Annotated in this window: 98 protein-coding genes, 2 pseudogenes and 2 riboswitches (2 of these 102 cut by a window edge); of the genes and pseudogenes, 83 read left to right on the top strand and 17 right to left on the bottom strand. The window is 46.5% G+C overall.

Annotated features, from left to right (window positions below):
* From pyrH to DWX43_RS14245, 7 genes are all read left to right on the top strand, one after another.
* On the top strand, positions 1-89 hold the end of the coding sequence (pyrH, locus tag DWX43_RS14275; protein WP_109731602.1) for a UMP kinase. Its footprint begins 607 nt before the window's first position; the window shows 89 of its 696 coding nt (coding positions 608-696); its start codon lies off the left edge, out of view; the stop codon is at positions 87-89.
* Positions 90-103: 14 nt separating this feature from the next.
* Complete coding sequence (gene frr, locus DWX43_RS14270) at positions 104-655, top strand: ribosome recycling factor (protein WP_118620751.1); 552 nt, start codon at positions 104-106, stop codon at positions 653-655.
* 87 nt (positions 656-742) lie between these two features.
* Positions 743-1,459: an isoprenyl transferase gene (locus DWX43_RS14265; RefSeq protein WP_118620750.1), complete on the top strand. Its 717-nt coding sequence runs from the start codon at positions 743-745 to the stop codon at positions 1,457-1,459.
* On the top strand, positions 1,452-2,261 hold the full coding sequence (locus DWX43_RS14260) for a phosphatidate cytidylyltransferase (RefSeq protein WP_118620749.1): 810 nt from the start codon (positions 1,452-1,454) through the stop codon (positions 2,259-2,261). Before DWX43_RS14265 ends, DWX43_RS14260 begins: the two co-directional genes overlap by 8 nt.
* Positions 2,262-2,282: 21 nt before the next feature.
* Positions 2,283-3,425: a 1-deoxy-D-xylulose-5-phosphate reductoisomerase gene (gene dxr / locus DWX43_RS14255; protein ID WP_118620748.1), complete on the top strand. Its 1,143-nt coding sequence runs from the start codon at positions 2,283-2,285 to the stop codon at positions 3,423-3,425.
* A 3-nt stretch (positions 3,426-3,428) separates the two neighbouring features.
* Complete coding sequence (rseP, locus tag DWX43_RS14250) at positions 3,429-4,463, top strand: RIP metalloprotease RseP (RefSeq protein WP_109731607.1); 1,035 nt, start codon at positions 3,429-3,431, stop codon at positions 4,461-4,463.
* Between the two features lie 86 nt (positions 4,464-4,549).
* Complete coding sequence (locus DWX43_RS14245) at positions 4,550-5,812, top strand: peptidoglycan-binding protein (RefSeq protein ID WP_118620747.1); 1,263 nt, start codon at positions 4,550-4,552, stop codon at positions 5,810-5,812.
* A gap of 113 nt (positions 5,813-5,925) precedes the next feature.
* Here the strand turns inward: DWX43_RS14245 and DWX43_RS26985 are convergent, their stop codons facing one another.
* Positions 5,926-6,075: a hypothetical protein gene (locus DWX43_RS26985; protein ID WP_181368702.1), complete on the bottom strand. Its 150-nt coding sequence runs from the start codon at positions 6,073-6,075 to the stop codon at positions 5,926-5,928.
* A 533-nt stretch (positions 6,076-6,608) separates the two neighbouring features.
* On the opposite strand from DWX43_RS26985, the gene DWX43_RS14240 reads away from it, so the two are divergent.
* From DWX43_RS14240 to carB, 3 genes are all read left to right on the top strand, one after another.
* Positions 6,609-7,832, top strand: coding sequence for a transglutaminase domain-containing protein (locus DWX43_RS14240; protein WP_118620746.1), 1,224 nt, complete (start codon positions 6,609-6,611; stop codon positions 7,830-7,832).
* A gap of 203 nt (positions 7,833-8,035) precedes the next feature.
* On the top strand, positions 8,036-9,106 hold the full coding sequence (locus tag DWX43_RS14235; protein WP_118620767.1) for a carbamoyl phosphate synthase small subunit: 1,071 nt from the start codon (positions 8,036-8,038) through the stop codon (positions 9,104-9,106).
* Entirely contained in the window at positions 9,106-12,309 is a 3,204-nt protein-coding gene (gene carB, locus DWX43_RS14230) for a carbamoyl-phosphate synthase large subunit (protein WP_118620745.1), read from the top strand. The genes DWX43_RS14235 and carB overlap by 1 nt, the downstream gene beginning before the upstream one ends.
* 90 nt (positions 12,310-12,399) lie before the next feature.
* On the opposite strand, the gene DWX43_RS14225 is transcribed toward carB, so the two are convergent.
* A complete protein-coding gene (locus DWX43_RS14225; protein WP_118620744.1) occupies positions 12,400-13,407 on the bottom strand; it encodes a YeiH family protein in 1,008 nt (335 codons plus the stop codon).
* Positions 13,408-13,644: 237 nt separating this feature from the next.
* Here DWX43_RS14225 and DWX43_RS14220 point away from each other — a divergent pair, with 237 nt between their 5' ends.
* The 5 genes from DWX43_RS14220 to DWX43_RS14200 are packed head-to-tail and all read left to right on the top strand — an operon-like array spanning position 13,645 to position 21,578.
* Positions 13,645-14,523 (top strand): LysR family transcriptional regulator, encoded by an 879-nt coding sequence (locus DWX43_RS14220; protein ID WP_330582256.1) that lies wholly within the window; start codon positions 13,645-13,647, stop codon positions 14,521-14,523.
* A 27-nt stretch (positions 14,524-14,550) separates the two neighbouring features.
* Complete coding sequence (locus DWX43_RS14215) at positions 14,551-15,300, top strand: ATP-binding cassette domain-containing protein (RefSeq protein ID WP_109731626.1); 750 nt, start codon at positions 14,551-14,553, stop codon at positions 15,298-15,300.
* Positions 15,293-16,210: a SufD family Fe-S cluster assembly protein gene (locus DWX43_RS14210; RefSeq protein ID WP_347559304.1), complete on the top strand. Its 918-nt coding sequence runs from the start codon at positions 15,293-15,295 to the stop codon at positions 16,208-16,210. The genes DWX43_RS14215 and DWX43_RS14210 overlap by 8 nt, the downstream gene beginning before the upstream one ends.
* A gap of 46 nt (positions 16,211-16,256) precedes the next feature.
* Positions 16,257-17,693: a DEAD/DEAH box helicase gene (locus DWX43_RS14205; protein ID WP_118620742.1), complete on the top strand. Its 1,437-nt coding sequence runs from the start codon at positions 16,257-16,259 to the stop codon at positions 17,691-17,693.
* 24 nt (positions 17,694-17,717) lie between these two features.
* Positions 17,718-21,578 (top strand): PAS domain-containing protein, encoded by a 3,861-nt coding sequence (locus DWX43_RS14200; protein ID WP_118620741.1) that lies wholly within the window; start codon positions 17,718-17,720, stop codon positions 21,576-21,578.
* Between the two features lie 40 nt (positions 21,579-21,618).
* Here the strand turns inward: DWX43_RS14200 and DWX43_RS14195 are convergent, their stop codons facing one another.
* Complete coding sequence (locus tag DWX43_RS14195) at positions 21,619-23,322, bottom strand: GGDEF domain-containing protein (RefSeq protein WP_118620740.1); 1,704 nt, start codon at positions 23,320-23,322, stop codon at positions 21,619-21,621.
* A gap of 160 nt (positions 23,323-23,482) precedes the next feature.
* Positions 23,483-23,591: riboswitch (TPP riboswitch) on the top strand.
* Positions 23,592-23,642: 51 nt separating this feature from the next.
* On the opposite strand from DWX43_RS14195, the gene thiE reads away from it, so the two are divergent.
* From thiE to DWX43_RS14160, 7 genes and pseudogenes are all read left to right on the top strand, one after another.
* Complete coding sequence (gene thiE, locus DWX43_RS14190) at positions 23,643-24,320, top strand: thiamine phosphate synthase (RefSeq protein ID WP_118620739.1); 678 nt, start codon at positions 23,643-23,645, stop codon at positions 24,318-24,320.
* A gap of 32 nt (positions 24,321-24,352) precedes the next feature.
* A complete protein-coding gene (thiD, locus tag DWX43_RS14185; RefSeq protein ID WP_118620766.1) occupies positions 24,353-25,159 on the top strand; it encodes a bifunctional hydroxymethylpyrimidine kinase/phosphomethylpyrimidine kinase in 807 nt (268 codons plus the stop codon).
* A gap of 52 nt (positions 25,160-25,211) precedes the next feature.
* Positions 25,212-26,090 carry a DMT family transporter gene (locus tag DWX43_RS14180; protein WP_109731632.1) on the top strand — a complete coding sequence of 293 codons (879 nt, stop codon included), beginning with the start codon at positions 25,212-25,214 and terminating at the stop codon, positions 26,088-26,090.
* Positions 26,087-26,809 carry a FadR/GntR family transcriptional regulator gene (locus tag DWX43_RS14175; RefSeq protein ID WP_118620738.1) on the top strand — a complete coding sequence of 241 codons (723 nt, stop codon included), beginning with the start codon at positions 26,087-26,089 and terminating at the stop codon, positions 26,807-26,809. The genes DWX43_RS14180 and DWX43_RS14175 overlap by 4 nt, the downstream gene beginning before the upstream one ends.
* Positions 26,810-26,965: 156 nt before the next feature.
* Positions 26,966-28,219: pseudogene (locus DWX43_RS14170) on the top strand (alpha-L-fucosidase); the annotation flags it as partial.
* A 177-nt stretch (positions 28,220-28,396) separates the two neighbouring features.
* Entirely contained in the window at positions 28,397-29,440 is a 1,044-nt protein-coding gene (gene tdh, locus DWX43_RS14165) for an L-threonine 3-dehydrogenase (protein WP_182440707.1), read from the top strand.
* Positions 29,441-29,461: 21 nt separating this feature from the next.
* Complete coding sequence (locus DWX43_RS14160; protein WP_109731636.1) at positions 29,462-30,661, top strand: glycine C-acetyltransferase; 1,200 nt, start codon at positions 29,462-29,464, stop codon at positions 30,659-30,661.
* A gap of 155 nt (positions 30,662-30,816) precedes the next feature.
* On the opposite strand, the gene pepI is transcribed toward DWX43_RS14160, so the two are convergent.
* Together pepI and DWX43_RS14150 are read right to left on the bottom strand one after the other, a co-directional pair.
* Positions 30,817-31,698, bottom strand: a complete 882-nt coding sequence (gene pepI / locus DWX43_RS14155; RefSeq protein ID WP_118620735.1) for a proline iminopeptidase — start codon at positions 31,696-31,698, stop codon at positions 30,817-30,819.
* 124 nt (positions 31,699-31,822) lie between these two features.
* Positions 31,823-32,728 carry a LysR family transcriptional regulator gene (locus DWX43_RS14150; protein WP_118620734.1) on the bottom strand — a complete coding sequence of 302 codons (906 nt, stop codon included), beginning with the start codon at positions 32,726-32,728 and terminating at the stop codon, positions 31,823-31,825.
* A 101-nt stretch (positions 32,729-32,829) separates the two neighbouring features.
* Between DWX43_RS14150 and DWX43_RS14145 the strand changes: the two genes are divergently transcribed.
* The 23 genes from DWX43_RS14145 (at position 32,830) to DWX43_RS14035 (ending at position 58,857) form a co-directional block, all read left to right on the top strand.
* Positions 32,830-33,609 (top strand): class I SAM-dependent methyltransferase, encoded by a 780-nt coding sequence (locus tag DWX43_RS14145; RefSeq protein WP_118620733.1) that lies wholly within the window; start codon positions 32,830-32,832, stop codon positions 33,607-33,609.
* Between the two features lie 424 nt (positions 33,610-34,033).
* A complete protein-coding gene (locus DWX43_RS14140) occupies positions 34,034-35,011 on the top strand; it encodes a hypothetical protein (protein WP_118620732.1) in 978 nt (325 codons plus the stop codon).
* A 250-nt stretch (positions 35,012-35,261) separates the two neighbouring features.
* A complete protein-coding gene (locus DWX43_RS14135; RefSeq protein WP_109731641.1) occupies positions 35,262-36,278 on the top strand; it encodes a LacI family DNA-binding transcriptional regulator in 1,017 nt (338 codons plus the stop codon).
* 149 nt (positions 36,279-36,427) lie between these two features.
* Complete coding sequence (locus DWX43_RS14130; RefSeq protein ID WP_243099315.1) at positions 36,428-37,948, top strand: sugar ABC transporter ATP-binding protein; 1,521 nt, start codon at positions 36,428-36,430, stop codon at positions 37,946-37,948.
* Positions 37,938-38,924: an ABC transporter permease gene (locus DWX43_RS14125; RefSeq protein ID WP_207666094.1), complete on the top strand. Its 987-nt coding sequence runs from the start codon at positions 37,938-37,940 to the stop codon at positions 38,922-38,924. Before DWX43_RS14130 ends, DWX43_RS14125 begins: the two co-directional genes overlap by 11 nt.
* Positions 38,925-38,941: 17 nt before the next feature.
* The gene (locus DWX43_RS14120) at positions 38,942-39,958 is read left to right on the top strand and encodes a substrate-binding domain-containing protein (RefSeq protein WP_109731642.1); all 1,017 of its coding nucleotides are present in this window, start codon (positions 38,942-38,944) and stop codon (positions 39,956-39,958) included.
* Positions 39,959-40,004: 46 nt separating this feature from the next.
* Positions 40,005-41,450, top strand: a complete 1,446-nt coding sequence (locus DWX43_RS14115; protein WP_118620731.1) for a M81 family metallopeptidase — start codon at positions 40,005-40,007, stop codon at positions 41,448-41,450.
* Positions 41,447-43,570, top strand: coding sequence for a hypothetical protein (locus tag DWX43_RS14110; protein WP_182440706.1), 2,124 nt, complete (start codon positions 41,447-41,449; stop codon positions 43,568-43,570). The genes DWX43_RS14115 and DWX43_RS14110 overlap by 4 nt, the downstream gene beginning before the upstream one ends.
* Before the next feature lie 40 nt (positions 43,571-43,610).
* Entirely contained in the window at positions 43,611-43,943 is a 333-nt protein-coding gene (locus tag DWX43_RS14105; RefSeq protein ID WP_118620729.1) for an L-rhamnose mutarotase, read from the top strand.
* Entirely contained in the window at positions 43,943-45,118 is a 1,176-nt protein-coding gene (locus DWX43_RS14100; RefSeq protein ID WP_118620728.1) for a Xaa-Pro peptidase family protein, read from the top strand. The genes DWX43_RS14105 and DWX43_RS14100 overlap by 1 nt, the downstream gene beginning before the upstream one ends.
* Positions 45,119-45,130: 12 nt before the next feature.
* Entirely contained in the window at positions 45,131-45,490 is a 360-nt protein-coding gene (locus DWX43_RS14095; protein ID WP_181368705.1) for a sensory rhodopsin transducer, read from the top strand.
* Complete coding sequence (locus tag DWX43_RS14090) at positions 45,491-46,675, top strand: MFS transporter (protein ID WP_118620727.1); 1,185 nt, start codon at positions 45,491-45,493, stop codon at positions 46,673-46,675. It abuts the gene before it with no gap.
* A gap of 338 nt (positions 46,676-47,013) precedes the next feature.
* Positions 47,014-48,582, top strand: a complete 1,569-nt coding sequence (locus DWX43_RS26980) for a thioester domain-containing protein (protein ID WP_182440705.1) — start codon at positions 47,014-47,016, stop codon at positions 48,580-48,582.
* Between the two features lie 300 nt (positions 48,583-48,882).
* Positions 48,883-49,860 carry a hypothetical protein gene (locus DWX43_RS14080; RefSeq protein WP_118620726.1) on the top strand — a complete coding sequence of 326 codons (978 nt, stop codon included), beginning with the start codon at positions 48,883-48,885 and terminating at the stop codon, positions 49,858-49,860.
* Positions 49,861-49,926: 66 nt separating this feature from the next.
* Positions 49,927-50,574, top strand: a complete 648-nt coding sequence (locus tag DWX43_RS14075; RefSeq protein ID WP_118620725.1) for a response regulator transcription factor — start codon at positions 49,927-49,929, stop codon at positions 50,572-50,574.
* A 1-nt stretch (position 50,575) separates the two neighbouring features.
* On the top strand, positions 50,576-51,688 hold the full coding sequence (locus DWX43_RS14070; RefSeq protein WP_182440704.1) for a HAMP domain-containing sensor histidine kinase: 1,113 nt from the start codon (positions 50,576-50,578) through the stop codon (positions 51,686-51,688).
* A gap of 73 nt (positions 51,689-51,761) precedes the next feature.
* Positions 51,762-51,873, top strand: a riboswitch (TPP riboswitch).
* Between the two features lie 152 nt (positions 51,874-52,025).
* Positions 52,026-52,322 (top strand): thiamine-binding protein, encoded by a 297-nt coding sequence (locus DWX43_RS14065; protein ID WP_118620723.1) that lies wholly within the window; start codon positions 52,026-52,028, stop codon positions 52,320-52,322.
* A 43-nt stretch (positions 52,323-52,365) separates the two neighbouring features.
* Positions 52,366-53,079 (top strand): ABC transporter permease, encoded by a 714-nt coding sequence (locus tag DWX43_RS14060; RefSeq protein WP_243099316.1) that lies wholly within the window; start codon positions 52,366-52,368, stop codon positions 53,077-53,079.
* Positions 53,080-53,093: 14 nt separating this feature from the next.
* Entirely contained in the window at positions 53,094-54,110 is a 1,017-nt protein-coding gene (locus tag DWX43_RS14055) for an ABC transporter substrate-binding protein (protein ID WP_118620721.1), read from the top strand.
* A 3-nt stretch (positions 54,111-54,113) separates the two neighbouring features.
* A complete protein-coding gene (locus tag DWX43_RS14050; RefSeq protein WP_109731656.1) occupies positions 54,114-54,848 on the top strand; it encodes an ABC transporter ATP-binding protein in 735 nt (244 codons plus the stop codon).
* 269 nt (positions 54,849-55,117) lie between these two features.
* The gene (locus tag DWX43_RS14045; RefSeq protein ID WP_118620720.1) at positions 55,118-56,215 is read left to right on the top strand and encodes a hypothetical protein; all 1,098 of its coding nucleotides are present in this window, start codon (positions 55,118-55,120) and stop codon (positions 56,213-56,215) included.
* 63 nt (positions 56,216-56,278) lie between these two features.
* Positions 56,279-57,406 carry a TPM domain-containing protein gene (locus tag DWX43_RS14040; protein WP_182440703.1) on the top strand — a complete coding sequence of 376 codons (1,128 nt, stop codon included), beginning with the start codon at positions 56,279-56,281 and terminating at the stop codon, positions 57,404-57,406.
* Between the two features lie 98 nt (positions 57,407-57,504).
* Positions 57,505-58,857, top strand: a complete 1,353-nt coding sequence (locus DWX43_RS14035) for an SPFH domain-containing protein (RefSeq protein ID WP_118620718.1) — start codon at positions 57,505-57,507, stop codon at positions 58,855-58,857.
* Between the two features lie 88 nt (positions 58,858-58,945).
* On the opposite strand, the gene rpiA is transcribed toward DWX43_RS14035, so the two are convergent.
* Genes rpiA through DWX43_RS14015 form a run of 4 tightly spaced genes read right to left on the bottom strand, consistent with a single transcriptional unit; the run spans position 58,946 to position 63,544 of the window.
* Entirely contained in the window at positions 58,946-59,629 is a 684-nt protein-coding gene (gene rpiA / locus DWX43_RS14030; protein WP_118620717.1) for a ribose-5-phosphate isomerase RpiA, read from the bottom strand.
* A gap of 24 nt (positions 59,630-59,653) precedes the next feature.
* A complete protein-coding gene (zwf, locus tag DWX43_RS14025) occupies positions 59,654-61,051 on the bottom strand; it encodes a glucose-6-phosphate dehydrogenase (protein WP_118620716.1) in 1,398 nt (465 codons plus the stop codon).
* Positions 61,048-62,484 (bottom strand): NADP-dependent phosphogluconate dehydrogenase, encoded by a 1,437-nt coding sequence (gene gndA, locus DWX43_RS14020; RefSeq protein WP_118620715.1) that lies wholly within the window; start codon positions 62,482-62,484, stop codon positions 61,048-61,050. Before gndA ends, zwf begins: the two co-directional genes overlap by 4 nt.
* A gap of 52 nt (positions 62,485-62,536) precedes the next feature.
* The gene (locus DWX43_RS14015; RefSeq protein ID WP_118620714.1) at positions 62,537-63,544 is read right to left on the bottom strand and encodes a beta-propeller fold lactonase family protein; all 1,008 of its coding nucleotides are present in this window, start codon (positions 63,542-63,544) and stop codon (positions 62,537-62,539) included.
* A 340-nt stretch (positions 63,545-63,884) separates the two neighbouring features.
* Here DWX43_RS14015 and DWX43_RS14010 point away from each other — a divergent pair, with 340 nt between their 5' ends.
* The 3 genes from DWX43_RS14010 to DWX43_RS14000 all read left to right on the top strand — a co-directional run bounded on the left by DWX43_RS14010 (position 63,885) and on the right by DWX43_RS14000 (position 67,484).
* Positions 63,885-65,132 carry a DUF6070 family protein gene (locus DWX43_RS14010; protein ID WP_118620713.1) on the top strand — a complete coding sequence of 416 codons (1,248 nt, stop codon included), beginning with the start codon at positions 63,885-63,887 and terminating at the stop codon, positions 65,130-65,132.
* A 224-nt stretch (positions 65,133-65,356) separates the two neighbouring features.
* Entirely contained in the window at positions 65,357-66,889 is a 1,533-nt protein-coding gene (locus tag DWX43_RS14005; RefSeq protein ID WP_118620712.1) for a Na+/H+ antiporter NhaC family protein, read from the top strand.
* Positions 66,882-67,484 carry a C39 family peptidase gene (locus DWX43_RS14000; RefSeq protein WP_109731951.1) on the top strand — a complete coding sequence of 201 codons (603 nt, stop codon included), beginning with the start codon at positions 66,882-66,884 and terminating at the stop codon, positions 67,482-67,484. The genes DWX43_RS14005 and DWX43_RS14000 overlap by 8 nt, the downstream gene beginning before the upstream one ends.
* 74 nt (positions 67,485-67,558) lie before the next feature.
* Here DWX43_RS14000 and DWX43_RS13995 read toward each other — a convergent pair.
* The 4 genes and pseudogenes from DWX43_RS13995 to DWX43_RS13980 form a co-directional block, all read right to left on the bottom strand.
* Positions 67,559-68,153: pseudogene (locus DWX43_RS13995) on the bottom strand (class I SAM-dependent methyltransferase).
* 31 nt (positions 68,154-68,184) lie between these two features.
* Complete coding sequence (locus tag DWX43_RS13990; RefSeq protein WP_118620711.1) at positions 68,185-68,622, bottom strand: WHG domain-containing protein; 438 nt, start codon at positions 68,620-68,622, stop codon at positions 68,185-68,187.
* Between the two features lie 181 nt (positions 68,623-68,803).
* Positions 68,804-69,814 (bottom strand): aspartate--ammonia ligase, encoded by a 1,011-nt coding sequence (gene asnA / locus DWX43_RS13985; RefSeq protein WP_109731954.1) that lies wholly within the window; start codon positions 69,812-69,814, stop codon positions 68,804-68,806.
* Between the two features lie 180 nt (positions 69,815-69,994).
* Positions 69,995-71,575 carry a glycoside hydrolase family 43 protein gene (locus DWX43_RS13980; protein ID WP_118620710.1) on the bottom strand — a complete coding sequence of 527 codons (1,581 nt, stop codon included), beginning with the start codon at positions 71,573-71,575 and terminating at the stop codon, positions 69,995-69,997.
* Positions 71,576-71,796: 221 nt separating this feature from the next.
* Here DWX43_RS13980 and DWX43_RS13975 point away from each other — a divergent pair, with 221 nt between their 5' ends.
* From DWX43_RS13975 to dmpG, 12 genes are all read left to right on the top strand, one after another.
* Complete coding sequence (locus DWX43_RS13975) at positions 71,797-72,687, top strand: AraC family transcriptional regulator (RefSeq protein ID WP_182440702.1); 891 nt, start codon at positions 71,797-71,799, stop codon at positions 72,685-72,687.
* Positions 72,688-72,910: 223 nt separating this feature from the next.
* The gene (locus DWX43_RS13970) at positions 72,911-73,834 is read left to right on the top strand and encodes a sugar ABC transporter permease (RefSeq protein ID WP_118620708.1); all 924 of its coding nucleotides are present in this window, start codon (positions 72,911-72,913) and stop codon (positions 73,832-73,834) included.
* Between the two features lie 11 nt (positions 73,835-73,845).
* The gene (locus DWX43_RS13965) at positions 73,846-74,682 is read left to right on the top strand and encodes a carbohydrate ABC transporter permease (RefSeq protein WP_118620707.1); all 837 of its coding nucleotides are present in this window, start codon (positions 73,846-73,848) and stop codon (positions 74,680-74,682) included.
* 62 nt (positions 74,683-74,744) lie between these two features.
* Complete coding sequence (locus DWX43_RS13960) at positions 74,745-76,088, top strand: extracellular solute-binding protein (RefSeq protein WP_118620706.1); 1,344 nt, start codon at positions 74,745-74,747, stop codon at positions 76,086-76,088.
* A 107-nt stretch (positions 76,089-76,195) separates the two neighbouring features.
* Positions 76,196-77,596: a glycoside hydrolase gene (locus DWX43_RS13955; RefSeq protein ID WP_182440701.1), complete on the top strand. Its 1,401-nt coding sequence runs from the start codon at positions 76,196-76,198 to the stop codon at positions 77,594-77,596.
* Positions 77,597-77,646: 50 nt separating this feature from the next.
* Positions 77,647-78,573 (top strand): carbohydrate kinase family protein, encoded by a 927-nt coding sequence (locus DWX43_RS13950; RefSeq protein ID WP_182440700.1) that lies wholly within the window; start codon positions 77,647-77,649, stop codon positions 78,571-78,573.
* Between the two features lie 23 nt (positions 78,574-78,596).
* Complete coding sequence (locus DWX43_RS13945; protein ID WP_182440699.1) at positions 78,597-79,598, top strand: polysaccharide deacetylase family protein; 1,002 nt, start codon at positions 78,597-78,599, stop codon at positions 79,596-79,598.
* Between the two features lie 433 nt (positions 79,599-80,031).
* Positions 80,032-80,922 carry a fumarylacetoacetate hydrolase family protein gene (locus DWX43_RS13940; RefSeq protein ID WP_118620702.1) on the top strand — a complete coding sequence of 297 codons (891 nt, stop codon included), beginning with the start codon at positions 80,032-80,034 and terminating at the stop codon, positions 80,920-80,922.
* A gap of 69 nt (positions 80,923-80,991) precedes the next feature.
* The gene (locus DWX43_RS13935) at positions 80,992-81,759 is read left to right on the top strand and encodes an IclR family transcriptional regulator (RefSeq protein ID WP_118620701.1); all 768 of its coding nucleotides are present in this window, start codon (positions 80,992-80,994) and stop codon (positions 81,757-81,759) included.
* Positions 81,760-81,865: 106 nt separating this feature from the next.
* A complete protein-coding gene (gene pfkB, locus DWX43_RS13930) occupies positions 81,866-82,810 on the top strand; it encodes a 1-phosphofructokinase (RefSeq protein WP_118620700.1) in 945 nt (314 codons plus the stop codon).
* A gap of 14 nt (positions 82,811-82,824) precedes the next feature.
* A complete protein-coding gene (locus tag DWX43_RS13925) occupies positions 82,825-83,709 on the top strand; it encodes an acetaldehyde dehydrogenase (acetylating) (protein WP_118620699.1) in 885 nt (294 codons plus the stop codon).
* Positions 83,699-84,715: a 4-hydroxy-2-oxovalerate aldolase gene (gene dmpG / locus DWX43_RS13920; protein WP_118620698.1), complete on the top strand. Its 1,017-nt coding sequence runs from the start codon at positions 83,699-83,701 to the stop codon at positions 84,713-84,715. The genes DWX43_RS13925 and dmpG overlap by 11 nt, the downstream gene beginning before the upstream one ends.
* Here dmpG and DWX43_RS13915 read toward each other — a convergent pair.
* Positions 84,712-85,566 carry an AraC family transcriptional regulator gene (locus DWX43_RS13915; RefSeq protein WP_118620697.1) on the bottom strand — a complete coding sequence of 285 codons (855 nt, stop codon included), beginning with the start codon at positions 85,564-85,566 and terminating at the stop codon, positions 84,712-84,714. The genes dmpG and DWX43_RS13915 overlap by 4 nt on opposite strands.
* Positions 85,567-85,810: 244 nt before the next feature.
* Here DWX43_RS13915 and DWX43_RS13910 point away from each other — a divergent pair, with 244 nt between their 5' ends.
* From DWX43_RS13910 to gatY, 15 genes are read left to right on the top strand one after another with little or no spacing between them, the layout of a single operon-like run.
* Positions 85,811-87,136 (top strand): extracellular solute-binding protein, encoded by a 1,326-nt coding sequence (locus DWX43_RS13910; protein WP_118620696.1) that lies wholly within the window; start codon positions 85,811-85,813, stop codon positions 87,134-87,136.
* A gap of 25 nt (positions 87,137-87,161) precedes the next feature.
* On the top strand, positions 87,162-88,949 hold the full coding sequence (locus DWX43_RS13905; RefSeq protein WP_118620695.1) for an MATE family efflux transporter: 1,788 nt from the start codon (positions 87,162-87,164) through the stop codon (positions 88,947-88,949).
* Positions 88,933-89,658: a polysaccharide deacetylase family protein gene (locus tag DWX43_RS13900; RefSeq protein ID WP_118620694.1), complete on the top strand. Its 726-nt coding sequence runs from the start codon at positions 88,933-88,935 to the stop codon at positions 89,656-89,658. The genes DWX43_RS13905 and DWX43_RS13900 overlap by 17 nt, the downstream gene beginning before the upstream one ends.
* A 42-nt stretch (positions 89,659-89,700) precedes the next feature.
* A complete protein-coding gene (locus DWX43_RS13895; RefSeq protein WP_118620693.1) occupies positions 89,701-90,114 on the top strand; it encodes a hypothetical protein in 414 nt (137 codons plus the stop codon).
* The gene (locus tag DWX43_RS13890) at positions 90,101-90,823 is read left to right on the top strand and encodes a polysaccharide deacetylase family protein (RefSeq protein WP_182440698.1); all 723 of its coding nucleotides are present in this window, start codon (positions 90,101-90,103) and stop codon (positions 90,821-90,823) included. Before DWX43_RS13895 ends, DWX43_RS13890 begins: the two co-directional genes overlap by 14 nt.
* Positions 90,824-90,834: 11 nt before the next feature.
* Entirely contained in the window at positions 90,835-92,514 is a 1,680-nt protein-coding gene (ilvD, locus tag DWX43_RS13885) for a dihydroxy-acid dehydratase (protein WP_118620691.1), read from the top strand.
* Positions 92,515-92,543: 29 nt separating this feature from the next.
* Positions 92,544-93,335: an SDR family NAD(P)-dependent oxidoreductase gene (locus DWX43_RS13880; RefSeq protein WP_109731967.1), complete on the top strand. Its 792-nt coding sequence runs from the start codon at positions 92,544-92,546 to the stop codon at positions 93,333-93,335.
* A gap of 29 nt (positions 93,336-93,364) precedes the next feature.
* Complete coding sequence (locus tag DWX43_RS13875) at positions 93,365-94,324, top strand: hypothetical protein (protein WP_118620690.1); 960 nt, start codon at positions 93,365-93,367, stop codon at positions 94,322-94,324.
* Positions 94,324-95,697 carry a hypothetical protein gene (locus tag DWX43_RS13870; RefSeq protein WP_118620689.1) on the top strand — a complete coding sequence of 458 codons (1,374 nt, stop codon included), beginning with the start codon at positions 94,324-94,326 and terminating at the stop codon, positions 95,695-95,697. The genes DWX43_RS13875 and DWX43_RS13870 overlap by 1 nt, the downstream gene beginning before the upstream one ends.
* Before the next feature lie 46 nt (positions 95,698-95,743).
* Positions 95,744-96,694, top strand: a complete 951-nt coding sequence (locus DWX43_RS13865; protein ID WP_118620688.1) for a phosphoglycerate dehydrogenase — start codon at positions 95,744-95,746, stop codon at positions 96,692-96,694.
* A gap of 52 nt (positions 96,695-96,746) precedes the next feature.
* The gene (locus DWX43_RS13860; protein ID WP_118620687.1) at positions 96,747-97,925 is read left to right on the top strand and encodes an SIS domain-containing protein; all 1,179 of its coding nucleotides are present in this window, start codon (positions 96,747-96,749) and stop codon (positions 97,923-97,925) included.
* Between the two features lie 60 nt (positions 97,926-97,985).
* Positions 97,986-98,717 (top strand): GntR family transcriptional regulator, encoded by a 732-nt coding sequence (locus DWX43_RS13855; RefSeq protein ID WP_109731972.1) that lies wholly within the window; start codon positions 97,986-97,988, stop codon positions 98,715-98,717.
* A gap of 34 nt (positions 98,718-98,751) precedes the next feature.
* Entirely contained in the window at positions 98,752-99,678 is a 927-nt protein-coding gene (locus DWX43_RS13850; RefSeq protein WP_109731973.1) for a sugar ABC transporter permease, read from the top strand.
* A 3-nt stretch (positions 99,679-99,681) separates the two neighbouring features.
* Positions 99,682-100,515, top strand: coding sequence for a carbohydrate ABC transporter permease (locus DWX43_RS13845; protein WP_109731974.1), 834 nt, complete (start codon positions 99,682-99,684; stop codon positions 100,513-100,515).
* 11 nt (positions 100,516-100,526) lie between these two features.
* Positions 100,527-101,372, top strand: coding sequence for a tagatose-bisphosphate aldolase subunit GatY (gene gatY / locus DWX43_RS13840; RefSeq protein WP_118620686.1), 846 nt, complete (start codon positions 100,527-100,529; stop codon positions 101,370-101,372).
* Positions 101,373-101,431: 59 nt separating this feature from the next.
* On the opposite strand, the gene DWX43_RS13835 is transcribed toward gatY, so the two are convergent.
* The gene (locus DWX43_RS13835; protein ID WP_109731976.1) at positions 101,432-101,764 is read right to left on the bottom strand and encodes a hypothetical protein; all 333 of its coding nucleotides are present in this window, start codon (positions 101,762-101,764) and stop codon (positions 101,432-101,434) included.
* Positions 101,765-101,775: 11 nt separating this feature from the next.
* Positions 101,776-102,564 carry an SDR family oxidoreductase gene (locus DWX43_RS13830; RefSeq protein WP_109731977.1) on the bottom strand — a complete coding sequence of 263 codons (789 nt, stop codon included), beginning with the start codon at positions 102,562-102,564 and terminating at the stop codon, positions 101,776-101,778.
* Positions 102,565-102,670: 106 nt separating this feature from the next.
* On the opposite strand from DWX43_RS13830, the gene DWX43_RS13825 reads away from it, so the two are divergent.
* Both DWX43_RS13825 and DWX43_RS13820 read left to right on the top strand, forming a co-directional pair.
* Positions 102,671-104,074, top strand: a complete 1,404-nt coding sequence (locus DWX43_RS13825) for a PLP-dependent aminotransferase family protein (protein ID WP_118620685.1) — start codon at positions 102,671-102,673, stop codon at positions 104,072-104,074.
* Positions 104,075-104,143: 69 nt separating this feature from the next.
* Positions 104,144-105,841: an AAA family ATPase gene (locus tag DWX43_RS13820; protein ID WP_109731979.1), complete on the top strand. Its 1,698-nt coding sequence runs from the start codon at positions 104,144-104,146 to the stop codon at positions 105,839-105,841.
* Positions 105,842-105,943: 102 nt separating this feature from the next.
* On the opposite strand, the gene DWX43_RS13815 is transcribed toward DWX43_RS13820, so the two are convergent.
* The gene (locus DWX43_RS13815) at positions 105,944-108,211 is read right to left on the bottom strand and encodes an extracellular solute-binding protein (RefSeq protein WP_118620684.1); all 2,268 of its coding nucleotides are present in this window, start codon (positions 108,209-108,211) and stop codon (positions 105,944-105,946) included.
* A gap of 311 nt (positions 108,212-108,522) precedes the next feature.
* Here DWX43_RS13815 and DWX43_RS13810 point away from each other — a divergent pair, with 311 nt between their 5' ends.
* The 6 genes from DWX43_RS13810 to DWX43_RS13785 all read left to right on the top strand — a co-directional run.
* Positions 108,523-109,278, top strand: coding sequence for an AraC family transcriptional regulator (locus DWX43_RS13810; protein ID WP_182440697.1), 756 nt, complete (start codon positions 108,523-108,525; stop codon positions 109,276-109,278).
* An 88-nt stretch (positions 109,279-109,366) separates the two neighbouring features.
* A complete protein-coding gene (locus DWX43_RS13805) occupies positions 109,367-110,719 on the top strand; it encodes a hypothetical protein (RefSeq protein ID WP_243099314.1) in 1,353 nt (450 codons plus the stop codon).
* A gap of 211 nt (positions 110,720-110,930) precedes the next feature.
* Positions 110,931-111,995 (top strand): uroporphyrinogen decarboxylase family protein, encoded by a 1,065-nt coding sequence (locus tag DWX43_RS13800; protein WP_243099313.1) that lies wholly within the window; start codon positions 110,931-110,933, stop codon positions 111,993-111,995.
* Positions 111,996-112,013: 18 nt separating this feature from the next.
* Positions 112,014-112,652, top strand: a complete 639-nt coding sequence (locus DWX43_RS13795) for an SGNH/GDSL hydrolase family protein (protein WP_109731983.1) — start codon at positions 112,014-112,016, stop codon at positions 112,650-112,652.
* 119 nt (positions 112,653-112,771) lie between these two features.
* Positions 112,772-114,310: a sugar ABC transporter ATP-binding protein gene (locus tag DWX43_RS13790; RefSeq protein ID WP_242996111.1), complete on the top strand. Its 1,539-nt coding sequence runs from the start codon at positions 112,772-112,774 to the stop codon at positions 114,308-114,310.
* Positions 114,295-115,343 carry the 5' portion of an ABC transporter permease gene (locus DWX43_RS13785; protein ID WP_109731984.1) on the top strand. The gene runs 1 nt beyond the window's last position, so the window shows 1,049 of its 1,050 coding nt (coding positions 1-1,049); its start codon is at positions 114,295-114,297; only part of the stop codon is in view: it crosses the right edge, with 2 bases visible at positions 115,342-115,343. The genes DWX43_RS13790 and DWX43_RS13785 overlap by 16 nt, the downstream gene beginning before the upstream one ends.

Raw genomic sequence — 115,343 nt, 5'->3', positions numbered from 1 at the left:
TGCCGATGCTGGTATTTGGGCTGAATGAAGAGAACAGTATCGCAGAGACAATGAGTGGGACATTCACAGGGACAAAAGTGACAGTATAAGGAGGATATAAGACATGGATGAAAGATTAAACGTATATGAAGAGAAGATGACTAAGACACTGGCAAGTCTGGAGAGCGAACTGGTTACGATCCGGGCCGGACGCGCCAATCCGCACGTACTTGACAAGCTGGTAGTTGACTATTACGGATCACCGACACCGATCCAGCAGGTAGCCAATATTTCTGTACCCGAGGCGCGCCTGATCCAGATTCAGCCGTGGGAAAAGAGCCTGTTAAAGGCAATCGAGAAAGCAATCAATATGTCTGATATCGGGATCAACCCGACGAACGACGGTTCCACGATCAGACTGGTATTCCCGGAACTGACTGAGGAACGCAGAAAAGAACTTGTAAAAGACGTTAAGAAAAAAGGGGAGGCAGCCAAGGTTGCAGTCCGCAACATCCGCCGCGACGGTAATGAAGCCTTTAAGAAGCTCAAAGGCAGCGAGGTTTCCGAAGACGCGATCAAGGATATGGAAGATTCCCTTCAGAAGATGACTGATAAGTTTATCGAAAAGGTTGACAAGGCAATCGAAGCAAAATCCAAAGAAGTACTTACTGTTTAGAGAGTAGTCAGAGAATAAGAGGGGCTTGTAATATGCAGCCCCTCTTTTGCTCTTTGAAAAAACATACAGTTTTAGGAGGATATATCAATGAATGTACCGCAGCATGTGGCAATCATACTGGACGGCAACGGCCGGTGGGCAAAGTCCAAGGGGATGCCGAGAAATTACGGTCATGCACAGGGCAGCAAGAATGTAGAGCGCATCTGTGAGGAGGCATGGCGGATGGGGATTAAATATCTGACTGTCTATGCTTTTTCGACAGAGAACTGGAACCGTCCGAAAAGTGAAGTGGATGCTCTTATGAAACTGCTCCGCAATTATATGAAGACCTGTCTGAAGACTGCAGAGAAGAATGACATGAAAATCCGTGTAATCGGGGATGTTACTGCATTGGATGATGACATTAAGGGAAGAATAAAGGAACTGGAAGAAGCGAGTAAAGATAACGGCGGACTGAATTTTACAATTGCGATTAATTATGGAAGCCGTGATGAGATGATACGCGCAGTCAGGAATCTGGCACAGGACTGTGCTGATGGAAAGGTGGATCCGGCGGGCATCGATGAGGCGCTTTATGAGACGTATCTGGATACCCACGGGATTCCGGACCCGGACCTGCTGATCAGGACGAGCGGGGAACTCAGGCTTTCCAACTTCCTTCTCTGGCAGCTGGCCTACTCGGAATTTTATTTTACAGATGTTCTGTGGCCGGATTTCACAAAAGAGGAATTGGTCAAAGCTATCGGGCAGTATAATAGCAGAGACAGACGTTACGGAGGGATAAAGGAGGAACGGGATGTTTAAGACACGGTTATTGAGTGGGATACTTCTGGTGATCATTGCTCTTTTTACAGTTATTTCCGGCGGCAGCATCCTTTTTGCGACATTGTTCATCATCAGTCTGATCGGAATGTCAGAACTGTACAAGGTTTTTGATATCCATACAAAAGCACCGGGAATCTGTGGTTATCTGTTTGCGGCGGCATACTATGCGCTCATTTTTCTGAAGCCCGTCCTGCCGGAGACGACAGACTGGTTTTTGCTGCTGTTCATGGCGTTTTTAATCTGCATGATGGGAGTCCTTGTATTTTCTTATCCGAAGTACCGGACAGAACAGATACTGGCCGCATTTTTCGGGTTGTTCTACGTGGCAGTGATGCTGTCCTATATTTACCAGACAAGGATACTTCCGGGAGGCGTCTTTACCGTATGGCTGGTATTCATCTGCTCCTGGGGCTGTGATACCTGTGCATACTGCGTGGGGATGCTCATTGGGAAACATAAGATGGCTCCGAAGTTAAGCCCGAAGAAATCCATTGAGGGCGGTATCGGCGGTATCGCGGGGGCGGCTCTTCTGGGAGTGCTCTATGCGCTGGCTATCAATAAGTGGGGGAATGCCGGAGCCGGTATTGTAAGATATGCCATCATCGGGGCGGCCGGCGGCGCGATCTCACAGGTTGGGGATCTGGCGGCATCCTCGATCAAGAGGTTCCACGATATTAAAGATTACGGAAAACTGATACCGGGACACGGCGGTATTCTGGACAGATTTGACAGCGTAATATTTACGGCGCCGATCATTTACTATCTGGCAGTGCTGCTGTAGAAGACAAGAGAGGTTTTTGAGATGAAAAAGATAGCAATACTTGGCTCCACAGGTTCCATCGGAACCCAGACACTGGAGGTTGTAAGGGAGAACGGGGATATCGAGGTGACTGCGCTGGCTGCGGGAAGCAACATTGCACTTCTGGAACAGCAGATCCGGGAATTTTCCCCGAAGCTTGCGGCGGTATGGTCCGAGGAGAAGGCTCTGGAGCTGAAAGAGAAAGTCCGCGATCTGGACGTGAAGGTCTTATCCGGTATGGACGGACTTCTTGAAACTGCAGTGCAGCCGGATGCGGAGATTCTTGTGACGGCGATCGTGGGGATGATCGGGATACTGCCGACCATTGAAGCAATCAAGGCAAAAAAGGATATCGCGCTGGCGAATAAGGAAACACTGGTTACGGCCGGTCATATCATTATGCCGCTTGCAAGGGAGTATGGTTCGGCCATACTGCCCGTGGACAGCGAACACAGTGCCATCTTCCAGTCCCTGCAGGGCGGACAGAGGAAAGCGCTGCACAAGATTCTGCTCACGGCATCGGGCGGTCCATTCCGGGGGAAGACAAGGGAAGAACTTGAAAACATTCAGGTTGAGGATGCACTGAAGCATCCGAACTGGGAGATGGGACGGAAGATTACGATTGACTCATCTACAATGGTCAACAAAGGGCTGGAAGTGATTGAGGCAAAGTGGCTCTTTGATGTGTCTGTCGACCAGGTGGAAGTGGTAGTTCAGCCGCAGAGTATCATCCATTCGATGGTGGAATACGAGGACGGGGCAATCATAGCCGAGCTGGGAACGCCGGATATGAAGCTTCCGATACAATATGCACTTTATTATCCCGAGAGGAGATACCTGCCGGGTGACAGGCTGGATTTTTCAAGTCTCTCACAGATTACGTTTGAAAAGCCGGATATGGATACATTTTACGGCCTGAAGCTGGCATTTGAAGCGGGCAGACGGGGAGGTTCACTTCCAACTGTGCTCAATGCCGCTAATGAAAAAGCCGTGGCTATGTTTCTGGACAGGAAGATCCGCTACCTGCAGATTCCTGAAATTATCGGGACTTGTATGGAACATCATAAAATAATTGAGAATCCGTCCGTGGAAGAGATACTAAATACAGAACAGGAAACATATGAATTTATTAAAAACAGGTGGTAGTTTATGGGTATAATCTTAGCAATACTTTTGTTCAGTGCGATTATTATATTCCATGAGCTGGGGCATTTTACCCTGGCAAAGTTAAATGGAATACGCGTGGACGAATTTTCACTGGGACTTGGTCCTACAATCATAGGAAGGGAAATCGGGGGGACAAAGTTTTCATTGAAGCTTCTGCCGTTTGGCGGGGCGTGCATGATGGGTGAAGATGATGTGGATGACCAGTCGGAAGGCAGCTTTAATACGAAGTCTGTCTGGGCCAGAATCTCTGTTATCGCGGCAGGCCCTGTATTCAACTTCATCATGGCCCTGGTATTTTCCATTATCATGGTCGCATGGATCGGATATGATGCACCTGTACTGTCAGGGGTGGATGAAGGGTATTCGGCGATGGAACAGGGAATGAAGGAAGGGGACGTCATTACTGAGATGAACGGTAAGAGCATCCACCTCTGGAAGGAAGTGACCCTGTTTAATCTGATGAATGGAGACAGCGATTCAGTTACTGTAACTTACGAAAGAGACGGTCAGGAACATACTGTCACAGTGGAACCAAGGCAGCTGGAGGGTGATGCTAATAAGAGGCTCGGAATCCGGGGGACCGGAGAGTATACCAAAGCTGGTTTCCTGAAATCCGTGCAGTACGGGGCGTATACGCTGCGCTACTGGGTGGACTATACGTTTGATTGTCTGAAGTTGCTTGTGACGGGTCAGGTGGGCATTAAGCAGATGTCGGGCCCTGTGGGGATCGTCAACGTGGTGGATGGAATCTATAAAGAATCCGCCCCGGCAGGCTGGCAGGCCGTGGTGCTGAACCTTCTGAACATCGCGATTCTGCTGTCAGCCAACTTAGGGGTTATGAACCTGCTCCCACTCCCGGCGCTGGACGGCGGAAGGCTTGTGTTCCTTTTTGTGGAAGCTGTGCGTCGCAAAAGAGTGCCCCCCGAGAAAGAGGGTATGGTACATTTTGCGGGATTTGCACTGCTGATGATACTCATGGTTGTAGTTATGTTTAATGATATCCGGAACCTTTTCTGATGAAAGGGCTCCGGATTGTTTGAATTTGTAATCATGGGAAGGGATTCTGCATATATATAATAGAAATGATTTTTGCGAGGAAATCTATGACTTCTATAAAAGCAATGCAGAATAACGCCGTAGATAAAGGACGTCTGCAGATCAATGTGACATCGGACATTACATCTTTTCCTGTATCGGGTGCTAGTATCACGATATCATATACAGGAGTGCCGGACAGTACACTAGAACAGCTGAGCACGGATGCATCGGGTCAGACAGAAGAAGTGGAACTGGCTACGCCGCCGCTTGAATACAGTCTGAATCCATCTATTGAAGAGATGCCATATGCCGAATACACATTTGATGTCAGCGCACCGGGATTTGAACCAGTCAGTATATCAGGCGCAGAGCTTCTGCCGGAAGTGAAGGCAATACAGAATGTAAGGCTGCGTCCGAGCGAACAGCAGCAAAATGAGGAAGTGTTCGTGATTCCCGCACATACCCTGTACGGAGAGTATCCGCCGAAGATAGCGGAGGAGGAGATCAAGCCGATCAATGAGACCGGGGAGATCGTGCTGAGCAGGGTCGTTGTGCCTGAATATATTGTTGTCCACGACGGATCTCCGAGAGACACCACGGCACAGAACTATTATGTAAAATATAAGGACTATATTAAAAATGTCGCATCCAGTGAGATCTACGCAACCTGGCCCGCCGATACCATACGGGCAAACGTGCTGGCTATTATGTCCTTTACATTGAACCGCGTATACACGGAGTGGTACAGGAACAAAGGATACGATTTTACAATTACATCTTCTACTGCATTCGACCACAAATGGATACCCGAAAGAAACGTATTTGATACGATTTCCGTGATTGTAGATGAGTTATTTGCCGACTATCTGTCCCGCCCAAATGTAAGACAGCCGATTCTGACACAGTACTGTGACGGCCGGAGGGTAAGTTGTCCAAACTGGATGACACAATGGGGTTCAAAAGCCCTTGGTGACCAGGGGTATACCCCGATCGAAATTCTCAGATACTATTACGGGGACGACATGTACATCAACACCGCCCAGGAGATATCCGGAATCCCGTCATCATGGCCGGGATATACCCTTGAGATAGGATCCAGCGGCGATAAAGTAAGACAAATGCAGGAACAGTTAAATGTCATAGCAGGGGCATACCCCGCAATTCCGAAAATAGAGGCCGACGGAATATACGGCCCGGCAACGGCAGCATCCGTAGAAGTATTTCAGTCCGTATTCGGATTACCACAGACAGGAACAGTTGATTACCGGACATGGTACAAAATATCTGAGATATACGTTGGAGTATCAAGAATAGCAGAATTAGTGTAAAAGAGTGTTATGGCTTCTTAAACACAACTAAGAAAAAACCTGAAAACGGAACATTTTCAAATCATCCGTTTTCAGGTTTTTTAAATTACACGGCCTGAACATGCGGGAACGTATTACTCACCGCCAGGCCCCTCCCTTGGCGGCACTTCATCAGGAATGATATTCTTCAGACCATTCTTCCCGGGCAGGTCAATCTCCGGAATATTATCATCATCGTATACATTCGCTTCTGTAGCCTTGGAGGGCAGTTTGATTTCTCTCATAATCATTCACCTTACCTTTTTCATATATTGTGTACAAAAGCAGTGTGAATATGTATAAAAGGGTGAAAAAGTAAAACGATAGTCCTATTTTGCCAAAGAATAAAGCTGCAGAAAATTCTCTCGTTCACTCTTATTCATCCTGACAAATTCTGTGAAATCTACATCTACATAATACATGGGCTGTTCACAGCAAAGAGCGTGCGATTTATTATTAGTATAGTGGTATTTCTTGCATTTTATACAATAAAATACATGCATCATTGGTATCACCCCCTCACAGTATAATAACATAAAAATAACAGAGAGGAAATTAAAAAGTTGTTAAGAAAGGTGGATAATTGACACATTATAGAGAATAAAAAGTGGAAAAATAATAAAAAACTACAAATGGGTACACCACTGAAAGCGTTCTGGTACACCACAAAACTCAATTAGGGACGTAGTAAACTTGAACTTTATTACGTCCTGAACTATAATGATTGCAGGCAGCGTTTTGTTGCGGTGAAGGCGGGGGTCCGGGAAGGGGTAAATATATGGCGAGAAGAAGGAAGAGAAGGAAATGGCCGGTGTTTCTGGCCATATTGATGGTAGTTTGTATTTTTGCGGGCTTGGGGGGAGTTGTAAAGAGGCTTCTCCCGGACATTTTTGCATCTACAGGGGAAGTGATCCAGACGGTCAGGGAGAAGGCATCTGGGACGGCGGGGGTGCCTTTTGAGGAGGTCAGTGTCCAGGATGAGGATGTTTCAGGCGGGTATTATTACCGGCAGTTGAATGAAGAGGAACAGGCGCTGTATAAAGAGCTGTACCAGGGGCTGATGGATACTTCGGATGTGATATATATGCACACCCCGGATATGGAGGCAGTCAAGACGGTCAGCCGGTACATCCTGTGTGATATGCCCCAGCTGTTCTGGTGCAGCGGGGAGATGCAGATGACAGGTTACGAGGCGTATTCCGAGGTCCGGCCGGTCTATACTTATACGGGCGGGGAAAAGGACCAGAAGCAGGCGGAAATAGATTCGGCAGTGCAGGAATGTTTTACGGGGATCAGCGGGGACATGTCTGAATATGATAAGATCAAATATGTTTTCGAGTATCTCGTGAACACGGTGGATTATAATCTGGATGCTCCGGATAACCAGACGATTTACAGCTCACTGGCAGGCAAATCGTCTGTCTGCGCCGGGTATTCCCGGGGGGCCCAGTACCTGCTTAATAGGCTTGGCATAGAATGTATTTATGTAACAGGAAATATCCCGGGTCAGGGCGCACATGCATGGAATATCGTGAATTGCGGCGGGCAATACTATCAAATGGATGTTACTTTCGGAGACCCTGTTTTTATCGAGGCTGAGGGTGGCAAAGCGCCCCCGGAGCAGAGCATTAATTATGATTATCTGTGCTGCAGCGATGCGGAGATCATGAAGAACCATACGGCGGATACTTTTGTCACATACCCCCAGTGCAATTCGATGGATTTAAATTATTACAGACTGAACGGCATGTATTATGAAACATTTGACCCGGACCAGCTCCTTTTGGACATGAATAATTCTATCTATAATATGGAGAGTTCTTTTACCTGTAAGTTTGCCAGCGACAGTCTCTATGAGGAGGCGCATGACATGGTTCTGGATGACTTGGTGAAGAGGGCCGTGCAGAACCTGCTGGATTATTACGGGCTGGTGTCTGTACAGTATACGTATATCGAGGATGCGGTAATGGACAAAATAACAATTTACTGGAATTATGAATAGCACGCAGGAACGTTACTGTGCGCGCCCGCAGGGCGTGAACAGTAACGCAGGAACAGCATGGAAATAATCCACGTAAAAAAAATGTTGAAATATGATTTGAATTGTAGTATAATCTTTACAATTTGAGCACATGGGCGCTCTGGACACAAGAAGACTCCACGAGTGCCTTTGTTTTGTAAAATATGAAGGGAATAGGTGAACATATGAAAGCGTTTCTGATATTAGAAGACGGAACCGTGTTTACAGGAATAAGCATAGGTTCGAAGAGAGAGATGATTAGTGAAATCGTGTTTAATACCTCTATGACTGGGTATTTGGAAGTACTGACCGACCCTTCTTACGCGGGACAGGCAGTCGTCATGACCTATCCGCTGATTGGGAATTACGGGATTACGCCCGACATGGAATCTAAAAAAGCATGGCCGGATGGTTATATTGTAAGAGAATTATCCCGTGTGCCGAGCAACTTCCGCTGTGAAGGTACGATACAGGATTTTCTTGAGAAGCAGGACATTCCGGGAATTGCAGATGTAGATACCCGTGCACTCACCAAGATACTGAGAGAAAAGGGTACCATGAATGGGATGATCACGACGAATGAGAATTATGACCTGAAAGAGATCCTTCCGAGATTGAAGGCCTACAAGGTAGGGGATGTTGTTTCCAAAGTGACATGTTCTGAGAAATATGTTCTCGAAGGAAACGGGAAAAAAGTTGCTCTCCTTGATTTAGGCGCAAAGAATAACATTGCCAGCTCTTTAAATAAACGTGGTTGCGAAGTGACTGTTTATCCGGCCCGCACAACTGCTGAAGAAATCATTTCAGCTAATCCTGACGGTATTATGCTTTCGAATGGTCCCGGAGACCCTGCCGACTGCATTTCTATTATCGAAGAAATCAAGAAATTATACAATACAGATATTCCTGTTTTTGCTATTTGTCTGGGACATCAGCTGATGGCTCTTGCTACGGGTGCGTCCACACATAAGCTGAAGTATGGACACAGGGGAGGAAACCACCCGGTGAAAGACCTGAAGACAAACCGCGTGTATATTTCATCCCAGAACCACGGATATGTCGTGGATACAGACAGTGTGGATGAGAATGTGGCCGTGCCGGCATTCACCAATGTAAATGACGGGACAAATGAAGGCCTGGAATATCTGGGAAAGAATATCTTTACCGTACAGTTCCATCCGGAGGCATGCCCGGGACCGCAGGATTCAGGGTACCTTTTTGACAGATTCATAGAAATGATGGGAGGAACGAAATAATGCCAAGAGATAAAAATATAAAGAAAGTATTAGTCATCGGTTCCGGTCCGATTATTATCGGACAGGCGGCAGAATTTGATTACGCCGGAACACAGGCGTGCCGTTCCCTGAAAGAAGAGGGAATCGAGGTTGTTCTTCTGAACTCCAACCCGGCTACCATCATGACGGATAAGGACATCGCCGACCGTGTATATATCGAACCGCTTACCGTAGAAGTTGTGGAACAGCTGATTAAAAAAGAAAAGCCTGACAGCGTGCTCCCGACACTCGGGGGACAGGCAGGCCTGAACCTTGCTATGGAGCTGGATGAGGCAGGATTTTTTAAAGAAAATAATGTACGCCTGATCGGAACAACATCAGAGACGATCAAGAAGGCCGAAGACCGTCTGGAATTCAAAGCGACAATGGAGAAGATCGGCGAGCCTGTTGCAGCCTCTCTGGTCGTGGAAAATGTCGAGGACGGCCTTACATTTGCAAATGAGATTGGCTATCCGGTCGTACTGCGTCCTGCCTATACATTAGGAGGAAGCGGCGGCGGTATCGCAGACAACTCTGAACAGCTGGTAGAGATCCTTTCAAACGGACTCCGCCTCTCACGCGTGGGACAGGTTCTGGTAGAGCGCTGCATCGCCGGCTGGAAGGAAATCGAGTATGAAGTGATGCGTGATTCCAATGGAAACTGCATTACCGTTTGTAATATGGAAAATATTGACCCGGTCGGTGTACACACAGGGGACAGTATCGTTGTGGCCCCGTCCCAGACACTGGGGGATAAAGAGTACCAGATGCTGCGTACGTCCGCACTGAACATCATCAGCGAGCTGAATATCACCGGTGGGTGTAACGTACAATATGCACTTCACCCGGAGAGTTTCGAATACTGTGTCATCGAGGTAAACCCCCGTGTAAGCCGTTCCTCCGCACTGGCATCCAAGGCGACAGGTTATCCGATTGCGAAAGTAGCGGCAAAGATTGCACTGGGATACACGCTGGATGAAATCAAAAACGCGATTACCGGAAAGACATACGCAAGCTTTGAGCCGATGCTGGATTACTGTGTTGTCAAGATCCCGAGGCTTCCATTCGATAAATTTATCAGTGCCAAGAGGACACTGACCACACAGATGAAAGCGACAGGGGAAGTCATGAGTATCTGTGACAACTTCGAGGGCGCATTGATGAAGGCTATCCGATCACTGGAACAGCATGTGGACAGCCTGATGTCATATGATTTCACAGGTCTGAGTGTGGATGGATTGACAGAGGAGCTTGCGATTGTGGATGATATGCGAATCTGGAGAATCGCGGAGGCACTGCGCCGTGGCATCAGCTATGAGACCATTCACGCTATCACGAAGATTGATAACTGGTTTATTGATAAATTAGCCATCCTTGTGGAAATGGAACAGGCCCTGAAAACGCAGGAGCTTACTCCGGAGCTTTTAAAACAGGCGAAGAAGATCGAATTCCCGGACAATGTGATTGCACAACTGACCGGAAAAACAGAGACGCAGATACACAACATGCGCCATGAAAACGGAATCGTGGCTGCTTATAAGATGGTAGACACCTGTGCGGCAGAATTCGCGGCAGCGACACCTTATTACTATTCCGTATATGGAAGAGAGAATGAGGTAGAAGAGACAAGGGACAGGAAGAAGGTGCTTGTACTTGGTTCAGGCCCGATCCGCATCGGCCAGGGAATCGAGTTCGATTTCTGTTCCGTTCACTGTACATGGGCATTTTCGAAAGAAGGTTATGAGACGATCATCGTAAATAATAATCCGGAGACCGTGAGCACTGATTTCGATATCGCTGATAAGCTGTACTTTGAGCCATTGACACCGGAAGATGTCAAGAGCATTGTGGATCTGGAAAAACCGGACGGCGCGGTAGTGCAGTTCGGCGGGCAGACAGCGATCAAGCTGACAGAGAGCCTGATGAAGATGGGCGTTCCGATCCTCGGGACCTCTGCCGAAAATGTAGACAAGGCAGAGGACAGGGAGCTGTTCGATGAGATTCTGGAAGAGTGTCAGATCCCGCGTCCGACAGGCGGAACCGTATATACGGCTGAGGAGGCAAAGGAAGTTGCAAACAGGCTGGGCTATCCGGTACTGGTAAGGCCGTCCTACGTACTTGGCGGTCAGGGAATGCAGATTGCCATCAATGACCATGATATTGATGAATTTATCGGAATCATTAACAGAATTGCACAGGATCATCCGATCCTCGTAGATAAATACCTGCAGGGCAAAGAGATCGAAGTAGATGCCGTATGCGATGGCGAAGACATCCTGATTCCGGGAATCATGGAACACATCGAGCGTGCAGGAATCCATTCCGGTGACAGCATTTCCGTGTATCCGGCACAGAGCTTAAGCAGTGCGGCAAAAGAAAAAATCGCCGAATACACAAGAAGGCTTGCAAAGTCCCTCCACGTGGTCGGACTGATCAATATCCAGTTCATCGTATGCGGGGAAGAGGATGTATACGTGATCGAAGTAAACCCACGTTCCAGCCGTACTGTGCCTTACATCAGCAAGGTGACGGGAATCCCGATCGTACCGCTTGCGACGAAGGTGATTATCGGAAGTAAGATCAGGGATCTGGGATATACACCGGGACTTCAGAGGGAAGCAGATTATGTGGCGGTCAAGATGCCTGTATTCTCCTTTGAGAAGATCCGCGGTGCAGACATCAGTCTCGGACCGGAGATGAAATCAACGGGAGAATGCTTAGGTATCGCAAAGACGTTCGACGAAGCACTATATAAGGCATTCTTAGGAGCAGGAATTAACCTGCCAAAATACAAGAACATGATCATGACCGTGCGTGATGAAGACAAGCCAGAGGCTGTGGAGATCGGACGCAGATTCGAAAAGATCGGGTACCGTATTTTCGCTACGAAGAGTACTGCCAAAGCTTTGAATGAGGGCGGAGTCAAGGCGATTCCGGTCCGCAAGATCGAACAGGAATCCCCGAACCTGCTTGATTTGATCTTAGGACATGAGATCGATCTTGTCATCGACACACCGGCACAGGGCGCGGAACATTCAAGAGACGGATTCGTGATCCGCAGAAATGCAATCGAGACAGGTGTAAATGTACTGACTGCAATGGATACGGCAAGGGCACTGATTACAAGTCTGGAGAATACAGATATCCAAAAACTGACCCTGATTGATATTGCTACCGTACAATAATAAGCAAAAAGATCATGAAGCTGACAGATAAAAAGAAGACCGGATTCAGACAATAACGTCTGATTCCGGCCTTTCTCTTATGCAGAATTTTTACCAGATACCCATGAAATGCTGCATCAGCAGACTGACCCCGGTAATCCCGACCCAGCAGCAGAACCCGGTGAAGATCGGTTTTGCCCCGGTCTTGACGAGCGTGACAATATTTGTATTCAGTCCGATTGCTGCCATCGCCATGATGATCAGGAACTTACTCAGTTCTTTTAACGGCGCTGTGACACTGACCGGAAGATGGAATACGGTCGTTACAACAGCCGCAAGGATAAAGAACAGGACAAAATACGGGAACGTTTTTTTGAGACTGAAGGAAGATCCTTCGGTCTTTTTTTCCTTTCTTTCCCCATAGATGGCAAGGGCAAGGGTGATCGGGATAATCGCCAGAGTTCTTGTCATTTTGACGATTGCGGCAGCTTCCAGTGTATGGCTTGCATGAATGCCGTCCCATGCCGCAGCCGCCGCGGTGACGGAAGAGGTGTCATTGATGGCGGTTCCGGCAAAGAGCCCGAAGCCTTCATTGCTCATGTGGAGCAGCCCGCCCAATGTCGGAAAGATCAAAGCGGCCAGTACATTGAACAGAAAGATGACAGAAATAGACTGTGCGACTTCTTCATCTGTTGCGCGGATGACCGGCGCTGTTGCCGCGATGGCCGAACCACCGCAGATTGAGGAGCCGACTCCGACAAGGATGGCATTGTTCGGATCCAGTTTCAAAGCTTTATACAGGATAAAGGCAATAATCAGGGATGTGCTGATTGTGCAGATAATGATGGGCAGTGACTGCCGCCCTTTTGCAAGGATTTCTGTCAGATTCATGCCGAATCCCAGAAATACGACGGCAGCCTGCAGAATTTTTTTGGAAGTATAGGTGATACCCGGTTGTACGGTATCTTTCTGCCTGATCAGAAGTGTTAAGACCATGCCGATTAATATAGAAAAAACAGGACCTCCGATGACCGGCACCGCTTTTCCTAAAAACCAGGATGGCACCGCAATCACCAGACAAAACAAAAGCCCCGGTCCGTTCTTTTTCAAAAAGTTCATAATAAATATCCTCCATTCCTCTTACTAAGATAACATTTAAATTTCGCGGCAGTTGAGCTGATGGTATACAGTAACCATATGCATAAACTGGATAATTCTGGATGTATCCTGCCGTGTTCTTATAGTAGCATAAAAAAATTATAAAATAAAATTATATATCTTTATTTTATCATAAAAATATATTATGATAGAAATAGAAAAGCAGTGAGACGAGGGGAAACTATGCAGGATTTCCGGATGGAGACATTTTTGACCGTATGCCAGTGCATGAATTTTACAAGGGCGTCAGAAGAACTGAATATCACACAGCCAGCTGTATCGCAGCATATACGGTATCTGGAGAAGCACTATCAGGTCAAGCTGTTCCGCTATGAGGGGAAGAAGCTTAAGATGACTCCGGCCGGAGAGATGCTGCGCAGTGCGGCTATGACTATGATGCATGACGAGATTTCTCTGGAAAACCAGATCCGGCATTTGTCGGAAGGATTTCAGGATATCCGGTTCGGCGCCACGATGACGGTCGGGGAGATCGTTATGGCGCGGATCTTGAAGCGGTATCTCAGCGTGTATCCGGATGCGCATCTCCACATGGAGGTTGCGAATACACAGGAACTGCTCCACAAACTGGACCACGGAGACATCGATTTTGCAATTGTAGAGGGGTTCTTTAAAAAAAGTGAATATGATTTTCTGCATTATTCAACTGAAGATTACATCGCAGTGTGCAGTCCGTCTTATCCATTTCACAGAAAGGTGAAGAGACTGGAGGACTTGTTTGACGAAAGGCTGCTTCTTAGGGAGCCGGGATCAGGAACACGTGAGGTGCTGGAACGCTATCTTGACTCTAAGAACTTTTGTGTGGAAGATTTCGTGAAAACAGCAGAAATAGGGAGCCTCCATACGATTAAGGAGTTGACAAAAGAGGGCTTAGGGATTACATTTTTATATGAAGTCGCAGTTCGTGAAGAACTGGAAAACGGTGAATTAAAGCAGATTGAACTAAAGGATTTTCAGATCAGCCATGATTTTACATTTATCTGGAGGCGCGGAAGTATCTACGCAGATACTTATCAGGCTTTATTCAGGCGTTTTTCTGAATTGGAAGCCAAACTGTGATTATCATGGAGAAAAGGAAGTGCAAAGATGTTAAAGGTAGAACATTTATCATATGACGTATCCGAAGAAGGCCGGCAGTCTGAGATTCTCTCTGATGTCAGCTTCTCGGTGGAAGACGGAGAGATGCTCGTTATCACCGGCCCGAACGGGGGCGGCAAGTCCACACTGGCTAAGCTTTTGATGGGGATCAACAGGCAGACGGCAGGGAAGATTTATCTGGATGGGACGGATATTACGGACATGTCGGTCAATGAACGGGCAAAAGCAGGCATGGGGTTCGCATTCCAACAGCCGCCGCGTTTCAAGGGGATGACCGTAAGACGGCTTTTATCTCTGGCGGCAGGAACAAAGCTTTCCGAGGATGAGTGCTGTTCACTCTTAAGCAGCGTGGGATTATGTGCGATGGAATATATTGACAGGGAGGCAGATGCGACGCTTTCCGGCGGGGAGATGAAGCGTATCGAGATTGCGACGGTACTCGCAAAGAAACACGACATCTGTATCTTTGATGAGCCTGAGGCAGGAATCGATCTATGGAGCTTCTCCATGCTGATCAAACGTTTTGAGAAGATACACAAAGCCAAGAAGGAGAGCCTGATCCTGATTTCCCATCAGGAGCGTATCATCCAGATGGCTGACCGTATTATGGTCATTTCAGACGGAAAGGTAGAATCTATAGGGGCTGCAAAGACGGTCATGCCGCAGCTTTTTGGGCAGGAGGCAGAGTCATGCACATGCGGCATGCAAAAGGGAGGTGAGATCTGTGAAGCTGAATGAAGTAGCGGAAAACGTACTCAAAGTCATTGATTCTTATGGTTTTAAACAGGAAGGGGCCTTTAACCTCCGCCTGAACGGCATGGCAGTGTGCCACGGTGACAGCCGCCATATCAGGATCGTAAAAAAAGAAGATAAGCCGGGGATTGATATTTATATCAGTGGGGAGGCAGAACAGGAGCAGGTCCACATACCGGTCGTTATGTCCGAGCCGGGCATGAAGGATGTTGTTTATAATGACTTTTATATAGAAGACGGGGCGGACGTCACAATCGTGGCCGGCTGTGGAATCCATAACGACGGATGCAGCGAGAGCCGCCATGACGGAATACACGCCTTCCATGTAGGGAAGAACGCGAATGTGAAGTACGTGGAGAACCATTATGCGGAAGGAACGGGAAGCGGGGATAAGGTGCTGAACCCTGTCACCAAGATTTATGTGGGCGAGAATTCAGTATTTACGCTGGAGACCACGCAGATTAAAGGCGTAGATTCCACAGAGCGGGAAAGCTTTATCGAACTGGCAGAGGGAGCGAAGCTGTATGTAACAGAGAAGCTTATGACGCACCGGGCACAGACCGCGGTTTCGAATATGGATGTGCAGTTAAATGGTGAGAACAGTTCAGCCAGAATCGTTTCACGATCCGTTGCGAAGGGGACATCCAGACAGGTATTCCACCCGAAGGCAGTCGGAAATGCCCTGTGCCACGCCCATGTGCAGTGTGATTCCATCATCATGGATCAGGCCCGGATCAGCTCGATCCCGGAAATCAATGCGAATCATGTAGATGCCCAGATCGTGCATGAGGCCGCGATCGGAAGGATCAATAGTGAGCAGCTGACAAAGCTCATGACATTCGGACTGTCAGAGGAAGAGGCAGAGGCGGTAATCATAGAAACATTCCTGAACTGATCCATGCAAGAAGGAGCAGTGCCGGGAATGAAGAAGGAAAAAGTGAATGACAAATGAATTTAACAATTACAGGCTCTCAGAAGATATTCTGGAAGCACTAAGCGGTCTGGGATACAGAGAACCGACCAGAATACAGCGGGAAGTGATTCCGCCTATGCTTGCGGGGAAGAATGTTATCGTAAAAGCCCCCACAGGCAGCGGGAAAACGGCCGCGTTTGCCATCCCTGTCTGTGAAGACATTAGTTGGGAGGAAAATGCACCCCAGGCACTGGTGCTGGAACCGACCCGTGAGCTGGCAGTTCAGGTCAGCGAGGAACTGTTCCATATCGGAAGAAAAAAGCGTCTGAAGTCAGTGGCAGTGTTCGGCGGTTTTCCCATCGACAAGCAGATCCGGTCGCTGCGCCAGAAGTCCCATATCGTGACAGGGACGCCCGGGCGTATGATGGATCACCTTGAAAGAGGGAGTCTGAAGCTTGCTAAAGTAGAATGGCTTGTAATAGATGAGGCGGACCTGATGCTTGACATGGGATTTATAGATGAAGTGAAGAAGATTCTCTCTCTGGTCCCGGCAGGCTGCAGGGTATCGCTGTTTTCTGCAACACTGAAACCGGAGATTCAGGAACTTGCCGATGGATATATCCCGGATGCAGATCTTGTGTTTCAGGAAGCAGAAAATGAGCAGGAACCAGTAATTACTGAGAAACTGTATGAGACAGACCAGGAACGCAAGTATGAAACCCTGCTTGATGTCCTTATCGACGAGAACCCGCAGAGCTGCATGATTTTCTGCGGTACAAGGGAGATGACAAATGTCCTTTTCCAGAAGCTCCGGAGAAGGCGGATATTCTGTGGGATGCTGCACGGCGAGATGGAGCAGAGGGAGCGCCTGAAGACAGTAGACGCATTTAAGAGGGGTTGTTTTCGTTTTCTGATTGCAACAGATGTGGCGGCAAGGGGGATTGATTTTGAACAGATCACCCATGTGGTGAACTACGATTTCCCGACCGGGAAGGAAACCTATGTGCACCGGATCGGCCGGACAGGCAGAAATGGCAGATGCGGTACGGCCGTCAGCCTTGTGACTATTGATGACAGAAGGATGCTGGAACAGGTGGAGAAGTATACAGGGAGGGAGCTTCCGGTAATTAAGTCGCCTCTGGCAGGGGAAGAAAAGGAAAAAGCATTCTGGAAATCCCAGCGTATCAAAACGGAAGCAAAACCCAAAAAAGGAGCTGCCCTGAATGAAGGGATCACCCGCCTGTCAATCGGGGGCGGTCGTAAATCCAAGATGCGTGCCGGAGATATTGTAGGGACGATCTGTAGTATTGAGGGGATGGAGGCGTCCGATATCGGCATTGTGGATATCAGGGAGAGCATAAGCTATGTGGAAGTTCTGAACGGGAAAGGAAATCAGGTGTTAGAATCTCTGCAGGCGAAACCAATCAAGGGGAAGATACGTAAAGTCAGAAAAACAAGGCTGTAGCCAGCCTGAGAAAGAGGTGGGGATATGATCCAGCCGGGAGATGCAGTCAGAGCGGTCAAGAGGTTTTTCGACGCGTATCTGACCCAGAGAGATATAGAAGCAACAATGGACTGCCTGACAGAAGAGGTACAGTGGGTCGGGACAGGCAGGTCGGAAATGGTTTACGGAAGGGAACAGGCAAAGCAGGCTCTGCTTATGGAGTTCTCACAGGCACCGGGATCATGCCATATTGAATATGAAAGTCTGGAAGAGGTCCTGATCTCAGAACGCTGTGCCGCAGTTCTGCTTACAGCATCTGTATATCCGGACGAAATGGACGCGGATATAATCTGGTTCCGGGTCAGTGCGGTCTGTGTGTCACAGAAGGATGAAGAATGCCGGATTGCAGCGGTTCATGCGTCAACCCCTGACAGCCGGCAGGAGGAAGGGGAATTCTTCCCGGCCTCAGGCCTCAGCCGTTTCGAGATGGAATACCAGCTGGGGAGCAGGGCACTTGACATTATAGGAAGGAGCATCCCCGGGGGAATGATGGGTGCCTATATGGAGCCGCCGGATTTCCCTCTTTATTATATCAATGATTTTCTGCTGGATTATCTGGGATATACATATGAAGAGTACACAGAAGCCATTGATGGTAAACTGATTAATTGTGTACACCCGGAGGACCGCGGGCTGGTTGAAAGTATTGTGACAGATGCCTGTCTGGGGGACAGGCCTTATGAAGTGCAGTACCGGATGCGGAAAAAGGACGGCAGTTATATCTGGGTGAATGATGTAGGAAAACTGGGGCGCTCCGAGGACGGGCGTGATATCTGCCTCAGTGTAGTGCGTGACATTACTGTGGAAATAGAGTCGAGGCAGCGCCTTGAGGAGCAGGCAGAAGAACAGAAACGGCAGGCAGGACAGTATGACCATCTGTTCCAGTCAGTTCTGTGCGGGATCGTACAATACCGGCTTACTGACGGCCGGGTGGTTTTCATAAGGGCGAACAGGGAGGCAGTCCGTCTGTTCGGTTATACGGAAGAAGAATTCTGGAAGATCAAAGAGTGGGATCTGGCGGGCCTGGTTGTGGAGGAGGACCGTGACCAGGTTCTCCGGGAGGCACGCGGCCTGCAGAAGCCCGGAGATATGAGGCGGTACGAGTACAGGGTACGCCAGAAGGACGGCACCCCCTGCTGGATCATCGGAAGTGCGGAGGTACTGGAAGATAAAGAAGGCAATGTATATATCCAGAGTGTATATCTTGATATTGATGCCCGGAAAAAAGCGGAACTGCGCAGCAGCAGGCTGTCGGAGCAGGTAAAAGCCAGCAATGAGATCATCCACCTCGCACTGGAACATACGACCACCTGTGAATTTTATTACTATCCCGAGACAGAAAAATGTGTGGTACCGAAAAGAACATGCGAAATGTACCAGTGTCAGGAGCTTTACGAGAATATGCCTGAGAGTATCGCCAGGGATCTGGTGGACGCAGAATTCAGACCTGCTTTTTATGAGATGTACGAGAAGATTCATAAGGGGGCTAAGACAGCTTCCTGTGAATTCCGGGGGAGGAACGGCTCTTTCTGGTGCAGGGAGACCATGTCTGTAATTATAAGTGAGGAAGACAAAACCCCCAGACTTGTGATTGGGATTGTAGAGGACATCACCCGCCAGAAAGAAGTAGAGGCGGCCCTTCTGGAGACCCGTTCAAGGGACAGCCTTACCGGGCTGTACAAAAAAGAAATCGGCATTGCCTGTGTTCTGGACTTCTTAAACAACAGAGAACCCGGTGACCACGGGGTCATGATGCTGCTTGATATGGACAATTTCAAAGATATCAATCATAAGGAAGGCAGTATTTTTGCAGATGCCATCCTGCAGGAGGTCGCGGACATCCTCCGTGCGGAGAGCGGGCCGGATGATATTCAGGTTCGTCTCGGCGGTGACGAGTTTATGCTTTTTTATAAACACAGCAATAAGTGTGAGGCCACTGTCAACGGCCCGCGCATCGCAGGGTTGGTCAGCAATATCCTGACGAACACGGAAAAAGACGTTCATGTATCAGTCAGCATCGGAATGTGCAGTACCGAAGTCTGTGATGATTACAACGGGCTTTACCGGTGTGCAGAGAGTACCTTGAAATATGTAAAGGAAAATGACAGGGGCAAGGCGGCATGTTATCTGGATACGTCCAATGAACTGGGGGTTTTCTTAACGCAGCTGTACACAGAGGAACATCTGGTAAATGATATTGAGGCGGGAGGGCCTGCGGCTTCGGCCGATCTGGTATCCTTTGCGCTCGATCTGCTAGGAAAGGCAAAGAACCTGAATGACGCAGTTTTCCTGCTGCTTGCGAGAATTGGGAAGACTTACCATTTCGACAGGGTCTCGATTATTGAGGCAAGCAAAGCTTATTTAAGCTATCACTTTTCCTATCAGTGGGCACGTAACAGGGCTGACCTTCAGCTGGGGCAGGATTTTTATGCTTCGGAAGAAGACTTTGATATCTGTGCACATATGTATGATGAGGATGGTCTGGCTCAGGAGAATGTAAGAGAGGGAATTTCCCGTTTTCCATCCTGCCTTCATGCGGGTATCTGGAATTACGGGGAATATGCGGGCTCAATGAGCTTCGAGGTGGATCAGGAAGGGTATGAGTGGACGAAAGAGCAGAGAAAGCTTTTGAAGGAACTGGTCAAGATTGTCCCGTCGTTTATCATGAAATCAAAAGCAGACGCGGTCAGTCAGGCAAAAACGGATTTCCTTTCCAGAATGTCCCACGAAATCCGGACTCCCATGAACGCGATCAGCGGCATGACAACGATTGCAAAAAGTGTACTCGGTGACAGGGAAAAGACGCGGGAATGCCTGGAGAAAATCGAATCGGCCAACACGTACCTGATCGAGCTTATTAATGACATACTGGATATGTCACGCATTGAGAGCGGCAAAATGGAATTGGGCTACAGTGCCGTGGATCTGCCCCAACTGCTTATGAATTTGGAGTCCATGTTCCGTGTGCAGGCGGCAGAAAAGCATCTGTCTCTGCTGTTTGAAAATGAATATCGTAAGAGATGCTGTCTGGCAGCGGACAGCCTGCGGCTGAATCAGGTACTGGTCAACATTATCGGAAATGCAATTAAATTTACAGATCAGGGAAGTGTAGTTGTGCGCGTAGAGACACTGGAAGAGGAGCCGAAAGCGGTGCTGCGTTTTTCCGTGACAGATACCGGCATCGGAATAGAAGAGGCAGCGATGTCGCGTATTTTCAATGCCTTTGAACAGGCAGACTCTGCAACGGCGGCTGTGTACGGCGGGACAGGGCTGGGCCTTTCCATATCCAGCCGTCTCATTCAGATGATGGGCGGGACACTGGAAGTACGCAGTGAAGTTGGAAAAGGATCCGAATTTTTCTTTACCCTGATACTGGATTATGCAAAAGAAGAGAAAAAAACGGATGAACAGGATGAGCAGCAGGGTCCGGTTATGGACTTTACTGGATACCATATTCTTTTAGCAGAAGACAATGAAATGAACAGTGAGATCGCAAAGACCATCCTCGAGATGCATGGATTCACAGTCACCTGTGTATCTGATGGACTTGGGGCGCTGGAGGCATACTGCCGGGCAGAGACTGGGACGTACGATGCCGTGCTGATGGATATCCGTATGCCTGTAATGGACGGTCTGGAGTCTGCCCGCAGGATCAGGACATCCCGGCGGGCGGATGCCAGATCAATACCGATCATTGCACTTACTGCCAATGCATTTGATGAGGATACGAAAAAATCAATGGACAGCGGTATGGATGGACACTTATCAAAACCGATTGACGTAGATAAGATGATGGAGCTCTTAGGAAGATGCATTTCAAGGAACAAGAAGTTAAATCAGATATAAAACAGGCCCCGGAGCGTATCCGGGGCCTTTGCATTACTGTTTAATTTTCATCAATACACCTGTGTATCTGCTCCCGGTATACTGCCTTATCCTTGTACATTTCCATGTCTGATTTCCTCAACAGCAGATTCATGGCATTCCCACAGGCGGCCTCAGATGATGCATATCCTGAAGAAACGGAAAAGGAAAATTCACAGGTTTCATTTTCCCTGTCGATCCGGTCTTTTAGTTTCTCAATGAGGCCGGGCAGATCCACACCCGGGGACTGAATGACCACGACAAATTCGTCTCCGCCTATGCGGAAGACCCGTCCCAGTCCCTGAAAAGTATCTGTAATGCACAGGGCCGCCGCCTTTAAGATGATGTCGCCGGCTTTATGTCCGAAGGTATCGTTCGTAACTTTTAAATTATTGAGGTCAAAAGAACAAAGCGAAATAGGAACAGGCATATCAAACCCCCGCATTTCGTCCATCAGGTTTTCAAACGCAAGACGGTTCTCAACCCCGGTGAGGAAATCTTTATAAGCAAGGTCCTTGAGAATCTGGTGTTCTGTGTAATCATGCATGAAGGATAGCATAACCCGGATACAGATATAAACCATGATTCCGATAAACATCAAAAAGCCATACCGCAGAAACCGGCTGTTGTCCGTCTGGGGCGATATGTAAAACTGAATCAGAGAAAGTAAGGCTGATACGATCAGCACAATCAGAGCTGCCAGCATAGGCCGGGCATATGGCGACCGGTCCTTCCTGTAACGCTTCAACAGGAATATGAGAAGTACAATTACACTGAATACAATCAGGAAATGTGTAACAGGGAGCATTTCTACAAAACTGAAGATATTGAGTGAAAATAAAACACCCTGTATCATTATATTAAGCAGCAGAAGGAATTGTACTCTGGTCAGTATGCCATATTTATCGGGGCAAAGTTTACCGACAAATGAAAATACAGGAATTGGCAGAGACATAAAGCTATAAAAGGAGAGTACACATACAATGACCGGGTTCTTCCAGAATAACTGTGGCAGCTGGGAATCTGTGAAAACCCAGATTACAGATAATAAAAGAAGAAATGCCAGGGGACGCAGCATGCTGCAGCCCTCCCATCTGCCTCTGTTCTTCTGCCACAGATAAAGGGCCAGCAGGAATATGCCGGTAATGAGCATAAAAAACAGGCTTATAATCAATTCTATATGAGAAAAAAGATAGTCTGTGATGTAAGCGCTCCCCGTGCCAAGTTTAATGGAATTCAAGCCGGTTTGAAGAAGCTTGTAAGGCTGATAGACTTCAATCGAAACGGTCTGTCCGCCCATGTCTGTATTCAGGGGAATCTGGGCAGTAAAATGTCCTGTCATACCTGATGGCGCCTTAATCTTGCCGGCAGAATAGTCATAGATACATAAATCATTGACAAATACTCTGATATAGGTGTAGTTCACTTCAATGAAAAGGCAGTCATAGTCTGTGAGTTCCGGCAGTGTTTTAGAAAATGTCACGGGCCCCTGAGAATCTTCTTTCCATTTACTGATCTCGGGAATTGTTGTTATAGTTCCTGAACTGTCGGCAATGTACCAGTCTTCAGAAAAAGAACGAATTCCGGAATCCTGAAACCGGCTGTATGGTGCATCATTCTGTAAACAGGAGGACACGATTGAAAAAGTATATATAAGAAGGGTGAGCAGGATGACCCCCAAATAGATATGCCCGGACTTATTTACTTTTTGGCCTGGTTCATTCATGGATGCTCCTCCTTTCTACTGCAATTCGCTTTGACTGATATTATATCATACTTTCGAACCGGTGTGAAATGAAAATAGAGGCAGGCAGAGTTTCACAATCTTAAAAACTATTGAGTCTGTGGTTGAAAATATTGATGGAAAGTGTATAATTAAGAACGATGATATGAAAAAGGGGAGCCTGCGTAAGCAGGCTGAGAGTAAGCTGATATTGCTTAGACCCGTAACCTGATTTGGATAATGCCAACGTAGGGAGATATGGAAGCAGACTTTGCGGATATACCTGTTTTGGTATATCTGCTTTTTTATTAAGGAGGAATTGTATGAAAAGGATTTTGGGAACAGCTAAAGGGCAGAAGACTAGGTGCCGCAGGGAAAGCATGCTTTTGTACGCGGTGACTGACCGCACATGGCTTGGGGACGCCACGCTTGCAGAACAGGTCGGGGCAGCCATAAAAGGGGGAGTTACTTTTATCCAGTTTCGGGAAAAATATCTGGATAAGGAGGCTTTTATCAGAGAGGCTAAAGAAATAAGGGAGGTCTGCAGGAACTATCAGGTCCCCTTTGTGATCAATGACCATGCAGATATTGCAGCTGCGATTGATGCAGACGGCGTGCACGTCGGCCAGAAGGATATAGATGCCCTGGATGCGCGCAGGATACTGGGGGAGGACAAGATCATCGGGGTGACGGCCCGGACTGTGGAGCAGGCCCTGCGGGCGCAGGAACACGGGGCAGACTATCTTGGGGTCGGGGCAGTTTTTCAGACAGACACGAAAGCAGATGCCGTAGAGGTGAAAAGAGACACGGTAAAGGCAATCTGTGAAGCGGTGGATATCCCTGTCATTGCAATCGGAGGAATCGGGGAGGACAATGTACTTCAGCTTGCGGGAAACGGGCTGTGTGGAATCGCGGTGGTAAGCGCCTTGTTTGCCCGGCCGGATATTGAACAGGCGGCCAGAAATCTCAAGCGGCTGTCTGAAAAGATGGTAAACCAATGATAAACGGACAGGATAAGAAAGGAAGTACGGCTATGAAGACTGCATTAACAATCGCAGGGAGTGACTGCAGCGGCGGTGCGGGTATACAGGCGGATATCAAGACGATGATGGCAAACGGCGTCTATGCCATGAGTGCGGTCACGGCACTGACGGCCCAGAATACGACCGGTGTGGCAGGAATCATGGAGGTGGAGCCGGAATTTTTAAAAAAGCAGATTGACTGCATTTTTACCGACATCCGGCCAGATGCGGTAAAGATCGGGATGGTGCCCACTGCAGGGCTCATAGAAGCAGCAGCAGAAAAACTGAAGGAATACCGGGCCGGTAACATCGTCGCAGACCCTGTCATGATTTCAACAAGCGGGTCAAGGCTGATCGATGAAGACGCAGAAGCTGTTTTAAAAGAAAAGCTGCTCCCTGCGGCAGCACTTGTTACCCCGAATATTTCTGAGGCAGAGGTCCTTTCCGGCCTTACGGTCCGGTCAGAAGAAGACATGGTGCACGCTGCTGGAATCATTTACCACAGGTACGGATGCGCGGTCCTTTTAAAAGGCGGCCACAGGACCTGCGATGCCAATGATCTGCTATACCAGAAGGACGGGACACGGTGGTTTTTGGGAAAAAGGATTGAAAATCCAAATACACACGGAACAGGATGCACCCTGTCCAGCGCGATAGCCTCAAATCTGGCAAAAGGATATGATCTGGAGACGTCTGTTGAACGGGCAAAAGAATACCTGTCAGGCGCACTTAGGGCCATGCTTGACTTAGGAAAAGGAAGCGGACCTCTGGACCATGCCTTTGTAATGGGTTGCAGAAATTCAAAAAAGAACATATAATAATATATCGGCTCCGAAAATGCCGGTCAGACTATTGAGTGGGAGACGGTATATGAAGAAAAAATATTTAGGAATTATTTACATTGTATTATCCGCTTTTTGTTTTGCACTTATGAATATGTTCGTACGCCTGTCAGGTGACCTGCCGTCCGTACAGAAAAGCTTTTTCAGAAATCTGGTGGCGCTTGTCTTTGCATTCGCCATCTTAAAAAAGGACAGGGTCTGGTTTTCCGGAAAACGGGAAAATATCAAGTACCTGTTTCTACGCTCCGCAGCAGGGACGGTCGGGATACTCTGCAACTATTATGCGATTGACAGGATGGTCCTGTCAGATGCCTCTATGCTGAATAAGATGTCCCCGTTTTTTGTCATCATCTTCAGTTTCTTTATATTAAAAGAAAAAATAAAACCCCCGCAGATTCTAATTGTGGCTGGGGCGTTTCTGGGAAGCCTTCTGATCATCAGGCCGACGGCACATATTTTCCAGTCCCCGGCGGCACTGGTCGGACTCTTAGGCGGGCTCACGGCCGGACTGGCATACACTTATGTCAGACTGCTGGGTGAGAAAGGGGAGAAGGGACCGTTTGTCGTATTCACCTTCTCCACATTTTCCTGTGTTGTAACGCTGCCGTTCCTCATTTTCCAGTATCATGCGATGAGTGCCATGCAGCTTGTTTATCTGCTGTTTGCCGGTCTTTGTGCGGCAGGCGGGCAGTTCAGCATTACAGCGGCATACTTCCATGCCCCGGCACGGGAGATTTCCGTCTATGATTATTCACAGATTGTATTCTCCGCACTGCTGGGATTCTTCGTGTTCGGACAGATTCCGGACGTGTTAAGCTGGATGGGGTATGCTGTGATCTGTGTGATGGCAGTATTGATGTTCCTGTATAATAACCGTGGGAAAGACGAAGGGAGGACGCATGCATGAAAAATGGGATTTCATTAATTACACCGGTATCCAAAGACCTGCTGTATACCAAGATAGCAGATGCAGTCTCAGACTATATCAAGAATAACCACCTGATGCCGGGGGATAAGCTCCCTTCTGAACGGGAGCTCGCGGCAAGCTTCCAGACCAGCCGCCACACTGTTCGTGAGGCACTGAGGGTTCTTGAGAACCAGGGGATCATCTCTTCACAGATCGGCAGCGGGACCTATGTTGCACACGTCGAGGAGGAATCTTCCCTGTATCTGGAATCTGTTAAGATCAACTATCTGGAAATGCTGAATATTAAAACCGAGCTTGAAAAATACGCTATCAGTCTGGTTGCAGAGCGTGTAGCTGCAAAAGACTTAGAGGAACTGGAGAGCCTGCTTGGCCGGATAGAGGACAGCAGCCAGAGGGGTGTCTTTGAATCTGACACGGATAAACAGTTTCACTACCGTTTATCAGAACTTTCCGGCAATAAGATGCTGGCCCAGATGATTAAAAAAATGATAGAGGCATTTGATGAATATTACAGCATCCTGCCGCAGTCCACACAGCTGTGCTTAAGAACAGTTGCAAGGCATCGGGAACTGCTGGATGCGATCAGCCGTAAGGATACCGAAGCCGCAGCAAAGGCATGTGATGAAATTCTTCTGATCGACCAGACTCTGATCATGGAAAATAGGGGCTCACGGGACAGAAAAATGGAGGAAAAATGAGGGCAAATATGTTGACAAAAGAACAAACAATGAGTATGATAACTTTATAGAACAATTGGTTGGACCACTCAACCGGTATGACAAGTTAGGAGCGCCGCCCGGACATGTAAAACCGGAGTAAGGCGGGCAGAAAGTGGTGAAAGGAAGAGAAAGGAAGAAAGCATGAAAGACACGAGGCAGAAATGGTTTAAAGATGCAAAATACGGCCTGTTCATACACTGGGGACTGTATTCCCTTCTGGGAGGGGAGCACAAAGGCCAGAAGACAGAGCATATTGCGGAATGGATCATGAATTATCTTGACATTCCAGCAGAAGAGTACAGGGAGCTTGCGAAGTCGTTTCGCGGGGAGAATTTCTCGGCTGAAGATATTGTAAGGCGTGCGAAGGAAGAATGGGGAATGCAGTATCTGGTGTTCACGTCAAAACATCATGAAGGATTCGCCATGTGGGATTCCAAATGCAGTGATTACAATGTTGTGAAAGCTTCACCGTACGGAAAGGATGTCTTAAAAGAATTCCAGCTTGCATGCAGGAAATACGGCATGAAGTTCTGTCTGTATTATTCTCAGGCACAGGACTGGGATGATCCGGACGGATATGCATACGGCAAAGACAACAGTCATAAGAATTTCAGAAAGTATATGGACAACAAGTGTATTCCCCAGTTAAAGGAACTGCTTACAGAATACGGGGAGATTTCGATACTCTGGTTTGATACTCCTATGGATATGAAAGAGGAAGAATCCCGGGAGCTCATCGAACTTGTAAAATCATACCAGCCTGCATGTATTATCAGTGGCAGAATCGGAAACGGCCTGGGAGAATATCTTTCCACCGGAGATAATTTTATTCCGAGGCTCCCATATGAAGGTGACTGGGAAGTACCGGCTACACTGAATGACACATGGGGATTTAACAAAGATGACGAGAACTGGAAAGAGCCGGACGATATCCTGAGGCTCCTCTTAAAGATTGTAAGCAGGGGCGGCAACTATCTGCTGAATATCGGACCGGACGGGACAGGTAAGGTGCCGGAAAGATCCTGTGAGATTCTAAGTGAAGTAGGAAAATATGTCAGGGAGAATGCAGAAGCCATTTTCGGCACGAAACGTGTCGATCTGTACCCGTACGATCTGGAATGGGCCCAGCTTACCCGAAAGGACCATAAACTCTATGTACATGTGTTAAGGCCCCAGATGAGGATTGAACTTCTCAATGTTGCCAACAGGGTAAAGGGTGCATATCTGGTCAGAGATGGGCAGAAGCTTGTATGCCGTGCAAGAAAAATCTGCGAAGGAGACAGTATGGTTGAGGTAGACCTCCCGGCTGACCTGAAACGCGGGAGAAAATACGCGGTATGTATCGAACTGGAGGAAGAGGAACCAATATTCGAACCAATCCGCGGATAGAAAGCGGACAGAATCATTTATCAAGTCTTTCACGGGAAAAAGATTCGTGATATAATATAGGGCGTAGCAAGACTGCCTGAAGGGGATACATAAACGGCAGGATGCCGGAGTATTTTCATAAAAGAGGCAATTTGCAGAAAGAGAGGTGTTTTTCAAATGGAGCAAAATGGAAATCTGATGTGGGCACTGGTCAAGGAAAAGGCGGAGCAGGGCCTGTGGCTCAGACAGCGGGAAATCCCCGCAACAGGGAAGAACGATGTCAAGATTAAGATCCATAAGACTTCAATCTGTGGAACCGACGTACACATTTATAATTGGAACGAGTGGGCACAGAACACAATTCCGATCGGTCTCACGGCCGGACATGAATATGTCGGGGAGATCGTTGAGATCGGGGAGAATGTAGAAGGATTTAAGATCGGCGAGATGGTCTCAGGGGAAGGCCATATCGTATGCGGGAAGTGCAGGAACTGTCTGGCAGGACTGCCGCATCTGTGCAGGAACACGCAGGGCGTAGGCGTGAACCGCGACGGAGCATTTGCCGAGTATCTGGTAATACCGGCGAAGAATGTATGGAGATGCAGTTCATCCATTGAGGAAGAGTTATATTCCTGCTTTGACCCGCTCGGAAACGCAGTACATACTGCTCTGGCGTTCAACATGATTGGGGAAGATGTGTTAATCACAGGAGCCGGACCGATCGGCTGTATGGCGGCAGCAATCAGCAGACATGTAGGAGCCAGACACGTAGTCGTGACCGACATGAACGAATACCGTCTGGAACTTGCGAAAAAGCTTGGTGCAACCAGAACTGTGAACATTGGGAAAGAAAAGCTGGAAGATGTAGAGCATGAACTCGGTATGAAAGAGGGCTTTGATGTAGGGCTTGAGATGTCCGGAAACCAGGCCGGTTTCAATGACATGGTCAACCACATGAAGAACGGCGGAAAGATTGCGCTTCTGGGACTTCAGAAGGCAGATGCCCGCATCAACTGGGAGAAGGTCATTTTCAACGGGCTGACAATCAAAGGAATCTACGGAAGAGAGATGTGGGAGACATGGTATAAGATGACGACCATGCTCCAGAGTGGTCTTGACATCAGCGAGATCATTACACACAGATTCGACATCCGTGATTACGAAAAAGGATTCGAAGCCATGAACAGCGGCAATTCAGGCAAGGTAGTCCTGGACTGGACCCATATTCACGAAGAACGATAATAAAAGAGGGAGATTTTGGAAATGGAACAATGGAAGAACGGCTTATTAGACATTTACAGAAACGAGATCAAAGGAATTACAGACGACGGTCTGTTAAAGAATGAAACTCCCCTCTGTTCACCTCAGGGAAGAGAGATCAGTCTGGAAGACGGCAGAAAAGTAATCAATATGTGCGCCAACAACTATCTTGGACTGGCCGACGACCCGAGGATTATCGAAGCTGCAAAGCAGGCATATGACGAAAGAGGCTACGGCCTGTCATCCGTACGTTTTATCTGCGGAACACAGGACATCCATTTACAGCTGGAAAAGACAATCAGCAATTTCCTTGGAATGGAAGATACGATACTGTACTCCTCCTGTTTTGATGCCAACGGAGGTCTCTTCGAGACGATCCTGACAGCGGACGATGCGGTCATCAGTGACGAGCTGAACCATGCCAGCATTATCGACGGGGTACGTTTGTGCAAGGCAAAACGTTTCCGTTATAAAAACAACAACATGGAAGACCTGGAGGCAAAACTGAAAGAAGCCGATGAAGCGGGCGCGAGAATCAAGCTGATTGCGACAGACGGTGTATTTTCAATGGACGGCATCATTGCCGACTTAAAAGGCGTATGCGAATTAGCAGAGAAATACCATGCACTTGTCATGGTAGATGACAGCCACTCAGCAGGCTTCGTCGGAAAGACAGGACGCGGGACGGCAGAGTACTGCGGGGTGACAGATAAAGTTGATATCATCACGGGAACGCTCGGCAAGGCATTAGGCGGGGCATCAGGCGGATACACAAGTGGAAGAAAAGAGATCATCGACTTACTCCGCCAGAGAAGCCGCCCGTACCTCTTCTCCAATACTCTGGCACCGGCGATCGTAAAGGCAAGTATGGAAGTCTTCAAAATCCTTGAAGCGGATACCTCTTTGAGAGATCATCTGGAAGAAGTCACTGCATACTACCGTGAGAAGCTGACAGAGGCTGGGTTTGACATTATCCCGGGAGTACACCCGATCGTGCCGATTATGCTCTATGACGAGCGCAAGGCAACCGAGATGGCGTCCCGCATGATGGCAAAAGGAGTCTATGTAGTAGCATTCTCCTATCCGGTAGTACCGAAAGGAAAAGCAAGAATCAGGACACAGGTATGCGCGTCTCATACGAAGGAAGATATTGATTACATTGTAAAATCTTTCATAGAAGTAAGAGATGAAATGCAGGCGTAATGAGTAACGGTCATAGCCGAAAGTTATCCGGTATTTGTTTAAATGAATAAATACCGGGTATTCTAAAAACAAAGAAAAACGGGAACTTTACACCATATAGTCTTAGGTGAAAGTTCCCGTTCTTTTTTGAAAAGCTGTCCCAATCAGATCACTGATTAGTCGTACTTCTCCATCCATTCGCTAACGAGCTTGCAGTACTTATCATTTTCTTCTACAAAGCACATATGTCTGCATCCGTCAAACAGCTCCCATTTGGAGTTCGGGATCAGGTCATACATTGTCTTTGCTACAAACGGTGTACAAAGGTCATTTGTTCCGTTGATGATCAGGGCAGGTTCTTTGATATCGCCAATCTTATCACGGTACTCCCATCCGCCGAGGCTTCCTGTCGGGTTGTACTCATTCGGTCCCCATCCCGCAACATAAGCTTCAGTACCGGATTTCTTCGGGCGGCGCAGGCATTCCGGAGAATCCTCTGTCACTTCACCTGCACAGTGGAGCAGCATGAATCTCTCATTAGCAGCAAGATATGCAGGATCATCGAAATTACCTGTCTCTTCAGCCTTTGCGATCGCATCCTGATCTTCCTGTGACATGAACTTAATCATACGGTGCTGCTCGTGAGCCCACAGCTCAGCAGCCGGAAGTGTACTGGAAAGGATAACTGACTTAACACCTTCTGGTTTGTAATCGCAGAGGTATTCAATTGCCAGCATTCCGCCCCATGACTGTCCTAACAGATGCACTTCGTCCAGTCCGAGATGCTTTCTCAGCTCGATCAGCTCATTGTCCCATGTCTCTGAGCACCAAAGCTCCGGATGTCCGTCCACGTAAGAATTACCGCAGCCGATCTGATCGTAGGAGATGATAGCGCGTCCTTCCTCAGCAAGTCTGTCCAGTACTTCAAAATAGTTGTGTGTGGAGCCAGGACCGCCGTGCAGTAAAACAAGCGGCTTCTTGTTACCTTTGCATTCCCCAACGATGCGGTAGTAAGTCTTGTACCCCAGATACGGCATATAACCTTCAATGACTTTCATATATGTACCCTCCTTGCCGTTTTACGGCTCTTTTTAATACTTCTCCATTATAGCAGACTTGTCTTAGAGTTTCAATTCTACGCATGGGAAATCTTTCACAAAATAACCGGCTGGTTTACTCCTTTCAGATGCACCCGGTAACGTCATCCAGGCTGTTAATACCTGTGTTTATAAATTTCCGGATATTATCATTAAAAGGTTTTAACCGGTTGTATAGAAAACCTATTTCACGAGGCAGGATTGGATTCGACAGTTTTATTTCTGTTAGAATTCCAGATGTTAACTCAGACATAACAAATTGTTTTACAACGCAGGATATTCCTATGCCCATTTTAGCAAATTCAATCAATACGTCCATTTCATTCGCTTCGAGAATGTGAGATGGATATATATTATTTCGGGCACAATATGCGTTGATATGCCTGCGGGAAATATTATCTTTATTAAGAAGCATGATGTTTCCATATTCAAATATTTCATCATTCCTGCAATTCAATCTGACAAAATATGAGGGAGTACAAACAAATATATATTCAATTTTTCCCAGAGAATAGTAATTGGCATCACCTATATTTTCGGGCTTTGCTGCCAGAGCTAAATCTATGCTGCATTCATTAAGCATTGCACACGCTCCTGCTGAGGAAGTGCAGGTAATAGAAACATCAGTATTTGGATATGAATAGATGAATGCTTTAAGATAAGGAATTAAAAAATATTTACATAATACGTTACTGGAAGCAATTCGTAATTGTCCTGTACTTTCTGGGAATCTGAGGCTGTTTTCTGTATCTGACAGTATATTGAATGCCCTTTTTACACTGTCATATAATATTCGTCCACTCTCTGTCAATTCGACACCTTTTGATTTCCTTATAAATAGCGTGGTATTAAGATTATCTTCAAGTTTTTTTATCGCAATGCTTATAGCAGGCTGGGATATAAATAGTTGATTGGCAGATTTAGAGATACTGCCATTCTCTGCAACAGAAAGAAATATTTTATATTTAGAAAAATTATCAAATGTATCCATATATTCTCCTATAAATTTGATTTATATATTATATAAAAACCATATATTTGAATTATATCATTGCGAATAGTATAATTCAATCAAAACAAGGAGGACGTATTATGGAAATATTTGAATTTGATGGTCAGAAATATAAGCAATCGTCTAAACATCAAAAAGAATGGGGAAAAGAATTGATTTCCCAGTTAGCATTAAAAGGAGATGAAACTATTTTAGATTTAGGTTGTGGAGATGGTATCCTTACAGAACAATTATCATCATTTGTGCCTAATGGAAAAGTTATAGGTATTGATGCTTCCACAGGAATGATTGAAACAGCGAAAGAAATTAAAAAAATCAATCTAGAGTTTATACAGATGGATATTAACAATCTGTCTTTTGCAGATAAATTTGATATTATCTTTTCTAATGCTGCATTGCATTGGATAAAAGACCATAATAAACTTTTAAGAAAAGCTTATAAAGCATTAAAAACGAATGGGGTTATATTATGGGACTTTGGAGCTTCTGGTAATTGTTCTAATTTTTTTGAGGTTGTTCAAAATAAAATAAAAGATGAAAGATATACACAAAATTTTGAAAATTTCGAGTGGCCGTGGTATATGCCATCATTATCTGAATATGAAAATCTGGTTTCTTCGATTGGTTTTTCTGAAACTTCAATTTCTGAAATAAATAGAGACAGATTCTTTTCAGATTCTTCTGAAATGATAAAATGGATAGATCAGCCTAGCATTGTTCCATTTTTACAATATCTTCCAGATGATTTGAAAAATACTTTTCGACAAGAAGTAGTTGAAGAAATGATTAAAAAGACACATCAGAAGGATGGTAGTTGCTTTGAAACATTTCGCAGAATAAGAGTATATGCTGTTAAATAGGGAATGGTGAAAACTTGATTTCCACTGTTGGCCCTGCTTCAATTTGATGCAGGGCATCCAATAGCGGAAACTTTGTCTTGTATAAAACACCAGGCAGTGCTATACTGACTTCACATCAAAATCCCAGACCGTTTTATTCATAAAATTCTAAGGTCTGAATCTTATTTTTTACATGGTGTAGAAGATAAATCTGATTTCCTTGGCGGTTCAGCCGGAAATTACCAGTTTTGATGAACTAAAAACTAAATAAGGTGAATATGGTCAGTGTCCAGATGTCCTCCACTTTATGCCACCATATACAATTTTGGACCTTTTGTATGGTAATACTAGATTGAAACAGCACGGTCCCGTGTATATAATAAAAGATAGGAGAGTACATTTTACGTGGCATCTGGCATATCCACCGGAAAGAAGGAGGACATTTATGTCAGAAGAAAATCATGTTGCGTATCAGAACAAAGACATTGCGGCAAAGTATCTGGCTGAACATTTTTCAGACAAATCATTTGCTGCCTACGGGGTGAAGGTGCCCCGGATTGTAGAGGTACTTCCCACGAACCTGCCTGTGATAGAGGCAAACGAACTGCGGCTGGACAACCTGTTTTTACTGGAGGATGGTTCACTTGCACTGGTTGATTATGAGAGTTCATATGCAGATGCGGATAAGATAAAGTATCTGAATTATATTATTCGTACTTTAAAAAGAAGTATGACGGAGGACAATATCATGCGCAGGATCCGTATGATCGTGATTTACACGGCGGACATAGATCCGGGGCAGACAAGGCCATGTCTGGATATCGGCTGTCTGCAGTTTCAGCTGGAGGAAGCATTCCTGATGGAGCTGGATTCTATAAAGATTGAAGATGGAATCAGACAAAAGCTTAACCGCGGCGAGCCTTTAACGGCGGAGGAACAGATGCAGTTTATAATCCTCCCGTTGACACATCGGGGGAAGGAAGAGAAAGAAGCGTGCATCCGGCGCTGCTTCGATCTGGCGAAGCAGGTGGAGGACGAACAGGATCAGGTCTTCATACTTGCCGGTATACTGGTATTTGCAGATAAGGTGATAGATAACGAAGATTCTAAGAAAATGAGGGAATGGATTATGCTGACAAAGGTATCGAAATTATTCGAAGAAGAAAAGATTGAGTATGGGAAAAAAGTGGCTGCGGAGGTTGCGGAGAAGGCAGCTATAGCAGCTGCGGAGGCGGCAGAGAAGGCCGCTAAGAAGGCAAAAGAGGACTCTGAAAAAACTGCCAAGAAAGCCGCTAAAGAAAATGAAATCGAGATTGTAAAAAGGATGCTGTCTAATGGGATTTCTTTGGAACAGGTTAAAGCGGTAGTGACTATTTTAACGGAGAAAGAGATAAAGGACTTGCAAAAGGAAATTAATAGTTAAGTTGTGTATAAATGTATGCGCCCCATATACTTGATGTGGGGCGTTACTATTTACAGATGTGCATCTGTCGCAGATACAAATATTAGATAATAACAAAAGTAAAAGAAAAATAACAGAAAATAATACGATGTTTTTGTGTATATTTTACAAAAAAGAATCTGAGATGGGGATATGTATTGACAGATAAAATAAAAGGTGTTAATCTCAAATTGTAAACGTTATCAGAAAACGTTTGCAAGAGGAGGAACTTATGAAATCCAGCACGTTAAAGGATATCGCCCAGAAATTAAATATGTCAGTTGCGACAGTATCGAGGGCGGTTAATAATAAAGAGTATGTGAAGGAAGAGACCCGGAAAAGGGTACTTGAAGCACTGGAAGAATATAATTATGTTCCCAACGAAGTAGCACGTTCTTTGAAGCTTCAGTCCACCAAGACTATAGCCGTTATCCTTCCTGATATCTGCGAGGCATTTTTTGGGGAGATTATAAAAGGGATTGACCAGATTGTTTCACCAAAGGGATATACGATTATCGTAGCCGACACAAACGAGAAGAAAGAGAATGAAGAGAAATATCTGTCACTTCTGCAGCAGAAAAGAATAGATGCCCTGGTGTTTGCAACAGTAGATCTTTCAGGATGTAATGTGAAGAAGTACCTTCCCAGCCTTCCTGTAATTTTTATAGATAATATACCGGAACTTCAGGGGATTGACTCGGTTACGATTGATAATGTGCAGGCCAGCAGCATGGCGGTTGATTATCTGTTCGAACAGGGACATGAGCGGATTGCCACGATTATCGGTTCCGTGAAGGAGACGACTGGTTTTGCAAGGCGTGAAGGATATCTGAACGCTCTTAACAGACGGGCGGTGCCTGTGGACGAACATTTGATACAGTATGGGAATTATAAGGAGAATGACGGATTCAGGTGTATGGAAAAGTTAATTCAGAACATTGAGGAGCATCCGTTTACCTCTGTTTATGTAACGTCTGAAAAGATGACCTTTGGGGCTATTAAAGCACTTCGGGAATATGGACTCCGTATCCCCGAAGACATCTCACTGGTCGGCTTTGATGTACAGGATAAAGCTCAGCTGATCAGTCCGAGTATCACGACGATACGGCAGCCTGAGAATCTGATCGGCAGCCGGGTAGGAGAACTGCTTCTTAAGCGTCTGGAGGAAAAGGAAGAGGAGAAGCGGGTGCCGCAGCAGATACTTTTAAGACCGTCTATTGTAGTGGGGCAAAGTGTAAAGAAGATATAACGGTTTCCTGCTTTTGGGCTGATTTAAGAGGTAAGCGAAAGGGATGCCGGAGGACGTTTATGGGGGATCAACTCCATAAACGTTTTCCAGCAAAATTTTTACCAAAATATGTAAACGTTTGCAGAAATTGAAAAGGAAGGGAAAATGAGGTGAAGAATTTGCAAGAAGAGCTATTAAAGATGGAAGGGATCTGTAAGGCATTTCCCGGGGTCAGGGCACTGGATGAAGCCGCAATCACCGTGAAAAGAGGAGAGATTCATGCATTGATGGGAGAAAACGGTGCAGGCAAGTCAACGCTGATGAAAGTACTAAATGGGCTGCTCTCGCCTGACAAGGGGCATATCTGGTTCAACGGAGAGGAGATCCATGTGGAAAATCCGGCCTCGGCACTGAAAAAAGGGATTGCAATGATCTATCAGGAATTGAATCCCGTAAGAGATATGACAGTGGCAGAGAACATATTTCTTGGCAGAGAGTTTACAAGGGGAAAGGGCATTTTTGTGGACAGGAAGAAAGGGGAGGAGGAAGCTGAAGTACTTTTAAAGAAGTTTGAACTGGATATCAGGCCCGGTGCAAAGATGAGGGGGCTTTCCCTTGCAAAGATGCAGATGATTGAAATTGTGAAGGCTGTTTCATCAGGGGCAAAGCTGATCGTCATGGATGAACCTACTTCTTCACTGACAGATGATGAAATAAGAGTTCTTTTCAAAAAGATTCTGGAGTTAAAAAAGGAACAGGTTTCGATCGTATACATATCACACCGCATGGAAGAAATATTTGAGATCGCGGACACAGTTACTGTCATGCGGGACGGAAAATATATTGATACAAAGAGAGTGGGTGAGATTGATAAAAACACCCTGATCCATATGATGGTTGGACGTGAGCTTTCCAATATCTTTCCAAAAGTACCTGTGGAGATTAAAGAACCTGTGTTAGAAGTGAAACATTTTAATTCCCGGCGTTTTTTTGATATTTCATTTCATGTCAGAAAGGGAGAGATCCTTGGTTTTTACGGACTGGTCGGTGCAGGGAGAAGCGAGGTATTTAAGAGCATATTCGGTATGGACCCCTATGAAAGCGGTGAGATCATTGTAGACGGAAAGACACGGGATATCAAGAATCCCCATCAGGCAATCGAGGCGGGGATTGCGATGGTGACAGAGGACAGGAAAGAGTATGGACTGGTGCTTTGCAGGTCGATCCGGGAAAATATAGCTCTGCCAAATCTGGACAGGTTTGCAGGAAAGCTGTTTCTTGACGGCCGGAAAGAAGAAAAAGAGTGTAAGGATATTGCAGGGAAGATATCAGTAAAGATGAGCAGTATGAACCAGCTTGCGGGAAATCTGTCTGGCGGCAACCAGCAGAAGGTTGTGCTTTCCAAATGGCTGATACAAAACCCGAAGATTCTGGTATTGGATGAGCCGACCCGCGGAATTGATGTCGGGGCAAAGGCAGAGATTCATTCTCTGATGTGTGAGTTTGCAAAACAAGGAATGGCGATTATTATGATTTCCTCGGAGCTTCCGGAAGTGATGGGGATGAGTGACAGGATCATGGTAATGGGAGAAGGCAGGATCAAAGGAGAATTCCGGTATGGTGAATATTCTCAGGATGAGATACTTGCGTGTGCTTTGGGCGGGAAGGAGTATGTGAACAATGAAGAATAAGAAATCGGTACTAAGTAATGAGAATATTGCATTATATGTCAGAAGCTATGCCTTAATGGGGATATTCCTCCTGATGTGTATCGGATTTGCGATTGCTTCCCCGACATTTTTGACAATGTCCAATATTATAGGAGTTTTCAGGCAGATCTCCACGAACGGCATTCTGGCAATCGGGATGACACTGGTTATTATCACCGGGGGAATCGACCTTTCTATCGGGCCGCTGGCCGCAATTGCGGGAGTGGTGTCAGCCATGATTCTGGAAAAATATCCGGATCTGCTGCTGCCGGCTCTGTTATCTGGGATTATTGCTGCGGCAGTAATGAGCATGTGGACAGGACTTCTGGTTGCTAAGATGCGGATTGCCCCATTCATTGCATCTCTGTCGACGATGTCCATTGCAAAGGGCATTGCGCTTCTGGCTGCGGATGGTGTTCCGCATACGATATCTAATGCTGCCTATATCAAGATCGGCAACGGATATCTTTGGGACCCGAATAAGACAGGCGGTTTAAGTATCCCGACACCAGTGCTTGTTATTTTTATCGTGGCTGTTGTGATCTGGATTGTCTTGAACAAAACAAAATACGGACGCCATATATATGCTGTGGGAGGGAATGAAAATGCTGCGATTGCTTCAGGAATTAATGCAGCGAGGGTCAAATTCTGTACCTATGTACTAAACGGGCTGCTGTGTGGTATTGCAGGAATCGTGCTCGCCGGGAGAATTACATCCGGACAGCCGACTGCAGCAGCGGGGTATGAGATGGATGCGATCACGGCCGTCATAGTAGGCGGGACAAGTATGACAGGCGGTGTTGGCAAGATAGGCGGAACAATAATTGGCGCACTGATAATCGGAGTTCTCAACAACGGACTGATTCTTATGGGAGTGTCGTCCTACTATCAGCAGATTATCAAGGGTATCATTATTGCCGTCGCAGTGTTACTGGACATGAAAACAAAGAAGAATTAGAAAAGGAGAGCCGTGTTATGAAAAAGAGATTATTGAGTCTGCTGCTTTGTGCAGCAATGGTTATGGCAATGCTGGCAGGATGTGGAAATTCAAAGGATTCCGGAAATGACAGCGTGGATGACAAAGGTACGGACAGTAAAAGTGAGGACGGGCCAGACAGTGGAAAGGTGTATAAGATCGGTGTATCCACACAGGCCTGGAAGTATGAGTTTATTAAAAACATGGTAAATGCACTCAATAAACTGGATGATGATATGGACCAGGTAGAACTTGTCATGGTGGACAGCGAGGATTCTGTGGAAAAACAGCTCAGTGACGTCGATACAATGATTGCACAGGGTGTAGACGGTATTCTTCTGAACTGCTTAAGCTTTGAAGGAAGTTCATCCGCAGTGGAGGCATGTAAAAATGCCGGAATTCCTCTGGTCGAGTTTATCTCTTATACGGAAAACGAAGATTACGCCACATTCGTAGGCACAGACGTAAAGTCCTCCGGTATTATGGCAATGGACCTGATTGCAGATGCGATAGATGAAAAAGGAAAGCTGTTTGAAATTCAGGGCGTTATCGGGCATACGGCACAGATTAACAGAGGAGCGGGAATCGCAGAGGAATTGAAAAACTATCCTGACATTGAACTTGTAGAGTCACAGTCAGGAGAATTCTCAAAGGATAAGGCGATGGCTGTAACAGAGGCCTGGCTGGCAAAATATCCGGCAGGAGAGATCGATGCGATCGTAGCCCATAACGACCAGATGGCGTTAGGTGCGTTAAACGCGTGTCAGGCAGCAAACAGAACAGAGATTAAGATTGTCGGGATTGACGGAGATGCTGAAGCACTTCAGGCGGTTATGGACGGGAAAATGGCAGCAACCGTTGTTGATTACTGCGAGGAAGAGTGCAAGCTTGCCGTAGAAGAGATGGTAAGCATACTGGACGGAAATGCCCCGAAGAAAGAAATACTCGCGGATTATGTACCAGTCAGCACGAAGGAAGAGGCACAGAAATTCATGGATCTTCGTTCAGGAAACTAAAGAAGGTTTTATGACACTCCCAAAGAATCAGTAAAGGAAAAGACAGATGAAAATACTGGAAGGTTCGTTTCAATGTGAAGCAAATACGTTTTGCAGACAAAGAACAGAAACAGAAGATTTTGAGGTTTTTACAGGGGATGCGCTGCTTGAAAAGATGGCGGCTACCCCGGTATTTTGCGAAGCAGGAGCACAAGTTGTCCCGCTGCTCTATGCAAGTGCCCTGCCGGGCGGGATGGTATCTCGGAAAGCATTTGAGCATTACCGTACAATTTTCATAGAACTTATACAGAAAAATAGAGACGCAGACGGAATTTACCTATATCTCCACGGGGCGATGTATGTAGAAGGACTGGGGAGCGGGGAAGAGCAGCTTGTGAAGTCGATCCGTGAAGTGGTTGGTGACGGGGTCCCGATATCTGTGGCACTTGACTATCATGCCAATCTTTCTGACGGATTTATTAAAGCTGTCAATGCCATCCAGGGATTTCGGACAGCCCCTCATGTCGACCATGATGATACGGAGAGGCGGGCCGCAAAGTCACTGCTGAAGTGCATCAAAAGGCACATATGCCCGGCACCGGTATTTGTCCGGGTACCATATTTAGGAGGGGATGCCGCGACAACAGACAAAGAACCATTTGTTACTATCACAAAATATTTACAACATATGGATGCGTCGGAAGAGGTGATATCCTGCGCATTTTTCAACGGACAGCCCTGGTATGATTCACCATATACAGGAAACTGTGCAGTGATTTCCGGTACAGACAGGCAGAAAAGTTTTCAAGCGGCAGTAAAGCTCGCAAAGACTTTCTGGGATGGAAGGGAGAATCTTAAGATTGACCAGGCAATGAACACAGATCAGGCAGTGGAAGAGTCACTTCAGAATCAGGAGGGCATTCTTTTTGTCACAGATTCCGGGGACAATACAACGGCCGGGGCAGACGGGGAGGGAACTCTTCTTTTGAGAAAATATCTGGAACAAAATCAGAAAGGCGTCCTGATCTGCGGGATTCACGCCCGGAAGGCGGTCGATGAGCTTTTGAAATCAGAAGTAGGCGAAAGCCGGGATATCGTGTTATGCCGTGGACAGTGTGAGAAACAGGAAATAGAAACGCCATGCCGGGTTATTTTGAGGAAAAAAGGAATCGTCTATGGCTGGGCAGGAGATGAGGTTGGTGAGGGGGTCTTAGTGAGCTGTGGGAATACGGATATTGTGCTCACAAATGCACGTGCTGCATTTACGACACCGGAACACTTCAAAAAAATGGGCATACGGCCGGAAGACTATCAGGTCGTTGTGATAAAGATGGGATATCTGTTTCCGAAATTAAGGGAAATATCAAACCGTTTTATTTTTGCCATGACGCCGGGAATCAGCAGCAACGATTTTACACAGATCGATTATCAGAATCTGAAGAAACGAGTGTATCCGATTAATAACGACATTACATGGGAAGAGATTATGGAAGAAGCGGAGGTGAGAACATGAAACAGATAATCCCGGAAGTAAAGCAGATCAGGAAAAAGAGGGGGTACACAAAATCATTTTCAGGAGTTTCCTTGTCTGCCGGGGTACCTTTTGGGAAGGAAGCAGAAGAGATTCTACACTTAAAGCTGTGGAATTATGAGGAGCTGGAGTGCGGGCATGATACTATCAAGATAATCTTAAGGAATCTGGAAGATGCCAGAAAGCTCCCGGATGTGTGTATGGAGCTTCACGAAATGGAAGGAAGCATACCAGAAGAATCGGCAGAGCTCTTTTCCAGGCAGGGGTATTTGCTGGATATTACAGAAGACGAGGTGCGGGTCTTTACAGATACACAGGAAGGCTTTGCATATGCACTGTCCACGGTGAAACAGCTGCTAGAAGGCGGTGAGCAGTTTTATCTGCCGCAGATATGTGCAGCAGACTGGCCTTCCATAGAGTACAGAAGCCTGTCCGTGACTTTTGCATGGTATGCCGGTTACGGAAGATTCGGCTTTGATATGCAGCTCTGGGGCCTGAAGGAATGGAAACAGTTTTTGGATATCTGTTCTGATTATAAGATGAACCAGCTCAATATGTGCCTTTACGGTTACTGGCCGTTTCGTATGGAGGGGTATCCGGAAGCAGAACTTCGGGGACTTAAGATGAAGCTGTGGAATCCGGAGAGTGAAAACTGGGTGGAGGTCGAATATATGCATCCGAATCTTGCGGAAGAGTTCCTGCCGCAGCTGATCGAGTACGGGCATAAGCTTGGGATCCGGTTCTATGCGTACATTGGGCTGAACAGCTATAGCGGGGGATACTCGAATGCCCATAAGGAAAAACGGATGAAAATGCAGAAGGACAGCCATTTTATCAATGATTTTGACAGTCTGTGCCTTAGTGATGAGGGGACGGTCCAGTATTTAAAGAAGAGTATGAGAAGTATTGTCTCACAGGGATTCGACGGAATTGATTTTGAGGAAAGCGAGGAGGCATTCTGGTATTGTAATTGTGAAAGGTGCAGGGAAACATTCTGGAAAGGATGCAGTACGCCGGAAGAGACACTCCATGCGGCAAATACCTGGCTGCTCCAGATTCTTTACGAGGAACTAAAGGCAGCGAAGCCGGATATTACGATTGGAATCCGGGCGTGGAGACAGCCTCCGCTTGTGCGCCCGGAGGAACTGATTGCTAAAATGAAGGCAAGTATTCCGGATGATGTCGTATTATTCTGGGCACCGGGACAATATGTTGAGGAGAGTGAGTTTGAGAAGTGGATTCATGCCTTCGGCAGAGAAAGGATACGTGCAAGAGATACCGAGGCAATTGGATTTGCGGCCGGTCTGGGACGACTGATCCGTCCGCTGAAATGCAATGGGCTGCGCTGTGGAGAGGAACCAATTACACAGTATATTGACGAGGATATCCGGCAGCATAAGGGGTCTGTCAGGATGCATGCGGCCGGGATCAATGGGTACCTGTTTGAGTGGTATGGATTTTTTATGGCTTTCTTTGCCCACGCATATTATGGCTGGGGCGGTGAAAAAGAGACAGAGGAATTTTACAGATATGCTTTGGAGACCGTGTTTGGGGATCTGGCGGATGACATTTATTTCGTTATGACAAACATGTTTACGATACACGAGAGCCAGCTGAACATATTTGAACTGGAATTCCCATTTGCAAAAAATAAAGTTGAAAAAAGAGATATACCCCGGATTCAGGAGGCTGTCAGGCTTTATCCGGATCTCATGCAGAAGCTGGACCATATTATAGAAGAATTACGTTCTGATAAGAGAAACTATGACTTTGCACTGCACTTCAAGAAATGGAAGATTTCTGTGATGCGCAGCAGAATCATATATGATATGGCTCTGGAGTCACTGAAGTTTGAGGAAGCAGAGTCAGAAGAGGAAAAACAGGACTGCTTAAGGAAAATGTATCTGGATAATGAAAGAGAGTTTGAAATAATCCGTGAAAATTATTTTGATGTGAACCCGGTTTTGGAGACGGGAACAGCATCCTGTATGATTCCTTATCATGAACTGAAGAGGTGCATATTAAACAGATTGTACCCTGACAGGAGACAAGAAAGGCCGGTTTATCTGGGGGTAGAATCTCTGGGATGGATGTGGTTCTAGCCGGGGACAGATACGGTTAAAACAGGGCAGGTGCAAAGTGATGAAACGAACGGGAATATATTTTGAAGTAAGAGAGAACAAGAGAGAGGCTTATATTCAGGCACATGAAAACATATGGCCTGAAATGCGTGAAGTGCTTAATGAGGCGGGAATCCGGAATTATTCCATTTGGAATCTGGGAAGGAAGCTGTTTGCTTATTATGAGACAGACGATGAAGAAAGGATGCAGGCAGTTCTTGATTCCAGTAAAGTCTACGCAGACTGGAGGGACAGGATGGAGGAATTTGTCTATATCGAGGAAACAGCCGGCAGGAAAGAATGGCCGATGGAACTGGTATTTTTTAATCAGGGAGAAGAAAAGGAGGTTTTGTAATGTCATATTTTAATCAGGGAGAAACAGACAGGAGAATGGAAAAGGTCCGCGCGATCTTAGAGAAAGGCGGGCTTGATGCTGCTTTGATTTATTACGATGAACTGAATATTGCGAACGGGTGGTATGTAACAGGCTGGTGTCCGCAGTTTGAAAAGGGAGCAGTTTTTCTCCCTGCTAAGGGAGAAGCAATCCTGCTGGGTGGTCCGGAAAGCGAACCGTTTGCAAAAATGAGCAGTGCAGTGCGGGAAACACGCAATTTTACAGTATTTATGGTGCCAGATGAAGAGTATCCAAATGCCAGCATTATAGATTTTGAAAAGTTATACGAGGAACTTAACGGAAAAGGAATTTCATTAAAGCGGATTGGCGTCGTCGGGACGACTGTGATTCCCCATGCCGTTTACACACAGTTTGCAGAAGGGTTCAAAGGCGTGGAACTGGTGGATATCACAGATGAATATGAGGCTCTGCGTTCCCATAAGTCAGAGTGGGAACTGGATAACGTAAGACAGGCGACGGCACTATCATACCAGGCGTATCTGGAAATGAAGGAATTAGTAAAACCGGGTACATATGAACACGAGATTGCAGCCGCCGGTGAGTATGTATGCCGGAAAAATGGTGCAAACAGCTTTGCATATGCAACGATTGTCGGAAGTGGGGAAAGATCCAACGCTGTGGTACCGACTGCGATCAACAAGGAATTAAAGGACGGCGAATGGGTCATGCTTGGAATTGCGCCGAGAGTCAATGGTTATGCGGGAACATTTGGAGAAACGGTGCCCGTATCAGGTACGTATACGGAGGAACAGAAATGGGCGGTTAATGTTTTGAGGAAGGTACTCAGGGCGACGAAGGCCATGCTGAAACCCGGAGTATCCGGAAAAGAGATTGATGTGCCCGGACGTGAGATCTTTCAGGAGGAAGGGCTCCTTCCCTATCTCGTCTGCCCGTTTGCACATACAATCGGACTGATGGAGGCAGAGGCTCCTTTCTACGGCCCGAACTCTGAAGATGTACTGGAACCGGGGATGACGGTATGTGTTGATGTGAGTTTCTTCGGACATCCAACACTGCATGGGGCAAGAATCGAAACTGTTTATACAATCACAGAAGATGGATGCAGACCGCTTTGCCCGGAACTGGATGCATGGTTTGAAGAGGATGTAAAATAGGAGGGAATGAAAATGGAGATTGGAAAAAAGACATGGGTGTTTGCTGACGGAGATCTTCCGCCCAGAGGTGAGGAGGAGCCTTTCGGCCACGAGGCTCTGATGATTGTGAATGCGGGAAAAGAGGATGCCGGGATCAGGCTGGACCTGCTCTTTGAAGCTGAGGAACCAAAAGAAGGGATTCTGCTGAATGTACCGGCAAAACGTGTCTGCTGTTTTCGTATGGATGAACCACTGGGGGAAGAACAATACCAGATCAGGCCGGGGCAGTTTGCGGTCATTGTAAACAGCAGTGTACCAGTTGTGGCGGTCTACGGCCGTCTTGACAGAAGGAAAGACATGGCATACTATCCGGTTGCCGGCTACAGTGTTTAGATGAAGAAGCTGAAACTATTTCTGATATCACTGGTACTACTGTTTCTTCTCGGAATTGAATCCGGCGGATTCCAGATTTCACTGCTTAAAATGGCGGAGGATTTCGGCCTGTCAGGAACCGGGAATGGAAGTCTGGTTGCGGCACAGTACAGTGCGATAATTATGATGCCGTTTTTGTTTGGAATGGTGGCAGAACGTGCGGGGAAGATAAGAATTCTCCGCATATTCTGCCTTGTCTTTGCTGTCGGATGTGGAATTGTTGTATCGGCACATGCCTACGAGATACTTCTCCCGGGAATCTTTCTGATCGGTTCAGGATATAGTGTGTGTGAAAGCCTGGTTTCGGCTGTTTTGACGGAGCAGTACCGGGAAAAAGCGGGGTTGTATCTGAACCTTGTACAGGGTGCGTTCAGCCTTGGGGCAGTGGCAGGGCCCCATCTGATATCATGGGCCGCAAAGCAGGGAGCAGGCTGGAATATCCTGTTTATTATCTGTGGTATTGGATTTCTCGTTCTCTGGGGCTGCTTACTTTTAAAGAGAAGCAGTGGAAACCATTGTATAAGTCAGGGAATATGCAGCAAGCTGCCGGATATTAAAACAGCAGCGCCGGCAGTTAAAAAAAATGTGAATGCAGGTAGTACAATAAAGTTCCCACCCATTTTTTCCCTGCTCGTGTTTTCTTTTTTCCTTTACGGAGGCCTGGAGGTTGGAGTCAGTTATTATATTGATTCCTACATGCAGATCGAATTAGGAGGAGCGCCGTTGTCTGCGTGGGCAGTTTCTTCTTTCTGGCTTTTTATGGTCCCGTCCCGTTTCGCATCGGGACTTTTGTATCGGTACAGGCGGTTCCTCCTTCCATCCTGTTTCCTTCTGTCAGTACCTGTTCTGTTTTGGATTTCTATGACAGAAAGGGCAGAATCGGCTGTGATTTTGTTTTCCATTCTGGGATTTTTACTTGGGACACTTTGGCCTAATCTCATGGGGACTGCGACGGAGGATTACAAAGAAAGAGCGGCAATGGCAGCAGGTATCATGTCTGCCGGCTGCGGGATGGGGGCAGTTTTGTCTCCACTCATTCTTGGAAAACTGGCAGGAGCCGGTGAGTTAAGATACGGATTTATACTGCTGGCTGTATGCAGTCTGGCAGGAGGAATCCTGTGTATCTGTTATCTGAAAAAGCGTTGATTTCTTGAACATGAAATGTATTGCAAGCTATATGGTTTCCGCTGTTGAGCCTGCTTCAATTTGATGCAGGGCATCCAATAGCGGAAACTTTGTCTTGTATAAAACACCAGGCAGTGCTATACTGACTTCACATCAAAATCCCAGACCGTTTTATTCATAAAATTCTAAGGTCTGAATCTTATTTTTTACATGGTGTAGAAGATAAATCTGATTTCCTTGGCGGTTCAGCCGGAAATTACCAGTTTTGATGACTAATAAATACTGTTTTTTTGAAGTTGGAACATATCTGAAAACCGAACATACCGTATCATAAGAACAAATTTACCGGAGATCAAATTATGATACAAGTCATCAATCAGCAGACTGTCCGGATCGTATCGCGTCCTTTTACGATTTACCCTGGTACCGATCTGACAGGGACTGCGACAGGTGATCCGGAAGTGCGCAACTACTGTTCACTGCCTTCTACTACTGAATCCAGATATCATCTGGACCGGCCGGATCACAACAATATATTTCAATTCAGACTGACTCAAAATGGAACGACGGGTTTTGCATATTGTCTGGATAAATTTGCGGATGGACCATATGGGGATATTCCCTATGTAAGTGCTCCGTTTGAATCTATTTTCGAAACAGCCACGGAGAGACAAAAGCAGATGCTTGCCTGGATACTGGCAAATACTTTTCCAACGGTCAGCGCGGCACAGACATTTGCACTAGCGGGGGTAGATCCAACAGCAAACCCTCCATTGGATGACAATGATGCCTACGCTGCTGTTCAGGTGGCCCTGTGGGTTTTATTGGGGCAGATTGCGCCTGATGAAGTATATTTTTTAGATTGTACTACAGATGAAGCACATCCGAAGTCAGCAAGAATGCGTGCTGCCGTCCTGCGTCTTCTGGAACTTGCAGGAGAATTTGCAGACTCAGCAGCAGTACCGGCGCCCCCAAAGGCGGCAAACCAGAACTGCTGCAAAAATACAGGGATTGACTGCTGCAATACGGGAGAAATTCCATCAGATGTAAGCGTACCATATCTGGTATTTTCAGGCTGTCCGAATGAATTAAGGACAGTATGTGGAAGACTATTGATAGGCCCTTTCAGACTTCAGTCCGGACTGACTGGGCAGCCCAGTATTACGATAGAACCTTTATGCACATGCCAGGATGATTTTTCAGCAGTATTTATGGATTTCTGCGGAAATAGTATCGAAACACCGTCTATAGGAGACGAATTTTATCTGGCTGTCAGAACGATGAAGGATTATATATGCTTTACGTTAAGTGCATCATTTACAACAGATGTAACACGTGTGGTTACCATGAAGCCTGAGAGTTCACCAAATTATCAGCCGATTGGAACCGGGCTGCTTAATGAAAGAGTTACAGTTACAGCAGAAATTTGTGTATGCGCGGCAGCAGGTAAAGTAAAAGAGAAATCCTGCAGACCGGGGATAAACATTAATAATAATACTTCAAATAATAATAACAACAATAATAATAATAATAGTAATTCAAATCAGGGGGGCGGAATGTATCCTTATCCGCCATGTATATGCGGGTATCCTCCGTATAACGGATATTGGCCAAGACCGCCGTATTTTCAGGAACCACCGTACCCACCATATCCACCATATCCGCCGGAACCACCGTATCCGCCATATCCACCGTATCCGCCATATCCACCGAGGCCGCCGTATCCGCCATGTCCGCCGGAACCACCGTGTCCGCCGAAGCCGACGTGTCCACCAAAGCCGCCGTGTCCGCCGGAACCGCCATGCCCGCCAAAGCCGCCGTGTCCCCCATGTCCACCGAAAACGCCCTGTCTTCCGAAGCCCCCTTGCTGCTGTAACCAGTCATGCAGCTCAGAGGAAGAGAAGCATACAGGAACAGCGGAGAGGTAGAGTTTGGACGAAAAAGAAAAAATAACAGGGATTTATAAAATATCTGCCAATAAATCGTAAAAGGGCACATAGTGTAAGTATTTATATTATGCTATACTGAATAAGTAACACAGCGGCGCAGCTGCTGTGTTACTTTCTAAATAAACCAGTTTATTATGAAAAAAGCCCTGCCGGTATCCATCTGTAATAAGTCTGCAACATCTCCTGTTTATGATGAGTGTGTAAGGAACAATAGTAACAAAAGAGTACTGTACTCACCGGTTTATACGGCATTATGACAGGAGAAAGGAGATATGGGTTATGAAAGAGATATGGAGGAAGTACAAGGCTGCGGTTATTGCGGGAGGTCTGGTTGTATGCATGACAGCCGTGCTGGGCGCCGGAATGAAACTTACGAACACGCTGGCTGTCAGTGAGATTGTAAAGGCGGCAGATAAAGAAATGGATGAGCCGTCAGATATAGTCAAAATATATTATGAAGTATGGGATCAGAATGCACCATATAAAGAGTATAATCAGGATCAGGAGACTGCCGCAAAGGTATGTGAAAAGTACGGGTTGGATTATGATACGGTTACGCTGGAAGAAATCACACCAGAAATGTCCTCTTATGCGGAAGCACTGAGGCTTTTAAAAGATTTAGGTAATTCCCCCTTGCTCGAGGAAAGTATTAAGGATGGTAAGGCAGGTCCTGTGCAGTCACTGGAGATGTATATCTGTGAGATTTATGCATTTTCCGGAGGGAAAGATGTGATAGAAGCATACTGCGGAGACCACGGCATTAATCCGGACAAGTCTGTAGTTTCTGATTTAACGGCAGAGGAATTGATTGAAATTGGGAATCTGGCTTTTGATACTTCAGACCACGGGACAGAAAAAGAGAAGGACCGAATTAACAACAGACTGTATAAAGAGCACCAGCTTGACAAGAAGATTGCAAAGCAGGTATGTGAGAAATACAATCTGAATTACGATACCGCGAAGGTAAAAGATATTAAGGGTGAAATCTCTGCCTACGAGGAGGCACTGTGGCTGTTGAAATACCTGGGGGCATCGACACTGTATGAAGATAATGCCGAAAGGGACGGTTATAAGATCGTGGAATGGTCACTGGAAGCCCATATACGTGATACGAACCAGCTCGAGGATGCAAGAAATGCAATCGGAGAATTTTGCAGAAAGAGGGGGATTGACCCGGATAAGGCAGTGATATCTGATTTTTCGGCAGAAGATCTGACAAAGATAATTGTCGATGCGGCTGCGGGGGGAAAGCATTAGGATACCAGTAACTGTTCTGAATTCATGAATAGTTTTACGAATCATACATAAAAACAGGGGGCGCCTATGGCAGATATTTTAATTGTCGAGGATGACAAAAGCATCAATGAATTAATCAGGCGTACAATCGAAATGACAGGACACAGAGGGTTTTCCGCCTTTCAGGGGCGGGAAGCCCTGAGGTCCGTGGAGCAAAAAGCACCGGATCTGATTTTGCTGGATATGAATCTGCCGGATATGAGCGGCTTCGATTTATTGAAGCAGTTCAGGGAGATTCCGGTCATCTGTGTGACTGCAAGGGGCGAGATTTCCGACAGGGTAAAGGGGCTGAACGGCGGGGCCGAAGACTACATTGTAAAACCATTTGCAATGGAAGAGCTTACGGCACGTATACATGTAGCGCTGCGCCGTTCTCATAAGGAGCAGACTCTGTACCGGATCGGGGATGTGGAAGTGGATACGGCGAAGGCTGTTGTTACGAAAAATGCAGAAACGGTAGAGTTGACTTCCCGTGAGTATGAACTGCTGAAGGTACTTCTTGACAACAGAAATATTGCGCTTTCCAGAGACAGGCTTCTGGATCTGGCATGGGGAATGGATTTTTACGGGGATGACAGAACTGTTGACGTCCATATCCGGCGCCTGCGCCAGAAACTGGGGCTGGAGAGGGAGATAAAAACGATATTTAAATATGGGTACCGATTGGAGATTTAAGATGCAGCTATGGAAAAAGAATTTTCTTGTTACATTTCTGTTTTTCCTGGTTATTATAGAGGGAAGCCTGCTTGCCCTCCATGCTGTTCTGTACCGCAGTGAACTTAAGGACTGGATCAGCCGGGCTGTATCGGGGGAACAGGGCATCGCCTACATGCTGTCTGGCTATCAGGAAACTGACAGGGGAAAGCTGGAGGAAAAGATAGAAGATGCGGCCAAAAGATATCTGGCCACAGGGGTCAAAATCAGTGTGTCAATTGATGAAGAAAAGGTGGTTGACTATATTCCTTTAGATGCCGCAGACAGCGGCAGACTACAGGTGGTTACCTGGCGAAGGACATCTTATATCCTGATCCGGGACAGCATTGTGATGCCAGGCGGTGCAGTTCTGCACATCTCTTATATGGAAAGTATGGCTTCTTTCAATGATGCACAGAAGCAGCGTATCATACAGATAATGCTTCTTAGTGTCCTGATTGCAGCAGTCATAGGGATTATGCTGTACCTGACAATGAAGCGTATTAACCGGCCGGTCAGCCAGATTGCCCATGAACTGCGAACACCGCTGACCGGAATTCAGGGATACGCAGAATATCTGATGATGGGGAATCTCAGCGAAGAAGACCGTTTTTTTGCTGCACAGCAGATTGTAGAGAGCTCGCTCAATATGGGAAATATCGTGGAGAAGCTTCTGATTATGGGTGGTATGAGGGAAGGACGTGTACAGATGCAGAAGGTAAGGCTTAAGGAACTGCTTGACCAGATAAAACTGCTGTACCCGGATCTGGAAGTGGACTGCCGGATAGAAACGGTACAGGGGGACCCGACTTTAATACGCTGTATGCTGGAAAATCTGGTACATAATGCGGTGAATGCAGGCGAACATGTAAAGCTTACGGCAGATAAACAGGATATCATCATCTGGAATGACGGGGAACCAATCAGCGAAAAGAAGTTAAGGCAGATGAACCGGGTTAAGGGGTTCCGCCCGGAATATGCGGACAGGCATGGGTTTGGAATCGGGCTGTGCCATGAGATAGCAGGCGTGCATGGCTGGAGACTGGTCTACAGGTCCTCAAAGGAAGAGGGGACAACTACTTCGGTCATCCTGTGAGGGAAGGGAATCGTGGGAAATTTTTATCTGTCCTTGACATTAGGAGTGTTACAGGATAAACTAAATGTGGAATTAAATAAGACAGGGGTGCTGGTGTAAACCGGCTGAGAGTAAGGTAAACAGACCTTTAACCCGTATACCTGATCTGGATAATGCCAGCGTAGGAAAGTAGATATACAGAGTATACTTATAGAATAAAGAAGTTTTATAAGACATATGAAGCATGCGAACCTCGCCAGACATATCTGACGGGGTTTTCTTTTCGTTTTCAGGATACCTAATTCCAAGATGTGCCATAAGGCATGTCAGAAAAATTCAAAATCAGGAGGAAAAAAGTATGAATGCAAGTGTAGCAATCCAGACACTGCCGGAGGCGGCAAATGATGAGGAACTGATCCGTATCGTCGATGAGGTGATCGACTATATTAAAAGCACCGGTCTGAACTATTATGTAGGACCGTTTGAAACAGCAATCGAGGGAGATTATGATGAACTGATGGATATAGTAAAAGAGTGCCAGCATATTGCAATCCGCGCGGGCGCACCATCGGTAGCGGCTTATATTAAAGTATCCTACAAGCCGGAAGGAGACGTGCTTACCATTGAAAAGAAAGTCACAAAACACCACGTATAAAGCGGGCAGGAATTGGTCAGCCGGCTTCTGGCCGGCATTTGCCATTCTGGTGATTTTAGCCCTCTGGCAGACAGCCAGCGGGACCGGCCTGATCTCAAAGTTTATGCTGCCCTCACCGATAGATGTCGTGAAATCTTTTGTATCTGATTTCCCGGTACTGATGAGCAATGCGAAGGTAACGCTTATAGAAGCATTTGTAGGTCTTGCAATGGGTGTTTTGATCGGGTTCTTGATGGCCGTCTTAATGGACCGGTTTGAAAAGGTTTATCAGGCGTTTTATCCACTGATTATCCTGACACAGACGGTTCCGACAGTGGCAATTGCACCGCTTTTAGTTTTGTGGTTCGGATATGAGATGCTGCCGAAGGTAATTCTGATTGTCATCGTGACGTTTTTCCCGATCACCGTCAGCCTGTTGGATGGATTCCGTGCGGCGGACAGGGATACGATCAATCTGATGCGTTCAATGGGGGCGTCGAAGATGCAGACATTCTGGTTTGTGAAGTTTCCGGGTTCCTTAAGCCAGTTCTTTGCAAGTCTCAGGATTTCTGCATCCTATGCAGTAGTCGGAGCGGTGATTTCTGAATGGCTGGGAGGATTTAACGGACTGGGAGTATATATGATCAGGGTAAAGAAAGGATTTTCGTTTGATAAGATGTTTGCAGTCATCTTTCTGATATCGGCAATCAGTCTTGTTCTGATGAAGCTGGTCAATTTGCTTCAGAAAAAATGCATGCCCTGGGAAGAAACAAAATAGAGGAGAAATGGTTTATGAAAAAGAGAATTTTAGCGGTTTTACTCGCTGCGGCGCTGACTGCCAGTATGGCCGGATGCAGCGGAAAATCGGAAGATACAAAGAAATCGGGTCAGGATTCAGATAAAGACCTTACTAAGCTTACCTTTGTGCTTGACTGGACTCCGAATACGAATCACACGGGTATCTATGTGGCTCAGGAAAAAGGTTACTTTGCTGATGCAGGACTTGACGTGGAGATCGTGCAGCCTCCGGAGGACGGGGCGGAAGTTCTGGTTGCGTCAGGAAAAGCACAGTTCGGTGTTTCCTTTCAGGACAGCCTGATGCCTGCTTTTACCGGAGATGATGCACTTCCGGTCGAAGCCGTTGCGGCGGTTTTACAGCACAACACATCCGGAATTATTTCCCGCAAAGGGGAAGGTATGGACCGTCCAAAGGGATTGGAGGGCAAGAAATATGCCACATGGAATCTGGAACTGGAAAAGGCTACTCTGCAAAATGTTGTTGAAGCGGACGGCGGAGACTTCAGCAAAGTGGAACTGATTCCCAGCACCGTGACGGATGAGGTGTCAGCACTTCAGAGCAAGTCTGTGGATGCAATCTGGATTTTCTATGGATGGGCGGGGATTGCGACAGAAGTTGCAGGTCTGGATACCGACTATTTTGCATTTAAAGACATCAACAGTGCCTTTGATTTTTATACACCGGTCATCATTGGAAACCGTGAATGGATGAAAGAAAATGCGGATACAACGAAGGCATTTTTATCTGCGGCAAAGAAAGGCTATGAATTTGCAATCGAGAATCCGAAAGACGCCGCCGACATCCTGTGCAAGGCAGCGCCGGAGCTTGATCCTGACCTCGTACAGGCAAGTCAGGAATACATGAAGGACCAGTATAAAGCAGAAGTCAGCCAGTGGGGATATATCGATCCTGCAAGGTGGAATGCTTACTACAACTGGATCAATGAGAACGGCCTGTCAGAAGAGGAAATCCCTGAAAACACAGGTTTTAATAACGATTATCTGGAGTAGAAAATGGCAGAACTGATAGTAACAGATGTGACAATGTCCTATGAAGGGCAGAACATTATTGAGGATATTTCCATAGAACTGCATGAGAACGAGCTGGTCTGTCTGTTGGGAGCTAGCGGCGGAGGGAAGACGACCCTGTTTAATGTGATTTCCGGTCTGAATATACCGGATAAGGGGAGGATATTGCTTGACGGGCAGGATGTCACAGGACAGCCGGGCCATATCAGCTATATGCTGCAGAAGGACCTGCTGCTTCCCTACCGTACGATCGAAGATAATGCGGCACTGCCGCTTCTAATCAAAGGGGAGAAAAAGAAAGCGGCCAGGGAGAAAGTGAGCCCTTATTTTGAAGAATTCGGGCTGGAAGGAACGCAGAAGAAATATCCGCATCAGCTTTCAGGAGGAATGAGACAGAGGGCAGCTCTTCTTCGGACTTATATGTTTTCGAAAGATGTCGCCCTGCTTGATGAACCGTTCAGCGCACTGGATACTCTGACGAAAAGCGATATGCACAGGTGGTATCTGGATGTCATGGATAAGATCCGGATGTCCACATTGTTTATCACTCATGATATTGACGAGGCAGTCCTGCTGTCGGACCGGATCTATCTTCTGACAGGGGTCCCGGGAAAAATTACAGAAGAAATCATGATAAAGGAACCAAAACCCCGGAGGAGGGATTTCAATCTCTCGGAGGAATTTCTGGGATACAAACGGATGATTATAGAAAAACTGTAATGAAAAACAGCAGGTAAATGAAAGCGAAAACAGAATGGACAGGGAACAGACCTGTCAGAAAAAGATACGTGCGGGTATCTGCCGGCAGAAAAGTCAGGCAGATACCCGCTATTTTTGTATTTACATTTGTATGACGTTTGTTTCGCTAGATGTCTGTTTTCGTTGGAAGACTTTTGTGTTTTAAAATTACAGGATTCTATGATATAATTAAAACTAATTAAATGAATTCTTTTATGAAAACGAACCGAATGAGAAAAGGAGTATGAAATATGAGTACAAAAGGCTATAAATGCCCGTGTTGTGGTGGAAACCTGGTGTTCAGCAGTGATACCCAGAAGCTTGAATGCCCTTCCTGTGGCAATAAAGTCAGTGTGAATGCAATCCGGCAATATGCAGAGATTGTAGAATCAACTGATGGCCGGGGAGATACATATGAATGGGAGGAGGGCTCCTCGGAAAACCCGATACAATGGAAGGTAAAAGAAGACGGTACGAAAGTCTATACCTGTCCTTCCTGCGGCGGAGAAGTGGAGGCTGATGAGACTACGGTATCTACAACCTGCCCATATTGTGACAGCCCTGTGATTCTTCCGGAACAGGTGTCAGGAGAGTTCAAGCCAGACCTGATTATCCCTTTTATGTTGGATGAGGGGGCCGCAAAAGAGGCGTATAAGAAGTTCTGTAAAGGGAAGAAGCTTTTACCTAAGGCTTTTCGCTCTGAGAATAGAATTAAAGAAATCAAAGGGATTTATGTCCCATTCTGGCTGTTCAGCTGTCAGGCAGAGGGGACAATGGTTTTTGATGCACAGAAAAGAAAAAAATGGAAAGATGATAGTTATGAATATACACGAAATGACTATTACCTGTTGTCAAGAGAAGGGGAGATGAGCTTCGAACACGTACCGGTAGACGGCTCCACTGAAATAGACGACGCATATATGGAATCCATAGAACCTTTTGATGCAGGAAAGGCAGTAAAGTTTCAGGAGGGGTATCTGTCAGGCTATGAAGCTATGAAATTTGACCTGTCTAAGGAAGCGTGCCGGGGCCGGGCTGAGGAAAGGATAAAAAGCACATTTGAAGATGCCCTGATGAAGTCTGTCAACAAAAAGGAATATAGTGCCATTACACAGAAAAGCTGCAGTATTACTTGCAGAAAAGGAAAAATAAAGTATGCATTGCTTCCGGTATGGCTGCTGAATATAAAGTACAAGGATCAGATATACCGTTTTGCAATAAATGGACAGACAGGGAAACTGGCAGGAGAACTCCCAGTTGATAAAGGCCTGTTCTGGAAATATGCACTGGGTGTGTTTGCGGGAAGCAGTGCAATTATATACATACTCATGATACTTTTCTTACTATAAGTGCCGGAACAGGAAATGCATCAGAAAATATGGAGACTATATATGATGGAAGAGGGACAGAAAATGAAAAGAATACGATTTTTTGCGGCAGCATTGATTTGCCTGTTTCTGGTAAATATAATACCGGTATCAGCCAGTGATGTAGTTGATCTGCCGAAAGTGATTGACAATGCGGAACTTCTAACGGATGAAGAAGAAGCAGAATTAACTGGGCTAATTAACACGATTGTTACACAATATCAGATAGATGTCGTACTGGTAACGGAAACTCAAAGGCAGGAGGCGGATGTCCAGGCCGAAGCTGATATGTTGTTTGACAGTAATGGGTACGGGATTGGGGAAAAGAAGGATGGAGTGCTGTTTTTAGTGGATATGGGCGCTGGTGAGTGGTCCATTTCAACGCATGGAGATGTGATTAATCTGTTATCTGACTATGACATGAATGCGTTGGGGCAAAATGCGGCACAGAGTTATTTTTCCAATGGACAGTTCGGTGCCGGATTTAAAAGCTATCTTGAAGCACTAACCCAAAAATTCGAAGAGAAATTGAATCCTCCAGCAGACAGTCAAAATGCAGTGGAGGGAAGTCCGGATACAGATGCAGGGAGACAAACTGCGGGCAATCAGCCGTCAAACAGCGGCTTGCCGGCAGACAAGCAGTCTAATGTGCAGGTGGAAGAGGCAGAGGCACCTAAAACACCTGCTGCTTACATAGTTCCTGCCCTTATATTAGGGCTGATTATATCCGCCGTCTATATGGTTGTGATGCGGCTAGGAATGAAGACGGCATATAAACAACAAAATGCCGATGTATACAGGCGTAAGGATGTTTCTGCGCAGATTCGCAGGAATGATGTGCTTTTAACGAGTGATGTAAAAAAAGTTCCTGTAAAACAACAGAGGCAGGAACCGCCAGAGAATTATAATCAGTCCCGGTATCAGGAACCGTCTGAACGTTATGATGAGAGAAGACGTAAAGAACCGCCGAGACGTCAGGAACCACCGAAACGCCAGAATACGTCAAAGTACAGTGAGACCCACACTACGGTCCATACGAGCAGGAACGGTGAAAAGCATGGGGGTGCGAGCGGTCGTTTTACTCAGGAGAAGCCAAAGCAAAGCAAGGCTGATACAACGGTCCATACAAGCAGGAGCGGTGAAAAACATGGCGGAGGCAGCGGTAAGTTCTAAATCGGGGAGAATGCATACATAGAAGAAGTAAGAGTGTTCCGGTTTACGGGATATTCCGTGAACCGGAACCTAAAATTTGAATCAGGAGGCAGGAGGATATGGGATTATTAAAGGCAGGAATCGGAGCGGCGTCGGGTGTACTGGCAGACCAATGGAGGGAATATTTTTATTGCAGGTCTATGGAAGCGGGCGTTATTGTCACAAAGGGGGTAAAGCGCACATCCAAGAGGAGTTCCAATAAGTACGGAGAAGAAAATATTATCAGCAATGGCTCGATTATAGCGGTCAATGAAGGACAGTGTATGATCATTGTGGATCAGGGTGAGATTGTTGCATTTTCTTCAGAACCCGGCGAATTTGTATGGGATAATTCTTCAGAACCCACTATTTTCTGGGGCGGCTTTGATCAGGGAGTCGCAGATACTTTCGAGAAATTCTTGAGCCGTTTCACGATGGGCGGGGATACCGGGAGTGACCAGAGGGTTTATTTTTTCAATACAAAGGAACTTTTAGGCAATAAATACGGTACTCCGAACCCGGTGCCGTTCAGGGTGACAGATCAGAATATAGGGCTGGATATGGACATTGCAATCCGTTGTTTCGGGGAATATTCGTTCCGCCTGAGTAATCCGATTCTGTTCTATAAAAATGTCTGCGGAAATGTGGAAAAAGAATTTACTGCAAAGGACATGGAAAGCCAGTTAAAAAGTGAACTGCTGAATGCCCTTCAGCCTGCTTTTGCACGGATTTCAGAGATGGGGATCCGCTACAGTGCGCTGCCCGGCCACACAATGGAACTTACAGATGCCCTGAAGGATATTCTTTCAGGTAAATGGAATGATACAAGAGGGATTGAAATGGTATCCATTGCGATCAGCAGTATCCGTGCATCTGAAAAAGACGAGGCATACATTAAGGAACTGCAGAGGTCTGCTGTATTCAGAGACCCGACTATGGCAGCCGCATATCTGACAGGCGCGCAGGGAGCCGCTATGCAGTCGGCAGCCGAGAACAAAGAAGCAGGGCCTGCTATGGCATTTATGGGGATGGGAATGGCCAATCAAATGGGTGGAATGAATTCCCAGAACCTTTATCAGATGGGAGAGCGGGAAAAAGAGAGCCGGCAGTATAACGGCCAGCAGCAGAACCGGCAGAATGAACAGCCTGCAGCAGACGGCTGGAACTGCAGCTGCGGAGCCATTGGGAATAAAGGAAAATTCTGTTCAGAGTGCGGAGCTCCAAAACCAGTACAGGAAACAGGGTGGAGCTGTAGCTGCGGAACAATAAACAAAGGAAAATTCTGCACGGAGTGCGGTGCAAAAAAGCCTGAGGGGGTTCCCCAGTACCGTTGTGATAAGTGTGGCTGGGAACCTGAGGATATGACGCACCCGCCTAAATTCTGCCCAGAATGCGGAGATCCGTTTGATGATGGAGATGTTGTTTCAAAGTAAGGGTAAGAATCAAATTCCAAGTATAGGGTTTAATTATCAGGATTCTATCAGGATTCAAAAAACAAAAAGAAGCTGCTGCGGCAGCTTCTTATCTTTGTCTTTCTTTCGTTTTTACGATGACTCCATTTTTAGTTCCAACGATGATTTTCTCGCATATCGGACTGAAAAATCCGGTTTCCAGAATGCCGGTTATTTCTTTCAGTTTATGTGCCATGATTCGATAATCCATATCAGCGTTTCCAGCCAGGTCAAGAATATAATTCCCATTGTCAGTGGTAAATATTTCGCCGTCCCGCGTTCGAAGCTCCGGGATAAATCCAAGGTCCTTTATTTCTTTTTCGGTAAAATGGTATCCGAAAGGCGCAGTTTCTACAGGAAGTGGGACGTGGCTTAAGTGGGGCATGAGTTTTCGCTCATCCATGATCCAGATGACCCGCTTTGCTCTGGTGGCAATCACCTTTTCGCGGAACAGGGCACCTCCGCCTCCTTTGACTGCCTGATATGCAGGATCTATCGCATCGACTCCGTCTATTGCCAGATCGATTTCTCTGACTTTTTCTATATCAACGAGTGGAACCCCATTTTGCCGGGCCAGATCTTCCGTGGCACGGGAGGTTGCCGTGGCATGGATCTGAAGGCCCGCGGCGGCCAGCTCGCCGAGATGTTGAACCAGATAGTAAACAGTGGAGCCGGTGCCCAGTCCGAGCATCATGCCGCTTCTGATTTCTTCTGCCGCCTTCAGGGCAGCGGCCTTCTTTAATTCTTCGGTCATTTTATACCAGCCCCCTTTTCGTTTTTATTCCATCCACTGGTGCCCTGTGCGCGCCAGAAATTCATTGGACTCTTTCGGACCGTGTGTTCCCGGGGCATAGGGATAAACCTTTAGCCCTTTTTTTGTAAAAAGTTGTTTCAGCTGTTCGATATAATTCCAGCTGATTTCGATCTGATCCCACTGTGAGAACCATGAACGCTCGCTGTTTATGCATGCGGTGAGAAGCCGCTCATAAGCCTCCGGGGTGTTCAGCTGATGTACAAGATCGCAGTTCTGGCAGAAATCCATTTTTGTCGGGATGATATCATCGGTATCGCCGGGGCGTTTGATATTGAACTGGAGGTAAACGCCTTCTGTCGGCTGGATTTTGATGATCAGGACATTTGGCTCCACTTCCGGCATAGAACGGCGAAAAACGATAGAAACTTCCATCTGCCGCGTGCCTGTCTTTTTCCCTGTCCGGATATAAAATGGCGTCCCTCTCCAGCGTTCATTGTCAATGTAGAGCCGCAGTCCGGCAAAGGTTTCTGTGTTGGAGTCAGGGGATACCAGAGATTCTTCACGGTAACCTTCATACTGGCCCAGCACAAGTGTATCTCCGATGTCTGCCTGCCCCACAGGACTGAGGGATTTTAGTACTTCCACCTGTGCGGTATGCATATGGGTACTGTTGAATACTTCCGGCTGCTCCATTGCAACGATTGAGAGGATCTGGAAAAGGTGGTTCTGTACCATATCCTTCAGTGCGCCGCTGGCATCATAGTAACCGCCTCTTGTCTCCACACCCATGTCTTCCAGAGCAGAGATTTGCACGGACTCGATGTAGCGGGAATTCCAGATGTCGGTAAAGATCGGGTTGGTAAATCTTATTGCCTGAATATTGCGGACCATTTCTTTCCCCAGATAATGATCGATGCGGTAGATCTGCTCCGGGCCGAAATGACTCTCCAGTTCTTCGTTTAATTTTTTCGCGGCCTCAAGGTTTTCGCCGAACGGTTTTTCTATGATGACCTTCCCCTGACATGCCCCTTCCACCGTTTTTAGTCCGTCTGCAATCACGGAAAAGAATCTGGGGGCTACGGCAAGATAGAAGATATGTGAGGCGATGTCGTCCTTTGAAAAATATTCATCAAGACGCCGGTAATCTTTCGGGTTCGACAAATCCATGCGGAAATAATCGATCTGACCGGAAAATGCGTTGAAGGTCTCTGCGGAATAAGGGAGTCTGGAAAATTTCTTTACCCAGTCATTTGCCAGAGCCCGGTAAGAGCCGCTGTCGTAATCCCTGCGTCCAATAATGACGATACGGCTGTTTTCCGGCAGCTTGCCCGTGTTGAACATGGTATAGAGGGCTGGCAGCAGTTTCCGGAAGGTCAGGTCTCCGGTCCCGCCGAAAATGGTGATATTTGTATGGATTTTCATAGTGATTCCCTCCATTCATGGTGAAATGCCCCATCCCTGTCTGTTCGTTCGAAGGTGTGGGCGCCGAAGCAGTCCCGCTGTGCCTGAATCAGGTTTGCACCGCTTGCTTTTGAGCGGAACTCATCCAGATAGGATACTGCATTTGCAAAAGCAGGAACCGGCAGGCCATTTAATATGGCCGTGGAAACGACACGCCGAAGACTGTTCTGGTTCTGATTGATCCGTGCGAGGAAGAATTTATCGAGGATCAGGTTTGGAAGTCCTTTGTCTCTATGGTATGCTTCCGTGATATTGTTTAAAAATGCAGCCTGAATGATACACCCCGCCCGGAAAATGGATGCGATCCTGCCGAGATCCAGATTCCATTCAAATTGTGCGGATGCATCCTTCATAAGGGCAAAGCCCTGGGCATAGGCAATGATTTTCCCAGAGTAGAGGGCTTCGCGCACCATCGAAGCAAACGCTTTTTTATCACCTGAATAAGGAATGTTTTCTGCATTTTGTGCCGGAAGGGTATCCGGGATCAGCCCAGAGGCTGCTTTTCTCTGTTCCAATTGATTTGACATTACGCGTGCGTTGCAGGCGGCCGTGATCATGGAGATGTCGACTCCCTGATGGAGGGATTCGATGCTTGCCCATCGCCCGGTCCCTTTTTGCTTTGCACTGTCCAGAATGTGGTCAATTAAGTAACCCGGGGCAAGATCATCTTTCTCACGGAAAATATCCGCGGTAATCTCGATCAGATAGCTCTTCAGTTCGCCTTCGTTCCACTCATGGAATGTTGCAGCTAGTTCCTCATTTGTGAAACCTCCTGCGTATTTTAACATTAGATAAGCTTCTGCGATCAGCTGCATATCTGCATATTCAATCCCATTGTGGACCATTTTTACATAGTGGCCGGCACCTTTTGGACCAATGTAGGTACAGCATGGCTCGTTCATCGCCTTTGCTGCGATTGATTCCAGAATTGAGCTTACTTCCTCATAAGCCTCCCGGCTGCCTCCCGGCATGATGGACGGCCCGCGCCGTGCCCCTTCTTCACCGCCTGATACGCCGACACCGAGATAGCGGATGCCCTTTTCCTCAAGCTTTGCAAAGCGGCGGTTGGTATCCTCAAAGTAAGAATTTCCTCCGTCCATGACGATATCTCCGGCCTCCAGCAATGGGGTGAGCTGGTCAATCACGGCATCCACGGGCCGGCCGGCCTGAATCATCAGAAAGATTTTCCGCGGTTTCTTCAGGGCTGCAAGGAGGTCTTCCAGGCTGTAGAATGCCCCGAGATTTTCGTGGGGGTGTTCTTTCATCACCTGTTCCGTTACTTCCGGGCTGCGGTTATAGCCGGCTACTTTAAAACCATGATCTGCCATATTCAGTGCAAGGCTGCGTCCCATGACGGATAATCCGATTAATCCTATATCAAATGTCTGTTTCATATTCTATATTCTCCTTTTCAATTTGTTTTCTCGTTATAATGGTTCTGAACAGTTATGCCTCGTTTAATACAATGCTTACTGCTTCGGGGGCAGGAATTCTGGAACACTCTGGTCCGATCATCCCACTGTCCGGATCGACGGGGAAACAAACGAGTCCGCCTTCTGTGCGGTTTGCAGCCAGAAGGTACGCCCCGTTTTCTGTCAGTACAAAATCTCTCGGGTGAATCCCGCCGCTTCCGGTCTGCTGGATCAGCTGTACCTGACCTTCCTGAACCTGAAAAACAGAAATAATTTCTGTAAAACGGGTGGATACATACAGATGGCGCTCATCCGGTGAAAAACGGATTGCCGCGCTTGCAGGAGACTGTAAAGACTGCTTTGTCTGTTCCTGCGTCAAGAGAGGGGTTACAGAGAGCATCGTCATCCGGATTCCACTCTCAACACGATAAACGTACAGCTCGTTGCTTAATTCGCTGACGACAAAAAGATACCGGTGATCCTTCGAGAATATCCCGTGTCTTGGGCCGGTTCCCGACTGGAAAAATATACTTCCGGCAGGACAGTAGTCCCGGCTGCGGTCAAAAATCCGGATCTCATCCTTAAGGAGGCAGGGAACCAGCATATAATGTTCATGGAGCAGAATCTGATGGCATCCCGCACCAGGGGCAATGTCAATTCTTTTGTACAAAATAAGGCCGCCGTCCGTTTTTTTATAGATCAGGACAATACCCTGATGATAATTGGCCGAATAAATAAAATCCCCGTCCTGAGTAACAAAGCAGGCTGTCGTTTCCTCTTCGTAAATCTTGCCTGCCAGAGAGGGCTCACCTCTCCCAATATCCAACAGACTCATCCCGGCCTCATCCCCTGACTTCACCGGGGCGGCCAGCAGATTATTGTAAAGTGACAAATACTTACAGTCCGGCAGTCTGTAGAACAATTCCGGCCCGGAGAGAATCCCAGTGTCCTTATTAAGCGTAAAACGGTAAATTCCTTCACTCAGCGGTGAGGAATAAGTCCCCAGATAACCAGTAACCATATTTATATCAGAATGTTTCATAAAATCTCCTTTCTGGCATATATTGTAAACAAAAATATTACAGTTCTTAACTGTAATTATAGGTGTTACAGTTAAAACTGTCAAGTGTTATTTAGTAGAAAATTTCAAAGGGGTCTGACCCCTTTGAAAATGTGCACTTTCGCCTTAATTTCCTTTTTTCGTGAGAGTCTTCTTAATCTGTACTTTTATAAAATAGCTTTCCAAAAAATATAAGTTTCAATACCGTTTTATTCATGTATTTTCTTTTCTTGACTTTTTAATCTTACAGGCGTAAGATAATATAAATATTACAAATGTAAGAAATTGGGATTGTTTATGAAAAGAAAGGGGCAGACTGAATATGAAGAAAATGAGATATGTAATATCAGCATTATGCATTTCAATACTGCTTATCTCTATTTTAGTATATGCAGGCAGAATATCTGAAAGGACAAAAGGGGACAGGAATGAAAACACTGGCGGCTCTGAGTCTTCTGAGTCATATGTACAGGAAGAACCGGACGAATACGAACCGGAATTGATTACCATAAGCAGCGAGGAGGAAAAAAGAATAAGAGAACATATACTGGAAGCAGTGGAGCCATGCTGGAATATTTATGAACAGGCAGATAAAGGGAATGCAGATAATGTAGTTCTGCCGGACCAGATTATGGAAAAACTTGCCTGCCGTCTGGCAGATAATGGATATACAGTATCCTGCGGAGGAAACATTTGTAATATGCAGAATGAAGAATTGCTGGATGTGGTGTTAAAAAACGCTTCAGCCGGAGAAGAAGCCGAAGCAGAATTTTTCCACATTACAAAAAGTGGCGTTTTTGAATGGAGACGGCTTGAGTTCAAGAAAGGAGAGATGGTTATGACCTGTGCAGGTGCTGGCTGGTCCCGGGGGGAGGAACCTCAGAAACTCCGTATTTCTTATATGGAAAAACAAAAAGTTTATGACTGGCAGTACACAGAAAAAGGCTGGCTCATCATAGAAGCATCCAAGTCTAAAAACCACGAGATGGACATGCACAGCATGTTCCGGGTGCTTCCACTTCCGCAGGAATGCCGGGAATACTGCAGCAGATATATCGTGCCTGTAAGCTACATGGGGAACAACCTCTTCCTGACAGACTGGGATGAGGCAAGTATAGATAAAGTTGTATTTAATGACGTTTTTGAGTTTTTATATACAATGGAAACAGGAAAAAAGTATGAGGAACAGGAATATCCGGATGGTGTGCCAAAAGAACTGTATGAATCAGTCATAACATCTTACTTCCCCATATCAGCATCTAAGCTGGAGCAATTTCCGGGATATTCAGAAGAAAAGCAGACCTACAGCTGGGAAGCAATGGGCTGCGGAACCGTCATCCCACAGCCCCAGCCGTTTCCCGAAGTAGTAAAAGTCACAGAACAGGAAGACGGTACCGTAATCCTGACTGTTGATGCCGGATTACTACAGGCGGGCACAGACCGTGCATTCACACACGAAGTCAGAATAAAGTCCGATGATGAAGGAAATATGCAGTATATTGGGAACCACGTACTGGAGTCAGAAGAGAATAAAATGCCGGGATATATGCCCCGAATGAGCTATCAATAACGCATTCGGACATTTGTTCAGGAAAAGATTTCCGTTAAGACAAAATCATTAATTTAAGAATATTCTGAAAATGGAGCGCAAAAGGGTCTGACCCCTTTGCGCTTTTTTGCGGTTTTTTCTGAAAAAAAGATTGTATCTTTTGCGTTAATTCGCTAAAATGTATGTAGTATCGATCCTTCGCGGCAGTTGCCAAGTGGGAATAAATATGAGAGAGAGGTTACTTTATGGATGGTTCAATGTTTATCGGAACATGGTGGTCGCTGGTACCGCCGCTGCTGGCCATTATTCTGGCTTTTGTTACTAAGGAAGTATACAGTTCCCTGTTTATTGGTGTTGCAGTGGGGGCGTTGCTGTATACGGGATTCCAGCCGTGGGATTCTTTTGTGGCATTCTTTGAGATCATGAAGAACAGCATGAATCTGAATATTTTGATTTTTGATGTGCTGCTCGGAATGATTATTGTACTGATGTCCAAGTCGGGAGGGTCTGCCGCATATGGAAACTGGGCGGGCAGCAAGATTAAGACGAAGAAGAGTGCGCTTCTTGCAACGACGGGACTTGGTGTGCTGATTTTTGTGGATGATTATTTTAACTGCCTGACTGTTGGGTCTGTTATGAGGCCGGTTACTGACAGGTATAAGGTGTCCAGGGCGAAGCTTGCATATATTATTGATGCGACGGCGGCCCCGGTCTGTATCATCGCACCTATTTCCAGCTGGGCTGCAGCAGTAAATTCCTATGTGCCTGAAGATGCAGGCATTACAGGATTCCAGTTGTTTTTGAGGACAATTCCTTATAATCTGTATGCACTGCTTACTCTGGCGATGGTATTGTATGTCATCATTACCGGTTTTGATTTCGGACTGATGAAAAAGCATGAAGATAATGCGGCAAGGGGAGATTTATTTACGACCGGTGCGGAAGAATTCGAGCAGATAAAAGAAGAGACATCTTCTTCCAAAGGCCGGGTGATCGACCTTGTCCTGCCAGTAGCTGTTTTGATTGTTTCAGCAATTGGTGCCATGATTTATACAGGGTTTCTTGGAGGCGCAACAGATATAGTGACAGCTTTTTCTGGCTGTGATGCCGAGACAAGCCTGATCTTTGCGACGATGATCACAATCCTGTTTATGCTTGTTTTATACCTTCCGAGAAAGGTCATTACATTCAAAGGCTTTATGAACAGTTTTGTAGAAGGGTTTAAACTGATGATACCTGCGGTAGCGATTCTGATCTTTGCATGGTCCCTGAAGGGAATGGGCGATGCACTTCAGATTGCCGACTTTGTAAGAGGAATTGTGGGTGCAAATGCATCTGCAAGTATTTTAATTCCGGCAATCATGTTTGCAGTTGCTATCTTCCTGGCTTTTTCAACAGGAACATCCTGGGGAACTTTTGCAATCCTCGTGCCGATTGTAGTAGCAATGTTCTCAGGCGGAGAGAATCTGGAAATGATGGTTATTGCAGTTTCAGCGGTACTGGCCGGAGCAGTCTGCGGCGATCATGTATCCCCGATATCTGATACGACGGTCATGTCATCGGCCGGAGCACAGAGCAACCATATCAACCATGTATCCACGCAGATGCAGTATGCAGTCATAGTTGCTATCGTGTGTGTAGTCGGCTATATCATCGCCGGATTCGTGAAAGTATGGTGGATTACACTTGGCCTGAGCATGGCAATTCTCCTGATCGTGCTTACCTTTATGAGAAAATATACGGGGAATAAAACAGAAACGGTGAAAGCAGATGATTAAGATTGATGTACCTTACATAGACCAGAGTGTAAAATATCCGACCGGATGCGAGAGTGTATCGGCAGTTATGCTCCTTCAATATTTGGGCGTATCAGTTACAGTCGATGAGTTCATAGAAAAATATCTGGAACTGAGTGGATTTGAGGAAAAAAACGGAGAACTTTACGGTCCGAACCCATATGAATGCTTCTGCGGAAGTCCGTACGACGAAGAATCCTTCGGCTGTTATGCACCTGTTATATGCAGGGCGCTTCAGAAAGCGGCCGGGGATGACTATGAGATTATTGATGAGACAGGCACGCCGGTAAGGCAGCTTCTGGAAAACTATGTAGATCAGGGAATGCCTGTCATTTTCTGGGCATGCATCAACATGCGTGAACCAATCACAGGACCATGCTGGAAGCTACATGACTGTGATGAGACTTTTACGTGGATATCCAACGAGCACTGCATGCTTCTGGTCGGTTATGATGAGGAAGGATATTATTTCAACGATCCATATGAAAATAACGGAGTAATCCGCTATCCGAAAGACGTAGTGGAAGACCGGCATTCGGCACAGCATTCACAGGCCGTTGGGGTTAGAAGAAAGTAAATATCTGTGTATCTTTATTACTTGGACCCGCTAATCCGGGTCCACTTTTTTGATCCGAAGAAATTCGGACTTGTTTATTTTCTGAATATATCAACTGCATGGCTTGTAATGCCGGTTAAATCTTCGCGTTCGCAAGTAGCAAAATGGTATTTCAAAAATAGTTCAAAGTTGTCATTATCCATCATATCTAAAACTTCACGCATAAAAGGGGCACACCCGTCAGACGCTACATAATGCAGGCGGGTAATGTCAAACGTTAGTTACACGGATTGCTTCACGAAGTGCCTGTTGTTTATCTTCTGTATTATAAAGGTGATACAGAGGACCTAAGAGCAGGGTAATATCACATTTGTCATCCTGAAAAGCAGATAAATCCATTGCATTTCCCTGGGTGATAGTGATGTGTTCGTCTGGTCGTGTATTTTGACGGAAAATCTCAATATTATGTTCTACCAATTCAACGGCCTCAACGGTATATTCCTGTTGTGCCAGTGCGTGGGAATACCGGCCTGTTCCGGCGCCAATTTCAAGTATATGGCTGTCTGGTTCCAGATACATCTGTATGTAACGCATAGTAGTGAGAAACTCAACTGATCCATGTTTTGATAAAAGTCGTCCGTCCTCATCATAATGAGTATAAAAATCGATTAAATGCTGGTTTGCTTCCATATTGCACCTTTCCATAATTCGTTTTTGAATATCAAAATGATAAATCCCAATCAGGTTTTTCTTGTTTTATAAAAGCCGACAATGTATTTCCTACCATTTTCTCAGTATTGATTCTGTCCAGTGATATTTTTTTCGTTGCTGTTAAGACGGCTATGCCATGTGTATAAAGAAATAAATCCAGAAAAATGACTTTAGCCCGTTCAGGTTCTATCCCGGTCATTTCCAAGAAAATCCCGGCTTTATTTTCATTGCCAGCCTCTTTATAAAAATCTTTTGGGTCAGTCATGTCCAAATCCATATCGTTTATAAACAGAAGCTTAAATAAATGTGTTTCTTCCCGGGCAAAGGCAATGTATGAGAGGGGCAGGGTTAAATAAGGGCTGACAACTTCAGAATTTCTATAATGTGTGACGTACTGTTCGTAGTATTCATATGCAAAGACAAGAAATTCTTTTTTTAATTCATCCATGTTTTCATAACAAGTAAAAATCGGGCGGGTTGAACATTGTAATCTGCCGGCGATACATATTAAATGTAAATACAAAAAAGCAGGGCAGAATAGCTTTACGTCATACTGCTCTGCAAATTTTAAAATCTTATACCGGCCACGGGTCTGTCAGCATCCTTATTTTGTGTACCAGATGATAGTTCTAAAGAAGATGAATTCCATTTTCAAGTGCACAGTTTACAATATCCTCGGGCCATATGGAAGACTGGACCTCCCCTATATGTGCCTTTCTTAAATAGTACATACAGATTCGTGACTGTCCGATTCCGCCGCCCACTGTATAAGGCAGTTCCCCATTCAGCAGGGCCTTCTGGAACATCAGTTCCGCGCGGTCCTCGCATCCGGCAGCCTTCAGCTGTCTTCTGAGAGCATCCTCGTCAACCCTGATTCCCATAGATGTCAGTTCCAGTCCGATATCCAGAACCGGGTAATACACGATGATATCCCCGTTTAATTCCCAGTCATCATAGTCAGGTGCACGTCCGTCATGCTTTTCTCCCGATGTCAGCGTCTTTCCGATCTGAGAAATAAAGACGGCTCCCTTTGCCTTGGCAACCCGGTGCTCCCGCTCCTTAGGAGTCAGATTCGGGAACATATCCTCCAGTTCCTGAGAGGTAATGAAGAAAATCTCATCAGGAAGCCACGGCTCGATATAATTATACCGTCTTGATATGTATTCCTCTGTCTCTTTCAGGGCACTGTAAACCTTGCGGACCGTATACTCCAGAGTCTCCATGTTCCGTTCTTCCTTAGAAATGATCTTCTCCCAGTCCCACTGGTCAACATAAAGAGAATGGATATTATCCGTATCCTCATCCCTGCGGATCGCACTCATGTCTGTATAGAGCCCTTCCCCTGAATGGAAATCATAATTCTTTAGTGCATAACGTTTCCACTTTGCCAGAGAATGTACAATCTCAGCCGGAGCATCATCCTGCTCACGTATTCCGAAAGACACCGGTCTTTCCGTCCCGTTCAGATTATCATTCATACCAGATTCCGGGCGTACAAAAAAGGGCGCCGAAACACGGGTTAAATGCAGTGACTTTGCAAGTGACCGCTCAAAATGGTCCTTGATCTCTTTAATCGCGACCTCCGTCTCACGGATTGTAAGAGGAGAGGAGTATCCCTGGGGGATCGTTAAATGTTCCATAATAAAAACTCCTTTATCTTTTCTAATCTAAATACAAGTATAGTGTGCTGTAAACTCAGATATTCCTATTCTACATTCTCAAAGTAAAGAAGTCAATGTTAAGGTTGAACAAGGTTTAGACTGGTGGGGGGGAGACGCAAAATAAAGGGACAGCCGCCAGCCTCCCATCCGTCCACAAGACTAAAATTCTTTCGCAGATCTGTATTGAAAGAATGTGAAGTGTGCAGGAACTGGCTCCGGATTTGGCGAGGTGGCATATAAAGCAAGGAATGTCCCGGTGAAGTTCTGGTACTGCATTGCTTCTGTTGAGAGAAGCTGTGTCCTCCCGCTTCCCAAACGATATTCTTTACCATCAGACAGGACTGAGAAATGATATCCGGTTCTGGAGGCGAACATTTGTATTATAAAAGTATCAGCATGCATTATCATTTTCTCACCGGTCCATTCGATGTCACCGACCTTCTTTCTTAAGAAACAGACTGTTTTCCCGTTTTCTGATGTGACAGCCACATCGTAATGATGTTCCGGTGTCTGGTAAACAGTAAATCCTGCTTCGTCTGATTCGCTTGGAGTAAATGTCATTCTAATTTCAACACTACAGTTAAAATGACGCTGCCGGATGCCTAGCCAGACGGGTGATTTCTCTTCGTTTAAGGTATTGGCAGCTCCAACGAGAATCACACCTTTTCCATTTGCGGCGGGAAAATGATAATTCTGCATGCGTGGATTGCGCAGGAAATTCCACTGCATGTCTAAGGTATCCGAAGAAAAATCATCTGTAAAATCTGGAATATCTTCCTGTACCACATTTGAAAAAACACCTTGCAGAGAGGTACTCTCACCAATACAGCCATTCTGATTCACAACCGGCCACTCCTCTTCATCCCATGTGACCGGTACCAGCATAGTTTCACGGCCAAGGTGGTGCAGTTTACCAAGAGAAGTCCGGAAGCCGTGTACGATCAGCCACCATGTACCGTCGTGAGCCTGAAACAGATCACCATGCCCCGTACCCTGAATACATCCACTTTGTATGATCTGGTAATTCTGTGACAGGACAGGGTTATGTGGACAGGGTTCATACGGTCCCCGTATATTGCGGGAGCGTGCAATTGAAACCTGATGTCCATATTCAGTCCCCCCTTCTGCAATCATCAGATAGTACCAGCCGTTGACCAGATAAGTATGAGGACCTTCGGGAAAGGTCCTGCCCGTTCCATGCCAGATGATCCTGAGTGGCTCTCTCAGTTTCCCAGTATCCAGATCTATGCAGGCCTGTCCGATTCCCTGTCCCTCTTTGTCCCATGCCACACAGCTAAAATACACAGAACCGTCTGCATCAAAAAATAGCGAGGGATCTACACCACCGATAGAATTCCCGAGGTGGTCTGTGATCCATACAGGCTCGCTGTACGGACCTTCTGGACGGGACGCAGTTACATAAAAGTGGTTCCCGTACTTTGAGCACCTGTTGGAAGTGATCATATAAAACTTGTGGTTAAACAAACGGAGTGTAGGGGCATAGATACCATCTGAGGTCACGGCATCCTCCAAAGATAGCTGGGAATCGCTGGCCAGACAATAGGAAATCTGTTTCCAGTTGATCAGGTCACAGCTGTGAAAAAGTGGGACGCCGGGATAATACTCAAAGCTGCTGAAAGCGGCATAGTAATGGCTGCCGTCCCGGCAGATGCTTGGATCGGAATAAAATCCTGGAATGACGGGGTTGGTGAAGGTATTTGGTATTGATGTATTTTTCATAATTGTCTCCTTTTATCTAGTGGGAATTACAGAGGGATTTTATTCAATATTATAACAACAAAGAAATGTTATAGCTAAAGATATTTTATTGAATACTTATGATTTTTTGACGATTGTTTTCAGTAAAATAAAAAATAGAAAAGCAGTAATTGAATCAGGAGCTAAAGTATGCTAGGATGAAATCATTACATTCAGAAGCAGATAATGAGGGAGATGATAGCATGACCGGAGAATTGCCGGAGGCTCTGAAGACATTCCGTCAGGAGTTTGATATCCGCGTATTTATAGACCGCAATAAAGGAGAATGGCATATGCCTATGGAATGGCATATCCAGCTTGAATTGTTCATCTGTATCAAAGGCCGGGGGAAATATTATATAGGAGATAAAGTGTATGCTTTTGAGAAAGGTGATATTTTTGTAATCAATGACAGTGAACTGCATAAGAGCGCAATATACGAGAATGAGTATTTTGACGCTTTCATCGTTATGTTTTCTGCGGAAAAAATGTTTAAGAACCAGATACCTTCGAGTGATTTGGATTTGCTGGATATATTTTACAGAAGGCCGGGCACCTTCAGCCATTTGTACAGGCCGGGGCCTGAAAAGCAGAAAGAATATCAGGGGATGTGCGATCTTATGCTGAAGGAGTATGAAGAAAGGCGGGAGGGGTACAAGGATGCCCTGCGTGCCCTGCTTACCTGGATGCTGCTGGAATTACACCGTGAATATTTCAGAAATGAACAGCAGAACGTGTGCTACACGGTGGGAGAAAAACTGAAGCATAAGAAGATTATATCTGAGGTACTGAATTATATTGAGCAGCATTACAGAGAAGATATGAATCTGGGTGAACTTGCAGAAATGCTCTATGTGAACCAGTCCTATCTGAGCAGAGAGTTTAAAAAAGATACGGGATATTCGATGATTAAATTTATTACGAATAAGAGAATACGAGAGGCAAGAAGTTTACTGTGTGATACAGATATGCTGATTACTGACATTGCAACTTCCGTAGGGTACAATAATATCACTCATTTTAATGCAATGTTCAAAAAGGAGATCGGAATAAGTCCAAAAGAGTTTAGAAAGCAAATGAATACAGCTAAGTAATAAAAAGAAGGCTATCGCATACGAAAAAGTTATTTGAGGTATGGATAGTTTTCTTTTTTTACATAACAACGTCAAAAATGATGAAAAATCCGGCAAAAGACTTAAAGGATATTTCAGGGAATCTTATTATACTGGGATTATCAGTTAAGCGGGAAGAGAGTCTCTATTCCAGAAGGGAGGAAAGCAGCATGATTATCAAAAAGAAAAGAAGGAGGCAGGAGTCTTGAAAACTGGGAAGATTAGAAATATGGGAAGATTTACGGTGACAAGAAAAAGACGCAGACTTCTTTTTGTATTAAGTATTCTGGTTCCGATCTGTATCTGGTTTTTTGTTTTTATGATACTGCCCATATTTTCAGTTGTATTTTACAGCTTTACGAATGCCAATATGGCTTTTAGTGACTGGAAATTTGTAGGCTTTGAACAGTACATAAAAATGTTCACTGAAGATACTTTGTTTCCGATCGCTGTGTGGAACACTGTAAAATCAGTCTTAATTATTGTTCCATTGACGGTAGTATTGTCCGTTACGCTGGCGTTAGGGATTAATTCCATTAAGAGTAAGCTGAATAAGTTTTTCACATTTGTCTATTTCCTGCCGTCTATTATTTCGATGGTGGCCATCTGTATGGTATGGAAATGGCTTTATCACCAGCAATACGGCATTATCAATGCAGTGTTGGGATTCTTCGGTTTCCTGCCGCAGCAGTTTCTTAACTCGGGCGGACAAGCCCTTTTCTGTCTGTGTGTCATTCAGGTATGGGCGCTGATCGGCTATTATGCAGTTATTCTGGTGGCAGCGATACGGGGGATAGATCTCTCCCTCTATGAAGCCGCAGAAGTAGACGGTGCAAACGGGTGGAGGAAAACATTCCATATTACGCTCCCTTTGATCCGGCAGAATGTTTTCTTTGTCTGCATTATGGCAACAACACAGGCATTCATGATTTTTACACCGGTAAAAGTACTGACGGACGGCATGCCCGGTACAAGCACTTATGTGCTGATGCTGCACATTATGAACAGAGGCATCAATAATAATGATATCGCTTATGCATCTGCGATGTCTCTGGTGCTGATGGGCATCATTCTTGTATTCAGTCTGTTCCAGCGTCTGATAACGAGAGAAAAGAAAGAATTGGCTTAAGGGGGAGAGAAATGACGAAAAAGGTGAAAAAACTAAAACTTGGAAAAATAATCGTGCTGCTCCTGCTGAGTCTGGGGGCGGTCACTATGATTTTCCCGTTTATCTGGATGCTTCTGTCCTCCCTGAAAGGGCAGATGGAACTTCTCAGAATGCCGCCTACATTCTGGCCGGAGCGCTTCAGATGGGAAAATTACAAAAAGGTCCTGGAAGCTATCCCGTTTTTTAAATATTTTGCAAACAGCCTTATTACCGCGCTGGTCAATACATTCGCCGGAATCATGACGAGTGCCCTCGCCGGGTATGTATTTGCAAAGTACAAATTTAAGGCAAAAGAATTCATATTCTGGGTGATGATTGCATGTATGATGATACCATATGACACGCTGATTATCCCTCTTTACAAAATAATGGTCAGGTTGCACTGGACAAATACATATCTGGTTCTGACAATTCCGTTTTTTGTAAATATTTTTGGTCTGTTTATGATGCGTCAGTTTATGGAATCCATACCGGATGACTATATAGAGGCGGCGGAAATCGATGGCTGCGGCCAGTATAAGACATTTTTCAAGGTGGTTCTTCCTATGGTAAAGCCGGCTGCGGCTGCTTTGTTCATCTTTATTTTCATGGGGAGCTACAACTCCTTTCTGTGGCCCTTGATCAACGTAAACAGCAGGGAGTTGTTTACGCTTCCAATAGGTATGGCATCACTGACTACGGACAAGAAGAGTGAATTCGAGCTTCTCATGGCAGCATCCACAATGGCGGTAGTGCCTGTATTTGGTGTATTCTGCGTGGCCCAGAAACATTTTGTGGCAGGACTGACAATGGGAGGTGTAAAAGGCTAAGGGGATTAAAAGCAAAGAAGTAATGTACAGAGGCAATTCAAAATGAAAGAGAGGAAAAGATCATGAAAAAGAGAGAAAGAGTAATTGCGATACTTATGGCAGCTGCACTGGCGGGTGGAAGTTTATCGGGATGCGGAGGAAAAGGTGACGATACGAAGGCGGATTCTTCAAAAGACAGGGATAAAATTGAAATATCCTTCTGGACGCAGGACTCCACAACATACATGGGATGGTTTAAAGAGGCAGTAGACAAGTTTAATGCACAGAGTGATACCGTAAAGGTAAATGCAGAGTATTTTCCTAATTTTTCGGATAAACTGACACAGGCTTTTGCGGCTGACCAACAGCCAGATGCGGCTTTTACATGGCAGAGTATTACACCTTGGGCAAAAGCCGGGAAACTGGCCCCGGTTTCAGGGGAATGCCTGACAAAGGAGGAGATGGAGAACCAGTTTTATGAAGGTGCATTGAAAAACAAAATATATGAGGATGAATATTATTGTGTCCCTGCTGAAATCAATGTAGAAAGCCCCAGCTTATTTGTTAATATGGACCTTTTAGAGAAGACGGGGAAGGAACTGCCGGCTTCCTGGGTGGAAAACAATGGCCCGGCTTCCTGGGAAGAGCTGGCTGAGTTCGCAAAAGAAGTCACGGTAAAAGAGGGGGATACGGTAACACAGTCGGGGCTCGCATATGCTTATTCATCATGGGAAGCGATGTTTGCCTCTCTGATCTGGCAGTATGGCGGTGATTATAGGGATGAGGAGAACAGTACGGTCCATTTCGATACAGAAGAAGGGAAGAAAGCGGCAGAATTCATGCTCAAATACTGCAAAGGTGAAGAAGCCGTATCCGACAGCGGTACATCCCGGTATGACCTATTTACACAGGGATCCGCAGTTATGTGTATAGGGGCCCCGTGGTATGCAAGCAGCTTCGATACAGATGCAGAAGGACTGAATTACCAGGTATTTAACATGCCGTCTTTCGTGGAAGGATCTGATCCCTACTGCGTTGCAACAGGCGGCTGGGGATATATAGTATCAGGCAAAACCGATGAAAAAGTGCAGAAAGCAGCATGGGAGTTTGTAAAATATATGACAACGACAGAGATGACCGAAAGCTGGGCTTTGGGTACGGGGGCATTGTCGGCAGATCAGAATGCATTCAAAGATCTGGAATACGATCCGGAGAAGGGATCTGTTGAAAAGTGTATAGCAATTACTCAGGATATCCTTCCTTACGGACAGGAAGATGGTGCCTACACGCTGGATGCATCTCAGTTATTATATACCATCTGTAGGCAGCAGCTGCGCCAGATGGTAGAAGACGGAGACATTGATGCAGCCCTTAAGACGATGGAAAAAGAAGGGAACGCAATGATTGAAACCAATTTGAACAGATAGAAGGGTACAGATAGAATCAGGGGTGAGAGAAGAGCAGGCGTTCCCCTTAGGCGGGGCCTGTTATGAAAAGAGTCTTCTCCTCCCCGCAGCTTGGGAGGTTATTGACTATGAAAATGGCATTAATTGGCGGGGGCGGGGTCAGGACAGTATTTTTTTGCCAGTCTCTAGCCAAATACGCGGAAAAAGCAGGAATTGAGGAACTGCGCCTGATGGATACGGATGAGGAAAAGCTCCAGATTTTCGGAAATATAGCCAGATATGCTGTCAGGAAAACCAGTTCTTTAAATATAATCCTGACAGATTCCATCGAGGAGGCAGTGGCGGATGCGGACTATGTTGTGACGGCAATCCGGGTTGGCGGTGATGAGGGCCGTGTCAGGGATGAAAGGACTGCCTTGGATCTTGGTGTCATAGGGCAGGAGACAACCGGGGCAGGCGGATTTTCCTATGCAGTCAGGACAATTCCGGTTATGAAAGAGTATATGCGGATTATAAAAGAAAAAAGTAACTATGCGACAGTGTTTAATTTTACGAATCCGGCAGGATTGGTTACACAGGCCCTTTACGACGCGGGATATGATAATGTGATAGGGATCTGTGATAATGCGGCCGGGGTAAAAATTGAACTGGCAAAGTCACTCCATGTGAATGCCGGTGATTTGTTCATCCGCCTGTACGGACTCAATCACCTGACCTGGGCGGACCAGATTAAATTATACGGGACAGATATTTTTGAAGACCTGATGAAAAATGAAGATTTCATACAGCATTACCATGATTTTTTGTATTATGACAGGGACTTAATACGCCATCTGAATGCACTGCCTAATGGTTATCTTTATTACTATTATCATCGGGAACGTGCGCTTCATAATATCCTCAATGCACCGATGACGCGAGGCGAGACGATCCTCAGACTGAATAGAGAGATGCTGGAGCGTCTGCGTATGGTAAATGTGGTAAAAAATCCGGAAAAGGCTTACCAGGTTTATGAGGAGGCAATGAATGCCCGGAATCAAGCATATATGTCGGTGGAGCTGGGCGGGAAGTCTGTGAAAAAAGTGCCTCTGAATCTTGAAAAACTGGGGATTAAAGGGATTCATCCGGGTTTGGAAGAGGTTGAAGTGCTCGAGGGTTATGCGGGGGTTGCCCTGAACTACATCGAAGCCCAGAAAAATAATCATCCGATAGACCTTGCAGTCAATGTCCCTAATAAAGGCGCGATTGATTTTATGAAGGATGATGATATCGTGGAGATTACCTGCCAGGTAGACGCAGGCGGCGCAAGGCCGGTAAAAATCATGGATGTGCCCGAAGCAAACCGAATCATGATGCAGCAAGTAAAGCTATATGAGAGACGGACTGTACAGGCGGTACAGGAAAAATCACTCGAACTGGCTTATATGGCACTTATGGAACATCCTTTGGTAGGTTCTTATTCACTGGCAAAGCAGCTGGTGAAAGCGTATCAGAAGGTACATAAAGAGTATTTGGGAGACTGGAAGTAAAAACTTGAGAGAGTTACTGTTCATGATTTAGGACAGATATGGGTGAAATAATGAGAGAAAAATATGATTTAGTAGTATTCGGCGATATTTGCTGCGACTTGATATTTTCCGGTATAGAAAGTCTTCCTGGTCCGGGGGAAGAAGTATGGGCAGACCAGATGAAAGTTACAGTCGGGGGAGCTTTTAATGTGGCGGCAGCAGCGTCCAGACTGAATCTGAAAACAGGGATTCCCTGCATATACGGGACAGATATTATGAGCAGCTTCATTCATGAGGCCGCACTGGAAGAAGGTGTCGATACCAGGCTTTTCCTGCATATCCCGCAGCCTTATCTGCAGGCTTCTGTTGTCCTGAATTTTGGAAATGACAGATCGTTTGTGTCTTATGCTGCCAAAGAAAAGGAGCATGAACTGGAACAGCATATTGAGAATATTGCCGATGAGGTCCCGATGGAAGTTGCGGTATTTAGTATGACAGATAAGGAGAATTATCTGGATCTTATGAAAAAACTCCGTCGACATGGAACAAAAGTAATTCTGGACTGCAGTTGGGACGAAAGGCTTCTGACCTCGGAGATTTTATTAAAGCAGATAGAAAACTGTGATTATTTCCTGCCAAACCTAATGGAAGCAAGGCGGATTACCGGTGAGCCCGAGCCCGAGGCTGTGATTAAAAAACTGTCCGGGCATACGGCAAACACAGTAGTGAAGCTCGGCTGCGACGGTGTGATTGCAGCCGGCGGAGGCAGGATGTTAAGGTATCCTTCCGTTGATCTGGGAAAGGTAGTGGACACAACGGGTGCAGGAGATAATTTCGCCGCAGGGTTTGCATACGGTCTGGTTCAGAAGAAATCCCTGGAGGAATGTATCCTTTACGGGCAGCTCTGTGGTTCTAAATCCACGGTGGCATTGGGAGGGTTTACAGCATCTCTCTATGAAAGTGAACTGATGGATCTGGTCCATAAAAAAGCCATTTGACATGCAAGGAGGAGGGAATTCGTGTGAAAGCTTTAAATACTGTTGACAAAGTTTACACATGGCTGAAACATGGCTGTTACCAGAGAAGCCTCCATTTTCACAATACGCCCTTAAACCGGAGGGGGCTATATGATAAGCATCTCGAATTTGTGAAGGAGCATTATGAGGTTTGGACCCCGAAAGACGCCCTTGCGTACCTGAAGACAGGTTTACGCGGGAAAAAACCATCTGTCATAATCGGTGCGTTTGACGGGTATCGGAATAATTATGAGGTACTTTTCAGGCTGTTGGAGGAAAAAGGGATGCATGGCTGGTTTCTTTTGGTGACAGATTTTATCAATACCCCAGCGGCAGAACAGGAACAAGTGCTCACCCCATACCGCATGCAGTGGGTGCCGGATGAATATACGGATAAAAGATATGCCATGAACTGGGAAGAGGCGGCCCAAATCAGTGTGAATCATACCATCGTAAACCATACATCGAGACACTATCTTTTACAAGGGGAGATAAGTGAAGAAGAACTGCAGTATGAAATACGGCATTCAGATCAGATGATAAAAGAAAAGACCGGGATAAAACCAGAAATATTCAGCTGGCTGGGCGGTGGGTGGATGGAGAAAAACCCCCGTGCGGCCCAAATCCTTCGGGAAAATGGCTACCATTTCCTGTTGGGATACCGGCTGGAATATTTTGATGAAACAGATACTTCCAGTGATAAATGGGAGAAGGCAGTTCCTGAACACATAGGATTACAGGAACTGGATCGTGAAGTCCGTCATTATGAGCAGGCAGTTTCAAACATTGGCTGGTATAGCGCAGTGCCTGCGATCCTCCCCTTTTACCAAACGGGACATCTGGTTACGGATGGGGAAAGAGAAGAAGATATGGCAATCGCATCGCATTTTGCGGCAGTTGCGGAGTATCTTAACAGGGAACGGTCAATGGAGGAAGAGATGGCTGTAAACAAGGCACTGGAAGTAATTTCATTCGGAGAGTTTAGCGAACAAGGGTTTGACTTGTGAGCGGGCGGGGGGACGCGAAATAAAGGGACAGCCGCCAGCCTCCTGAGTGTACATATTCCGTTTCGATATGCGGACACGGGCCTAAGAAATTCTAGGAAGCCGCCAGCCGGCAAAGCGGGGCAGGGTCTGACACATCACGGGAAATCTGGTGATTTCCCGCGCTGGGTCAGACGATTTTGTGATTCGGTGATCACAAAATCACCCCGCTTTGCCGGCTGCCACCTTCCAAGAACTTCTAAGGCCCGCTTTAGCACTTCGAAACGGCATATGTACACTCAGGAGGCTTGCAACCGTCCCTTCATTTCGCTGGTTCATCCACAAGTCTGAATTTGCACTTGAAAAATGTAAAAAAGAGGATTATAATATTTTCAGAACATAGTTCTATAATACCGAACAACAAAAGAGCGATAATGACAGAGGAGGTATCACCTATATGAGACTTATTACATACAGGGCCGCGGGAGCGCCTGAGGACAGGCTGGGGCTTCTTGATTCCAAGGGGGAGTGGGTTGCTCCGCAGGAGGTCCTGAACCTGCCGTATTCTGACATGAATGAACTGATTGCATCTATGACAGAAGAGGAGAGGCAGCAGTTAAGCCGGCGGGCGGAGGACGAAAGTTTATTTATTGTGCCGGCAGATGAGATTGTCCTGCGTGCGCCCATTCCATATCCAAAGCAGGATGTCATCTGTCTCGGCGTGAATTATCTGGAGCATGCCAGAGAGGCAGCCAGATTTGAGAAGGACTCTTTTGACATTCAGTCCTCTTATCCGGTTTATTTTTCAAAAAGGGTGAACGAGGCAGCCGGACACCGGCAGGGCATTCCTGCGTATGAGGATATTGTTGACAGTCTGGATTACGAGGCAGAGCTGGCAGTCATCATCGGGAAAGATGCCAGAAATGTAAGAGAGGAAGATGCACTGGACTATATTTTCGGCTATACAATTCTGAATGACATGAGTGCAAGAAACCTGCAGACCAGACACACACAGTGGTACTTCGGAAAAAGCCTGGATGGTTTTACCCCTATGGGCCCAGCTATTGTGACAAAGGATGAGATTATGTATCCGCCGAAATTAAAGATCCAGACTTTGGTTAACGGGGAACTGAGGCAGTCTAGCAGCACGGACCTGCTCATCTTTGATATCGGTTATGTGATTCATGAACTGAGTCAGGGTATGACTCTGAAAGCCGGGACGATTATTTCCACGGGAACACCAAAGGGAGTCGGGATGGGATTTACACCGCCCAGATTTTTACATAAAGGGGACGTCATTGAGTGTAAGATTGAAAAACTGGGAACGCTTGTGAATCAGATAGATTAGTGCTCCATCCAGTAAGTATCATTACTCACTGGATGGAACACTAGAGCGATCAATAGAAAGGAGTCACGGATGAAACAGGGAGTGACAATACAGTCTGTGGAACGGGCTTTGAAGATTCTGGAATACCTTTCAGGAGGCGTTTCGGAAATTGGCATTACAGATATAGCATCCTACATGGGACTCGGGAAAAGTACCATTTACGGTCTTGTGAATACGCTTGTCCAGGAGGGGTATCTGGAACAGAACCCGGACAATAAGCGGTACCGGCTGGGGCTTAAGTTATTTGAACTTGGCTGCATTGTGCAGGAACGTATGGATATCCGGGAGATTGCAAGACCATATTTAAAGGAGTTGTCAGAGCATTTTAAAATGACGGTGCACATGGGACTTTATAAAGACGAGGAAGTCGTTTATATCGACAAAATGGACGCCCCTGATACAAGGGTCGTGTATTCACAGGTGGGAAAACGGGCGCCGATGTACTGCACGGGCATCGGCAAGGCAGTGCTGGCAGAACTAAAGCCGGAGGATATAGGAAGGATTCTGGACAGCCAGAAGCTCGAAGCTCTTACGCCGAACACCATGACAGACAAGGAAGAGATACGAAAGGAGCTGGAATGTATCAGAAAGAAGGGATATTCCACGGATAATGAAGAGGTAGAGCTCGGATTGAAATGTGTGGCAGCCGCGATCCATGATTATCAGGGGAAACCTGTGGCAGCTATCAGTATTTCGAGTTCAGCGGTAAAGATGACGGAAGAGAAAGCAGCAGAGGCAGCTGAAGAAATCAAGAAGGCAACACGTGCGATATCCGGAAAGCTGGGATACCGCGGATAGAATGTATGGAAAATATCAGAGTCTGTATCCAGTCAGGCTCTTTTATATAAGCAAAAACAAGAACGGTGTTCGGCAATAACGAACAATGAAAAGAAAGGAGAACTTTATGATACTCACAGTTACACTGAATACATCAATTGACAAGCGGTATCTGGTGGAAAAAATGAATGCCGGCCAGGTAAACCGGGTCAGCAGCTGCCGGTACAGTGCAGGCGGAAAAGGGCTGAATGTTTCAAGGGCAGCGGTTATTGCAGGAGAAAGCGTAATTGCCACGGGATTTGCAGGAGGGCATAATGGGGCCCTTCTCGAGGAACTGGCAGAAAAAGATGGCATCCGTACGGAATTTGTCCATGTAGGGGGAGAGACGCGAAGCTGCATTAACATCATGGATGCAGAAACCGGTATCCAGACAGAATTTTTAGAAGCCGGGGAAGCTGTCCCACAGGAAAAGATTGCAGAGTTAGAGCAGCGGTACAGGGATCTTCTCGCCCAGGCAGAAGTGGTTACTATATCGGGAAGCACACCTAAAGGCATGGATGACGAGATTTATGTCAGACTGATACAGGCAGCACGGGACTGTGGTATCCCGGTCCTGCTGGATACAAGCGGCAAACTGCTTCAAAAAAGCATCTGTGCAAGGCCAGCCCTGATTAAGCCAAATCAGGATGAGATCAGACAGCTTACAGGAAAGGGGGAATTATCGGAAGAAGAATTAAAAGAAACAGCGCTTTACCTGAGAACGAAAGGAATTACCTATGTGGTTGTCTCACTCGGGAAAAAAGGCTCGCTTATGGCAGCGCCATCCGGGATCTATAAGACGGCAGTTCCTAAAGTTGAAGTTAAAAATACGGTAGGGTGCGGTGATTCCATGCTTGCAGGATTTGCCATTGGAATAAAGAACCGTTTCGAAGATGAAAAGCTCCTGCGGTATGCCAGTGCCATAGCGGCGGCAAATGCCATGCAGGAGAAGACCGGCTTTTTTGAAAAAAAGGATTTTGAAGAAATTTATGAAAAAATTCAGATTACGTCCATCAGGAACGTAGCCAGATAAGGAAAGGGAAAGACATGGAGAAAGTAAAAGTTGCGATTATCGGACCGGGGAATATCGGTTCCGACTTAATGTACAAAGTTATGAGAAGCAGGAATCTGGAGATGTCCTGCATGGTAGGAATCGTTGAGTCTGAGGGAATCAAAAGGGCAAAGCGGCTCGGATTTGAGACTACGACCAAGGGGATAGAGACAATCTTAGACAGAGATGACATTAAGATTGTGTTTGATGCGACGGGTGCTAAGGCACATAAAATGCACGCGCCGCTGCTTAAGGCGGCGGGCAAGGTTGCCATCGATATGACCCCGGCGGCGGTGGGACCATATGTTGTGCCGTGTGTGAATCTGGAAAGCCTGTCAGATGAGATGAATCTTAACATGGTAACCTGCGGGGGGCAGGCGACAGTCCCGATTGCATATGCAATCAACCGTGTGGCAGACAGCGAATACACAGAGATCATATCCTGTATTTCCTCCAAAAGCGCAGGTCCCGGTACCCGTGCCAATATCGATGAATTTACAGAAACGACGGCAAAGGCACTGGAAACAGTCGGAGGAGCAGACAAAGGCAAGGCAATTATTATCCTGAATCCTGCAGAACCGCCGCTCATGATGACAAACACAATCCATTCGATTGTAAAGAACCCGGATGAAAAGGTAATTACCGGGTCCGTAAACAAGATGGTGAAGGAAATACAAAAATACGTGCCGGGATATAAGCTCAGGACCCCTCCGATCATGGACGGGAACAGAGTGACTGTCATTGTAGAGGTAGAAGGTGCGGGAGACTTCCTTCCGAAATATTCAGGAAATCTGGATATCATCAATTCAGCCGCCATAGAGGCAGCAGAAAAAATAGCAGAAGAAAGGTTTTTACAAGGAGGAAACAGGCATGAAAAGTAGAATACATTTCATTGACACGACGATGCGTGACGGGAGCCATGCGATGAGCCACAGCTTTACGAAAGAACAGGTGAGCCTGATTGCGCAGGGGCTGGATGATGCAGGTGCAGATATCATCGAAGTGAGTCACGGGGACGGAATCGCAGGCTCCTCGATCAATTACGGGTTTTCTAAAACAAGGGACATTGAACTGATTGAAGCCGCATCCAAGGTGGTAAAACGGGCAAAACTGGGCGCGCTCCTGATCCCCGGAATCGGGACGATATCAGATTTGCAGGAGGCTTATGATCATGGTGTGCGTGCGGTCAGGATTGCAACCCATGTCACAGAGGCAGACGTTTCCCTGCAGCATATAAAAGCGGCAAAGGACAGAGGCATGTTTACGGCCGGCTTCCTGATGATGGTACATATGGCAGAGCCGGAGAAGATTCTGGAACAGGCGAGGATATTCGAGGATGCAGGAGTCGACTATGTCAATCTGGCAGACTCGGCCGGACACCTCCTGCCGGATGATGTGCGCCGGCGGGTCAGCCTGCTGTCAGAAAAGCTCAGTATCCCGGTTGGGTTCCATGCGCATAATAACTTAGGGCTTGCCGTTGCGAATTCGCTTGCGGCGGCAGAAGAGGGGGCGTCATATATTGACGGCACCTTAAGAGGGCTCGGCGCAGGAGCCGGCAACTGTCAGATTGAAGTACTGTCCGCAGTGCTGGAGCGTATGGAATGTGCGACCGGGATTGATCTGGATAAGATTCTTAAGGTGGCGGAAGAAGCCGTGGAACCCATTATGCCCAGGGCGCAGGTCATCGACACTGCATCCCTTATGCTGGGATACGCAGGGGTATATTCCAGCTTCCTGCTCCATGCCAGACGTGCTGCAGAAAAGTTTGATTTGAATATAAAAGATATTCTGGTTGAATTAGGAAGGCGCGGCATGGTAGGCGGTCAGGAAGATATGATTGTGGATGTGGCGTACCAGCTTTCCCGTTCACAACATAAGGCCGATTAAAGAGCCCGGTGCCGGTATGCCTTGCGGTAAGCTGAAGGAGACATACCGGTATATTCTTTAAAAATCCGGTTAAAGTGCGGAATCTGGTTGAAACCGCAGGAAATGGCAATATCTATAATCAGTTCATCCGTATCTTCCAACAGTTGTTTCGCATTGTCAATCCGGACCTGGTTGATGAAGGCAGACAGGCACATTCCAGTGTCTGCCTTGAAAATACGGCTTAAATAACTGGGATTCGCATATACATAAGCCGCCAGATATGAAAGTGGCAGCGGATCGGCGTAATTTTGCCGGATGAGGTGCTTGACTTGTGCGATCATGACTTCACGGGTGGAAAAACTTTTCGTGAACAGCTGACTCTCGGGTTTCAGCACAAAGCCTGTCTGGGCAAAGTACAGGATGAGGGCAAGGAAGGTATGCCGGTAAATCATAGGGGATACCGGGAGCGTGTCCTGTAAAATCTGGCTGCACAGTTTGAGCAGCGCCCGTATGGCGTCATAATTCTTGCGTGGGAGAGAGAAATGCTGAAAGGTTACCCGCCCGCTGAAAAACTGTTTCAGGAGCTGCTGGCCCTTATCCGCGGCCCCTGAAGTATCTACCTCATCCATAGAAAACGAAAAAAGCGTAAACCGGCATGGCTTGCCCTCCCCATAAGACAAGGTGATATCTTCCGCATCATACAGCAGGAAGCAGTCCCGGTGCTGGAAATCCGAAATCAGGTTTTGGTGCAGGTAACTGCCGCTTCCCTGTTCAGCCAGCGCGATGCACCATGTGGAGGGTAAGGCCTTCAGCTTATAGGTATCGGTAAATTCAATGGTCCCGAAGGGATTGTTTTCTTTTGTAGTAATCATAGTATTCTCCTATCAGTCAGATTATAACTTCACAGTCCGTTTCTAAACTCCGGCGCATCTGTTTTGCTTTTAAACAGATGCGTTAAAATTATGATTAATAATACAAAGAAAAATATAAAATTATGCAACATTAACTATAGAAAGTAAAAATAAGTGAAAAACTGGTAAATATATATTAAGAATAAAACATAACATAATGCTAGTATGAAAATATGAAAAAGAAAGATCCATAGGAGGACGAAAGATGAAAAAAAGAGTGATTGCATTACTATTGGCAGCAGCGATGACAACCTCATTACTGGCAGGATGCGGAGGCAGTAAGGACTGGGAGGACGGTGACGGGAAGATCGACGGTGACCTGACCTTCTGGACACAGGACACGGAAGCATGGAAGTCTTATTTTGGACCGGCAATTGAGGCCTTCCAGAAAGAATATCCGGATGTAAATATTCAGGTGGAATATTTCCCGGAGTTCTCCGACAAGCTTAACCAGGCGTTTTCAGCGGGTGAGCAGGCCGACGTCATGCAGACCTGGCAGAGCATTACAGACTGGGCAAAGGCAGGCGTCATTGATGAGATCCCGGATGATGTCATGACAAAAGAGTATATGGAGGAGAACTATTACGAGAGTGCACTGATCAATAAGCAGGTTGAAGGTAAGTACTACTGTATCCCGTCAGAGATCAATGCAGAGTCCCCAAGCTTATACGTCAATATGGACATCTTAAAGGAAGAGGGTGTGGAGCTTCCGCAGAGCTGGATAGACAACAACGGACCGTCAAGCTTTGACGAACTGCTGGAAATAGCAGAGAAGCTGACCCAGAAGGATGAGAACGGACAGGTGGTCCGCTCAGGACTGGCATATGTGTATGCACAGTGGGAAGCAAATTTCCTTTCTTTAATCATGCAGTATGGCGGAGATTATAAGGATGAGGCAAATAATAAAGTGAAGTTCCAGACTCCGGAAGCGAAGAAGGCAGCGGAGACACTGCTCAAATATACGCAGGGACCGGACGCAGTCAGCGATGAAGGGACTCCGCGTTATGAATCATTTGTCCAGGGGACTGCGGCAATGTGTGTAGGCGCACCGTGGTATTCAGGCAGTTTTGCAATCGACATACCGGATGTCAACTGGCAGGTATTCAATATGCCGGCATGGGTAGAAGGAGCGGACCCTGTCAGCATCGGTACCGGCGGATGGGGATATATCGTATCCGATAAGTGTGAAAATAAAGAAGCGGCATGGGAATTTGTAAAATTCATGACCACGGCAGAACAGACAGGGGACTGGGCTTATAAGACGGGCTGCCTTCCGGCCAGGGTTGATTCTTTGACAGACCTTCAGTATGACCCAAATGTAGGTTCAGTTGATAAGGCAATTACAATTGCACAGGATGTTCTTCCATATGCAGTCGAAGAAGGTGCATACATGGGCACACCTTCCACACTGACTTATACAATCGTAAGAGAAAAGTTAAGACAGCTGCTGGTTGACGGAGATATTGATGCTGCATTGAAGGGAATGGAAGAAGAAGGCAACGCAATGATAGAAGAAAACCTGAACAGGTAAAAGGAGAAAGACACATCGGTGATTTATGAAAAAAAAGATAGATTTGTTACAGGGAAATGTAAGTGAAACATTTTTACAGTATCTGATTCCAAGTGTATCGGCTACCATGATGATATCCTTCAACTACTTTATCGATACCTTGTGTATCGGTCAGAAGCTGGGAGAGCAGGGCCTTGCGGCCCTGAATCTCTCCTGGCCGGTGACGACAGTCCTGTATTCCGTCGGACTGCTTCTCGGAACCGGGGGAGGAGCCATGTTTTCCGCATATGTGGCAAATGGAAAGAAAGAAAAAGCAAAAAGTGTTTTTACAGAAGCCGCAGTCACGCTGCTGCTCATTGCGGCAGCCATAACGATTCTGGGAATGGTGTTTTTAAAACCTATCGTCACAGTGCTTGGAGGCGCGGGAGAGCTAAGGCAGGGCGTAACGGATTATGTAAAATGGGTACTGATCTTTTCCGTCTCTTACATGGGGGAATGTTTCTTTACCAGTTTTCTGCGCAATGACAATGCACCTAAGCTGGCAATGGCAGGGACATTATTATCCTGCTCCCTGAATATCATTTTAGATATTGTATTTATCTATGTACTGGACGGTGGTATGGCAGGGGCTTCTCTTGCTACTTCACTTGCTGTTACATCGACTGTAGTCTTAGGGATCTTCTCAACCTTCCGAAAGAAGTCCAATCTGAAAGTCAGTTTTACAGATGCCAGCGTGCGGGATGTCCTCTGTATCATGAAGGTAGGCATGTCCACCTTCCTGACAGAAATCGACGGAGGTATTGTAACCTTCGTTTACAACACCGTGCTGATCAGGATTGCAGGAAGTGCCGCAACAACAGTGATCGCTGTCTATGGGATCGTGGTGAATATCAACACGATTGTACTGGCGGCGATCAACGGTATTTCGAATGCAATGCAGCCGCTTGTGAGTGCAAACAGCGGTGCGGGGAAGTTCTCACGGGCAAAACGATTCACACATCTTGCAGTAAAGTGGGCATTTGGAATGTCCGTTGTGTTTGTGGCAGTGATTGAATGGCAGGCAGAAGTTTTTGTAAAGATTTTCCTGGAGCCGGATGCGGCATTTCTTGTACAGGCGGCAGGAGCCATAAGAATCGTAGCAGTTTCTTACCTGTTGGCGGCTGTTAACATGATACTGATATCTTACTTCCAATCCATACAGGCTTCAAAAGAAGCAATCTATTTTTCGTTTATGCGTACACTTTTCCTTCCGGTTATCTTTGTAATCGGGGGAGCCTTCTACCTGAACGTGAAGGGAGTATGGATGGCCTCCCTTTTCATAGAAGGGACGACGGTGGTGGTCATGCTTTTTGCATACCGCCGTTATCAGAAAAAACGTATGGAAGAGAATCTGGGACAGCTCAATTTCTATGAATTTACTGAAGAAGTGGATGGAATAGAAGAGCTGATTGAACAGCTCGGGGCCGACAATCTGGAGAATTACCGCAGGGTGCTTGCATACTGCGGAAGCAGAAACCGTGATGAGGAAGGGATTCCCATGATTATCGGACTGGATGACCTGACAGCGCCGGATCAGGAGGCATTTGAAGTATCTGCGCAGGAGGACGAACTGAGTTTTTATCAGGCAGTCGGCGCACTGCTGTTCACAGACCTTCTTGACCAGCAGATGGTAAAAGAGGGAGGAACCGGAAGAGGGGCGATTATTCCGGCTATGGAAGCAGCGGCAGAACGGTTTTTCCAGTACAAAAAGCCGGCAGGCGCAGAAACGGGCGGCAGTATCTCATATACCGAAGCACTAGGAAGAATGGAGAGGGAGCATGAGCAGCAATTTTGATATACATACTTTTGCAAAGACGGTTGCAAAGGATAAACGGACCTTTGAAATGTTCCGTTATCTGGTAAATAACGCATATATCCGGGTCGTAAATTACCACAACACGAATGAACGGGATGCGAAAAGGCTGGAGCATGAGATTCAATACTTCAGCGAACATTTTGTACCGGTAAAGTTAAGTGACCTGGATACCTTTTTTGAAACAAGAAAATGGCCGTATGATAAGCCGGGACTGATTCCCGCCATATTTGAGGGATACCGCAGCCATTACGATATTATGAAGCCCATTCTGGATAAATACCATTTCACAGGATGGTTCTACATCCCCGGATTTTTCCCGGATGTAGCCAGGGAAGACCAGCTTGGATTTTGTAAAAACCACCACCTGAGGACAACCGGGCAGTATATGTATGAGGATGGGAGAATCGCTTTAAGCTGGGAAGAAATCAGAGAATTATCGAAAAACCATGAGATCTGCTGTCACACCGGCAGCCATTTTGAGATAACGAAGAAAACTTCAGATGAGGATATGCACAGGGAGATCGTGGAGGCAAAGCGCCGTATGGAAAGCAAGATACAGAAACCGGTGGATGTCTTCTGCTGGCTGGCAGGCGAGGAGTATAACTACAATATCCGGGCGCATAAGCATCTGGAGGAAGCCGGATATAAATATGTACTCAGCAATTTGAAAATCGAAAAAATCAGGTAATCGGGTGCCTGGATATATATACCATATTGAAGGAGGACGCGGATGAAAAACATTCAGGACATGTTTAAGGAGATTGAAAGACAGGGGATGGAACCCTATAAGGCCCTTATGAAATACTGTGACAGCCGGGTGACAGCGGATGAGGGGATTCCGGCTGTGATAGGTTTGGATGACCTGACTGCATCGTGGAACACCACTTATAAAGGAGCACGGCAGGATGAAGAGTTCCGCTTTCTGATGGCGGCAGGCGCGATGGTTTTTGCCAGCCTGTACGAGCAGAAGAGTGCGGAAGAACTGGGGGAATATCCGGGAATTGCGCCGGCCATGAGCGCGATGGCGGAGATGTTCTTCCATGCCGGCGAAGACGGCAGGATAGTCCCTTACCGGGAAGTGGTGAAGCAATTTGTAGTGAATCAGGATGGACAGGAGGGAGGAAAACCAGATGGAGAACTTTAAAATGGAAGAATTTCTGCAGACAATCTCAAAAGATAAGAGATGCCTTGAAATGTTCCGCTATCTGATAAACAGCTCTTACATACGTGTTGTCAATTACCACAACACCAATCCCGTCAACGCTGAGAGGTTTGAGGCAGAGATTAAGTATTACAGCGAACATTTCGTACCGGTAACTTTAAAAGATCTGGACCGGTTTTTCGAAACAAGAAAATGGCCGTACGAAAAGCCAGGATTGATTCCGGCGATCTTTGAAGGCTTCCGCAATCACTACGATGTGATGCTGCCGATCCTGGACAAATATCATTTTACCGGGTGGTTCTATTTCCCAAGCTTCTTTATGGATATCCCGCTGGAAGAACAGCTGCCTTTCAGCGAGGCGCATGAGCTGAATATTACGGATGAGAGTCTGTATCCGGATAAAAGAATTGCGATGAACTGGGATGAGGTCAGGGAGATCGCCTCCCGGCATGAGGTTTGCTGCCATACCGGGAAACATTTCCAGATTACGAAAGAAACGCCGGATGAGGATATGTACAGGGAGATCGTAACTGCCAAGCGGCATTTAGAAGAAAAGACCGGCCGGGAGGTTGAAGTGTTCTGCTGGCTGTACGGCGAGGAATACAACTACAACAAAAAAGCCCATAAATATCTGAAAGAGGCGGGATACAAGTATGTAGTGAGCAACCTGAAGATGGAGAAGATCAGGTAGGAGGAAGAAACGTGAGAAGAAGTGAATCAATCTTAAAACGTCCGGATTTCAGCTTTAACAGGGGCGTATACAAATCAATGGGATTTTCTGATAAGGATCTGGAAAAACCGATTATCGGAATCGCTAATACATGGAGCGAGCTCGTACCGGGAAGTTATAACCTGAGGGCAGTTGCAGACAGTGTAAAGCGGGGAATCTACGCCGCAGGAGGGACTCCGGTTGAATTCGGGGTTATCGGGGCGTGTGACGGCACAGCCCAGGGGAACGAAGGGATGCGTTTTATCCTCCCTTCCCGTGACCTGATTGCTAATGATGTGGAAGTGATGGTACAGGCGCACCAGCTGGATGGAATCGTACTGCTTGGCTCCTGTGATAAGATCGTTCCGGGACTCCTCATGGCAGCTGCAAGACTGAAACTTCCGGCAATTCTGCTTCCGGGCGGGCCGATGCAGGGGGGCCCCGTTTTTGACGAAAGGGCATCCGACCTCACAACGCTTTCCGAGGGCTGCGGGATGGTCAGGGCCGGGACACTTGAGGAGGAAGAACTGTACCGCATGGAAAATACATGCGGACCGGGCTGCGGGTCCTGTTCCTTCTACGGGACGGCTAATACTATGTGTGCTCTCTCAGAGGGACTAGGAATCACACTCCCGTATGGGGCACTGATACCGGCGGTTTATGCGGACCGGACCAGAATTGCATTCGAGACAGGGGAGAAAATCGTAGACCTTGTGCTTCAGGACATTACGGCGGACCAGATCATCAATGAAAAGTCTCTGGAAAATGCAATCCGGTTATTAAATGCAACGGGCGGTTCCACCAACGGAGTGCTCCATCTCCTTGCTGTAGCAAGAGAGGCAGGCATCGATAGTAAGGTGATGACGGAGAAGTTCAAAGAGATCGGCATGACAACACCACTGGTCGCAAAAGTCAACCCGTCATCTAAATATAATATGGAAGACTTCCACAATTCAGGCGGTATCCCACAGGTTATGAAGGAACTGGAACCTCTTTTAAATCTGGATGTCATGACAGTGACAGGGAAAACAGTCGGGGATAACCTGAAAAACCACAGGGAAGGCAGGGTGAACCGGGAGATTATCAGGACACTTGAGGAACCGTTCAGTAAGTTCGGTGGAATTGCGATCCTGGAAGGAAACCTGTCACCAGAGGGCTGCATCACAAAACCCTCCGCTATCAAACCGCAGATGCATGTATTTACAGGTACGGCAAGAGTCTTTGACAGTGAAGAGACTGCAGAGGAAGCGATTCTGGGAGGAGAAATCCAGCCGGGCAATGTAGTCGTTATACGCTACGAGGGTCCCAAAGGCGGGCCGGGAATGCGTGAGATGTATAAGGCAATGAAGTACCTTTATGGCATGGGGCTTGCAGAATCCACGGCACTGATCACAGACGGAAGATTTTCCGGTACGAATAACGGATGCTTTGTCGGGCATATATCACCAGAGGCGGCAGAAGGCGGACCCATCGCCTTTATACAGGACGGCGATGAGATTACGGTAGATATTCCCGCCCAGCGTATTACACTTCACGTTACGGATGAGACACTTAAGGAGCGGAAGGCAGGGTTTATCCCGCCGAAACCGAAATATACATCGGGATATCTGGGATTGTATTCAAAGCTGGCGGCTTCAGCGAGCCGCGGAGCCGTCGTGGAACTGACAGATTAATATCCACGGGGCATAGAAAGGAGTAAGGCATGTCATTTGACTATAGAGGAAAAACAGTTGGTGTAACTGGGGCCGCAAGTGTAAAGGGAATAGGATTTGCCATTGCAAAGAAGTTTCTGGAAAGCGGTGCCAATGTATTTATCTGTGATTTAAAAGAAGACGCTTTGCAGGAAGCAGAACGGGAACTGAAACAGTACGGCAATGTAAAGTCTTATGTGATGGATGTATCCAGAGAGGAATCCGTGAAGGAAGGGTTCAGGCTTGCATTGGAAGATTTCGGCTATATTGATATCTTCGTAAGTAATGCGGGAATCTATCCGCAGGCATTCGTCTGTGATATGGAGGCAGGCCAGTGGGATACGGTGATGAATGTCAATCTAAAATCCGTATTCCTATGTGCAAGAGAATGCAGCAGGTGCATGAAGGAAAAGGGCGGCGTTCTGATCAATGCGGCATCCTATGCGGCACTGCTGGGGTCAGCAGGAAGCGGTGCATATGCGGCAAGCAAGGCAGCAGTTTACAGCCTGACGAAATCACTGGCGGCAGAGCTGGCACCGGCCGGAATCAGAGTAAACGGGTTTATTCCCGGCGTCATTGAGACTGGAATGACAAGAGGCGTGATTGACAGCAAAAAAGATGAACTGGAGGGTGCAATCGCCCTTCATAAATTAGGAAAGCCGGAGGATGTGGCGAATGCAGTATCATTCCTGGCATCGGAAGAGGCTTCCTATCTGACAGGGACATTCATCGAAATCAGCGGGGGCAAACTCTGTGTGCAGAACCCGGATTTTGCATGGAAACAGACGGACCTGGCTAAATAATACAGCGCGTATACGGAGGGCTTAAAACATTGGAAAGACTTCATATTGATATTAATGCATTGGAATCGATGCACCGCTTTGGGGATATCCTTGCGGATGCCATTGAAAGCATCAAAAGCGACAAGGCCGAATTTCAGGTAATCCGGGACGCAAAAGACTGTATCGGGCGGCACTGGTACGGACTGAGGTGCAGAGTTACATGCAGACGTTCGGGAATTGGATTCTACCTGCATATCGGGCTGATCTATTTCCCGTCTACCCGGCCGGGACTGATGATAGAGCTGGATGAGCAGAATAACCGTCACAGCTATGGCAGTGTATTGGAAAACATAACCGAACGCCCGGAATTCGAAATCAACCGGGCGGAACCGGAGTATTTTAAACTGTTTATGCCTGACAGCGTTTTCGCAGATATGTCCGGCAGGCCAAGAGGGGAACAGGCAGTGATTCTTCGAAGGTTTGTAGCAGGCGGTGCAGAAGCAATCGTAGATGCCGCATACGAAAAGGGGTTCCGGCTTGATTACCGGAATATGGCAGATTCACTGAATCTGGTGAATGCTTTTGATCAGGCACTGAATGAAGTGGAAAGCCACATCAGCAGTGTGAGAGTAAATTATGCAGATAAAGATAACTTCGGACAGTATGCAGAAGGGTTCCGGTACTATCTGGAAAATGACAAAGGATTATCGCTCTATGCCTATTTTGGAGCCATATACAGCTATAAGAAGCAGCCGGCCGGTATCTTCGCGGAGATTGACAAGTTCAGCAACCCAGAAGAATTCGACAGGGTGTATCACAACATGGAAGCATCCCCGGTGTATGAGCTGGGAGTCGGGGAACCGGGCTTCATAAAGCTCTTTATGAAGGCAGAAATGGCAGAAGCGGTCAACCGGGCGGAATATAAAGAGCAGATGGAACTTTTGAAGAATTTTTTAAAGGCATGTAACGAGGCGTTTGTAACAGCATGGGAAAGAGGAGGTAACAAATAATGGCCAAGAGAAAGAAAATTGTACTGATAGGTGCGGGAAGCGCCGTATTTACAAAAGGGCTGATCGCAGATTTTATCCAGTCTGAATTCGGGGAATGGGAGATTGCCCTCTGCGATATTAACCCGCAGATACTGGAATCCATAACGAGGCTTGCTAAGAAGATGGTGGAGCAGAAAAAGTCCGATATTATCATCAGTTCATCCACAGACAGGACAGATCTGCTGCCGGGAGCCGATTTTGTCGTGACGACGATCGCGGTCGGAGGCAGGCGTGCATGGGAACAGGATGTTAAGATTCCGAGAAAATATAACATTTACCAGCCGGTAGGCGATTCCATTATGCCGGGGGGAATCTCCAGGGCACAGAGGATGATTCCTGTGATGGTTGAGATTGCAAAAGACATTGAGCGGCTCTGCCCGGATGCATATTTCTTCAACTACTCCAACCCGATGACCGCTATCGTGACTGCGGTAAGAAGGGCAACAAATGTGAAGATAATCGGGCTTTGCCACGGTGTTATCTACGGGGAGAAATATCTGGCGAAAATGCTTGGTGTGGATGTAAAGAGGCTGACCACAATAGGTGCAGGCTTAAACCATCTAACATGGCTGTACGATATCCGCGTGGATGGGAAAGACGTGCATCAGGAACTGCTGGATGTCGTGAAGAGGCAGAAGGAAGAACACGAAAGGAACCCACATGTGCGCAATTTCTTCAATCCACTTCTGGAAGACAAGGAAATACCGAACCATATGGACAATCCGCTTTCATGGGAATTCTTCGAACGCTACGGGGCGATTCCGGCAGTTGTGGACCGCCATGCGGTTGAATTCTTCCCGGAGCGTTTCCCGGAAGGAAAATACTATGGTGCAACTCTCGGCATCGATGCATTTCCTATTGACGATGTGATTGCAAGAGGCGAGGGAATCTATAAAGCAATGCTGGAGCAGGGAGAGACGGAAGGTGAAGTAGAAGCCGAATTGTTCCAGCGTGCCGATGGGGAACACGAACAGCTTGCGGAAATCATCAAATCCTTACTGCGGGATGAACGGAAGGTATTCTCCGTGAATATTCCAAATGAGGGCGCCGTTGCCGGTATTCCTGACGATGCCGTACTGGAGATTCCGGGTGTTGCCACTGCAAGGGGATTCTCCTCCATGCATGTGAACGGATTCGAGGGACCAGTCAAGGATATTATCATCAAGCGGCTTGCATCCGTGGACCTCACAGTAGAGGCAGCATTAACGGGGGACAGGCAGCTCTGGGCCGACGCTATGATGCTCGACGGTGCTGTGACCGATTATGAGACAGCAGAAAACCTGGTCAATGACTTTATAGAAGAACATAAAGACTATCTGCCGCAGTACAAATAGATTTAAAACGCCTGATATCAAACAGAAAATTTAAGAGGGACACCTTATGAACAAAAAAGTATTGATTATCTCCTTTTCCTTCGAACAGGAAGAAGAAGCATTTCGTGTGCTGGAAGATGCAGGACTGGAACCGGTCCTGCTGGCTGAAAAAGACAGGATCGGGTATACACAGGAAGACCTTCTGGACTACTGGGATACCCTGGAGGAAAAACCGGCTGGGATTCTGATGGGGGCGGATATTCCCTTAGGGAAAGAATTCGCTGAGAAGGCAGAAGGGCTGGAAGCAATCTCACTGAACTGTGCGGGTGCAGACCACCTCGATCTTCCGGCATTTGAAAAGAAAGGTATCAGAATCTGCAATGTACCGAGACAGAACTTCAATGCGGTGGCAGATCTGGTCTGGGGACTGATTCTGGCAGTTATGCGCCGGATTCCTGAGGCCGACAGGAATATCCGCAGAGGGAAATGGTGTGACGGGGTTGCAAGAGGGTATGCCGTATCCGGGAAAACCCTCGGAATCATCAGCTTCGGGGCAATCGGACAGGCAGTGGCAAAGAGGGCGGCGGGATTTGACATGAGGGTGCTTGTAAACAGCACAAGCCAGAATCCTGAGTCAGCCGAAAAATATGGCGCGGTTTATGTGGACAGGGATACCCTGTTTCAGGAGGCCGACATTCTTGTTCCGGCAAGCCCGCTGACACCGGAGACATACCACATTATTAACGCGGATGCGATCGGCAGGATGAAGAAAGACGCTGTCATTGTGAACGCGGCAAGGGGCGGGATCATTGACACGCAGGCACTGTACGAAGCGTTGAAAAACCGGCGCATTGCAGGAGCGGCACTGGACGTGTTCGAAGAAGAGCCACTGTATGAGAGTGCATTCTTTCAACTTGACAATGTGGTGCTGACACCCCATATAGGAGGGCTGGCAGACAGGGAAATCCATAATGTAGCCATGCAGGCGGCCTGTCACATGGCAGAATTGTTAAAGTAACGGTCAGTTACCATGAAACAACAGAAACAAAAATGACTGGGAGAAAATAAAAATGAAGAATGAATTGTTTGGAAAACCACTCACTTATTATGAAGAGAACCACTGTATCCATACCGTCACTGAGATTGCACAGCAGCCGGAAGCATGGCGCCAGCTGGCAGATACACTGATGCAGAGAAAAGACGAAATCTCAGCGTTTATGGATCAGGTCATGTCCGTTCCAAATTTACGGATCGTGACAACGGGCGCAGGATCATCCGCATTTGTAGGAGAGACATTTTTATACATGTTAGCGGGAGAGATGGGAATCCGTACAGAGAACGTACATACAACGGATATCATCAGCGCACCGGATGAGACGCTGTTTGACACCCCGACACTCCTGATTTCCTATGCACGGTCAGGTGAAAGCCCGGAGAGTATTGCCGCCATACGTTTTGCACAGAAACGGGTGAAAAATCTGTACAATATCGTGATCGTATGCGATAAAAACAGCAGCCTTGCCAGATGCGGGTATGAGACAAAACAGTCCCTGGTCCTTGACCTGCCAAAGGAAACCTGTGATAAGGGTTTTGCAATGACAAGCTCTGTAAGCTGTATGAGCATTGCGACATGGTGCCTGTTCCATTATAAAGAGATGGAAAAATATACGGGATATGTAACTGTTCTGGCAGAGGCGGTGGAGGCACAGATTGACAGACTGGCCGACAAGGCGGGCGCGATTGCAGAAAATGACTACCGCAGACTGATCTGGCTGGGAACAGGTGCGCTGAAGGGACTGGCCAGAGAAGCATCCATCAAGTCTATGGAGCTCTCAGACGGCTATGTACATGCAGGATATGATGCACCGACCGGTTTTCGCCACGGGCCAAAAACGGTTATTAATGAAGAGACCCTTACGATACATTTCATATCAAACAAAGAGTACAGCAGGAAGTATGATGTAGATCTGGCGAATGAGATCATCAGGGAGAAGCAGAAGAATCTGGTGGTTATTATAAAACCGGATTTTGTTAAAGAAGAGATTAAAGGGGAAGACTACGAAGTGGTCTATCAGATTCCAAAAGAACTTCCGGAAGATTCCGAGATGGGGGCATATATATTCTCACTTGTATTCACCCAGCTGCTTTCGATGAAAAAATCACTGGACAAGGGATATACGACCGACAATCCGTGTCCAAAGGGCGATGTCAACAGGGTCGTACAGGGAATCACGATATATGAGATATAAAAACTGGTTCCCGTGTTTCCGAAAGGGATATACAAAATAATTAAAAAAGGATGATAAATTATGGCAGGCGGGAACGTAATCAGAAAAGACATACCTGTTGCACTTTACTACCAGCTGAAAGAAGAAATCAGAAGAAAAATACTGGCAAACGAATGGGCGGAGGGAAGCAGGATTCCCTCTGAGGCGGAAATTGCAAAAATGTTTGACGTAAGCAATATTACCGTGCGTAAAGCGATAGATGAACTGCAGAATGAGAAATATCTCGTGAAAAAGAGAGGCAGGGGAACATTTGTATTAAACCGCTCTATCGGACAGAAACTGCATAAGTTCTATTCTTTCAGTGAAGAGCTGACAACAATGGGTATCAAAGAAACTGCAAAATTAATTGTGTTTCAGGAGATTATTCCGGAGGCCTTTATCAGAGAACCACTTCAGATAGGGGCAGAAGAAAAAGTATTCTGGATTAAGCGGATACGATATATGGATAATAAGGTATACGCCATTGAGCATTCATACATCCCGGTAAAATTCGTACCGGAGCTGACCGGGGAATTAGTAGATAAAAACGGGCTGTATAAGACCCTGCGTATGTTCCACGTATTTCCGGAGCGGGCAATTGAAACCTTCTCAGCGGTAAACATTTCCAGGGAAGATGCAAGAGACATGAATGTGATGGTAAATGATGCGGCGATTAACCTGACCCGTGTGACATACAGCGGCGCGGACATCATTGAATACTGCCAGAGTATCGTGAACGGAGAAGTATTCCACTATACGGTTGAATTAAAATAGAACGGAATTGATGCTATAAGCAAGGAGGACTTTTATGGGAAAGTTAATAGGCACGAAACGGAACCGGGGACGGAGCATATTCCTGTTTTGCGTGTTGGTACCCACCTTTATATGGTTTTTGATATTTTTCATAATCCCCTTTTTTTCTGTGATTATGTATAGTTTTACAAACGCACATATGGCCTATCCCACCTATAAATTCGTGGGATTTGACCAGTACATAAAGGCATTCACAAAGGACCCTACATTTCTTATTTCGCTGAAAAACACGGTCGTAACGGCTTTGGTTATTGTGCCTTCGACGGTCATTCTGGCGATCCTGCTGGCAGCGGGCCTAAATGCGCTGGGAAATAAGCTCAGGCAGATTTTTACATTTATTTATTTCCTGCCGTCTGTCATTTCTGCGGTTGCAATCAGTCTTGTATGGAACTGGCTGTACAATAAAAACTACGGCTTGTTTAATGCGATTCTGGATGCACTGGGAATGAAGACGCAGCCATTCCTGACATCGGCCAGTCAGGCGCTTATCTGTCTGTGTATTGTACAGATCTGGTCTATTTTCGGCTATTATGCGGTCATCCTGCTGGCAGCGATAAGGGGCATCGACAAGAGCTACTATGAGGCGGCGGAGGTTGACGGGGCAGGCCCTTTGGCCAAGTTTTTCAGGATTACGCTCCCGCTGATTAAGAATAACATTCTATTTGTATGCGTTATGACAACAACGGTTGCATTCATGTTCTTTGCACCGGTCCAGATACTGACGAAGGGGACCCCGGGAACGAGTACGATGGTAATGTTGCTGCACATTATGAATAAAGGTATCAAGAACAGCGACATCGGTTATGCATCTGCCATGTCCATAATCCTGATGCTGATTATCCTGTTCTTCAGTATGATTCAGTGGATCATTACAAGAGAACGGAAAGAGAAAGCAAAGCATTATAAGGGACAGGGGGTATAGGCGATGAAAAAGAAGAAGAAACATTCTATCGGATTTTATATTGGTGTTGTAATTATGACTGCCGGAGCTGTCTTTATGATTCTCCCATTATACTGGATGCTGATTTCAGCATTCAAGGGACAGTCTGAATTACTGCAGATGCCTCCGACGATGTATCCGCACAAATGGGTAATGACGAATTACCAGAGGGTACTGGACAGCATACCGTTTATCCGCTATTATCTCAACAGTCTTGGGACGAGTATCTTAAATACAGTGGTTGGTGTGCTGACCAGCGGGCTGATCGGGTATACGTTTGCGAAATACCGGTTCAAGGGAAGAAACTTCGTATTTATGTGTATTCTGGCATTCATGATGGTGCCTTACGATACGCTGATGATTCCACTGTATAAACTGATGGCGGGAATGAAACTGACAAACAGTTATTTCGTGCTGACCGTACCTTACTTTGTGAATATTTTTGGAATCTTCCTGATGCGGCAGTTCTTCCTCGATCTGCCAGATGCCTATCTGGAGGCAGCAGAGATGGACGGCTGCGGGCATTTCAAACGGTTTTTCAGGATTGCGCTTCCAATGGCAAAGTCTATGATGTCGGCACTGTTTATCTACCTGTTTATGGCGAGTTACAATTCTTACCTGTGGCCGTTGATTTCTGTCAGCAAACGTGATTTGTTCACACTGACGGTAGGTATCGGTTCCTTCTATAGTGACAGGGGAACACAGACAGACCTGATCATGGCGACATCCGTCATGATGATTGTACCGATTGTTATTGTCTTCAGCCTGGCACAGAAGAACTTTGTAGAAGGTTTAACTGTCGGCGGCGTGAAAGGGTAGGAGGAAAAAACATGCCATTAATTACAACGAGAGAAATGCTGTTAAAGGCCCAGAGGGAGCATTATGCTGTCGGGGCATTTAATGTGGAAAACATGGAAATGGTACAGGCGGTTATCGCGGCTGCCAAAGCACTGGATGCACCTGTCATCATGCAGACCACCCCATCTACACTGAGGTATGCCTCACCGGAATATTTTTATGCGAATGCTGCCTGTGCGGCAGAAGAAGCAGGAGTGTGTGCAGCGCTTCATTTAGACCACGGCTCCGATTACGCCCTGGCGGTCAGGACGGTTCATGCAGGATATACATCGGTTATGATAGACGGCTCGCAGAAGCCCTTTGAGGAGAATGTCAAGATAACGGCCGAAGTAGTCAGGATGTGCAGCAGTGTGGGAATACCTGTTGAGGCGGAGCTGGGAAAAGTAGGAGGGAAAGAAGACGATCTGGACGGAGGCAGCGGCGATGCCTATACAGATCCCATGCAGGCAGAAGCGTTCACAGAGAGAACCGGGATCTCTTCCCTTGCGGTTGCCATCGGGACCGCGCATGGTTTCTATAAAGGGGAGCCAAAGCTGGATTTTGGACGGCTTCAGGAGATTCGGGAGAAAGTATCTGTTCCACTGGTACTCCACGGTGCATCCGGTGTGCCTGATGAGGCAGTAAGAGAGAGTATTAGGCTTGGAATCTGCAAAGTCAATTTTGCTACAGAGCTGCGCGTGGCTTTCACGGATGGGATAAAAGAAGTGTTGGAAAAGCATCCCGGTACGATTGACCCGAAAAAGCTGGGAGCTGCGGGCAGAGAGAAGGTCACTGCCCTTGTCATGGAGAAAATGAAGGTATGCGGGTGGGATAAATAAACATAGAAGTGGAGGTTTCCAAAATCACGGAAACCGCCACTTCTGCCAATCCCATTATCTTACTTTGGCCTTACCGATAGTTTCTGTATCAAACCTTCTTCGTTTGTATACCGTATTGTTGCAATCGCCATTACCATATACCCGGAGTAGTTTGCCACAAACTTCGCGTGTCTCTCATCAATAATCTCTGCCTCGGAGATCGAGAATTTCCCGAATGTGAATTTATTCCTGAAAAACATATTGATCGCTTCTTTTCCGTAAACATGGTACTCCGGCTGGGAGGTTCCGTTCGGGCAGTGGTCGACGAGGGTCCCGTCACAGTCAAACAGCTCGGCAAGTCCTTCATAGTCTCTGTTTTCCATAGTCTCGATATATTTCTGAATGATATTCATAGCGGCTCCTCCTAATAAACTTTCTCAGAATTCAGTAATGCATCGGTCCCGCCGTCCACGAACAGGATGTTTCCATTGATGCCGGCGGCATATTTGGATGTGAGGAACACGATGGCCCCGGCGATCTCTTCGGCCTCCATAAGTGCTTCCTGTCCGAAGCGTGCAGGAATTGGAAGCGCATTGAGTGCATCGCGGGCGCTTCCCTGGAGGGCGGCAGTCATAGGTGTCTGTACGTTTCCGGGAGCGACTGCGTTGACACGCACACCACGGGCTGCCCAGGAGGAAGAAATCCTGCGGACCCAGCGGGCGAGTGCATACTTGGTTGCTACATAGATACTGTTGCCGACGGTTAAATCTTTCTGGTCCCATTTGCTGATGAGATTGAGAATCATCTGCTCATTGCCTGAATTATTCAGCAGGTCCACAAGGTCCATCCGGCCGGCGCCCTGCGAGATGGTATTGGAAGAGGTCACTACACAACAGCCCTTTTTCTTGCGGAGCAGACCGGACACGCCCTTTGCAATTTCAATGGTTCCAAAATAATTCAGGGAAACGATGAGCTGCAGATTCCCGACAGCCCCGGATACGCCGGCATTGCAAATCATACCGTCCAGCCCTTCCGGACATTTCTGATGGAGTTCTTCAATAGCTTCCCTGCGTCCCTCGGGCGAAGCCAGGTTCGCGGATATGTCGCCGCCTTTCAGGTCAATATTAATGACCTCGTGTCCGGCTTCTTTCAGAAGTTTTACCGTCTGGCCCCCGATCCCGCCGGAACCTCCCGTAATTGCATATATTCCCATAGTGTTGTTCCTCCTTTACAGTTCTGATAATACTCATTATAATAGAAATTGACATGATTAAAATGATCAGTTTGCTAATAAAAAATAAGATCAGTTGGAGGCTCAGATGGTAACCTGCGAGATTGAAAAACGGGGAAAGATGCCGATCTATGAATATTTGTACCATTGTATCAGGGAAGATATACTGAAGGGGGAACTGAAGGCAGAGGAGAAGCTGCCGTCTAAACGCATGCTGGCATCCCGGCTCGGGATCAGTGTCGTGACTGTTGAAAATGCCTATGCACAGCTGATGCTGGAGGGGTATATCTACTCTGTAGAGTGCAGCGGATATTATGTCAGCAGGCTGAAAGCACAGGGTATACAGGAACAAGCGGCACCAGTCCGATTATATAGGGAAGATACGGACAGTCCTTATTACGCAGACCTGCGGTGTAACCGTATAGGCATGCAGCATTTTCCATTTTCTATCTGGGCTAAACTAATGAGAGAAGTCATCACGGCAAGGGACGAGAAACTTTTAAAAGCAGTTCCGTGCAGAGGGGTGCTGGAGCTGCGGCAGGCCATCGCGGAAAACCTGCGCAGGTTCAGGGGGATGCATGTATCTCCGTCCCAGATCATCATAGGGGCGGGGACGGAATTTTTATACCAGCAGCTTTTCCAGATATTAGGTGCGGGAAGGTGCTACGGGCTGGAGGAAATCGGCTACTCTTATACATATGAATTGTTTGAGAGAAATCAGGTGAACTGGAAGCAGGTCGGCATGGATGAAAAGGGAATATCGGTCAGTTCCCTGAAGGAAAGCGGCTGTGATGTCCTGCATGCCACCCCGGAGCACCATTTTCCGACCGGTATCGTTACACCCGTGGGGCGCAGGCAGGAGGTGCTGAACTGGGCCGCGGAAACGGGCGGCTACATCATAGAAGATAACTTTGACAGTGAGTTCCGCTATGTAAACAAGCAGAGCCCGGCCCTGTATGCAATGGACAAATCAGGCCGTGTGATCTACCTCAATACATTTTCTAAGAGCATCGTGCCGTCCATCCGCATCAGTTACATGGTGCTGCCCGAAAATCTGATGAAAAAATACGTTGAGAAGATGTGCTATTCTTCCTGCACCGTGTCCTGTTTTGAACAGCACACGCTGGCCCGCTTTATCTCAGAAGAATATTTCGGGCGCCATCTGAACCGGATGCGCAGCTTTTACAGGAAACTTAAGACGAGGCTGATTCAGGAAATTGAAAATTCCTCTTTGAAAGATATCGCAAAAATTCAGGAGGCAGAGGCAGGAACCTATTTCCTCTTAATACTGGATACCGTCCTGACGGATGAGGAACTGGTAGCAAGGGCAAGGCAGCAGGGGATAGACCTGGCCTGTTTTTCCGAGTACTGCAGGAATCCGCAGAAAACCCGGGAACACATTCTGATCATTAACTATTCCGGAATCCGTATGGAGGCGATCAGTGAAACAATCCGCCGGCTTGAGCGGGCTGTACTGGTGTCGAAAATATAAGGTATAATTCGGACAGGGCATCTGCTATAATGGAATAAGATTCTGTTTAAAATGCTGGAGGTGCAGAGAATGAAAAAAGCATTACCCATTGGTGTTGATAACTTTGAGGATATTATTATAAATGATTATTATTATGTAGATAAAACCTTGTTTATAAAGGAATTGCTGGACCTAAAGGGAAAGGTAAATCTGTTTACCCGTCCGAGGAGGTTTGGCAAAACGCTGAATTTAAGCATGCTCAGATATTTCTTTGAAGACACGGGAATTCAGGAGAAAAATACCCAACATGCGGCACTTTTTAAGGGGCTGAAAATTATGGGGGCAGGCAAAGAATATATTGGACAGATGGGAAAATACCCAGTCATTAACCTGACTCTTAAATCATCGAAGCAGGAGACTTTTGAATCGGCATACTATAAGATCAGGGAAGAAATTGCTGAAGAATTTCAGAGGCATGACTTTCTTTTAGAATCGGATGCCCTTTCGGATACGGATAAACAGATGTTTCAGGATATAAAAGACAGGAAGGCAGGATACGATGCATATTCCGGCTCACTGAAGTTTCTAAGCCGATGTTTATATATGGCAATGAATGAAAAGGTCATTGTTCTTCTGGATGAATATGATGTGCCCTTGGAAAACTCGTATTTTGCCGGATTTTACGACAAGATGGCTGGTTTTATAAGGTCCCTTTTTGAATCGGTGCTAAAGACAAATGACTGCCTGCAGTTTGCAGTGATTACCGGATGTCTCAGAATATCCAAAGAGAGTATTTTTACCGGACTGAACCATCTGAATCTCATTTCCGTATTAGATAAGAAGTACAGCGAGCATTTTGGCTTTACTGAGCCTGAAGTTAAACAGGCAATGTCTTATTACGGAAGAGACAGACGGTTCGCGGACGTGAAGGAATGGTATGATGGATACCAGTTCGGTAATACGGAAGTCTATAATCCGTGGAGCCTGATTAAATTCTTATATGATTTAGATGCAGACGCAGACGCGTTTCCCCGCCCTTATTGGATTAACACCAGTTCTAATGAAATCATTAAGAACATGGTTGCGCGTGCGGACCGGGAAATGAAGGGGCAGATTGAAATGCTGTTAGCCGGAAAGTCAATGGATATTCAGGTGCATGAAGAAATTACTTATGCAGATATGGATCAAAATGGAGAAAATCTGTGGAATTTCCTTTATTTTACTGGGTATTTGACTAAGGAGAGCGAATATTTTAAGGAATCGTCTATCTTCTTAAAGGTGCGTATCCCAAATACGGAAGTAAAGACAATCTACCAGAATACCATCTTGAACTGGTTCCGGGAGTGTATAAAGAAACGGGATTTCAGGGATCTGTACAAGGCTATGGAAGATGGGGATGCAGAAAAAATGGGAGAGATCCTTAGTGAACAATTGTTGTCTACGATTAGTTTTTACGACAGTGCGGAGAATTTTTATCATGGTTTTCTGGCAGGAATATTAAGTCAGAGCGATTCTTATTTGGTGAAGTCCAATCGGGAATCAGGAAACGGCCGTTCAGACCTGATCGTAAAAAATCCATCTCTGCGGGGAAGGGCATTTATCATAGAAGTCAAGATTTCTAAGGGGATTGATGAATTAGAGGAGGATGCACAAAAAGCGGTAAAACAGATATCTGGGCGCGGATATATGGAGGAGCTGCGGACAGAAGGATACCGTATGATAGACAGTTATGGAATCTCGTTTTTCCGTAAAGACTGTGAGGTACGTTATGGTGGTAAGTATAGATAAATGAGGGTTACTATGCATGGCCTCTGGCCGTGAATAGCAACAAATGAGGGAAGTCGGGGAGGGATTATCCAACCAGACTTCCCGAGTATGTGTTAGTATCAGTTAAAGACTTTTCAGTTTAAAAAGTGCCTGTATCCTCTTTTCTGCCTGCCTCAGTGCATCCTGAACAGTGAGTTCTTTCCGGTAGGCTTTCTGACAGACATCCTGCAGGATCGTCTCGATTTCGTATGGGGGAATGATCCGTTCTGCACTCTGATAAGGATAGATTCTGTTGCGTGCTTTCTCGAAACATTTTGTATTCAGTTTCATCCACGGGTAAAGTCTTAGTATCTCCTGGTTCTCGTAAGGGTGGAGGACGGTAGACTGCCCGTTTAGCGTAGTCATATAGTAACTTGTCTGCTTCTGGCAGATCCACTTAAAATAGTTCGCGATCAGTTCGGTATGGCGGGTAGTCCTGCTGATACCCATATGCCATCCTACATTGGCAGGCGTCTGTCCCGGGACCATGCTGTAATCAATCTTGGTGATAATATCTCCGTGCAGGCAGTCGTTGATGAGAGTACCATATTCGGTGAAGGACAAAAGCATGGCAGTCCGTCCGCTCCCGAAGTCGTAAAAACTGGAATTGATGGAGGTATCTGAGATGCCGTTTTCCGTATACATAGCCGTATCAAGCAGGCTTTGCAGCGCCTTGACATTCTGCGGGGTATCCAGCTTCAGCCGCCCGGAACTGTCGAAAAGCCCGCCGCCAAAGCTCCAGAGCCGGATCTGCAGTTCGAGCGCAAACTCTTCATTGACACTGCCGATGATCGAAGTTCCGTACAGTGTCGGAGAGTAAGGATTATATTTTTTTGTGAAAAACTGGGCGATCCCGTTGAATTCCTTCCATGTCTTTGGCGGACGTAAGGGCATGTTATAGAGTGATTCAAACTGGTGCTGTATCGTGGGCTGCTCGAACAAATCCTTCCGGTAAAAAAGAATATGGGAGCCTCCTACGATCGGAAAACCGTAAAAACGTCCCTTATAGCAGGCATTCGCAAGATTTTTCGGGACCAGATGTTTGCTGAACAGCTCATTCGAGGTCATCAGTTCGGTAATATCTGTAAGTACATCCAGATTGGCAAGGTAAGTGAGCCATGATACATCAAACATATAGATATCATATCTGCCCTTTTCCCGTTTACTGTCAGATACAATCGTTTCAATTAGTTCTCTGTAGCTTACAAAGTCAAATTCAATCTTTACCTCGTGCTGCCGCTCGAATTCCCGCGATACCGCATGCAGTGACAGGATTGTCGGCATGGATGTGGCGATGATGCGCAGTGTCCGCTTCGGCGTTCTGACAGAATGATATGGGGCAGGCGCCTTCGGGATATTCAGGTGGCTTCCGATGACATTGTCCTTGAACAGCATAAATTCTTTCTCGAAAAATGCAGGTTCATGCAGGTTCTTCATCAGGACATCAATACTGCGGATTCCCATTGTGTGTGCTGTACGTGAGGTATGGATCAGGTTGGGGAGATAATTGGACTCGTTCCAGGATTCCTCCCCCAGAGTGATAATACAGGTGTCTTTCGGCACATTTATGGAACAGAGGTTAAAGGCCTCTATGATTCCTTTGGCAAGCGGATAGGAAGAGGTTATGATCGCCTGGGGCGGCTCCTCCACGATGTTGAACATGGCCTTGCGGAACGCGGACTCTGTCGTAAAACGCGTCTCTATCATCTGATTCATAGAAAAATCCAGACCGAGATCATCGTGCGCATCACTGAATCCCCGCAGGCATTCCCTTTCTGTAAAAAACTCACTGTGTCCGATCATGAGCTTAATATTCGTGTATCCGTTTTCGATCAGCTTCTTCGTCAGATAATAGCAGGAATTATAGTTGTCAAAGGCCAGAAAGTTGGCGTCGATACTGTCCGGGAAATGCTCCAGGAAAACGGCAGGCACATTATGCCTGATGATACTGTTCTGAAAGTATTCCACGTTGTCCGGCTGGCAGGAGATCAGGATCAGGCCGGCTACATTCCTGCCGATAAGCTGGTCAATAATCTTGCGTTCCAGCTTTGGCGTATGGTAAGAAAATGAAATATTCAGCGAATAGTCCATGCTCTCAGCGCGTGAGATGATCCCCTTTAGAATATCTGAGTGACATGAGTCATCAATATCCGGAAAAACAACGCCAATCTCCCGGGATGTCTCTGACTTGAGGTTTCTGGCAGAAGCATTAGGGATATAGTTCAGTTCCTCGATGACACTCATGATTCTGGTCCTGGTGGCCGGCTTCACACTCTTTGTATTATTCAGACAGTTTGAGACAGTCGCGATGGAGACGCCCGCCCGTTCTGCAACATCTTTCAAAGTCGCCATAAAAGTTCCTCCTTCAATTGAGTAAACGAACAAAGTATACTATAATATTATAATGCCAGGGTCAAAAGGTCATTCAATGCATGCTCGCATGCAATTGAATGACTTTGGGACCCGTAAAACATGAGAAAGTAGCCCGATTAGGGCGGATTTCGAATGTTTTTAGGATTTCGGGAGCACGAAGTGCGGAGAAATCCGTAGGCATCAGGGGTCAAAATATTTTTGACCCCAACATTATATTGTCATAAGGAAAATGAAAAGTCAATGTTAAAGTAAAACGTTTCAAATAATCTCAAATTATGAGGAGGAACTCTATGCACTATCGTTTTCAGATCCTGATGAATGATTATACGCTTTGTCCTTCAGACTGGGGGATGACGGGGGAATGTGCCACATTTTACCGTATTTATTATGTCTGCGGGGGGAAGGCATGGTTCCGGCAGGGGGAGGAGGAAGTACAACTGAAAAAGGGCTGGCTTTATATCCTTCCTGTCATGCAGTCTTATTCCCTCAGGCACGATGTCAAAGACCCGCTGGAGGTCCTCTGGTTCCATGTAGAACTGGATCTGTCTATGGGGAGGGATTTCACCGCTGTCGAGATCTGTGAAGGGGAGGACTTGTACTACCTGCTGAAAAGTATACAAGTCATCCAGAGAGATCCTGTCTCCTTTGAAGATGTGAACCGGCTCTTTGATATTTTCCTGAAAAGGCTGGAACAGCGGCTGACCCTCTACCGCACGGGAAGCAGGCGCATGAACCGGGTCCTTTCTTATATAGATAAGCACATAGCCGATGACCCGGAGATTCAGGAGCTTGCGGCCTGTGCGGGAATGGAACGTTCCTACTTCACGAGGCGGTTCAAGGAAATCTTTAAGATGTGTCCCCGGCAGTTCGTCTATACGAGAAAAATGAGTGTCGGGGCAAAGGCCCTGCTGGAGGGCGCCACTGTCAGGGAGGCGGCAGAGAAATGCGGCTACAGCGATGAAAAGGCATTCACCAGAGCATTCAAGCGGTACATGGAAGTCACACCCGGAGAATATAAGAAGCGCCGTGCCTGCACAGAACCATAAAAAAGAAGATGTCAGAAAGAATAAGTCACATCGGGCAACCATGAAGCCACAACCGAAAGTTGTGGCTTTTTGCATGGGGTGGTAAGGTTTGATCAGGAAAGTAAAGGAAACCATATATGCCAAAGGAGGAACCGCTATGCTGCACGACCCGTCACACAGACCGGTAGTACCGGAAGAGAAAGAAATTGTATTATCCCGTGGGGATAAGGATATTTTGAGACGGCTGGGAGGCCGGATTGCAGAAATATCCGGTGACAAAATCAATGAAATTAATGCAAGAAACTGGACGCTTTTAAATGATAAGAAATCTGTAAAACCGATGGTCTGGATCAACGAAGTGCCGTGGCATGAGATGAATGTAAACGAGGAACTTACGGTTCGCTGTACACATCCCTGGGCAAGGAATCTGGAAGAGACACTGCGCAGGACAATTTTCCAGTGGGACCATTTCCGCGGGGACATGGTAGTCAGCCCGTTTATCGAGTGCCCGCTGGCGATCCATTCCACAGACTTTGGTATCGTTGAGGATGTGGACACGGCTATGACTGATGATAAGAATGATATTTATTCCCGGCATTTTAAAATCCAGATCAAAGAGCCGGAAGACATCGAAAAAATCAAGATGCCGGTCGTTACCCACTTTGAGAAAGCTACCCAGTATTCCTATGATGCCATGTGCGATATATTTGAAGGAATCATACCAGTGAAAAAGGTCGGGCAGACACACATCTGGTATACTCCGTGGGATTACCTGATCCGCTGGTGGGGCGTGCAGGAGGCGATCATGGATCTGGTCATGCGCCCGGACATGGTCCATGACATTTATGAAAAAATGGTGCAGGCATGGATGACAGAGCTTGACCAGTTTGAAGAGCAGAACCTTCTTTCGCTGGACTGTAACAATACCCGTGTCGGCTCCGGCGGATATGGCTACACAACAGAACTTCCGGGAACGGACTATGACCCCGGCCACGTTCTTGCCAAAAATATGTGGGGGTGTTCCAACGCCCAGATATTCTCAACTGTATCCCCCCACATGCACTGGGACTTTGCAATAGAACATGACCTGAAATGGCTGAAAAGATTCGGCCTGACATACTACGGCTGCTGCGAACCTCTGGATTTAAAAGTCAGTTACTTAAGAAGAATCCCGAATCTGCGCAAGATATCCGTTTCTCCGTGGTGTAAAAGCGGGCGTATTATAGAAGATATCGGCACCGATTATGTCATCAGCAGAAAACCGAACCCCGCTATAGTAGCCGGAAATATCTTTGACGAGGCCCAGGCTGAAAAAGAAATCCGTGAATTCATGGACCTGACAGAAGGAAGATCTCATGTAGAGCTGATTTTTAAGGATATCTCCACCGTAAGATATGATCCTGAAAGACTCTTCAAATGGGAGAAAATCGCCATGAGGGTAGCTGGGGATTTTGCAAAATAATCTGTTTTGGGGGCATATGGAGCAGCATCTGCCCCCCATTTGTCTCTTCTAAAGGTGTTCTTCTAAACTTCTTAATTAGTGTTACAACTCCTACATTTTTAGTATGATTTAAATTTAAACGTTTAAATTTAAAATTTAATTTTAATTGAATTTACTATTCCACCTCTCTATAATGGACTTATCAAGTAAAGGACGTAAGGGAGGGATCGGGATGATGACAAGTAAAGAACGCGTCAGGGCGGCATTTGAACACAAAACTCCTGACCGTGTCCCTGCTACAATGCAGGCGGTTGAGACTGCCTGGGACAAGATGAAAGAATATTTCCGGGTTGAGACTCAGGATGAAGTCATGGATATTCTGGAAATTGATACGAGGATTATGGATATTCCGCCATACATCGGAAATAAAAAGCCTGATTATGTGAATGCAAACGGGGAGGTCGTACATACGCACCCCTTCGGGCAGCGGTATGTGGAGAAATGGAATGGTGTGGAGTACAACAATCACACGATCTGGCGGCCGATGCAGCATGTGGAGACGATGGAGGATTTCCTCGCTTTCCATGACTGGCCGGACCCGGACGACTTCGATTATGAGGCGGTAAAGCGGTTCTGTGATAAGCATAAAGATAAGGCGATACGCATTGGATGGCCGGGACCTTATCAGGTATTTCTGGAAATGTACCCGGCGGAACAGTTTTATATGCTTATGGCTGATGAACCGGACCTCGTCAAGGCGATGCTGAACCGTTACAGTGATTTTTACATGGAACTGTACGAGAGGATGTTTGAAGCAGGGGATGGGGCAATCGACCTGATCCGGCCGTGTGATGACTACGGGACACAGATCAGCCTGTTGTTCAGCCCGCAGATGTGGGACGAATATTTCGCGGAGAATACAAAAAAGCTTGTACAGCTTGCCCATAAATACGGATGTTACTATCTCCAGCATTCCTGCGGCGCGGTCAGGCCGATTATTCCGAACCTGATCGACTGTGGCGCAGACGGACTCGAGCCGATCCAGAAGGTGAATGGGATGGAGGTAGATTCTCTGAAAAGGGATTTTGGAGACCAGATTTGCTTTCAGGGAGGTGTGGACACCCAGCGCCTGCTCCCGTTCGGTACACCGGAGGAGGTCCGGAGAGAAACAGAGTACATTATCGAGACGATGAATGTAAACGGCGGATATATTCTGGGACCGAGTCAGGATTTTGAAGGCGATGTCCCGGTGGAAAATATCATCGCGCTGTATGATGCGCGTAAGAAATTCATGTAATCGTAAGGAGAGCTGTTTATGAAAAAAAGGATATTATGCTTTGGAGATTCGAATACATGGGGGGCAATTCCCGGAGACAGTGCAAGGCACCCGCAGGATGTACGCTGGACAGGCGTCCTTCAGAGGGAACTCGGGGAGGATTACCAGGTGATTGAGGAAGGTTATAACGGGCGGACTTCCGTACACGACGATGTAGTGGAAGGAAGACTTGCCGGAATCACCTATTTCGCACCCTGCTGCGACTCGCAGTCGCCTCTTGACCTGATCATCCTGATGCTGGGAACCAATGACTTAAAGGCAAGGTTTGCAGTGAATCCGGAGACGATTGCCTTTGGATTTGGACGCTATCTGGATGTGCTTAAGACAGTGCCGATGGACGGCAAAAAACCGGAAGTGCTGCTTGTGTCACCGATCCTGATCAATCCGGCATATAGGGACAATGTACTCTTCTATGATATGTTTGGGGACGGCGCCTATGAGCGGTCGCTGGGTTTTGCAAAGGCATACAAAGCGTTTGCAGAGGCAAACGGACTTCATTACATGGATGCGGCACAGTACGGGGAGGCTTCCACAAAGGACGGGGTCCACATGGAGCCGCAATATCATGAAAGACTTGGAAAGGCATTTGCCGAAAAGGTGAGGGAAGTTCTGAATTAACCCGGATGCAGCCGCGGTGAAGCGTCACAATTATGTGATGGGCTTTGCCGGCGGAGAAATCAATAAATAGCGTATCGGTTCCGATACGTCACAAGCGCTATACGAAAGGAGCAATCAGCATGGGTAACGCATCTAAAAATGAAGCGTATGCATTGGACATGAGAAAAGTGTCCAAAAGGTTTCCCGGAACATTGGCTGTAGATCAGGTCGATTTCCGAGTGAGAGCAGGGGAGGTACATGCCCTCATGGGTGAGAATGGAGCTGGTAAATCAACTCTGATGAAAATGCTCGCCGGACTTTTTAATGACTACACAGGAGAGATTTATATTGACGGGGAAAAGAGAGAGGTGCATACACCGAATCTCGCCAGAGAATATGGAATTGGAATGGTATATCAGGAACTGTCTCTTGCAAGAAGAATTTCTATTTATGAGAACCTTCTGGTTGGACGTCTTCCGAAGAAGAATGCATTGTTTATCGACAAGGCAAAGGCGATTGAGGAGGCGAAAAAACTGCTCCACCGTGTGGGTCTGGATGATATCGACCCGACGCTGGATGTATCCGAGATCAGCCAGTGTGATGCACAGCTGGTAGAGATTGCAAAGGTACTGGGCTTCGAACCTAAGATCCTTGTTATGGATGAGCCCACAAGTGCGCTGTCCAGCGAGGAAGTCAACAGGCTGTTTGACATCGTGAGAAACCTGAAAGAACAGGGGCTGGCCATCGTATATATTTCCCATCATCTGGGAGAGATTTTTGAAATAGCCGATATGGTAACGGTCATGAGGGACGGAAAGCTGGTAGATTCCTTCCCGATTACGGAGACTAATACAGAACAGCTCGTTGAATGCATGGTCGGTGAACCGGTAAAAAGCTTTTACGCTGATCACAAGAGCATGGTAACAGATGAAGAAGTGTTACGGGTAGAAGATTTTACAAGGTGGGGATTTTTCCACCATATTAACTTCAACCTCCATAAAGGAGAAGTACTCGCCATCTGCGGACTGGCAGGATCCGGAAGAACAGAAATCGCAAGAGGCCTGACAGGCGTTGACAAGACCGACGGGGGCAAGGTATATATCCACGGCAAAGAAGTTCATTTCAAAGACCTCGGAGAGTCTATCAGGGGCGGCCTTGGATATCTGACAGAAGACAGAAAAGTCGTAGGTCTGGCGCTTCCGCAGACTGTGTCCGACAATGTGACGGCATGCATTATTGATAAATGTGGGCCCGGAATCCTTTATCAGGCAAAGAAGCAGAATGACCTTGTCGATGAGAGAATCAATGAAATGAGTGTATACCCGGCAGACAGGGACAGACTGGTAAACAGCTTTTCCGGTGGTAACCAGCAGAAAGTGCTGATGGCAAAATGGCTGGCGGCGGACGTAGATATTCTGATTCTGGATGAACCTACACGAGGTGTTGACGTCAATGCAAAACAGGTTATCCATGATGCTGTGAAGAGATACGTTTCCCAGGGAAATGCATGTATTCTTCTTTCCAGTGACCTGCCTGAGGTAGTAGGTTTATGTGACCGTGCAGTTATTTTAAGAGAAGGGCATATCATCGGTGAAATTCCGAAAGAAGGAATTAACGAAAACGCACTGTTGATTGCAGCAAATGGGGAGGGTGAGTACGTATCATGTCAGAACAAATAAATAAAAATCCAAATACAAACACTCCAAAAGTAGATACCAGAAAGACGGAAATCAATAAGTTCAGTCTCATTTTCAATAAATTGGGAATCTATGTTGTAGTCGTAGCTCTGATCATTATCGGCCTGATTGTTTCGAAAGGAACATTTTTTGCAGCCAGCAATATCCAGTCTATTCTGGAAGCGGTTGCCCTGATCGGTATGGTCAGTTCAGGCCTGATCTTTATTACATATTCCGGCAACATGACAGACATGTCCATCCCACTGACAATGGCGGTAGGAGGCATGATGGCAGTGCAGACCATCAACTTCGGATTCCCTGTTGCAATTCTGATTGGTATCCTGTCAGGTGCACTGATTGGCCTTGTCAACGGATTCATGATCGGAAAGTTCAGGGCGAACCCGATCATCTGGACATGGGGGTTCAACCTGCTGCTTTCCGGTATCGTAAGAGTTATCTGGGAAGGAAAACAGCTTTATGCAGATAAAGTTGCAAAGGATACAGAATTCGCACAGAATGCGGCTAATACATTCTTCTCTATAGCAAGGACCTACATTGGGAAATACATTTCCCTGATGGCAATCGTCATGATCGTGATGATGGTGATTGCATGGTTCATTCATTCCAAGACAAAATTTGGACAGAAGCTGAAACTGATCGGAACGAACTACGAAGTAGCGAAGTTTTCCGGAATCAATTGTACAAAGACGCTCGTAACGGCGTATATCATCAACGGAGTCTGTGCATCCATAGGGGGAATCTTCTTCGCAGCATTGCGTAAGACCGCTTCCTATGAAAACGGGACAGGATATGATTTCTCATGTCTGACAGCCGTACTTCTTGGAGGATGTCTCTTAAACGGAGGAAAAGGCTCGGTAGTCGGGACCTTCGGGGGCGTGCTTGCATATGGAATCCTGAACAATATCCTCTCTTGGATCGGTCTGGGAACATATGAAAAGTACCTGGTACAGGGACTTGTCTTCCTGTTCATTGTATGGCTGAACACATATTCTAACAGAAAGTTGGGTAGAGCATA

This window comes from Clostridium sp. AF19-22AC (genome assembly GCF_003479085.1).
Lineage (GTDB): Bacteria > Bacillota > Clostridia > Lachnospirales > Lachnospiraceae > Faecalicatena_A > Faecalicatena_A orotica.
The sequence above is the reverse complement of the archived record's forward strand: the minus strand, read 5'-3'. Positions and strand labels throughout refer to the sequence as shown.

Coding starts and splice junctions, on each gene's coding strand:
- rseP (WP_109731607.1), top strand. CDS start 3,429: ATGGGTATAATCTTAGCAATACTTTTGTTCAGTGCGATTATTATATTC.
- DWX43_RS13835 (WP_109731976.1), bottom strand. CDS start 101,764: ATGAATATCATTCAGAAATATATCGAGACTATGGAAAACAGAGACTAT.
- DWX43_RS13825 (WP_118620685.1), top strand. CDS start 102,671: ATGGTAACCTGCGAGATTGAAAAACGGGGAAAGATGCCGATCTATGAA.
- thiD (WP_118620766.1), top strand. CDS start 24,353: ATGAAGACTGCATTAACAATCGCAGGGAGTGACTGCAGCGGCGGTGCG.
- DWX43_RS13950 (WP_182440700.1), top strand. CDS start 77,647: ATGAGAGAAAAATATGATTTAGTAGTATTCGGCGATATTTGCTGCGAC.
- DWX43_RS14055 (WP_118620721.1), top strand. CDS start 53,094: ATGAAAAAGAGAATTTTAGCGGTTTTACTCGCTGCGGCGCTGACTGCC.
- DWX43_RS13940 (WP_118620702.1), top strand. CDS start 80,032: ATGAGACTTATTACATACAGGGCCGCGGGAGCGCCTGAGGACAGGCTG.
- DWX43_RS14235 (WP_118620767.1), top strand. CDS start 8,036: ATGAAAGCGTTTCTGATATTAGAAGACGGAACCGTGTTTACAGGAATA.
- DWX43_RS13870 (WP_118620689.1), top strand. CDS start 94,324: ATGGCCAAGAGAAAGAAAATTGTACTGATAGGTGCGGGAAGCGCCGTA.
- DWX43_RS14205 (WP_118620742.1), top strand. CDS start 16,257: ATGACAAATGAATTTAACAATTACAGGCTCTCAGAAGATATTCTGGAA.
- DWX43_RS14120 (WP_109731642.1), top strand. CDS start 38,942: ATGAAAAAGAGATTATTGAGTCTGCTGCTTTGTGCAGCAATGGTTATG.
- DWX43_RS13910 (WP_118620696.1), top strand. CDS start 85,811: ATGAAAAAAAGAGTGATTGCATTACTATTGGCAGCAGCGATGACAACC.
- DWX43_RS13865 (WP_118620688.1), top strand. CDS start 95,744: ATGAACAAAAAAGTATTGATTATCTCCTTTTCCTTCGAACAGGAAGAA.
- DWX43_RS13820 (WP_109731979.1), top strand. CDS start 104,144: ATGAAAAAAGCATTACCCATTGGTGTTGATAACTTTGAGGATATTATT.
- DWX43_RS13880 (WP_109731967.1), top strand. CDS start 92,544: ATGTCATTTGACTATAGAGGAAAAACAGTTGGTGTAACTGGGGCCGCA.
- DWX43_RS14000 (WP_109731951.1), top strand. CDS start 66,882: ATGATTAAGATTGATGTACCTTACATAGACCAGAGTGTAAAATATCCG.
- DWX43_RS14090 (WP_118620727.1), top strand. CDS start 45,491: ATGAAGAAGCTGAAACTATTTCTGATATCACTGGTACTACTGTTTCTT.
- DWX43_RS14045 (WP_118620720.1), top strand. CDS start 55,118: ATGAGTACAAAAGGCTATAAATGCCCGTGTTGTGGTGGAAACCTGGTG.
- DWX43_RS13815 (WP_118620684.1), bottom strand. CDS start 108,211: ATGGCGACTTTGAAAGATGTTGCAGAACGGGCGGGCGTCTCCATCGCG.
- DWX43_RS14145 (WP_118620733.1), top strand. CDS start 32,830: ATGGAAATATTTGAATTTGATGGTCAGAAATATAAGCAATCGTCTAAA.
- DWX43_RS13915 (WP_118620697.1), bottom strand. CDS start 85,566: ATGATTACTACAAAAGAAAACAATCCCTTCGGGACCATTGAATTTACC.
- tdh (WP_182440707.1), top strand. CDS start 28,397: ATGTGGGCACTGGTCAAGGAAAAGGCGGAGCAGGGCCTGTGGCTCAGA.
- DWX43_RS13980 (WP_118620710.1), bottom strand. CDS start 71,575: ATGAAAAATACATCAATACCAAATACCTTCACCAACCCCGTCATTCCA.
- thiE (WP_118620739.1), top strand. CDS start 23,643: ATGAAAAGGATTTTGGGAACAGCTAAAGGGCAGAAGACTAGGTGCCGC.
- DWX43_RS14225 (WP_118620744.1), bottom strand. CDS start 13,407: ATGAACTTTTTGAAAAAGAACGGACCGGGGCTTTTGTTTTGTCTGGTG.
- DWX43_RS13905 (WP_118620695.1), top strand. CDS start 87,162: ATGAAAAAAAAGATAGATTTGTTACAGGGAAATGTAAGTGAAACATTT.
- DWX43_RS13955 (WP_182440701.1), top strand. CDS start 76,196: ATGAAAATGGCATTAATTGGCGGGGGCGGGGTCAGGACAGTATTTTTT.
- DWX43_RS14140 (WP_118620732.1), top strand. CDS start 34,034: ATGTCAGAAGAAAATCATGTTGCGTATCAGAACAAAGACATTGCGGCA.
- DWX43_RS14200 (WP_118620741.1), top strand. CDS start 17,718: ATGATCCAGCCGGGAGATGCAGTCAGAGCGGTCAAGAGGTTTTTCGAC.
- DWX43_RS14015 (WP_118620714.1), bottom strand. CDS start 63,544: ATGAAACATTCTGATATAAATATGGTTACTGGTTATCTGGGGACTTAT.
- DWX43_RS14240 (WP_118620746.1), top strand. CDS start 6,609: ATGGCGAGAAGAAGGAAGAGAAGGAAATGGCCGGTGTTTCTGGCCATA.
- DWX43_RS13845 (WP_109731974.1), top strand. CDS start 99,682: ATGAAAAAGAAGAAGAAACATTCTATCGGATTTTATATTGGTGTTGTA.
- DWX43_RS13890 (WP_182440698.1), top strand. CDS start 90,101: ATGGAGAACTTTAAAATGGAAGAATTTCTGCAGACAATCTCAAAAGAT.
- DWX43_RS13800 (WP_243099313.1), top strand. CDS start 110,931: ATGATGACAAGTAAAGAACGCGTCAGGGCGGCATTTGAACACAAAACT.
- DWX43_RS14065 (WP_118620723.1), top strand. CDS start 52,026: ATGAATGCAAGTGTAGCAATCCAGACACTGCCGGAGGCGGCAAATGAT.
- DWX43_RS14005 (WP_118620712.1), top strand. CDS start 65,357: ATGGATGGTTCAATGTTTATCGGAACATGGTGGTCGCTGGTACCGCCG.
- DWX43_RS13895 (WP_118620693.1), top strand. CDS start 89,701: ATGAAAAACATTCAGGACATGTTTAAGGAGATTGAAAGACAGGGGATG.
- DWX43_RS14160 (WP_109731636.1), top strand. CDS start 29,462: ATGGAACAATGGAAGAACGGCTTATTAGACATTTACAGAAACGAGATC.
- DWX43_RS14175 (WP_118620738.1), top strand. CDS start 26,087: ATGAAAAATGGGATTTCATTAATTACACCGGTATCCAAAGACCTGCTG.
- dxr (WP_118620748.1), top strand. CDS start 2,283: ATGAAAAAGATAGCAATACTTGGCTCCACAGGTTCCATCGGAACCCAG.
- DWX43_RS14195 (WP_118620740.1), bottom strand. CDS start 23,322: ATGAATGAACCAGGCCAAAAAGTAAATAAGTCCGGGCATATCTATTTG.
- DWX43_RS14180 (WP_109731632.1), top strand. CDS start 25,212: ATGAAGAAAAAATATTTAGGAATTATTTACATTGTATTATCCGCTTTT.
- DWX43_RS13900 (WP_118620694.1), top strand. CDS start 88,933: ATGAGCAGCAATTTTGATATACATACTTTTGCAAAGACGGTTGCAAAG.
- DWX43_RS14135 (WP_109731641.1), top strand. CDS start 35,262: ATGAAATCCAGCACGTTAAAGGATATCGCCCAGAAATTAAATATGTCA.
- DWX43_RS14115 (WP_118620731.1), top strand. CDS start 40,005: ATGAAAATACTGGAAGGTTCGTTTCAATGTGAAGCAAATACGTTTTGC.
- DWX43_RS13790 (WP_242996111.1), top strand. CDS start 112,772: ATGGGTAACGCATCTAAAAATGAAGCGTATGCATTGGACATGAGAAAA.
- DWX43_RS14105 (WP_118620729.1), top strand. CDS start 43,611: ATGAAACGAACGGGAATATATTTTGAAGTAAGAGAGAACAAGAGAGAG.
- DWX43_RS14035 (WP_118620718.1), top strand. CDS start 57,505: ATGGGATTATTAAAGGCAGGAATCGGAGCGGCGTCGGGTGTACTGGCA.
- DWX43_RS13960 (WP_118620706.1), top strand. CDS start 74,745: ATGAAAAAGAGAGAAAGAGTAATTGCGATACTTATGGCAGCTGCACTG.
- DWX43_RS13965 (WP_118620707.1), top strand. CDS start 73,846: ATGACGAAAAAGGTGAAAAAACTAAAACTTGGAAAAATAATCGTGCTG.
- DWX43_RS13990 (WP_118620711.1), bottom strand. CDS start 68,622: ATGGATGAATTAAAAAAAGAATTTCTTGTCTTTGCATATGAATACTAC.
- DWX43_RS13860 (WP_118620687.1), top strand. CDS start 96,747: ATGAAGAATGAATTGTTTGGAAAACCACTCACTTATTATGAAGAGAAC.
- DWX43_RS14095 (WP_181368705.1), top strand. CDS start 45,131: ATGGAGATTGGAAAAAAGACATGGGTGTTTGCTGACGGAGATCTTCCG.
- gatY (WP_118620686.1), top strand. CDS start 100,527: ATGCCATTAATTACAACGAGAGAAATGCTGTTAAAGGCCCAGAGGGAG.
- DWX43_RS14070 (WP_182440704.1), top strand. CDS start 50,576: ATGCAGCTATGGAAAAAGAATTTTCTTGTTACATTTCTGTTTTTCCTG.
- DWX43_RS13935 (WP_118620701.1), top strand. CDS start 80,992: ATGAAACAGGGAGTGACAATACAGTCTGTGGAACGGGCTTTGAAGATT.
- DWX43_RS26985 (WP_181368702.1), bottom strand. CDS start 6,075: ATGAGAGAAATCAAACTGCCCTCCAAGGCTACAGAAGCGAATGTATAC.
- DWX43_RS14010 (WP_118620713.1), top strand. CDS start 63,885: ATGAAGAAAATGAGATATGTAATATCAGCATTATGCATTTCAATACTG.
- DWX43_RS14260 (WP_118620749.1), top strand. CDS start 1,452: ATGTTTAAGACACGGTTATTGAGTGGGATACTTCTGGTGATCATTGCT.
- DWX43_RS14100 (WP_118620728.1), top strand. CDS start 43,943: ATGTCATATTTTAATCAGGGAGAAACAGACAGGAGAATGGAAAAGGTC.
- rpiA (WP_118620717.1), bottom strand. CDS start 59,629: ATGACCGAAGAATTAAAGAAGGCCGCTGCCCTGAAGGCGGCAGAAGAA.
- DWX43_RS13830 (WP_109731977.1), bottom strand. CDS start 102,564: ATGGGAATATATGCAATTACGGGAGGTTCCGGCGGGATCGGGGGCCAG.
- carB (WP_118620745.1), top strand. CDS start 9,106: ATGCCAAGAGATAAAAATATAAAGAAAGTATTAGTCATCGGTTCCGGT.
- DWX43_RS13855 (WP_109731972.1), top strand. CDS start 97,986: ATGGCAGGCGGGAACGTAATCAGAAAAGACATACCTGTTGCACTTTAC.
- DWX43_RS13925 (WP_118620699.1), top strand. CDS start 82,825: ATGGAGAAAGTAAAAGTTGCGATTATCGGACCGGGGAATATCGGTTCC.
- DWX43_RS14125 (WP_207666094.1), top strand. CDS start 37,938: ATGAAGAATAAGAAATCGGTACTAAGTAATGAGAATATTGCATTATAT.
- DWX43_RS14220 (WP_330582256.1), top strand. CDS start 13,645: ATGGAGACATTTTTGACCGTATGCCAGTGCATGAATTTTACAAGGGCG.
- DWX43_RS13850 (WP_109731973.1), top strand. CDS start 98,752: ATGGGAAAGTTAATAGGCACGAAACGGAACCGGGGACGGAGCATATTC.
- DWX43_RS14080 (WP_118620726.1), top strand. CDS start 48,883: ATGAAAGAGATATGGAGGAAGTACAAGGCTGCGGTTATTGCGGGAGGT.
- DWX43_RS14110 (WP_182440706.1), top strand. CDS start 41,447: ATGAAACAGATAATCCCGGAAGTAAAGCAGATCAGGAAAAAGAGGGGG.
- pfkB (WP_118620700.1), top strand. CDS start 81,866: ATGATACTCACAGTTACACTGAATACATCAATTGACAAGCGGTATCTG.
- DWX43_RS14075 (WP_118620725.1), top strand. CDS start 49,927: ATGGCAGATATTTTAATTGTCGAGGATGACAAAAGCATCAATGAATTA.
- DWX43_RS14265 (WP_118620750.1), top strand. CDS start 743: ATGAATGTACCGCAGCATGTGGCAATCATACTGGACGGCAACGGCCGG.
- DWX43_RS14215 (WP_109731626.1), top strand. CDS start 14,551: ATGTTAAAGGTAGAACATTTATCATATGACGTATCCGAAGAAGGCCGG.
- frr (WP_118620751.1), top strand. CDS start 104: ATGGATGAAAGATTAAACGTATATGAAGAGAAGATGACTAAGACACTG.
- dmpG (WP_118620698.1), top strand. CDS start 83,699: ATGAAAAGTAGAATACATTTCATTGACACGACGATGCGTGACGGGAGC.
- asnA (WP_109731954.1), bottom strand. CDS start 69,814: ATGGAACATTTAACGATCCCCCAGGGATACTCCTCTCCTCTTACAATC.
- DWX43_RS13975 (WP_182440702.1), top strand. CDS start 71,797: ATGACCGGAGAATTGCCGGAGGCTCTGAAGACATTCCGTCAGGAGTTT.
- pepI (WP_118620735.1), bottom strand. CDS start 31,698: ATGAAAGTCATTGAAGGTTATATGCCGTATCTGGGGTACAAGACTTAC.
- DWX43_RS26980 (WP_182440705.1), top strand. CDS start 47,014: ATGATACAAGTCATCAATCAGCAGACTGTCCGGATCGTATCGCGTCCT.
- zwf (WP_118620716.1), bottom strand. CDS start 61,051: ATGAAAATCCATACAAATATCACCATTTTCGGCGGGACCGGAGACCTG.
- DWX43_RS14040 (WP_182440703.1), top strand. CDS start 56,279: ATGAAAAGAATACGATTTTTTGCGGCAGCATTGATTTGCCTGTTTCTG.
- DWX43_RS13810 (WP_182440697.1), top strand. CDS start 108,523: ATGCACTATCGTTTTCAGATCCTGATGAATGATTATACGCTTTGTCCT.
- DWX43_RS14050 (WP_109731656.1), top strand. CDS start 54,114: ATGGCAGAACTGATAGTAACAGATGTGACAATGTCCTATGAAGGGCAG.
- DWX43_RS14150 (WP_118620734.1), bottom strand. CDS start 32,728: ATGGATACATTTGATAATTTTTCTAAATATAAAATATTTCTTTCTGTT.
- gndA (WP_118620715.1), bottom strand. CDS start 62,484: ATGAAACAGACATTTGATATAGGATTAATCGGATTATCCGTCATGGGA.
- DWX43_RS14245 (WP_118620747.1), top strand. CDS start 4,550: ATGACTTCTATAAAAGCAATGCAGAATAACGCCGTAGATAAAGGACGT.
- DWX43_RS13795 (WP_109731983.1), top strand. CDS start 112,014: ATGAAAAAAAGGATATTATGCTTTGGAGATTCGAATACATGGGGGGCA.